The sequence below is a fragment of the Pseudomonas sp. EZ-C24 genome (genome assembly GCF_014525325.1).
In the GTDB taxonomy this organism is placed as follows: Bacteria; Pseudomonadota; Gammaproteobacteria; order Pseudomonadales; family Pseudomonadaceae; genus Aquipseudomonas; species Aquipseudomonas shirazensis.
In genome coordinates, this window is sequence record NZ_JACDIU010000014.1 from 169,474 (window position 1) to 281,354 (window position 111,881).

A 111,881-nucleotide genomic window follows, 5' to 3' on the forward strand; every position below is an offset into this window, starting at 1 on the left:
ATTACCTGGCCAAGCCGTTCGAACCGCGCGAATTGCTCGCCCGGATCAAGGCCGTGCTGCGCCGTTCAGCGCGCGCCGACGCTGCAGCCGAGCAACGGCCGGATCTGCCACAGCGCTTTGCCGGCTATCGCCTTGATCCTGTCAAACGTCTGCTCACGGCCGCCGATGGTACGGCCTGCACCTTGCCGCGCTCGGACTTCCGGGTCCTGCGCGAACTGCTGGCTGCGCCCGACCAGGTGCTGACCCGCGAGCATCTGACGCGCAGTGCGATGGGTCGCGATTACACCGCAGATGATCGCTCCATCGACATGTGCATCAGCCGTCTTCGCCAACTGCTCAAGGCTGCGCCCCAAGGCGAAGTGCAGATACTGACTGTACGTAACGAGGGCTACCTTTTGAGCCTCGGCGCTGCAGATGCGCGACACTGAACACCCGCGCACACGCCTGCGCACATCACTCCAGCGGCTTTGGCCGAAATCGCTGTTTGGCCAGCTGACCCTGATCATGGTCAGCGGCACGGTGGCGATTCAGCTGCTGTCGAGCAGCATCTGGTTTGACGTGCGCTTTGCCCAAGTGCTCGAGGCGCCGGTGCGGCTGATCGCCAGCCGCACTGCGCCGCTGCTGGACACGGCCGGCTGTGACCCCGTGGTGACCATTCAGGCACCGGCGCATTATCAGGCCAGCTGCGTGCAGTCCCCCAGCACAGCTGAGCGGCACAAGGGCCTGCGCCGAACCGGTCTGTTGCTCGAGCAGGCCCTGGCGTACGAGCTTGGCCGTGAGCAGAGGGTGCGGGTGCTGAGTGTCGAGCTCACCGACCCGCAAGGGCAGCCGGTTACCTGGCCGAGCCTGTTCGGTTTGCAGACGGCCATGGCCCATGTGCGCTTTGCCGTGGCCTTGGCCGACGGCCACTGGCTGCAGGTCAGCGGCCAAGAGCTGCAGGGCTGGAGTGGTGAGTCGGCCTGGGCGCTGATAGCCGATTACGTAATCAGGGTGTACGTCCTGCGCATCCTCGCAGTGCTCGCCGTGTGCTGGCTGGCGGTGCGGTTGTGCCTGCAACCGCTGCGCAGGATGAGCGACGCTGCGCGGGCGCTGGGCGAGAGCCTGGAGCAACCGCCGCTGCGGGTAGAAGGGCCTTCAGAGGTGCGCCAGGCGGCGCATACGTTCAATGCCATGCAGCAGCGGATTATCGCCATGGTCAATGACCAGAGCTTTTTCCTGGCCGCGGTATCCCACGACTTACGCACGCCCTTGACCCGCATGCGCCTGCGCGTAGAGCGCATGGGCGACAGCCCGGACAGCCAGCGCCTGAAGCTCAATATCCAGCAGATGGACCAGATGATCGCCCAGGTGCTGGACTACCTGGAAAGTGCCAAGCAGCACACCTGCCAGATCATCGATGTCGACCGGCTGGTGCGCAGCGCCTGCGCCGAGCTGTGCAGTGCTGAAGAGCGCCTGCCCATCAGCGGCCATGCTGGCGCGGTCTATGCCAATGAGGTGCTGTTGCTGCGCTGCATCCAGAACGTACTGGTCAATGCCCTGCGTTATGCTCAGCAGGTCGAGGTGCGACTGGAACGGACCGAGCAGGGCGTGCTGATCCAGGTCGACGACCGCGGCCCGGGCATTGCCGACAGCCAGCTGCAGGTCATCACTCAGCCCTTCGTGCGCGGTGATCACTCGCGTAATTGCCAGTCCGGCGGTTACGGGCTGGGGCTGAGCATCGCCAAGCGCATCGCAGAAAATCATCAGGGCAGCCTGCTCTTGAGCAACCGCCAGGGCGGCGGGCTTTGCGTGCGTATTTTCATCGCCTAACGCAAGGCCGACACCCCGCCCATCAAAGGTTGCGCACGGTAGTCAGGGCGGGTGACCACACGCCATGCCCGCAGCGCGCGCATGAGCGCTGTTCGGCGCTGTCGTGGAATACGCTCAGGCCGCAGCTTACACAGCAGTACAGCCCAGGGCCGGGTGGTACCTTGTACTCCGGGCGATGCTCATCAGGCAGAACCGACAGGCCGGGCCGGGTTTCTTCGGCGGTGTAGAAGTACAGACTGACATCGCCGTCCGTTTCCAGAAGTCCAAGCCTGACCTGGCCCAGATGTTCGACGCCTTGCTGGCGCAACTCCATGAACAATTCTTTGGACGAGATATTCAAGTTGCGCAGTGAGTGGATTTCATAGATGCCGTCTTTCACTACGGTAATGGGTACACCATCGATCCAGGCTTCACAGGTTTTACTACGCGTCATGATGTAGATGGTTACCCGATAGAGCAGTAGCAGTGTCACAAATACCAGCGCAACAGGCAGTAGTGGCACATCTTCATAAAATGTGACATCACCCGCAGCGGAACCCAAGGTCAGAATCACCACCAACTCAAAACGCGAGAGTTGCTTGATCCCACGTCGGCCACTGAACTTGAGGAACAAGAACACCGCTAGAAACGCGGCCAGTACACGGCAGGCGACTTCCAGCAGAAACGTCCAGGGCAGGTCGCCCAGCAGCATGCGTTGCAACTCGAACGACTCCATCCATGACCTCGATTTCGATTGTCTTCGCTAGGATTGACCGCGACTGGCATGGCGCAGTTCATCAAACGCCAGGGCTGCCCTTATGAAACGAATTGGGCCTGTTATTTGTACAATATATTTATTATGTACAAGAAAGCGCCGCGCACGCTGGAGAATGTAAATGAAACTGTAAATTAGTGAATTTTCAGAATTGCCAGGCAGTCCTAAATACTTAGGGGAGGACTGCACAATGTTGGGTCAAAAGTTATACATCGTTGAATACACACTTCGCGGCGCCGAGCGCAACTTCGTTATCCGACTGGAGCGGATGGACAATGCCTTGGCGTGGCACTGGGCGGGCTGTGATGCCGGGATTGCGCTCATCCCGCGCTTCGGTCAGCACAATATAAAACATGTCAGCCGGCCCATGGCTGAACGCTACGGGTTGGAGAACGTGCGCTGGCGGCTCGCAGGGGCAGGCCCGGCAGCTGCTCTCGAACAGCCGTCAGGGAGCAGCGAGATCGAGGAATCCCGGTGAAATTCACGTCCGAAGGTGCGGTGCTGGCCGGCAAGTCGATACTGGTGATCGAGGATGAGCCCCTGTTGCAGGAGTTGATGTGCGCAATCCTCAGCGAACTGGGGGCGCAATGTTCGGCGTTCGCCAACGCCGAGGATGGCCTGATGGCATTGCTCAAGCGTCAGGATCAATACTCGCTGGTGATTGTCGACCACTCCTTGCCGGGAGATATCAAAGGGCTGGAATTGGCGGCGATGGTGCGCCAGCGCTGGCCCGCCACGCCTGTTCTGGTTACTTCCGGGCATGCCCTTCGGAGTAGCGATCTGGGCGCTGACCAGCGTTTTCTGATGAAACCGTGGTCAGTCCAACAGTTGAGCGCAGCGGTGTTCGCCGCGCTCGACGGCGATTAGCCACGCCTCAGCCGGCGGTAGCTTGATGTTGGCGCGTTGCGCACGCGTCTTCGCGCTGTCGACTCTGCCACTGACCAATGGCATTACGACGCGGCGTTCTCGCGACGGGCGCGCTGGATGCGGCTGACCACGATCTGCACGACTACTGCAACCAGGCACAGCAAGCCGATGCGCCAGCTGCCCTCGACGGCGTAGTGCTCGGCCACCTTGCCGGCAAGGATGACGCTGAAAAAGATGGCGACAGGCAGGATCAATTTGTTCATTGCAAAGACCACAGATGATTCAACGAGCCGCCATCCTACAGCTATGCGCACCATGCTCCTACTGCTGATCAGGCAAAACGGAACGACGCGCCATGGGCCGAAGCCGGCAGGTAGCTGGAGCCGTCATTGCGCAGGCGTGAACGCAAGGTGCCGCTTTGTGGCTGGGTGCGGTACAGGCCACGTTTCTGCAAGGCCGGGATCACCAGTTCGACAAAGTCTTCCAGGCTGCCTGGGCTGATCAGCGGGTTGATCATGTAGCCGCTGGTGCCGGAGATTGCTGCGTGCTCCTCGATGCGCTGCGCTACCTGCTCAGGCGTGCCGACCAGGATCAGGTCGGTGCCTCGGGTGACGCTGGCAAAGCGCTGTTTGACATCGCCAGCGGTCAGCGGCTTGCCGCTGCCGTCCGGGCGCATCATGTACGAGGTCAGGCCTTCGGTGTGGGTCGCCAGGGGTTCGTTGTCGGCATAGCGGCTGATGTCGATGCCCGTGTCGCCGGCATAGCTCACCAGTTGCGCTTGCAGGTGGTAGTTGCTCTGCAGTTGCTCGTATTTGCGCTGCGCCTCGATTTCAGTCTTGGCGGTGACGATCCGCAGCACCGTCAGCGACTTTACATCGTCGGCCTGGCGACCACGGGCCTGCGCCTGGGCCCATATTTCATCCAGACCCTGACGGATTTCCAGCGGGTTGGACTTGGCGATGAAGATCAGCTCGGCGTGCTTGGCGGCAAACTCGCGCCCGCGTCCGGACCAGCCGGCCTGGATCAGCAGCGGGGTTCGTTGCGGCGACGGTGAGCTGAGGTGCGGGCCGGCGACGCGGTAGTGTTCGCCAACATGGTTGATCGGCCGCACGCGTTCACCCTGGGCATAGAGTTGGCGGGACTTGTCGGCGACCACCGCGTCCTGCGCCCAGCTGCCTTCCCACAGCTTGTAGACCACATCGAGGAATTCTTCGGCACGCTCGTAGCGGTCATTGTGCTTGATCATCTGTTCCAGGCCGAAGTTGCGCGCGGCACTGTTCAGGTAAGAAGTGACGATGTTCCAGCCAACCCGGCCATTGCTCAGGTGATCCAGCGTGCTGAAGCGCCGGGCATGGGTGAAGGGATGTTCGTAGCTGGTGCTGACGGTGACCCCGAAGGCGAGGTTTTCAGTCACTGCAGCCAACGCCGGGATGATCATCAGCGGATCATTGGCAGGCGCTTCGACGGCCCACTTGAGGGCCGCGTCGGCTGTGCCGCCATAGCCATCGTAGAAGCCCAGCACATCGGCAAAGAACAGCATGTCGAGGTTGGCCTGATCGGCGATTCGCGCCAGGTTCGACCAGTAGCTCAGCGAGTTGATGCCCAGGCGTTCGTCGGCCGGGTGGGTCCACAGGCTCGGCGCACCGCCACAGCCGACACTGGCTTGTTCATACAGGGCAAACAGCAAAGGTTTGGGATCAGCTCCCGGGTGCGGCGAAGTGCTCAAGTTGCGGCTCCAGTCCAACAGAATTCGTTAGATTGAAGCGCACTAAAAAATCTAAATAAACGACTTATTGGGAATATAAGACTCTGTTGCGGCTATATGAGCGCATCTTTGAGGGTGCGCTCGATACCGCCCAGCAGCAGGCTCTGCATCAAGCGCAGGCCCTCATCCTCGGCCAACCCGCGGCCCTGTAGCCAGCCAGGCAGTTGATTGAGCAGGGTACCGAGCGCTTGCCCGGTGGCCGCCAGCGCCGGACCACTGAGGCGTGTCTGTGGTGCCACCAACTTCAGCAAGCCCGCCTGATAACGCAGGCGAACCAGCGCCAGCCGCGCCTGCTGCTCATCGCTCAGGCAACACAGGTCGCGTTCGGCCAGGCGAAACTGCAAGCCGCGCTCGGCGTGCAGTTGCCAGTGCGCTGCGATCACCGCAGGCAGCGCCGGCTTGCCTCGGGCCAAGGCCTTGCGGCCCTGGTCGAGGGTCGCCTGTAGCTCCTCGTACAGCTCTTCGATCAGGTCATAGAGCAAATCCTGCTTGCTCGGAAAATGGTGATACAACGAGCCTGCAGTCAGGCCAACATGCGCCGCCAGCTCACGCATGCTGACCTGGCCAAAGCCCTTGGCGGCGAACAGTGCCATGGCCTTGTCGCGACGCTCGTCAAAATTGCTGCAGCGCAGGGCGGCATTGGCCGACATGGCAGGCGCTCCTCAGTAGGTGAAGAAGCCGCGACCGCTTTTGCGGCCAAGGTAACCGGCCGCGACCATTTCCCGCAGCAGCGGAGCAGGGCGGTACTTGCTGTCGTTGAAGCCGTCGACGAATGCCTCCATGATCGCCAGCACGGTGTCCAGGCCGATCAGGTCGGCCAACGCCAGCGGGCCGATAGGCTGGTTGCAGCCCAGACGCATGCCGGTGTCGATGTCCTCAGCGCTGGCCAGGCCTTCCTGGCGCACGAAGATCGCTTCGTTGATCATCGGCAGCAGGATCCGGTTGACCACAAAGCCCGGACGGTTGCCAGCTGTGATCGGCGTCTTGCCGAGCTTTTCGGTCACCACCAGGGCCTGGGCGTAGGTGCTGTCGTCTGTCTGCAAACCACGGATGATTTCCACCAGCGCCATCAGTGGCACCGGGTTGAAGAAGTGCACGCCGATAAAACGCTCGGGGTGCTCGATGCTGGCGGCCAGCTGGGTTACCGACAGCGATGAGGTGTTGGTCGCGATCAGGCAAGCGCTACTGACGTTGGCCGCGGCCTGTTGCAGGATGCGCTGCTTCAACTCGAGGTTTTCGGTCGCAGCCTCAATCAACAACTGCACCTCGCGCAGGTCTGCATAATCGGTGCTGGTACGAATCCGGCCACTAGCCGCAGCAGCCTTTTCGGCCTCCAGCGTGCCCTTGCTGACCTGGCGTTCAAGGTTCTTGCTCAAGGTCGCCATACCGCGCTCCAGCGCCGCATCGCTGACGTCGATCAGCAGCACTTGATAGCCCGCCACTGCGCACACCTGGGCAATGCCGTTACCCATGGTCCCGGCGCCGATCACTGCAATCCGTTCAATGCTCACAAAGCCGCTCCTTATACGCGTTCAAAGACAACAGCGATGCCTTGACCGCCGCCGATGCACATGGTCGCCAGGGCATAACGGCCTTGCACCCGCTGCAGTTCATGGATGGCTTTGGTAGCAATGATTGCACCGGTGGCGCCGACCGGGTGACCGAGCGAGATGCCCGAGCCGTTCGGGTTGACCTTCTCTGGGTCGAAGTCCAACGCGCGAGCCACTGCGCAGGCTTGCGCGGCAAACGCCTCGTTGGACTCGATCACATCCAGCTCATTGACCGTCAGGCCGGCCTTTTGCAGCGCTTTTTGCGTAGCCGGAATCGGTCCCAGGCCCATCAGCGCCGGCTCGACGCCGGCATGTGCGTAGGCTACCAACCGCGCCAGCGGCTTGAGGCCCAGCCGGCGTACCGCTTCACCGGTGGCCAGCACCAGGCCGGCGGCGCCGTCGTTGATGCCGCTGGCATTGCCTGCGGTGACCGTACCGTCCTTCTTGAACACAGTCTTCATCGCAGCCAACTGCTCGGCGCTTACATCGCCGCGCACATGCTCGTCGACGGCGAACTGCACTGGGCCTTTGCGGGTTTTCAGTTCCAGCGGCACGATCTGGCTGTCAAAACGGCCTTCGGCAATCGCCCGGGCGGCGCGTTGCTGGCTGGTCAGCGCCAGCTCGTCCTGCATCTGCCGGGTGATGCCGTGCTTGGCCGCGACGTTCTCGGCGGTGATGCCCATGTGGAAATGCTCGAACGGGTCCTGCAGCACACCGACCAGATAATCGATGCCTTGCAGATCCCCCATGCGTGCGCCCCAGCGCGCCTGTGGCAGCAGGTACGGCGCGCGGCTCATCGACTCGGCGCCGGCCGCCAGGGCGATATCGGTGTCGCCCAGCAGCAAGCTTTGCGCGGCCGAGACGATCGCTTGCAGGCCCGAACCGCACAGGCGGTTGACGTTGAAGGCCGGGGTTTCCTTGGGAATGCCGGCATTCATCGCCGCCACTCGGCCCAGATAGGCATCGCGGGCTTCGGTGGGGATGACGTTGCCCATCACCACATGACCAATCTGCTCGGCAGCCACGCCGGAGCGCTCGATGGCGGCACGGGCCAGCGCCGTGGCGAGGTCGGCCAGCGGCAGGTCCTTGAGGGCACCGCCAAAGCCTCCGATGGCGGAACGGACGGCACTGACTACGTAGATTTCTGTACTGCTCATGGCGGGCTCCAGTTGCGAAGGCGTAGCGGGACGGGGCCAGGCTCTGCGAGAATGGCCGCCATCTGTGGATGGCCCGAGTCTAGGCAATGCCTGCCTGGCGGCCTATGTCGGATCTGCTCATTCAACCTGGCGTTTTTTGCCACTCAGCATAGACAAGCGAACCCCAGCCATGCGCGATAGCGATTCGGTCGCGGTGTATTTTCTCCAGGCCATGCTGCATGCCCTGGCTGATCAGCCGCAGTTGCGCGATGCACAGTTGCGCGCCGTCGGCATACCCCCTGAGCTGCTTGAAGACCCGGAGGCACGGGTGCCGGCCAAGGCCTTTGCCCAGCTCTGGTTAAGTTTGATTCAGGTGCTGGACGACGAATTTTTCCGCCTCGACAGCCATGGCATGCCGCTGGGCAGCTTTGCCTTGATCTGCCGGGGGTTGATCCAGGAGCCCAGCCTGGACAAGGCACTGCGTCAGTGCCTGGGCAATTTCGGCCTGTTTCTGCGCGACCTGCGTGGCTCGATCAGCGTACGTGGCTCGCGCACAGTGATCAGCGTGCAGTCGAGCATTGCCGATCCACTGACCCGGGGGTACGCCGAGGAAACCTATCTGGTGCTGGTGGTCGGTCTGCTGTGCTGGTTGGGCGGGCGCCGGTTGCAGATCGAACGCACCGAGCTGGCCATTGCACGTCCGCCACTGGAAGACGACACGCTGCTGTGGGGCGCTGACCTGCGCCTGGGCAGTGGCCGTACCGAGGTGGAGTTCAACAGTGCCGACCTGCGCCTGCCCGTAGTGCAGGACCTGGCCGCCCTGAAGACTTTTTTGCGCACAGCGCCGCAAGGACTGGTCATTCGCTTTCGCAATCAGAACGGCCTGGTGGCGAAGGTTTATCGCCACCTCAAGGCCCGCGATTATGGCGAGTGGCCGACGCTGGTCGGCCTGGCAGAGCAGCAGGGTTTGAGCGCCAGCAGCTTTCGCCGGCAGTTGCAGCGCGAAGGGCGCTCATACCAGCAGATCAAGGACGAAGTACGTCGGGCGATGGCCTTCGAACGCCTGCGCGAGGGCCGCTTGAGCGTTGCTGAAATCGCCGAGCAGACCGGTTTCCAGGAGCCCAGCGCGTTTCACCGCGCGTTCAAGAAATGGACCGGGCACAGCCCTGGTAGCTACCGCTCGCGGCTGCTCGGACGCGAGTAACCCCAGCTCAGGCCGGGATCATTGCGAACCCTACGCCGAAACGATTCCAGGCGTTGATGGTGGCAATTGCCAGCGTCAGGTTGACCACTTCGGCAGGCTCGAAATGCTCCTGCAGCGCTTGATACTGGTCTTGCGGCGCACCGTGTTCAGGCAACTTGGTCAGGCTCTCGACCCAGGCCAGCGCCGCCCGCTCGCGAGGGGTGAAGTAGTGGGTTTCCTGCCAGACCAGCAAGGTTTGTAAACGGGCCTCGGTTTCGCCGGCCTTGCGCGCATCATTGCTGTGCAGGTTGACGCAGTAGGCGCAGCCGTTGATCTGCGAGGCGCGCAGGCGGATCAGCTCGAGCAGCGAGGTTTCCAGGCCACTGTTGGCCAGCGCCTGCTCCAGGCTGAGCATGGCTTTGTAGGCTTCGGGCGCGTGTTTGGCCCATTCAAGGCGACTGTGCATGGTTTGGCTCCGGTAGGTGCTAGAGGCCGCCGGCTGGCGGGCTGTTGCGCAAAGCTTAGCGCCGCGCAGCGTGGCCCCCGATAGCCAATCCCCGGCTTTGCCAGGAGGCCAATGGCGCTATTCAGGTGGCCACTGACAGGCATCCAATCTCTTCATTTCAGCCTTGACCCTGGAGTCGGGATAATCAGCGCATCGCTTACCGGAGATTCATTCATGTCCAACCCAAGCCATATGCGCGAAGCGCTGGATCTGGCCCGAGAGAATATTCAGGCCGGCGGCCGTCCGTTCGGGGCTGTGCTGGTCTATCAAGGTCGGGTAGTGGCGCGTGCCGTCAATGAGATCCACAGCAGCCAGGACCCAACTGCGCATGCCGAAATGCAGGCTATCCGCCAGGCGTCGCAGGTGCTCGGCACCGCGCGCCTGGACGGCGCAGAGGTCTACGCCAGCGGTCACCCGTGCCCGATGTGTCTGGCGGCCATGCACCTGTGCGGCATCGAGCGCGCATGGTTTGCCTACGACAACGACGAGGGCGCTGCCTTCGGCCTGTCGACCGCTGCCGTATACGCTGAAATGGCCAAGCCGGCGCAACAGCAAAGCCTGCCTTTGCGGCCACTCAAGCCGCAGGGCGAGGCTGGCCTGTATCAACAATGGCAGCAGGCCCAGCAGGTATGAGAGGTGCATTGAACCTGCTGCTGATCATGCTCCTGGCGCTTAATCTGCGGCCGATCCTGACCAGTATCGGGCCGTTGCTTGAAGCGATGCGCGCCAGTACCGGCCTTGGCTATCAGCAAGCGGCGCTGCTGACTGCGTTGCCGGTGCTGTGCATGGGCCTGGTGCCCTTGACCCAGCCCTGGCTGCGACGCTGGCTGAGTGAGCATGGCGGCATGCTGTTCGGCTTGGGCGCCATCGCTGCGGCATGCCTGTGGCGTTTGCAGGTGGCCAGCGCCTGGGCGCTTATCGTCAGTGCTTTGCTGGCCGGGATCGGCGTGGCGCTGGTGCAAGGCATGATGCCGGGGTTGGTCAACCGCTGGTTCCCGCAGCGGCTGGCAACCAGCATGGGCCTTTATTCAGCGGCGTTGATGACCGGCGGCGGCCTGGCGGCGGTGCTTGGCCCGCACATCAGCGAGTACTTTCAGCGCTGGCAGGTCGGCCTTGGCATCTGGGCAGTGCCGGCGCTGCTGGCAATGCTTGCCTGGGGTGTGTTGCGTCCACGCCAGGCGCCTGCACAGGCACCGGGCGCGGCGCGCGGGCACTGGTTCGGCAATCGCCGGGCGTGGTTGCTCGCACTGTACTTCGGCCTGATCAACGGCGGTTACACGAGCATGGTGGCGTGGCTGCCGGCCTATCACCTGGAGCACGGCGGCACCGCTCAGGGCGGGGGTGACCTGGTCGGTTTGATGACCGTGTTCCAGGTCATCGGCGCGCTGGGGATGCCATGGCTGTTGCGCCATCTGGTGGATCGCCGGCCTGGCCTGTGGCTGGCGTTGCTGGTGCAACTGTGCGGCTTCAGCGGGCTGCTGCTGGCACCCAACAGCGCGATGGGGTTGTGGGTCGGCTTGATCGGTTTTGGTCTGGGCTCATGTTTCAGCCTGAGCCTGACCTTGACTCTGGAGCATCTGAAAACTCCGGCAGAGGCGGGAAGCCTGGCGGCTTTCGTGCAAGGTATCGGCTTTATCATTACCGGCATCGTGCCGTACATCACCGGCTGGCTGCGCGATGTCACCGGCGACTTTCAGGCCTCATGGACCTTGCTCACGCTGACGGTAGTGGCCATGTTGCTGGTCACCGCTCGGTTCGTCCCGCAGGGCTACGTTGGCGCGATGGCCCGGCCAGCACGTGGTGCCGAGGTGCAGCCGCTCAGCTGATCTGGCGCAGGGTATCGGCGACCCGGTCCAGCGCCGGGTCGATATCCAGTAGCTCGATGGCGCCGAAGCCCAGTAGCAGGCCAGGGCGTACGGGCACCTCGCTGAAGAACGGCGCCAGCGAATACAGGCCGACCTCGACCTTGCGCACCAGCTTGATCAGCAACTCGACATCGACAGTGGGGCTGGCCAGCGCGCTAATGTGGAAGCCAGCATTGGCCGGCACCGCACTGAACCATGGCGCCAGGTCCCCCTGCAAACGCTGCAGGATCCGCCCGCGGCGGGCGCTGTATATTTCGTGGCAACGGCGGATGTGCTTGCTCAGGTAGCCCTCGTTGATAAACCGCGCCAGTGCCCACTGTTGCAGGGCCGGGCTGTGCAGATCGCTCAGGTGCTTGGCCACGCAGGCGGCGCTCAGTACCGCGGGCGGCAGCACCGCATAGCCGAGGCGCAATTCCGGCAGCAAGGTCTTGGAAAAGGTCCCGACATACGCCACCAGGCCGTGCCGGTCGAGCCGCTGCAGGGCGTCGCTGGTTGGTCCCTGATAGCGGAACTCACAGTCATAGTCGTCTTCGATGATCAGCGCGCCCAGCTCAGCGGCCTTGTCCAGCAAGGCCTGGCGGCGTGCTTCGCTCATCGGCATGCCCAGCGGAAATTGATGCGATGGCGTCACATAGATCAGCCGCGTGCCAGGCTCGATCTGTTCAACGCACAGGCCTTGCTCATCCACCGGCACCGATTGCAGTTGAGCGCCCAAAGCGAGAAACAGCTGGCGCGCCGGTGAATAGCCGGGGTCTTCCATGGCCACTCGACAGCCCGGCTCGACCAGCACCCGGGCGATCAGGTCCAGCGCTTGCTGGGCACCGTTGCAGACCAGGATATCAGCCGCGCTGCAATGCACGCCGCGGGCGTAGGCAATGTGATGGGCGATGGCTTCGCGCAGCTCCGCCAGGCCCTGGGCATGGAATTGCCGTTCGGGGTGGCGCTGGCTGCGGCGCAGGGCGTACTGCATGCAGCTGCGCCATTGGTCGAACGGGAACTGTGCCTTGGTCGAAGCGCCACCGATGAAGTCATAGCGCGACGGGCTGTCCAAACCGGGCCTGGCGAGCACCGTTGCCCGTTGCTGCCAGCGTTGCAGCGACGCGCTGGCCGCCAGTTCGACCACCGCCGTAGGGGTTGCCTGAGGCGCGCGCCGCTGGCTGATGAATGTGCCGCGGCCAACCACGGCGTTGAGCAGGTTGTCGTAGGTCAGGCGCGAATAGGCCTCGGCAACGGTCTTGCGCGACACGCCCAATTGCTCGGCCAGCAAGCGCGTTGGCGGCAGTTGGCTACCCGCCGCAAGGTGGCCGCTGTCGATACCGGCGCGCAGCTGCTGATAGAGCTGATCGGCAAGGCCTTTGCCCCCTTCGAGGCGAATGTGCAGTTCCATGGAGCGTTCCCGAGCGCGTCTGAATGCTCAGGATACCTGCTCTAGCAGACAGTTTCGCGGCCAGGCCAATGCACGTCCGGCAGTGTCTCGAAGCCAGGGCGGGCAAACAGATAGCCCTGGAACAGATTGACGCCCAGGCTGCGCAGTGTCAGGTACTCCTCGACGCGCTCGATACCTTCGGCGATCACCGTGATGTCGAGCTTGCGGCAGATACCGACGATGCCGTCGACAATCGCGCAGCGTGCGCGGCTCTGGTGAATATCGCGGATCAGCTCCATGTCGATCTTGATGATGTCTGGCTGAAACTCTGCCAGCAGACCCAGCCCTGAATAGCCAGCTCCGAAGTCGTCGATCGCGGTCTTGAAGCCAAGCTTCTGGTACTCGAGCACAATGCCGCGCAGGTGCTGCTTGTCGACCATGCTTTCGTTTTCAGTGAATTCGAAGATGATCCGATTGGTAGGGAAGTTGAAGCGCTGAGCAGCATCGAGCGTGGCGCGGATACACGCGGCTGGCTGATACACCGCGTTGGGCAGGAAGTTGATGCTCAGGTAGGTCGGCAGCGCGAGCTTGGTGGCCAGCTCCACCGCCTTGACTCGGCACGACTGGTCGAACTTGTAGCGATTGGCCTGAGTGACCTGGTCGAGGATGCTCTTGGCACCGCTGCCATCGGTGCCGCGGACCAAGGACTCGTAGGCGAATACGGCCGAACTTGACGCGTCGATGATCGGCTGGAATGCCATGCTGATGGCAAACGGCAGCGGTTCGCTGTCACGACAGTGGCGGCACCCAGGGGAAGGGGTTTCGCCGGTGCTGGAAATGTTCATTGCGGGTGCCTCTTGATGGCTGGGTATCAACATCTCGCCAGAGGCAGAAATGGCTTGAACGTGCGGGCCTCTTCCTGAGGTAGACAACTCCGATATACGGTATGACTGCATCAATGTGCGCATGGTATGCAAAAACAGTGGACGCGCGTGGCGAAAACCGACGCATGGCACTTTGGTATTACGGCTGCAGGGTACGTTTCCAGAGCGTTTTTGCGCCACTCTTGAAAACAGATCAAGCGAGTTGATCAGCCCTGCGCGGTCAACGCTTGCTCGACGATTTCGATCCAGTGCCGCACAGGCGTGCGGCCCGCGCCGTCGAGATGGGTCTGACAGCCGATATTGGCAGTGGCGATGATCTGCGGTTTGCCGCTTTCCAGCGCGTCCAGGCGATTATCGCGTAGTTGCCGGGCCAACTCGGGCTGGGTCAGCGAGTAGGTACCTGCCGAGCCACAGCACAGGTGCCCGTCCGGCACGCTGGTGAGGCTGAAGCCCAGCCGTGTCAACACGGCTTCCACCGCACCGCCGAGTTTGAGCGCATGTTGCAGCGTGCAGGGGCAGTGGAACGCCAGCCGTTGTTCGCGGCACAGGCCGAGCTGCTCCAGCGGCTCGTCGCGCACAACCTCCACCAGGTCACGGGCGAGGGCGCTGATGCGGGCGGCTTTGCCGGCGTACAGCGGGTCGTGGGCAAGCAAGTGGCCGTACTCATGGATAAACGCGCCGCAGCCGCTGGCGGTCTGCACAATGGCTTCAGCGCCGGCCTCAACCGCCGGCCACCAGGCATCGATGTTGTTCCGGGCGCGTTGCAAACCCTGCTCTTGGGCGTTCAAGTGATACTCCACCGAACCGCAGCAGCCCGCCGCCGGGCTTGGCTCGACACTGATGCCGAGGCGATCGAGCACGCGTGCGGTGGCGCTGTTGGTGTTGGGTGAGAATGCTGCTTGTACGCAGCCTTCAAGCAAGAGCACGCGACGGTTGTGCCGCGGTGCCGGGCGCAGGCCTGGCGCTGTCACGCTTGCAGGCAATTTGGTTTTTAGACCCGCCGGTAGCAGCGGGCGCAGTACCTGGCCGCTGCGAGTCAGCGCCTGGAACAGGGTTGGCCGTGGCACCACGGCGCGCAGCGCGCCACGTAGCAGGCGTTGACCGAGCGGGCGGGGTACCTGTGCCTCGACCACGGCGCGGCCGATGTCCAGCAGGTCGTGGTATTGCACGCCTGAGGGGCAAGTACTTTCGCAGTTGCGGCATGTCAGGCAGCGGTCCAGATGCAGTTGGGTGCTGGCGGTGACCGGCGCGCCTTCCAGCACTTGCTTGATCAGGTAGATCCGGCCACGTGGCCCATCCAGCTCGTCGCCCAGGAGTTGGTAGGTGGGGCAGGTGGCGGTGCAGAAACCACAGTGCACGCAGGAGCGCAGAATGCGCTCGGCTTCTGCGCCGCGGGCCAGGCCTTGTGCTGCTTCGCTCAGATTGGTCTGCATGATCTGCCCTCACAAGTCTGCATACATACGCCCGGGATTGAAGATGCCCTGGGGGTCGAGCTGCTGTTTGAGAGCTCGGTGGTAGCGCAGCAGCGCTGCGGGCAATGGGGTAAAGCTGTCAGCAACTGCTGAATAGGCCGTGGCGTGCCCTCCGAGGGCAGCGGCCTGGCTGCGGATCTGCGCAGCGGGTGCTGTGGACTTCAGCCAGCGCTGGGCGCCGCTCCAGTCGATCAGCTCGCGCCCAGGCAGGCCGGTGGGGCCTGAGGCAATTGGCAGCGACAGGCGCCAGAGCGGCTGCGAATCGGCAAAGAACGCCAGCCGCTGCTCGCGCAGATCGTCCCAGAAGCGGCTGTCGATCAGCTCGCCGCCGAGGCGCTGAAATGCCGACTGTACCGACCCTTCGCCACCTTCCAGGCGCAGGCAGAGTGCCTCGCCGTCATGGCAGGCTGCGCTGACCGGCAGCGGCTGTTGACCCCATTCAGCGAGCGCACTGAGTGCCAGATGCGCAGGCATGTGCAAGCGCAGGCTGAGGCATTGGCGCGGTCGCGGCAGCACTTTGAGCGAGACTTCGCTGAGCAGCCCAAGGCAGCCGAAGCTGCCGGTGAGCAGGCGTGACAGGTCGTAGCCGGCAACGTTCTTCATCACTTCGCCGCCGAACCGCAGCAACTTGCCGTGGCCGGTGATGACGCGGCTGCCGAGAACATGGTCGCGCACCGCCCCCGCCCAGGGCCTGCGTGGGCCGGAAAGCCCCGCCGCAACCGTGCCGCCCACTGTTGCTGCCGGCCCCAGATGCGGCGGTTCCCAGGGCAGCATCTGCCCAGCTTCAGCCAATACGGCTTCGATTTCAGCCAGTGGCGTCCCGGCGCGCGCGGTCAGGACCAGCTCGGCAGGGTCGTAGCTGACGATGCCGCTATGGCCGCGGGTGTCGATGAGCTCGCCTGCAACGGGGTTGCCGAGCATGGCCTTGCTGTTGCTACCCTGGATGCGCAGTGGCGTATTTGCAGCCAGCGCCTGCTTGACCTGATCAAGCAGATCCTGGCTCAGATCACCGGCAAGGCTCATCAGAAGCGCTCCAGGTCAGGGAAGGGCAGTTGGCCATGGTGTACATGCAGGGCGCCAAATTCGGCGCAGCGCTGCAGGGTCGGAATGTTCTTGCCGGGGTTGAGCAGCCCCCGCGAGTCAAACGCTGCCTTGACTGCGTGAAACAGGGTGATTTCGTCGCTGTTGAACTGCGCGCACATCTGATTGATCTTTTCCCGGCCGACGCCATGCTCGCCGGTAATGCTGCCACCCACCGCCACGCACAGCTCGAGGATCTTGCCGCCGATGGCTTCAGCCCGCTCCAGCTCGCCCGGCACATTGGCGTCAAACAGGATCAGCGGGTGCATATTGCCATCGCCGGCATGAAACACATTGGCCACGCGCAACCCATATTCGGCGGACAACTCAGCGATCGCACTGAGCACCCGCGCCAGCTGGCGGCGGGGAATCGTGCCGTCCATGCAGTAGTAGTCCGCTGAAATCCGCCCCACGGCAGGGAAGGCGTTCTTGCGCCCGGCCCAGAAACGCACCCGCTGCGCCTCGTCGCAGGCCAGTTGCACCTGGCTCGCCCCAGCCTGCTCCAGCACGGCCTGCACCCGCGCGCAGTCCGCTGTTACATCGGCTTCGACGCCATCCAGTTCACACAGCAGAATCGCCGCTGCGTCCACCGGGTAGCCGGCATGGATGAAGTCTTCAGCGGCGCGGATAGCGAGGTTGTCCATCATCTCCAGGCCCGCGGGGATGACCCCCGCGCCGATGATTTCGGCAACCGCGCGGCCAGCGTCCTCGACGCTGTTGAAGCTGGCCAACAGCACCCGCGCCACCTGCGGCTTGGCCAGCAATTTGACGGTGACTTCGGTGACAATGCCGAGCATGCCTTCGGAGCCGGTAAACAGTGCCAGCAAGTCAAAGCCCGGGCTGTCCAGAGCATCACTGCCCAGACTCAGGTGCTCGCCTTCGATGGTGAGGATGTCGACTTTGAGCAGGTTGTGCACGGTAAGGCCGTATTTCAGGCAATGCACACCGCCGGCGTTTTCAGCCACGTTGCCGCCAATCGAACAGGCGATCTGCGACGACGGATCAGGTGCGTAGTAGAGGCCGTACGGCGCTGCGGCCTGAGAGATGGCCAGGTTGCGTACGCCAGGTTGCACCCTGGCATAACGCCCCTGCGGGTTGACCTCAAGGATCTGGTTGAAGCGCGCCATCACCAGCAGGATGCCCTTGCTCAACGGCAAGGCGCCGCCGGACAAACCAGTGCCTGCGCCGCGCGCAACCACCGGCACCCCGCGCTGGTGGCAAATCCTGAGCAGCGTCTGCACCTGCTCCAGCCGCACTGGCAGTACCACCAGCAACGGCAGGGTGCGATAGACCGAGAGGCCATCGCACTCATACGGCTTGAGGTCCTCGCTGCGGTGCAGAATCTCCAGGTCGGGCAGGGCGCTGCGCAGCGCCCCCAGCACCTCGGCCTGGTCGATGGCCGGCAGCCGGCCATCGACGCGTTCATCGTAGAGAATGTTCATCACGCTCCCTCACGACTGCAAGGCTTACTGCGCCAGCTTCCTGATCATCGCCACCGTCAGGTACAAGCGCGGTGCGACACTGGCCAGCTCGATGTACTCGTCATCACCATGCAGCCCGGCACCGACCACACCCATGGTTTCCAGCACTGCAGGCTTCGCGCTGCCCGGCACGTAGGCATATCCGGCGTCGGTGCCAAAGCGCATCGCAATCGGCTCAAGCGTGCGATCGATCTGGCCATACAGCTGGCCGGCGGTTGTGGCCAGAGCGCTTGAGCCTTCATTGCGCGCCAGGGGTGGGCGGCCTTTCTCGAGGGTGACGCTGGTCTGGGTGTCGGCGATCAGCTGCTTTTGTGCGATGCGTTTGGCATCGGCCGCGACGCGATCGCTTTCGCTCAAGTCCGAATAGCGCATGTCGGCTTCGGCCGTGGCCAGGGCAGGAATGATGTTGGCCTTTTCGCCGGCTTTTGCCAGGGTCCAGTTGACCGTGGTGCCTTTGTTGGCATCGCCCAGGTCCTTCAACTGGAGGATCTGATGGGACAATTCAGTCAGTGCGTTGCGGCCTTCTTCAGGTGCAGAACCAGCGTGCGAGGAGCGGCCTTTGACTTCGAGTTTGAGGCGGTTGATACCGTTGGTGGCGACAGTGACGGCGTCCTTGTCTGGCGGCTCGTAGGAGAATACGTAATCATGCTTGCGGGCCAGCTCGGCGATGATCTTTTTGGAGCCGGCGGAGCCCATTTCTTCATCTGGATTGAACAGTATTGTGAGGGTCCGGTAGCCTTTGAATTGCTGGTCCTGCAGCAGCTTGAGCGCGTGCAGGATCATCGCCACGCCGCCTTTGGCATCGGCAACACCGGGGCCGTAGGCGCGTTCGCCTTCGATACGAAACGGCCGCTTGGCCACCGTGCCGGGGCCGAACACGGTGTCGTAGTGGACCATCAGCATGAAGTCTTTACTGCCGGTGCCCTTGAAGGTACCGACGATGTTGTCGCCAACAGAAGGTGTGGCGGGATGGGTTTCAACCTGGGCACCGAGCGCCTTGAGGCGCTTGACCAGTTCCGCGCTGACCTGGCTAAGGCCTGCTTCGGTGCCGGTACCGGTGTCGACCGAGACCAGGCTTTTGAGGGTGTCGAGGTAATGTGCTTGCTCGGCTTGGGCTTGCTTGAGCAGGTCCTGTGGGGTCGGTTCGGCGGCAATGGCCTGGGAGCAGGCCAGGCACAGGGCGAGGGCGGCGGCAAAGGGTGGGCGGGGCATCGGCATTGTTGGTCTCTTTTTATTGGCTTGAACTGTCAGCCTAGACCCTCAGCGCTCTACGGCAAGGCTTTGGCTTGAATAGGTGAGGATTGGCGGTTGATCAAGAAACTGGTGCGCATGGACGATCTGCAGGTATTCGTCACCACCGTCGAGGCCGGCAGCTTCTCGGCGGCGGCGCGGCAACTGGATATTTCCCCGGCCTTGGCCAGCGGTGCGGTGCAGCGCCTGGAGCGCAGCCTGGGTATCCGTTTGTTCGTGCGTTCGACGCGCAAACTGCGCCTGTCCGACGATGGCCAGCGCTACCTGCCGCATGCTCGTCAGGTGCTGGAAGCACTCAGCGAGGGTGAGTTGGCACTGGCTGACGGGCGCGAGGAAATTGCCGGGGCGCTGCGCCTGTCGATGCCTTCCGATCTGGGCCGTAACCTGCTGTTGCCGTGGCTGGATGAGTTTCAGGCGGCGCACCCACGGATCGAACTGCAGCTAAGGCTGAGCGACCAGGTTGCGGACTTTTTCAGTGACCGACTGGATGCGGGGATTCGTTATGGGCAGTTGGCCGACTCCAGCCTGGTGGCGCTGCCGCTGGCGGCGAACAACCGGCGCATCCTCTGCGCAGCACCTGCCTACATCGCCCGGCATGGTGCGCCGCGCACCCCAGAAGATCTCACCCAGCACAACTGCCTGCGCTACATGATGGGCGACCTGACCCATGAACGCTGGAGCTTTCATACCGAGCACGGCGTCAAGGCGGTGATGGTCGCCGGCGATCGCACCAGTGATGATGCCGATGTGGTGCGGCGCTGGGCGGTGGCGGGGCTGGGTGTGGTGTTCAAGTCGCAGCTGGATGTGCGCGCCGACCTCGAGGCCGGGCGCCTGGTCGAGCTGTTCCCGCGGGCCTGGGGGCAGCCGACGCCGTTGCACCTGGTGTGTGCCCACCGGCAGTCATTGACGCCGGTGGTGCAGCAATTGCGCGCATTCCTGTTACAGCGGCTGCAGGCCCTGGGCGATTGATCCAGGTACAGCCGCTGGCTGAGCAAGCCTAGGCGTCGAATCCTTCAAGGACGATCTTGCCCTTGGCCTTGCCGCTCTCGATCAGGGCGTGAGCCCGGCGCAGGTTCTGTGCATTGATCGCACCGAAGTGCTCACCCAAGGTGGTGCGTAACACCCCTTCGTCAACCAGTGCCGCAACTCGATCCAGCAATTGGTGCTGCTTGATCATGTCGGCGGTCTGGTACAGCGAGCGGGTGAACATCAGCTCCCAGTGCAGCGACAACGATTTGCGCTTGAGCGGCACGACGTCAAGGGTTGCCGGGTCGTCGATCAGCGCCAGCCGACCTTGTGGACGCAGGACTTCGATCAGCTGAGCGAAGTGGCGGTCGGTGTGGGTCAGGCTGATGACCATATCGACCTGGCCATCGCCGATCTGAGCAATCTGTGCGGGCAGCGGCTGGCTGTGATCGACCACATGATGCGCGCCCAGGTCCTTGACCCATCGCTGGGTTTCGGCGCGTGAGGCAGTGCCGATCACGGTCAGGTCGGTCAGTTTGCGGGCCAGTTGGGTAAGGATTGAGCCCACCCCACCGCCAGCACCGACGATCAGCAGGGTCTGCCCCTGGCCGCCACCTTCGGCAACGCCCAGGCGGTCGAACAACAGCTCCCAGGCGGTGATCGACGTCAGCGGCAGCGCTGCGGCACTGGCGGCGTCGAGGCTGCGCGGTTTGTGCCCGACAATGCGCTCATCCACCAAGTGAAACTGGCTGTAGCTGCCGGGGCGGTCGATGGCGCCGGCGTAGAAGACCTCATCGCCTGGCTGGAACAAGCTGACGTCGCTGCCGACCTCCCGGACGATACCCACGGCGTCCCAACCGAGTACTTTCGGCTGCGCGGTGCTGCCGCTGCCGGCGCGGACCTTGGTATCGACCGGGTTGACCGAGATGGCCTGCACTTCGACCAGCAGATCGCGGGGCCCAGGGGTGGGCTGCTCAAGCTCGGTGTCGAACAATGCCGCAGGATCGCTGATCGGCAGGCCGTGCTGGGTAAAGACAATGGCTTTCATGGAGGCTGTTCCGCTGGGTTGTGAAGAAGTGCAGCAACCATAGCGGCTGGCAGTGAGGGCACCAAGGCGTGGCGTGCCGAGACTGTTTCGTCGATTTATTGAAAATGACGGATGATTATCAAAGCCGCACAGCAAAAGACCACGTTACGCGGGGCGTAGACGTGGTCCAGTGTTTGTCGCATACAGCAGCGATCAGTTGTCTTGCGACAGGATCGCCTGAGCCAGCTCTTCGTCACTGACCTGCAGGCCAGGGTTGCTTTGACGCGCCTGCTCCAGCGCCGATTCAACGTAAGCGCCACGGATGGCACCGCCGCTGGCCACGAATGCCGACAGCTCGTCACGCGCCGGGATGATCCGTTTGTCATCCTTGAAGGTCGAGTACAGGGAAGCGGATACACCCGCCGAAGTAGCGATATCACGGCCATCGACACGGGCCATTGCCGAGCCAACAGGCAGCAGAACCAACAGCGAAGAAACAACAATCAAACGACGCATGGCGAAACCTCCAGAAGGGTGAAGCCTAGGGGAATGTCTGCATGATAATAAGAGCGGCAATGACTGAAACTAGTTCAATTGGCTGCGCGCGCGCAGTGGTCGACGTACCCGAGCCATGCTCTACTGCTGGGCGAGCTGTTTCATTCAACCCAAGCTGAAGGTCGACCATGTCTGAATACACGCTGCACTGCTTTGGTGAATCCGGCAACGCCTACAAGGTTGCGCTGATGCTTGAATTGACCGGTTGCGATTGGCAAGCGGTGCCGGTCGACTTCTTCAATGGCCAGACCCGAGATGAAGACTGGCGCAGCCAGGTCAATCAGCAGGGCGAAGTGCCAGTGCTTGAACACAACGGCAAAACTTTGACCCAGTCGGCGCTGATTCTCGAGTACCTGGCCGAGCAGACGGGCAAGTTTGGCTGGCACAGTGAAGACGAGCGCCGCGAGATCTGGCGCTGGATGTTGTTCGATAACCACAAATTCACCAGCTATTACGCGACCCTGCGTTTTCTCTACGGTTTGAAAAAGACCGGTGAAACCGAAGTCACGACGTTCTTCCGCGATCGAGCAAAAGCGGCCTATCGCGTGGTCGACCAGCACCTGAGCAGCACGCCCTATATGGTCGGCGGGCGCTTGACCATCGCTGACCTATCGCTGGCCGGCTACGTGTACATGCCTGAAGACACCGGCATGCAGCTGAGTGATTTCCCTCATATCGAAGCCTGGAAACAGCGGATCAAGGCTATGCCCGGCTTCAAGTTGCCCTATGAACTGATGCCGCGCGCCTCGAACCTCTGAGCCGTCGGCGTTGCTCCGCTTGCGCGGGGCAACGCCGGTTTGCCGTCAGTAGCGCAGCTCGAGCCCAACATAGGCGCCGATGCCGTCGCCCGGCCAGAACGACGCCGAATCCTGCCCGCGCACGTTGTAGACGGGGGTAATGGCCGAAACATAAGCTTTGTTGGCCAGGTTTTTCACGTCCAGCGAGACTTTCCAATTGCCCTTGGGCGCCTCGTAACCCACTTTCGCGCCCCAGATCGTGTACGAAGGCGCATACAGCGTGTTGGCGTAGTCCACTGCCGTGCGCGATGCTGACTGCACGTTGACGCCGCTGTACCAGCCGCTGTGGTGCTGGTATTGCAACTCGCCTTGATAGACATGCTTGGGGATGCCTGGCAGCTGGTTGTCGCCGAAGGTATCGTCGTTGCGGTAGTAGAAGTCGTTCAGGGTGTAAACCTGGCGCAGGCGCACCTGATCGCCTTGCGGGTTTTCCCACAGGCGGGTGTTCAGGCCTGCTTCGATGCCCTGGTGAATGGTCGGCGTGGCATTGAATGCGCCGGTGACCGCCGCCGCGCCATTGCTGGCCGGGATGATCTGCACGTTGAGCAACTCGTTGTGAATCCACGAGCGGTACAGCGCCAGGCTGCCGTCGAAGATCCCGTGCGAGCCTTTGATGCCGACCTCGAAGGTGTTGCCTTTCTGTTCCACCAGCGGGCGAATGTACGGCAGGGTCGGGCCGGAGCCTGAGTATTCCCAGGATGCCGGCGGGTCGATACTGCGGCTGAGGTTGGTGAATACCTGCAGGTTGGGGCTGAACTCATAGCGCAAACCGACCCGCGGGGCGACGCTCCAGTTGTCGTAGTCGACATGCTGCGGGAAGTCGGTGCGGTTGGGGTTCACCGCGTAGTCGATGTCGGCCTTGCGTCGCACGTTGACGAACGACACACCGCTGGTCAGCCACAGGCCATCGACCAGGTTGAGGTCATTGCCCAGGGCGATCACCCGGTCGAACGAATTCTGATAGTCGACCTTCTTCAAGCTGACCTTGTCGTCATTGGTCGAATTGACCCCACCGCGCAGGTGTTGGGTCGAGGTGAAGGCAATGCTGCTGCGGCTTTCATGGCCGAACAAGGTGTCGATGCGGTCATAGCCGAGCAGCAGGCCGAGGTCGTGCCAGTCCCAATAGCTGGGGTTGGTCGGGCTGCGCGGGTTATTGGTGTGGCGGTAGTCGTGGTAGGAAAAACCGACGGTCAGCCGGGCATCGTCGTCGAAGGTGTAGGTGGTCTTGCTGCCCAGCCAGATGCTGCCGGGGCGGCGCGCACCAGCACCGCTGCTTTCGGCGGTCGCACTGGCCCGGCGTGGGTTGTGCTTGGCCGCGGCGAGGGTCGTCGCGCTTGGGTCATTGTGGAATTCGTCGCGGTAACGCAGCAATACCCGCGTTTCAAGTTTGGGGCTGAAGCGGTAGCCGGCATTGGCAACGATGCCTGAACTGCGCGACAGGCTATAGTCGCGGTAGCCGTCGTTGCGGTAGTTGTCGGCTTGCAGGTAGTAATCCAGGTCGCCCTCGACCCCGCCATAACTGATGCTCTGCTTCTGGTAACCGTAGCTGCCGGCCTCGCCACGCAGGCGCAGGCCGGGCGCGGTATAGCCACTGTGATTGACGAAGTTGACCGCGCCGCCGAGGGTCAAGGCACCGTACTGGAAGGCGTTGGCGCCGCGCAGGATCTCGGTGTAGTTGACCCCTGCGGCGTTGAGGAACTCATACGGCGTACCGCCCGGACCGGTCAGCGGCAGGCCATCGAAGAGAAACTTGATGCCTTCCCGAAAGTAGCCCGGCGAGGTGTTTGCGCCCGAGCCTCGAATGGAGATCTTGGCCGCATCGTTGCCGCCGGTGGACTGCACGAATACCCCCGGCTGATAGCCAAGGGTGTCCTGCAGGTTACCGGTGCGGCCTTTGGCGACTTCTTCGCTGTCGACCACGCTGGTGCCACCAGGGACCTCTGCCAGTTGGCTACTGGCCGCTTGCGCAGCAGTCTGCTTTGCCCCTTGGACGGTGACGGTACCCAGGGTCCGTTCGGTCTCTGCAGCATACAGTGGGCTGGCCAGGGTGGCGCTAAGGGCTGTGGCCAGGGTGGCGTGGCGGACAGCCACACGCAGTTGATTGGGTTGCAGCACGGGCATTGGGGTAATCCTTGAAGTTCATTAGTTAGTTGCCTCGGCGTTCTATGGGCATAGTCAGGCCTGTCACAAATTGCAGAGCAGGTTTTATGCCAGCTTGGGAAAGACACTGCGGGGCGGGGCGCGCCGTCACACAGTCTTCGATGCGTGAGTGAAAAGCACCTTAATTGTTGCTCGGCTGTCGGCATTCAAACACTCAAGGTTATATGTTAATTACTCGAATCAAGGGGTGATGTGGTCTTTGCGAAACTGCTCTGATGGCCGTGCTTGAGCGCTTATTGGAAAGATGCCGGCAACTGTTGGCTGAGCAACAGAGCGGCAACAGTTTGTGCTGGAGCACAACTAGGCAAGGCGCCTGAAGGCCAGTAAACAGGTACTTTAATAGCTGGCACGACACCTGCAGTACTCACTTTACAAGCATTCAACGGTGGCCCTCGAAACAGCGAGGTGCGGCGGTGATATATATAAAGGGAGTATCAGCATTGCGTGCGAAAGTTCGACTTACCGGTCACCCGCTAGGCAACGCCGCCAGTGTGGCAGTGCTGATGGCGCTGCTCAGCCCCTCGGTATTTGCTGCCGGGGAGTCCACCCTCGGCACAGTTACCGTCACCGGCGCCGCAGCCAGTGGCGCTCAGAAGGATCAGAAGCGCCTGCAGAAGGTTGCCGGCAATACTGCAGTGATCGACAACCGTCAGGTCGAGCAGGGCCGTGCTGCCAATGCCGAAGACGTGCTCGCCCTGCAGCCGGGGGTGTTCGCCCAAGGCACCAGCGGCACCGCCGCGAACAAGATTTCGATCCGCGGTTCCGGGCTCAATACCTTCTATCAAGGCTACGTGCTGGGCACCAAGTTTCTTTTCGACGGCCTGCCGATCACCGGTCCCGGCGGCACCCAGGAAGACTTCCTCGACATGCAGGGCATCGACCACACCGAGGTCTTGTACGGCGGCAACGCCTCTGAGTACGCAGCGCTGTCGCTGGGCGGTGCGATCAATTTCGTCAGTAAGACCGGGCGCACCGACCCGGGTAATTACGCCCGCTTCGAGGTGGGCAGCTACGGTTACCGCAAGCAACAGCTGAGCACCGGTGGCGTAGTCGGCGACAGCGACTATTACATCAACGTGCTGCACAACGAGCGCGACGGCTACCAGGACCAGGCCAACAACGAAGGCCGCGGCCTGGCGGCCAACTTCGGTCATGTGTTCAGCCCCAAGCTGGAAACCCGGCTGTTCGTCAAATACCGCGAGGAGCAACTCACCAACGGCAACACGCTGACCCGCCAACAGCTCAAGCACGACCCGCGCAGCAATAACGCCCCGACCGGGCGGCGCAAGGACGGCACCACCTTCATCGGCAACAAGACCACCTACACCTTCGACGATGGCAACAAACTCGAAGTCGGCGCTTCATACAACAACTACCCCTTGCTCAACGGCTGGCGCTACTCACCCACGCCGCAGGACTGGCGCTCCAAGGACATCAACCTGACCCTGCGCTATTTCCGTACCGGCGATCGCCTGTTCGGCCTGCCCAGCGACAGCAGCATCATCTTCAGCAACACCCGGGCTTCGCTGGCTGACGTCAAGTCGCACAATCGCAGTACCGGCGCGAAAATCCAGGAGACCAACTATACCGGCTCGCGGGACACGGTGCTGACGTTCGGCAACGAGCTGCAATTGACCGATGCGCTGTGGCTGTCCTCGGGCTTGTCGTTCGTCAATATCCGCCGCAAGGCCGAGATCGAAGGCACCACGCTGACCACGGCCAACCCCAGCAACCTGCCGACCCGCGTTGAATATGTCGAAAATGACCTGGCGCCGCGGCTCGGCCTGCGCTATCAGATCAACCCCGAATTGCAGCTGTTCGGTAATGTCAGCCGCAGCATCGACCCGCCGGTGACCTGGCAGTTGGGCAGTACTGGCAACCCGTTTCTCTATGATGTGCGGCCACAGAAAGCCACCACCTTCGAAGTCGGTGTGCGCGGCAGTCATGGCATCTTCGATGGCAGCCTGACCCTGTACCGCTCGTGGGTGCAGGATGAGCTGCTGACTGTGGTGGTGCGCCAGGCCAGCGCCACCCAGGACCAACTGACGGCGACCTCGAACGCCAGCCCGACGATTCACCAAGGCATCGAAGCCGGCCTCAATGCGCTGCTCTGGACCGGTGCCAGCGGCGACACCCTCGACCTGCGCCAGGCTTACACCCTCAACGACTTCAAGTACCGCGACGACGACACCTTCGGCGGCAACGAACTGCCAAGCCTGCCGCGCCAGGTTTACCAGGCTGAACTGGCCTACCGCCAGGCCAGCGGTTTCTACGCCTCGCTCAACCTGCGCGCAGCCTCCAGCTATTACATCGATTACGCCAACACCTGGCAGGCGCCGTCGTACCTGCTGTGGGGGGCCAAGGTCGGCTTCCAGGCGCCGAGCCGCAAGTGGGAAGTGTTTGCTGACCTGCGCAACCTCACCGACCAGCGCTACGCCAGTGCGGCCAACACCGCCTACAACGCCAACGGTCGCGATTCTGCCAATTTTTATCCGGGTGATGCGTTCTCAGTCACCACCGGCGTAGCGGTGCGCTTCTGATGGCGGCTGCCCAAAGGCACGTGCTGACGCCGATGCTGCTGGCCAGCGCGCTGCTGTTCGGCGGCTGCTCGCCACCCGCGCCGCCGCACACGGCAAGCAGCCTCAAAGGCGAGGCGGTGACCGCCGTCAACGGCATCATGCGCTACCCGGCGAGTGATTTTGTCGAGCAGCGTGAGGGCCTGCGCGGTGGCACCTTGCGCGTGTCTGCCGCCACCGATTCGGGCAGCTTCGACATCCACGGCTTGTCCCACGGCAACATGCAGTGGTTGGGGCGGATCCTGTTCGATTGCCTGGTCTATCAGGCCGAAGACGGCACGCTGACGCCCTGGCTGGCGAAAGGCTGGGATATCAGTGCCGATGGCCTGACCTATACCTTTCACCTGCGCGATGACGTCACCTTCAGCGACGGCGCGCGGTTCGATGCCGAGACGGTGCGGCTGAACCTTGAGCACATGCGTGACCCGGCGACCAAATCTCCACTGGCGGCCGCTTATATTGCGCCTTACCTCAAGGGCCGGGTGATCGACGAGTTCACCTTCGAGGCGACCCTGCGCGAGCCTTACGCGCCGTTCCTCGACGTGCTCTCGCAGGCATGGCTGGGCATGATTTCGCCGAAGCAGATCCTGGAGGCGCCTCGTAGCATCGCGAGCCGGCCGATCGGCAGCGGGCCGTTCGTGCTCGACAGCTACGTGCGCGATCAAGGCGCGGTGTTCAGCCGTCGCGCTGGCTATGATTGGTCGCCGGCGGCCATCAAACATCAGGGCGAGGCTTATCTGGATCGGCTCGAACTGAGCTATGTGCCCGAGGCGATGATCCGCTACACCGCACTGGAAGCCGGCGACAGCGACATGGCCCTCGACGCACCGCCGCAGAACGCCGCTGCGATCCGCGCCAACCCGCAATTGACCCTGCGCAGCCGGATCCGCAAAGGCAATCCTGCGCGCAGCATCACCTTCAATGTCGAGCGGGTGCCGTTTGACGATGTGCGGGTGCGCCAGGCCATGGCCAAAGCCATCGACCGCGACGGCCTGGCATGGATATCGGGCTTTGGCGAATTTCTCGCCAAGGGCGACTATCTCGCCGTGAATACCCCAGGCTACGACCCGGTCGCGCAGGACGCACTGGCGTTCGATCCGGCCGCAGCCAATCGCCTGCTGGATGCGGCCGGCTGGACCGAGCGCGCTGCCGATGGCGTACGCATGCGCAACGGCCAGCGCCTGCAAGCGACCTTGCTCACCTATGACAACCCGGCGTTTCCGGCCAACGTTGCAGTGGCGGTACAAGCCGATTTGCGCAAGATCGGCTTTGCCATGGCCATCGAAGTACTGCCGCTGACGCGTGTCATGCAGCTGCGCTACGCCGGTGAGTTCGATGCCATCGGTGGCGGCTACTGGCACACCAATACGGCTGACGGCCTGTACATCCTCTACCACAGCAATGCCATTCCCAGCGCGCGTTTGATTGGTCAGAACGTTGGCCATTTTCGTGATGCGCAACTGGACCAATACCTGGGCGAGGCGCGCCGCAGCACCGACCCGCAGCGGCGTCGCGAGCTCTATCGGCTGGCCCAGCAACGGCTCGGCGAGACCGTGCCGGCAGTGCCGTCGGTAGAAAGCCAGATGCTGCTGGCCTACCGCAAGGCCGTCGCCGGCGTGCTGTTCGACGGCTCGCACAATGTCCCTCTGTTCACCAGCGTGTGGCTGGCCAAGGAGCAACCATGAAGTTAGTGGCGACGGTACTGCGCCGCCTGCGCGATGGTGTGATTGTGCTGTGGGCGGCAGCCAGCCTGACTTTTCTGGGCATGCAGCACAGTGGCGGTGATACCGCGCTGGCGATTGTCGGCGGCCCGGATGCAATGCCCAGCGCCGAGCTGCTGGCCCAGGTGCGCGCCGAGTACGGCCTTGATCAGCCGCTGTGGCGGCAGTACCTGAGCTACCTGGGACGCCTTGCTCAGGGTGATCTTGGCGAGTCGTACCGCTTGCGTATCCCGGTGGTGCAGGCGATCGGCGAGCAACTCGGTGCGACCTTGGCCCTGGCCAGCACTGCCGCGTTGCTGGCGGTAGTGCTGGCTCTGGCGTCGGCGCTGCTCACCGCCAACCGCGGGCGGCGCTTGCGGGCGCTGGTATCGGGGGTCGAGCTGGTGCTCTCGGCGGTACCCAATTTCGTCATCGGGACGGTGCTGCTGCTGGCCTTTAGTTTCTATTTCCACTTGCTGCCGCCGTCCGGCTCGGCCGGCTGGCAGTCGCTGCTGCTGCCCAGTCTGGCGCTGGGTCTGCCCATCGCTGCGCTGCTGGCGCAGGTGCTGCGCCAGTCACTGGAACAGGTGCTCGAGCAACCCTTCATCACTCAGGCACGCGCCCGCGGTATGTCCGATACCGGCGTGCGCCTGCGCCATGCCTTGCGCCACGCGCTGGTGCCGTTGGTGACGCTGGCCGGATATGTATTCGCCAGCCTGCTCGGCGGGGCGGTGGTGCTCGAGCTGCTGTTTGGCCGCCAGGGCATCGGCCGCTTGATGCTCGACGCGACTGCCAACAAGGACGTACCGCTGGTGCTCGGCGTGACCTTGCTGGCTGCTGCCATCTACGTGCTGGTCAATCTGCTGGTGGACCTGTTGACCCAGGCCATCGACCCGCGCACTGCCCACCATTGAATCTGCGAAAGGAACCGTCATGAGTCACCCATCGAACACTGCAATCACCGATGCCGAACTGGACGCGCGGTTCGCCCCGATCTACACCCGCATCGGCGCCGGCGCTGTTGAACGCGAGCAGCAACGAGCCCTTGCCCATGAGCCAGTGGCCTGGTTGCGCGCAGCGGGGTTTGGCGCGCTCAGGGTCCCGCACGTCCACGGCGGGCTGGGCGCCTCGCTGCCGCAGTTGCTGCGCCAGCTGGTGCGCCTGGGACAGGCTGATTCGAATCTGCCGCAGATCTTTCGCGCGCACTTTGGCTTCGTCGAAGGTCGCCTGTCGGCAGCCGATGCTGATTCGCAGCAGTACTGGTTTGCCCGCGTTGCCGCCGGTGAGCTGTGGGGTGCGGCCATGGCCGAGCGCACTGACAGCACCAGCAACACGGTGCAATTGAGCGACAGCGGGGAGGGCGGCTATCGCCTCGATGGCGAAAAGTATTACTGCACCGGCACGCTCTACGCGGACTGGGTTGCAGCCGTGGCCAACCATGGCGACGACTTCGTCAGCCTGGCGGTGCCGACCCGCGCGGCCGGGGTTGAAGTGGTCGATGACTGGGACGGCTTTGGCCAGCGCCTGACCGGCAGCGGCACCACCCGCTTCAACCAGGTTGCCGTCCCCGAACGGCACATTCTGCGTCGTTTTGCCAAGCGCGAACTGCGCGCCGAATCGTACCTGACGGCGTTCTACCAGGCCGTTCACCTGGCCACCCTGGCAGGCATCGCCCGGGCTGTCCTGGCGGATGCCGTGGGCTTTGTACAGGGCCGCACCCGCGCGTTCGGCTTGCCCGGCCAGTCGCGACCGGCTGACGACCCACTGGTGCAGCAAGTGGTCGGGCGCCTGTCGAGCCTGGCCTTCAGTGCCGAGGCGCAGGTTGGCGCGGTTGCCCAGAGCCTGCAGGCTGCATCTGCAGCCGGCCAGCTCGGCGCGGTGCCGGAGCAGCTCTACACCGATGCCGAAGTGCACGCCTTCCAGGCGCAACAGATCGTTTTGCCGCAAGTACTTGAGGCGACCAGCTTGCTGTTCGAAGTCGGCGGCGCTTCGGCCACCAGCAACCAGCGTCGGCTCGACCGCCACTGGCGCAACGCGCGCACCCTGGCATCGCACAATCCAGCGATCTATCGCGAGCAGGCGCTGGGCAACTACTACCTCAACGGCATCAGCCCGGCTGCCGCCTGGCGGGCCAAACAGTCGGCAGCCAGTGACGTGCAGCCCACCTTCGATGAAGCCAGCGCTGTCTGAACAGGAGCAACCCCATGACGCAAGCAAAACAGATGAGCCTGGGCATGAACATTCTCGGCTTTGGCTCACACTCCGGCGCCTGGCGTCAGGGCGAGGCTGCGCTGAATGCCTATATCGACGTCGACTATTACCGCAACATCGCGCGCATCTCCGAACGTGGCTGCCTTGACGCGATCTTTCTCGCCGATGGCCCGGCATTGCCACCGGATGTCGCCAGCCACCCGGGCGGGCGCCTGGAGCCGACCCTGCTGCTTACCGCCGTGGCGGCGGCCACCGAACATATTGGCGTCATCGCCACCTGTTCCAGTACCTACAACGAGCCGTTCAACCTGGCCCGGCGGATCGCCTCGCTGGATCACATCAGCGGCGGCCGTGCCGCTTGGAACGTGGTCACCAACGCCGGCGATGCCGCCGCGCAAAACTTCGGCCTCAGCGGCGCGCCGCTGCATGTCGACCGCTATGGCCGTGCCGAGGAGTTCGTCGATGTAACCCTCAAGCTGTGGGATAGCTGGGAGGACGACGCGATCATCGGCGACCGCGCCACAGGCCGCTTTGCCGACCCGAGCAAAGTGCACACGGTGGACTTCAAGGGCGAGCACTTCCAGGTCAAGGGCCCGCTCAACCTGCCACGCTCGCCGCAAGGCCGGCCAGTGCTGGTCCAGGCCGGTTCGTCCGAAGGCGGCAAAGCGCTTGGCTCACGTTACGCCGATGCGATCTTCACCACCCAGACCACCTTGCCCGACGGCCTGGTCTTTTATCGCGAGATGAAACAACGCGCCCAAGCCTGGGGCCGCGACCCGCAGCACTTGAAGATCATGCCCGGGCTGTCGACGGTAATCGGCAGCACCGAGGCCGAGGCCCACGCGCGCTTCGACCAGCTCAACGCCTGGCACGGTGAGCACGGCTTGCTGCAGCAGGTGGCCGGGCGGATCGGCATTGATGCCCGCGAACTGGACCCGGACGCGCCGCTGCCCTGGGCGCAAATCGGCGCTGTAGCGGACTTCGAGCGCGGCTCGCATGGGTTTCTCGAGGCGCAACTGAACCTGGCCCGGCGCGAGAACCTGACCATCCGCCAGCTGTCGCGGCGGATTCTGGTGGGCCACCGGTTGGCCGTCGGCACGCCCGAGCAGGTTGCCGACACCTTGGCCGAATGGTTCCTGGCTGGCGCCGGCGACGGCTTCAACATCATGCCGGACATGTTCCCGTCAGGCGCGCAGGTGTTCGTCGAAGAGGTAGTTCCGCTACTGCAGAAGCGTGGTTTGTTCCGCCGCGAATACCAGGGCCGCACCTTGCGCGATCACCTCGGCTTGCCCAAGGCCGTCAACCAGTACACCCAGGCTAATAGCGCGGGCCTCGCGCGGCTGGCCTGAGACCATCGCCTTCAGTCATTTATCGAAAAGGATCACATCATGCAGTATCGCCGCCTGGGCCATACCGACCTCAACGTCAGCCTGCTCAGCCTTGGCTCGATGACCTGGGGCCACCAGAACACCGAGCAGGATGCCCACCAGCAACTGGACGCCGCCATCGCCGCCGGGATCAATCTGATCGATACCGCCGAGATGTACCCAACGCCGACCCGGGCCGAAACCTGGACCACCACGGAGCGCTTCATCGGCAGTTGGCTTGCTGCACGCGGTAACCGCGACAAACTGGTGCTGGCAAGCAAGATTGCCGGGCCGTCGCGTGATCCTGCCGGGCAGACGCACATTCGTGACGGCCTCTCGCACCATGATCGGCGCAATATCGTTGCCGCGCTGGATGGCAGTCTCAAACGCCTGCGCACCGACTATCTGGACCTGTATCAGTTGCACTGGCCGGACCGCACCACCAACTTCTTCGGCGCGCGTGAATACCCCTACGTGGATGACCACCCAGACAGCGCTGCAATCGCTGAAACCCTGGCGGTGCTCGACGAACAGGTCAAAGCCGGAAAGGTCCGCCATATCGGCGTTTCCAACGAAACGCCGTGGGGCGTGGCGCAGTTCCTGCGGCACAGCGAACAACGCGATTTGCCGCGCATTGCCAGCATCCAGAACCCGTACAGCTTGCTCAACCGCCTGTATGAGAACGGCTTGTCGGAGTTCAGCCACCGTGACGGCGTGAGCTTGCTGGCGTATTCACCGCTGGCGTTCGGCACGCTGACCGGCAAATACCTCGATGGCGCACGCCCCGAAGGCGCTCGCCTGTCGTCGGTGTACCGCACCTTCAACCGCTACGACAGCAGTGAAGCCAACAGCGCCATCGCCAGCTATGTGCAGATCGCCGCCAAGCGAGGTTTGAGCCCAGCGCAGCTGGCGCTGGCCTTCGTCATCCGTCAGCCGTTCGTAGCCAGTGCCATTACTGGCCAGACCAGCCTGGCGCAGTTGCACGACAACCTCGGTGCGCTGGAGCTGCAACTGGATGACGAACTGCTGGCCGAGATTCAGGCTGTGCATCGGTGTACGCCAAATCCGGCGCCTTGAGCCAGGAGGTTGCATGAACGCGATCATTCCCGCTGCCCAGGTGCCGACGCTGGCAACCAGTGCGCGACTGTCGCGCTGGCGCCCTGCGCGGCCAGGGTTGTGCCTGGCCTGGGCGACCATCGGCTTGCTGTTGCTGGCGGTGGCACTGCCTGGTTGGCTGGCGCCGGCCGATCCTTTGCTGGCTGATGCGCGACTGGCTTATCAACCGCCCAGCAGCCAGTTCTGGCTGGGTACCGATGAGAATGGTCGAGACGTGCTTAGCCGTGTTATTCACGGGGCGCGTGCATCCCTGCTTATCGGTTTCACCGCAACCCTGCTCGGGCTGGGCCTGGGCACCTTGCTAGGATTGCTTGCCGGCCTCGCACCGCGCTGGCTGGATAACCTGCTGATGCGCGCGGTGGATGTGCTGCTGGCATTTCCCGACCTGCTGCTGGCGCTGGTGGTGATCACGCTGTTTGGTCAGGGCACGACCAACTTGATCATTGCCGTCGGCATCGCCGCAGTGCCGCGCTATGCCCGGCTGGTGCGCGCGCAGACCATGAGCATCCGCCATGCCAGCTTCGTCGAGGCGGCACTGACCCTGGGTCGGCGGCCGCTGGCTGTGGTGTTTGCCCATGTCCTGCCCAATGCGGTGCAACCGGTCCTGATCCTCGCCTGCATCGGCCTTGGCGGGGCTATCACCGCCGCTGCCGCGCTGAGTTTTCTCGGTTTTGGCGCTCCGCCACCGGCACCCGAGTGGGGCGCAAGTATGGCAGTGGCACGCAATTTCATGGCCAACGCGCCCTGGCTGATGGCCTGGCCGGCGCTGGCAATTACCTTGACTGTGATTTCCATCAGCGCCATCGGCCGAGACTGGCTACGGCGCAGTGAGGGCAAAGGCCTATGAGTGGCTTGAATACGGCGTCGGCACTGGTCGACATCCGCGACCTGCGAGTGAGCTTCAACGGTGTAGCGGTGGTACACGGAGTCGATCTGCAGGTGCGCGCGGGGCAGTGCGTGGCGTTGGTTGGCGAGTCGGGCTCGGGCAAGAGCGTCACCGCCCGCAGCCTGGTCGGCCTGGCGGGCCCCGGCGCGCAGGTGCAGGCGCAACGGCTGGAGTTTGCCGGGCGCGACCTGCGTGTATTCGACCAGGCTGACTATCAACGCCTGCGCGGCGCGCAGATCGGTTTCATCATGCAGGACGCACTGGGTTCGCTCGACCCGTTGCGGCGGGTGGGTGGCGAAATCGAAGAGGCACTGCTGCTGCACTCTGACCTGGGCGCGGAGGCACGTCGTTTGCGGGTGCTGCAGTTGCTCGCCGAGGTCGGCGTGCCTGAGCCGCAGGTGCGCGCTCAGCAGTATTCGTGGCAGTTGTCGGGTGGCCTGCGTCAGCGCGCGTTGATCGCCTCGGCGATGGCCTGCCGGCCGCGCCTGCTGATCGCTGATGAGCCGACCACGGCGCTTGACGCGACCGTGCAGGCACAGATTCTGCGCCTGCTTGAACAACTGCGCGATGAGCAGAACAGCTTGTTGATGGTCAGCCATGATCTGGCAGTGGTGGCACGGTTGGCCGATTGGGTGGTGGTGATGCGCGGCGGACATATAGTGGAGCAGGGCAGTGCCGAACAGATTCTGCAGGACCCGCAAGACCCTTACACCCAGCGCCTGCTCAGCGCCGCGCGTGCCGTCCACTTGCAGCGCCCAACGCAGCCTGCGCTGGCGTTGGTTGAGCCCAGTGCGAGCAGCATTGAACAGCCGGTATTGCTTGCTGCAAGCGGGCTGGGCAAATCCTTTGCCGGCCCCGACGGCAGCGTCCGCCAGGTGTTGAGCGAGGTATCGTTGCAGCTGCGCGCCGGGCAAACCCTGGGTGTGGTCGGTGAGTCCGGTTCTGGCAAAAGCACCCTGGGGCGCATCTTGCTCGGCCTGGAACAACCCGACCAGGGCCGGGTCGAGTTCGCCGGTAGCGACTGGTTGGCGCTCGGCGCCGAGCAGAAGCGGCGGGCGCGGCAGGGCATCCAGGTAGTGTTCCAGGACCCGCTGGCTTCGTTCGACCCTCGCTACAGCGTACTGCGCGTACTCAGCGAAGCGCTTGCGCTGGCCGGGGTGCCGCGCTCCTTGCAGCGGGCCGAGGCGGTGGCGTTGCTGGAGCGCGTGCAGTTGCCTGCCAGCGTGCTTGATCGGCGCCCGCTGGAGCTGTCCGGAGGCCAGCGTCAGCGCATTGCCATTGCCCGTGCACTGGCGATGAAACCGCGCCTGTTGATCTGCGACGAACCGGTGTCGGCGTTGGACGTGTCGGTACAGGCTCGCATCCTCGCCTTGCTGGCTGAACTCAAGGCCGAGCTGAACCTGGCCTGCCTGTTCATTTCCCATGATCTGGGTGTGGTCGAGCAGGTCAGCGATCATGTGCTGGTGATGCAAGCAGGCAGGGTGGTTGAGCAGGGTAGCGCCGCTCAGGTGTTGGGCCAGCCGCGCCATGCCTATACCCGGGCGCTGCTGGATGCGGTGCCGACGTTGCCACCTGCGCAGCCACTGTGGGTGCGCCGCCTCGCGGTATAAAGCTCAGCGCGCGAGTGCTGGGTTAGGTTTGTAAAAAAGGAACAGCCTGGTCTCGGCAGTCTTGCGGTAAGCCCTGGCCCAGGCTGGCCGCGCCGAGCGGTCGTGGAAATACAGGGCGCCATTGGTAGGGTCCTTGAGCTGCTGGTTGAGCGCCTTGCGGGCAATTTCCTTGGCAATGTCGTAGCGGTCCTTTTCCTCGACCTGGTCAGGGCGCCCGTCGCACCACCAGGAAAACTGGCAACTCTTGCTTTCGACCCCCTGCTTGACCACGCCGCAGATGGTGTCAGGGAAACCGTCCTGGCCGAGGCGATTGAGCACCACGCTGGCGACTGCGCTCATGTCCTTGGCATCGGCCTGTTTGGCCTCCCAGTAGATGGTGCGGGCCAGGCAGGTGATGCTGTCGTCCATCGGCGCCTGGCCACTGGGATCGACCGCCATGACCTCGCCTGAAGTCAGTGCCTCGTTTTTTTTCGGCGGCGGTGCGTCGTTGACGACCTTCTTCTCGAGCGCTTCGGCCTTGTCTTCGGCGACCGCGGCGGTGGGTGCATCGGCGGCAAGGGTGGGGCCTGCGAGCAGGGCCATGAACAAAGCAAAAATGATCGCTGACGCGCGCATGACGAGCCTCGCAGGTGGGTGCTGGAGGTCAGTCTAGCTGCCGCTGCGTTGGGCTGCCGCAACCTCAACTGCGGGCTGCAGAGGAACCGCTTCGTGCTGGGAGGCGGCGGGATGCGGCGCAATCATTGTTGTTCGGCCGCTCGCGAAGGAGTCGGCTGCACTTGAAGGGAAGCCGCCTGATGAGCATCAATATCGAAATCCTCTACTACCGAAACTTCAATTTCGATGGCAAGTTTCACTTGCGCTGTATCGGTCCAGACCTGCACAAGATCAAGCGTATTCGTTACGTGCTACGCGTGATCAACGCGCGAGGGCCCAAGCGACTGGACTCCTCCACCTCAAGCTCCCAGGTTGACAGCGGGCTGCTGGTTGACCATGGCTGTCCGGCCATTCTAGGCACCGATCTGAGGCACGGCCGCTTCGAGATAACCGCAAGCATCATCCTGACCGACGAGCAGATCATCCAGCTTGACCTGCCCTCCGATGCTGATGCCACCATCACTTGGCCAACAATGGTCATCGAGATCCAGCCCGAAGAAACCGAACGGCGTATCCTGGATCGGGTCCCGCTGACGGGAGCCTCGTTACGCGTCAAACGTTCTGCAGCGTCGCCTGAATCTGGGCCCAGGCCTGTTTACGACCCACTGCTGCCCGTGTTCAGCGGACTGCCCGACGGCGCTGCCGACAAGGCTCTGCCGGTGCTGCTGGTCAAGTTCGGCAAGGACGGTTTTGCCTCCTTCGTTGCCGATCTTGAGCCGGACAGCCGCTCGAGGCTGGTCCGTCTGTGGCCGAACCTCAAGCAGGTCATCCAGCTGCAGCCGGTGCTGAGCGCTGAAGAGCATGACGACGACGCGCTTGCAGTGCTGCGCGATTACTACCTGCTCGCACAGCCAGCAAGCATGTTCAGCGATACCTTCATCGCGCTGCTACGAACCCTGGCGGCGCTGGACTACGTCGAGTCGCTATCCTTCCCGCCCGCCGAGCAGGAACCCGGCAACCTCATTGCCGCTGCGCTCGCTGCGCTAGTGGCGACACTGATCACGGGTGCGGCGGTGGTAGCGGGTGATGACGCTCACGACGATTCGCAACCGACGCCGGACTTCGATGCGCTGCAGACTTACCTGGATGCACCGACCGCCTCGCACAAAGGGATGAACATCCGCAACGTCTGGAGCAAACAGGTGACCGGCAAGGGCACCCGCGTGCACTTTTCCGATGCGGGCTTGTTCGCCAGGCATGAGGACCTGCGCGGGACTGAACGGCTACACGTGATCAGCGACCAACCCAACGCCGACCCGGCCCACGGTACCGCATCGGTGGGCCTGCTGTTTGCCCAGGCCAATTCGTTCGGCATGAACGGGATCTGCCATGATTGTGAGCTATACCTGTACGACAATCGGGCCATCGACCACCGCAAATACCCCCGCACGCCCGCGGACCTGCTGCGCCAGGTACGCGCAGGCGACATCGTCGCCATCAACAGGCAAAGCGCCAGCATCCATGTACTCAGCACCTATTTGCCGTCGCTGCACGAGCGCGACTGGTGGGATGTGTGCGAGGCGCTGACCGCGCGCGGCGCGGTCGTGGTCAATGCCGCCGCCAATGGCAGCAATCAGTCCCTGGCGGACAAGGGTACGACGTGGGGGCACGGTGTCGATCTAGGCCAATGGCCTTACTTCGACGACCATGGCGATGCCTCGACCATTTTGGTAGGGGCCTGCCAGTCGTGGGACGGCAAGCCTCATCAGTACTCCAATTACGGCTACCGCTATCGAATGCTCAACGCGTGGGGTGATAGTGTCGCCACACTGGGCTACGGCAACCTACAGGACAAAAAAGGTGATGACCGAGACTACACCAACAGCTACGGTGGCACCTCCAGCGCAACCCCTTTGGTGGCGGGTGCCCTGAGCCTGATTCAGTCCTACGCCATGCGCCAGCATCATGTTTATCTGAATGCCGACCAGATGCATTTGCTGGTGATGGCGACAGGTTATCAAGACGCGACCTTGCCTCTGACCGACGTCCTACCGATGGGCAGTAGGCCGAACGTGGAAGCCGCGTTGGCGTTGCTCGACCGCCTGCTCGGCGGCGGCAGTTTCCGCGCCCACGACGAGCTGTAGCGGTTCGGATCAGCTATGGTCCGGGCTGGGTGATGGGCCAGACGCAGCAGTCAGACTCTGAACTGGTCCATCAATGCTTGCTGCTGGTTGGCCAGTTGATTGAGCGACTGGCTGACCCGCGCCGACTCGTTGGCCTGGCTTGACAGCGACTCGGTTACATCGCGAATGGTCGCGACGTTACTGTTTATCTCTTCCGCCACTGCGCTCTGCTCTTCGGCAGCGGATGCAATCTGCAGGTTCATGTCGGTGATCACCGTGACTGCCTGACCGATCCGTTGCAGCGCAGTGACCGCCTGACCGACTTGCTCGACGCCGCCCTGGGCCTGGCGGTGGCTGCTGTCCATGGCGTCGACTACTTCACGCGTGCCAGCTTGCAGCGCCTCGATCACCTGGCGAGTTTCTTCGACCGATTCCTGTGTGCGCCGGGCCAGATTGCGCACTTCATCAGCGACGACGGCGAAGCCGCGCCCGGCTTCGCCGGCGCGGGCTGCTTCGATCGCCGCGTTTAGGGCGAGCAAGTTGGTCTGTTCGGCGATCGAACGAATCACCTCGAGCACCGAGCCGATTTTTTCGCTGTTGCCGGCCAGCCCTTCGACCTGGGCCATGGCACTGCTCATGTTGGCCGCCAGGCTGTCGATGCTGTCGGTAGTCTGGCCGATCACGGCCAGGCCTTCACGGGTGGCCAGGTCAGCTTCGCGGGCGGCCTGAGCAGCTTGCGCTGCGCTGCGCGCGACGTCCTGCGCGGTAGCACTCATCTCATGCGAGGCCGTGGCGGCCTGGTCGACCTGGCGGTACTGCTGCTCCATACCGGCGCTGGTCTGGCTGGCAATCGCAGCAGACTGGTCAGCTGTACCGCGGGCGGCCTGCACCGAGCGTTTGACGTCAGCGATGGTGGGCTGCAGCTTGTCGAGGAAGCGGTTGAACCAACCAGCCAGTTCACCGAGTTCATCACGCTTGTCGTACTGCAGGCGACGGGTCAGGTCGCCTTCACCACTGGCGATGTCCTTGAGCATCGCTGCCACGCCCAGGATCGGCCGGGTGACGCCTCGCGCCATTAGCCAGACCAAGAGCAAGCCGGCCAAGGCGGCGCCCAGGCCCAGCCCCAGCTCAAGCAAGGTGCCGCTGGTATTGAGTGCGTCGAGCTCGTTCTTCAGCGCTTCGGCAGGGCCGGTCAGGGCGCTTTGCGGCACGTCGAGCAATACGCCCCACGGCTTGCTGCCGGGAATCGGCTGAAACGCTGCCAGCACTTTCAAACGCTGTTCGGCGTGAACAATCTGCAATTTGCCGTCCGCCAGCTTGCGCACCAACTCGGCGCCTTGCGCGGTATCGACCTGGTCGAAACGCTGGGCCAGCTTGCTTGAGTCGGCGCTGTAGCCTGCGAGCAGGCCGACCGGGCTGAGGATGCCGACCGTGGTCTGGCCTTGATAAAGGCCGCGGCTGGCTTCTTCGCTCATGGCCTGCAAGCTGCTCAGGTTGATGTCCACCGACAGCGTGGCAATCACCTTGCCCTTGACCGACAGCGGGAAGACGATGCTCGTCATCAACACCTGCTGGCCGTCGATGGCATAGAAATACGGCTCGACTACGCAGACCTTGCCGGTGCTGCGCGGGCATACCCACCAGGTGTTGGCCGGTTGCCCGCTGGGGCCGGTTTCGATGTTGGCCATGTCCAGTTCAGGCAAGGCCATGGAGGTCAGTTTGCCGGCCTGCGGTTGCGACCAATACAAGGCAAAACGGCCAGTTTCGTTGCTGCCCAACTCGTGCTGATTGGTGAACAGGCTGTCCTTGCCATCCAGCGCGTCAGGCTCGAACACCAGCGACAGGCCTAGCAGCTCAGGGTTGGCCAGCAGGGCGCTGCGCACTTGTGCGGTCATGTCTTCGCGCAGGTCAAAGGCGTCCAGATAGCGTTTTTCCGCCTGCTCGCGCAAAAACAGCACCTGCCGAGCAAAACCTGCGCCGTACTGGTAGGCGTCCATGAACTGGCGGCGAATGTTCAGCGCCTGTACTTCACCCTGCGATTCGATGCGGGCTTGAGCTGAGTCGGAGAGCATCTTCATGCTGCTAGCCTTTACCAAATCGGAGCTGTGGTCCATGCGGTACAGGGACAGACCGACCAGTAGCGTGACGATGGCGGCCAGGCACAAGCCGGCGAGCAGGGTGATCTTCCACTGGATAGACAGTTGTCGCAGAGGCATTTTGGGAAAGTCCCTTGTATTAGGTCTGCACTCTGTGTCGGCGACCACAGGATTTTCTTTATTCAAACGTTCAATTGAATTCGGCCTTGGCCGATTTGACATCTGTCGACTCGCCCTTCAGAGTGTGCGCCCTTCGCATTGCACCCCTCTGGACCGGCCGCTGCCTGTGTGCAGCCTGACGCCGGTGCCAATGCTTTCCGTCTGTCGTAACGAGGTAGTCCACACCATGAATGCAGTCATTGCCGCGGTCGGCATCATGCTGATATTGAGCCTGTCCCGCGTGCATGTGGTGATCGCATTGATCATCGGTGCGCTGACCGGCGGCCTGGTCGGCGGCCTGGGTATCGAGGGCACGTTGAAGGCCTTCAATGGTGGGCTGGGCGGCGGCGCCACGGTCGCGTTGTCCTACGCGCTGCTTGGCGCATTTGCCGTAGCCATTGCCAAATCGGGCCTGGCTCACGCGCTGGCAGATCGGGCCTTGAATATGATCGAGCGCCAGGGCCATAGCGAAGGTGGCAAGGTCAAATGGTTGCTGATCGGCCTGATGCTGGTGGTGGCCGTGTCGTCGCAGAACATACTGCCCATTCACATTGCCTTCATCCCCCTGTTGGTGCCGCCGCTGTTGTATGTGCTGACCCGACTGCGCATCGATCGGCGGCTGATTGCCTGCGTGATCACCTTTGGCCTGATCACGCCGTACATGTTCCTGCCGGTTGGCTTTGGCAACATCTTCCTCAATCAAATCCTGCTGGCCAATGTCAGCCGCGCCGGGGTCGACGTCAGCGCGGTCAACGTTACCCAGGCGATGGCCATTCCTGCGGCCGGCATGCTCGCCGGGCTGCTCCTGGCAGTGTTCGTCAGCTACCGCAAGAAACGCGACTATGACCTGGCGAAAATCGAGCAGGTCGAGCAGGTCAGTGTCAGCTACAACCCCTTGACGCTGATGGTCGCTGGCCTGGCGATCGCAGCAGCGTTCATCATTCAGCTGTGGCTGGATTCGATGATCATCGGCGCCATGGTCGGTTTTCTGATCTTTTCGCTGTCGGGCATCGTGCGCTGGAAAGACACTGATGATCTGTTTACCGAAGGCATGAAGATGATGGCCATGATCGGCTTCATCATGATTGCCGCCTCGGGCTTTGCCGACGTGATGAAGGCAACCGGCGAGGTCAACAGCCTGGTCCAGGCCTCTGCGCAGTGGATCAACCACAGTAAGGGCGTTGGTGCCTTGCTGATGTTGCTGGTGGGCTTGCTGGTGACTATGGGCATCGGCTCGTCGTTCTCTACCGTTCCCATTCTAGCCGCGATCTTCGTGCCGCTGTGTGTGCAACTGGGCTTCGATCCAGTGGCTACAGTGTGCATCGTCGGCACAGCGGGTGCGTTGGGTGACGCCGGGTCGCCAGCATCGGATTCGACCCTGGGGCCGACTTCGGGCTTGAATGTGGACGGCCAGCATCACCACATCTGGGACACGGTGGTGCCGACCTTCCTCCATTACAACCTGCCACTGCTGGCCTTTGGCTGGCTTGCGGCGATGGTGCTCTGATGCCCTGCGTCAGCCCTTGTTGGTCAACGGTGTGATGCGGTTGAGGACGGTGCTGCCGTCCTTGCTGCGGGTCAGGTAGACCGGCAGCACCTTGGGCAGGTTATCGACCATGCGCTTGACTTCGCGGGTGTTGTACACGCCGCTGACGCGGATTGCGCCGGTACTGTCATCGGCCAACAGCAGCGGGCGCTCCAGGTAGCGGTTGATCACCGGCAGGGCCTGGGCCAGGCTGAGGTTGTCCAGCACCAGCTTGCCACTGCGCCAGGCCAGGCTGTTGTCGGCGTCATCATTCTGCGCCAGAGTCGGCTCGAAATCGCCGGCGTGATAACTGGCTTGCATGCCCGGGCCCAGTCGATAGCCGCCATCGTCACCGTGGCTGCTGACCAGTACCGAGCCTTCAACCAGCGTCACCTTGACCTCGTCGTTGTACTTCCAGACGTTGAACTGGGTCCCGGTTACCCGCGTCTGGCCGTTGCCGGCGCGCACGATGAACGGGTGGGCGGTGTCGTGGGTAACCTTGAAAAACGCTTCGCCGCGGGTAAGCGTGACCTGGCGTTGATCTTTGTAATTGAAGAAGCGCAGTTCGCTGTGCAGGTTGAGCTCGACCTGGCTGCCATCGCTCAGTTGCACCTGGCGCACCTGATCGGTAGCTTCGAAATGCTGGTAGTGATTGGGTAGCCAGCCTTGCTCCCAACCGACCCAGCCAGCCAGCGGCAGGGCCAGCAGGGCAATGGCTGCAGCCGAAGCGAATGGCCGCCAGTGGCGTGGCTGCGCCTTGCGTACTGGGCGGGCGCCAATCTCGACGACAGCCGTGCGGCGTGGCAACAGGTCAGCGGTCTGCCAGATTTCCTGCATCGCGCGGTATTCAGCAAAGTGCCGCGGGTCGGCCGCCAGCCACAGATCAAATGCCTCGCGCTCGGCCGCCGTGCAGTCATCGGCATGCAGGCGCATGCACCAATGCGCCGCAGCGTCGGTGATGGCATCGTCCTGGTTGGGGGTCAAACGGTCCTGATTCATTACGGCTCCCGGTTTTGCGCATTCTACCCCTGCCAAGGGGGTCCCGAGAACCGAGATAATGGCGAATGACTATCAGATACGCGATATTTCGTCAGCTTTGCCTATCTGCGGACGCTAATCAGCGTCCGCAGCGCTGATTTATCAGGCCAGCTCCAGCCAGATCGGCGCGTGATCGGAAGGTTTTTCCATACCGCGCAGGTCATAGTCAACACCAGCGTCCTTGAGTCGTGGCAGCAAGCCACTCGAAGCCATGATCAGATCAATGCGCAGACCGCGCTTGGGCTGGTCTTCAAAGCCGCGGCTGCGGTAGTCGAACCAGCTGAAACGGTCGCTGACCTGCGGGTTCAGGTAGCGAAAGCTGTCGACCAGGCCCCAGTCCTTGAGACGCTGCATCCACTCACGCTCCTCTGGCAGGAAACTGCATTTGCCAGTCTTCAGCCAGCGCTTGGCGTTGTCAGCGCCGATGCCGATGTCGCAATCTTCTGGCGAGATGTTGACGTCGCCCATCACGATCAGCGGCTGCTGATTGTCGAACTGGCCTTCGAGCAGCACCTGCAGGTCGCTGTAGAAACGCTGCTTGGCGGGAAACTTGGTCGGATGGTCGCGGCTTTCTCCCTGCGGGAAGTAACCGTTCATGATGGTGATCGGGGTGCCGTTGGCGTCGGCGAAGGTGCCCCAGATGAAGCGCCGTTGGGCGTCCTCTTCGTCAGTGGCAAACCCTCTGTGCAGTGCCAGCGGCGCCTGGCGTGAGAGCAAGGCGACGCCATAGTGGCCCTTCTGGCCGTGGTAATGCACGTGGTAGCCCAAGGCTTGCACGTCAGCCAAGGGGAACTGCTCGTCACTGACTTTGGTTTCCTGCAGGCCGATAACGTCTGGCTGATGCTTCTCGATCAGCGCCGCCAGCTGATGCGGACGGGCGCGCAGGCCGTTGATGTTGAACGAGACGATCTTCATGGCGAGGCAACCCCGGTAAAACTGCGGATGCTATCGAACATCGGCGCTCATCGCCAGCATGGCGGCGCTGCCTGCGCGCAGCGGTGAACCAACCCGCGCTGCCTCGCCTCCAAGGGGTACGTTCACTCCATGAAGGTTTAACTGCAATGCCCGACGATATCCGCGCAACCGCTCGCACCTGTTTGCTCGACAAGGGCTACCGCCGCGAGGTGCGCGCTGTGCTGTACGAAGTCTATCGGCAAGAGCCGACCGTTGCCTATCTGTTCGAGGCGCAGCGCCCTGGCTATGAACGGCGCCTGCGCGCCATGATTCGGGCATGGGTCCGCCAGCACTTCTACCTGCAGCTACCGGCAGTGGGCCTGATGGTCGAAGACCGTCTGGCCGGGGTGGCGCTGATCGTGCCGCCGCTGCGGCGCCTTGGCGTGGCTGACAGTTGGATGTGGCGCTTGCGCATGATCATCGGCACGGGCCTGCGCTGCACCCGCCGCTACCTGGATTATCAGGCAGCGTTGGTAGGGAGCTTGCCGTCAGATCAGGTACATATGCTGCCACTGCTGGGCGTGCACCCTGACTTCAGGAGTCAGCAGCACGCTGAGCAATTGTTACAGGCTGTTCATGACTGGTGCGCCGAGGAGCCAGGCAGCCATGGCGTGGTGCTGGATACCGGCAATGCGCGTTATCTGGCGTTCTACAAGCTTCAGGGGTATCAGGAGATTGGCGAAATTGCCATAGGTCCAGTGACTGAGCGGGTGTTCTTTCATGCCAATCCTTTGTCATCCAGGTCAGTAACAGCGTGACCTGCGAGGTAGACGGCTCCTTTGCGCGCCAAGCTCTGGTAGCATGCGCAGCATGACGTATTCAGGAAGATTGACCTGGGGCCTGATCATCCTGGCCGCCAGCAGCACAGTATGGGCCCAGAGCGAACTGCTGGTGCGGGTCAAACCCGCCAACAAGGCGCTCAAAGCGAATGTCGAAGGCTATATTGGCAGCCTGGGAGACCGTGACGAGGACGCATTACTGCGTTTCAGTCGCGGCGCCGAAGAGCAGGCGCGCAAAGCCGCACAGGCACTTGGCTACTATCAGGCCCAGATCGACACCGAGGTCAAGGCGCCGGCCGGGCCTGACCAGCATCCGCAATTGATCATTCGCATTGACCCCGGTGAGCCGGTGCGCTTGCGCAATGTCACTGTGCGCATCGAGGGCCCGGCCACCGAGCTGAAGAGTTTTCGTGTACCTGATAGCGCCGCGCTGCGCCCCGGCGAACGCCTCAATCATGGTCTGTATGAAGACGCCAAGCGTCTGATCCAGAATCAGGCTTCGCGTTACGGCTTTTTCAAAGGGCGCTTTACCAGCCAGCGCCTGGCTGTAGATCCGCAGGCCGGCGTTGCCGACATCGAACTGGTGTATCAAAGCGGGCCACGCTTTCAGCTTGGCGCCGTGCACTTTGCCGGCGACACGCCGCTGGACCAGGACCTGCTGCAGCGCATGGTGCCGTTCAAGGCCGGTACGCCCTATGATTCCGAGCTCATCGCCGAACTCAACAACGACCTGCAGTCGAGCGGCTATTTCGAAGGCGTGCGGGTCGATGCGGCGCCCACCGCTGCGGTGGGCGAACAGATCCCGGTCGACGTCAGCCTGGAAACCCGCAAACCACGCACCATGGGCCTGGGCCTGGGCTTCTCGACCGACGTTGGCCCGCGCGGCAAGGCCAACTGGACACGCCATTGGGTCAACCCGCAGGGTCACAGCTATGGTTGGGAAGCCGAACTGTCGGCGCCGCGGCAGAATGTCGGCCTGTGGTATGACATACCGCTGGATCCGCCACTGACCGACAAACTGCGCTTCGCCGGTGGCTACCAGAATGAAGAGATCGCAGGCACCGATACCGTCAGCAAGCTGCTCACCGTTGGCCCTGAATGGCACAGCAAGCTGCCCAGCGGCTGGCAGCGGGTGGTGTCGCTCAAGTATCAGCGCGAAGAGTACAAGCTGGGGGATGACTCCGGTTTGAGCAAGCTGCTGATGCCTGGGATAAGTTACTCGTACCTGCGCAGTGACAACCGCATCGACCCGCACAATGGCTACCGTCTGCAGTTCGATGTGCAGGTGGCCAAGGAAGGGCTGATGTCTGACACCAACCTGCTACACGGCAACGTCCTGCTCAAGGGCCTGACTACCCTGGGCCAGAATCACCGGCTGCTCGGCCGGCTGCAATTCGGTGGCAGCGCCACCAACAGCTATCAGAGCAAGATTCCGCCCTCGTTGCGCTTCTTCGCCGGTGGCGACCAAAGCGTGCGTGGTTACGACTACCAGACCCTGTCTCCGAAAAACAGCGACGGCGACCGTATTGGTGGCCGCTACATGGTGGCCGGTAGCGCCGAATACCAGTATTCGGTGGCCGAGAAGTGGCGTATCGCGACCTTTGTCGATCAAGGCAACTCGTTCAACTCGCTGGATCTGCCCAGCCTGAAAACCGGCGTCGGTGTCGGCGTACGTTGGGTGTCGCCGGTCGGGCCATTGCGCCTGGACCTGGCCAAGGCACTGGACGACGACGGCGGCATCCGCCTGCACTTCTCGATGGGGCCTGAGCTGTGACGCGTGCTTTGAAGTACATATTAATCAGTCTGCTGGGCTTTGCGCTGCTGATCGCACTGAGTCTGAGCCTGCTATTGGGCACGCAAGCCGGTAGCCGCTGGGCGCTGGGCCTGGTGCCAGGGCTGACGGTCGACGACTTCCAGGGCCAGCTTGGCAGTAACTGGCAGGCCCGTCGCTTGAGTTGGGACGACGGCGCCAGCCGGGTCGAGGTGCAGGCACCGCAGTTGAGCTGGTCGCCGCTGTGCCTGCTGCGGGCCACCCTGTGTATCGAGCGCCTGCAGGCTGAGCGCATCGACATGGCATTTGCCGCCAGTGAAACCGTAGCCGACAGCAACCCGCTGCAGTTGCCGACGCTGCGCCTGCCAGTGGCTATCGAACTGGGCGAAGTGAAACTTGGCCAACTGCGCCTGGATGGCAGTGACCTGCTGGGTGACCTGCAGCTTGCGGCGCACTGGAGCAACAATGGCCTGCGCATCGATACCTTGCAGTTGCAACGCGATGACCTGCATGTGAGCGTGCAGGGCGACGTGCAGCCCGAGGGCGACTGGCCAGTGCAACTGACTGGCAGCGTGCAGCTGCCGCCGGTAGAGGGGCAGGGCTGGCAGCTGGCGCTGAATGCCACCGGCGAGCTGCAGAAGACACTCAATCTGGACGCAACCAGCACCGGCTACCTGAGCGCCCGCCTTACCGGTGAACTGCAGGCTTTGGCGGAGCACCTGCCAGCCAGACTGCGGCTTGAGTCGGCCGCCTTCAAGCCGGTTGCGACGCTGCCGGATACCTTGCAGCTCGAGCAACTCAAGCTGGATGCCGTGGGCGATCTGGACAAGGGCTACCAGCTCTCCGGCTCGGCCAATCTGCCGGCCGAGCAGGGGCCTATAGGTCTGCTGTTGGCGGGCAAGGTCGACGCCAAAGGCGCCCGACTGGATGCTTTGGACCTGAACGCCAGCGACAGCCAACGGCTCAAGCTGCAAGCCACTGCCGACTGGCAGCAGGGGCTGATTGCCGACGCCAAAGTCGATTGGCAGGACTTCCCGTGGCTGCGTCTGTATCCGCTTGAAGAAGCGCCGCAAGTGGTGCTCAAACGGTTGACTGCGGATGTACAGTACCGCGATGGCAACTATCAAGGTTCGTTCAAGGGTGATCTGGACGGCCCGGCCGGTGCATTCAATTTGAGTAGCCCGTTCGAGGGTGACTTGAGCCACGTACGCCTGCCGCAATTACTGCTCAGCGCAGGGCAGGGCAAAGCTGCCGGCAGCGTCATCGTCGGTTTTGCCGAGAAGATCAGTTGGGACGTCGACCTGCAGCTTTCAGCGCTCGATCCAGCCTACTGGCTTGCCGAGCTGCCAGGCACGCTCGCCGGGCCGCTGCGCAGCAAGGGCGAACTGCACAACGAGCGCCTGCAACTGAGCGCCTTGCTCGACCTCAAAGGCCGCTTGCGCGGTCAACCAGCAGTGCTCAAGGCCGAGGCCGAGGGGGCTGGCGACAGCTGGACACTTGGCGCCTTGGCCATCCAGTTGGGCGACAACCGCATCAACGGCAGCGGTAGCCTGCAGCAGCGCCTGGCCGGCCGGATCGATCTGGATATGCCGCGCCTTGGCCAGCTGTGGCCCCGCTTGCAGGGCCAGGTCAAAGGTCGCCTCGACCTCGCCGGCACCCTGCAAGCGCCGCAGGGCACTTTGAGTGTGCAGGGGCAGCAACTGGCTCAGGCAGACAACCGTGTGCAACGACTTGATCTCGATGCCCGCCTGGACAGCGCCCAGCGCGGCCAACTCACCCTCAAAGCGGGCAATATTCGCCTGGGCGAGACTTCGCTTGGCGATCTGAACATGGCCGGCAAAGGCGATATTCGCCAGCAGGCCGTGACGCTGGCGCTGGCGGGGCCGCAGCTCAAGCTCGACCTGGCTGCCGACGGTCAACTGGCCAAGGGTGACTGGCGTGGTCGTCTTGCCAGTGGTCGGATTCAAGCTGGCGGGCAGGACTGGCAGTTGCAGGCGCCGGCCCGTTTGCAGCGCTTGGCCAACGGTCAGCTGGATTTCGGTGCCCATTGCTGGCGCTCGGGCCAGGCCAGTCTGTGTGGCGAAGACCAGCGCCTGGCGCCGGAGCCGCGGCTGCGTTACCACCTCAAGCAGTTCCCGATCGAGAGCCTGGCACAGTGGATGCCCAAGGACTTCGCCTGGCAGGGGCAGCTCAATGCCGACATCAATCTGGATATTCCTGCCGCCGGACCCAAAGGCACGATACGCGTGGATGCCAGTGGCGGCACCTTGCGCGTGCGCGATGGTCAGCGCTGGCTGGATTTCCCGTACCAGGTCCTGCGCCTGGACAGCACGCTCAATCCGCGCCGTATCGACACGGTGCTGAACTTCCGCGGCGAGCGCCTTGGCGAGCTCGCGCTGACAACCCGTCTCGACCCGTTGGGTAAGGACAAGCCGCTGTCTGGCGACTTTCGTCTGAGCGGGCTCGACCTGGCGATCGCGCGGCCATTCGTGCCAATGGTCGAGCGCCTTGCCGGGCAGCTCAACGGCAGCGGCCGCTTGTCTGGCTCTCTGCTTGCACCGCAAGTCAATGGCACCCTGGCCCTCACTGGCGGCGAAGTCAGCGGTGCGCAGCTGCCGGTCAGCCTGCAGGATCTGTCGGTGCAGGCGCTTATTGCAGGGGAACAGGTTCAGTTGCAAGGCGGCTGGCGCAGCGGTACAGCCGGTCGCGCTCAGCTCAGCGGCAACCTGACCTGGGGCCAGGCGCTGGCGATGCAACTGCGCTTGCAGGGTCAGCAACTGCCAGTCACGGTCGAGCCTTATGCCACGTTGGAAGTAGCCCCTGACCTGACCATAAGCCTTGAAGGCGAACAGCTTGCGGTCAAGGGCAAGGTATTGGTACCCAAGGGTGCAATCACCGTACGTGAGCTGCCACCCTCCACGGTCAAAGTGTCCGACGATACTGTCATTATCGGTAATCAGACCGAACAGGGCACGCCGCCAATGGCCATCGCCATGGACGTCAATGTCGAGGTCGGCCAGGACAAACTGTCGTTCAATGGTTTTGGTCTGACCGCCAACTTGCGCGGGCACGTGCACATTGGTGACAACATGGATACCCGTGGCGAACTGAGCCTGGCCGATGGCCGGTATCGCGCCTACGGCCAGCGCCTGACAATCCGCCGTGCACGGTTGTTGTTCGCAGGTCCCATCGATCAGCCCTACCTGGATATCGAAGCGATTCGCCAGGTTGACGATGTGATTGCCGGTATTCGTCTGAGTGGCAGCGCTGAGCAGCCGACCACCCAGGTGTTCGCCGAGCCAGCGATGAGTCAGGAGCAGGCATTGTCTTATCTGGTACTGGGGCGGCCGCTGGGTGGCTCCGGCGAAGACAACAATATGCTTGCCGAAGCAGCCCTGGGTCTGGGCCTTGCCGGCAGCGCCGGGCTCACTGGCAGCATGGCGTCCAATCTGGGCATCGAGGACTTCCAGCTCGATACCGAAGGCTCGGGCAACACCACCAGCGTGGTCGCCAGTGGGAATCTGACCGAGCGCCTGAGCCTGCGTTATGGGGTGGGTGTATTCGAGCCGGCCAACACCATCGCTCTGCGTTACAAGCTGAGCAAGAAGGTATATCTGGAGGCGGCCAGTGGCTTGGCCAGCTCGTTGGATATCTTCTACAAGCGCGACTTCTGATCGAGAGGGTCAGCGTACGCTGGCCGCTTCGACATCCTCGTTGCTGTCTGCTCCAGGTGGCTGCGGGTTGCCGCGCGGCGTGGGCACCATGAGGTTGGTGTATTGCTCGATCAGGCGATTGAGCGCCTCAGGCGGCTCGCATGCCTGGAACTGCATGCGGATCTGCACTTCGTCCGGGTCGCGGCCATCGCCGCGGCGTGCTTGTGCTCCGATGCTGACCTTGAAGCGAGCGCACGCATGCGCATCGGCCGCTTCGGCCAGCGCAGTTTTTATCTCTGTGCTCCTTACCCGGACCGAAAGGTCTACCTGCATACGCTCCAGGGCCAGGCCCTTGGGCGCCACCAAGGTAATCAGCGGCACCCTGATCATGTGCTGACCATCTATGGCCACCTCGACCATTTTGGCTTTCATCGGTGCGCCGAGGGCGTCGGGGTCATGATCGAAAAACTGATCGAACAGGGTGATGTACTGCTGGGCGATCAAGCTGTTGGTGGCGGCAGCGGCTTCCTGCAGGCCGCGGGTGATGTCGCGCAGGTCACTGCAGAGCATGGGCGCGGGCGGGGTAGGGGTGTCATCCAAGTTCATCGCTCCTCTAGGCGGCAAGCCCGCCATCAAGGCCGGGCTCTGGATTCACGGCAGGGCGTTGCAGTCATGCCTGCTAGACAGGCGGCAGGGTGTCGTCCTGGGAGATGTCGCCAGGGTTGCGTGCGTTTGCCGAAGGCAGAAGGCTCGGCCTGGTAGCTGCTTCGGTCAAAAAGTCGATTACCCGCATCATCGCCTCCGGCGGATCCTGACGGCGGACGGTTGTGTTGAACGCGTAGCGGGCACGGGTATCGGTCTTGCGTACCTGAGTCGACTTTTGGCTGACGCTGCCTTTGACTTCAAGCTTGAACGGGCCCCAGCCGAGGCTACCAGTGAGGCTGGCGTCGGGCTCGGTGGAGGTGCTCAGTTCAGCTATCTGGCTGATGGTGATCTCGAACTCGACCCGACCTTCTTCGATAGCGATGTTGGGGTGGGTGACGGCGGCCAGCAACGGCACTTTCAGGCTCTTTTGCACTACGCCCTGGTATTCACCGTCTGCGCCGATCAGCGTTTCGTCGTAGTCGATCTGGATCGCGACCGCCTTGCCATTCTGGATGCATACACCCATCAGGAAGTCTGCGTAGGCTTTGCTGGCGCTGATCTGGGCCTGGATCAGCGCCTGTAATGGCGCGGAAATCATGCGGTCCATGGGCAGGGCGTTGATGACCGAGCCGACCAGTGTGGGATCAATAGACATTATCCAGCTCCTTGGCTAGCACTAGGGGTGCTCAGCGGGCGTGGTTTCCTGACGGCGAATGTTGCCGATTTGGCGCAGGCTCAACCCGTACTTGTCGGCCAGCAGGCTGCGCGAGAGGCCATCGGCGCTCTCTTGCTGAATCTGCAAGTTGCGCAGTTGGCGCAGGAAGTGGTCGGCCTTGGGAATCTCCAGGGCAACCCCGGCGAAACGCTTTATCAGCGCGTCCAGGGCTGCGGCTGGAAGTACTTCTGCAAGCTTGGTGCGGTCGCGGTGCTTGGGAATGTACTTGGGGCGCCCACCATAGGCGCAGGTCAGGTTGTAGGCATTTTCGATGCCGATACACTCAATGAGCGACTGTAGTGAATGCGGCAGCAAGGCGATATCGATACGGCTGAAGTCTGGCATTTGCATGTGTGGCTCCCTCGTGGGGGTAATGGATTGCGCTGTGCGTGACCATGACTGGATAGAGCGTGCCGGGGGTTTTTGCCCCGTGGCGTGATTCGATTGTCGATGACCCGTGCAGGCAGTCCTAGGCGTCAAGCGAACCGAGGTGTGTAGTTCCTGGGTGCGCTTGACGCAGGGATCGAGAGATTGGGGTGTAGGACTATGCGACAGGGCCCGCCTGTACGCCTTGAAACTTCTTGCTCCGCTGCCAGAACAGTTGCCATGGGTAGGGTTGCCCTCAGTCACAGGGATAGCTACTCAGCAGGCTCACGCCAGCCAGGTAGGCGTGGGGCGCGTCGACCATGCTTGCTGGGAGTGCTCGGTAGTCGACCAGCAAACACAGGGCGGTCATTGGATGATCGTTGATGCGTCCTGTCACAGTCGGCGCAAAGTCTTTTCGGTACAACGCTTGCGCGTGTCCGCGCAGACCTGCCTGGTCGGCGTGGGCCAGCGTTTCCCGGGCGAGGCGGGGAAGCTCGCGCTGCTCCACGAGAAAGTGCAGCTGGTCAGCCTCGGGGTTCAGGTAACCGGCGTTGCGCACGCGTTGCCACAGTTGTTGCCACTGGCTTGAGCCGGCACTTTGGGCGAGTTGGCTACCCAGTTGATGCAGGTGATCATCGGACAGCGCTGGCCGCTCGACGGCCAGGGCCGACGCTGCGGCAAACCAGAGAGTGAGGATGCGTAGACAAGTATTCAGCATGGGGCCACCTATGGGCTGGGTAGAACCCCTATGCTTTCAGCAGACGCGGATGTGGCTCAGCAGGAAATACACGCCTGCGCCTGATGCCGTTGTATCATTGCCTCGGCTCCATGTGAGCCCAATGTCTCTGATGTCGCAAGGAACTCCCGATGACACACGTGCAGCGCCTGAAATACTCGATCCTGATCATCCTAGTGGTACTGGGCATGATGCTGGGGCTTTCCTACCTGCAAAAGCAGGGAACGATCACCGAGCAGACGTTCCAGTACTGCGCCATTGCCATTGCAGTGATCGTAGTGGTGATCAACGGTTTGTTGCGGCGCAAGGTCAAACCCTGAATCCAGCGGGCCGGCCATCCTGGCCGGCCGGCGGCTCAGCGCATTTGAGCCGACTCGAGTACGGCGCGTGCCTCTGGGTTGAGGCTATAGCACTTGTCGCCGCCCAGGCTGATCACGCCCTCGGCGCAAAGTCGCTTGAGCACTTCGCGCACGCTCAGAAATGACAACGGGATGTCGAGCTGTTCAAGCTGCGCATGGATGCCGCGCACACCGACACTGCGACCGTTACGATCAGCGGCATGCAAGGCATCGATCACCTTCAGTCGGATCAGGCTGGTGCGCAGGCCATATGTGCGCAGCAGCTCGCGAATCAGCTCATTGCCAATCCGCTCTTCACTATCGGCAAGTTGCCCAGCGCCGGCATTGGCTGCGCCGTTCGGCTTGGCTGGGGCCTGTTGTGGCTGATACATGTGAATGCTCCTTTTCGTGGGCTGTCCCGAAATCATGGTTCCTCATTGATAAAGACGAACGAGATTGGAAAAACTGCAGTTTTGCCGGAAAAATAAACGGCTGATTCTGTTCAAGACGTGTCAGCACGGCTGCATGCGTAAAATTTTCGTCCAGCTATTCGTCTCAACGGGATGATCTCAGATACTCAAGGAACGCCCGTGAAGCTATATTTGCGCCGCCCCGCTCAGTTGAGCGTGGCTGTTGCGTTGGCGGTATTCGGCCTGCTGGCCCAGCCCCGTGAAAGCGCTGCTGCTGCCAGCGCCGAAATCCGCCGCACCAGCTTTGGCGTGCCGCACATCCTGGCCAGCGACGAGCGAGGGCTTGGCTACGGTATCGGCTACGCCTATGCGCAGGACAACCTGTGCCTGCTGGCCAATGAGGTGCTGACGGTCAACGGCGAACGCTCGCGTTATTTCGGCGGCCAGGGCAAAACCGTTGAGCAGCGTAACAACCTCGACAGTGATCTGTTCTTCACCTGGCTCAACACGCCCGCTGCAGTCAGTGCCTTTCTGCAGGCTCAGCCGGTGGAGGTGCACAACCTGCTCGAAGGCTATGCCAGCGGCTTCAATCGCGCGCTTGGCGAGCGGCGGGCGCAAGGCTTGCCGGCGGAGTGCGGCGGGGGTGAGTGGGTGCGACCGTTGACCAGCCTGGATCTGGTCAAGCTGACCCGGCGCTTGTTGGCCGAGGGCGGCGCCGGGCAGTTCGTCGAAGCGCTGGTTGGCGCATCACCGCCCAAGCTCGCTGCGCAGCGTCAGGCCGCTGACTTCAGGCTGGCGCTCGAGCGCCAGGCACTGTTCGCCATGCAGCGTGGCAGTAACGCGGTAGCGGTGGGCTCGGAGCGCTCCAGCAATGGTCGCGGGCTGCTGCTGGCCAATCCGCATTTCCCGTGGATGGGCGGTATGCGTTTTTATCAGATGCAGCTGACCATTCCAGGTCGGTTGAATGTGATGGGGGCGGCGCTGCCGGGCCTGCCGCTGATCAATATCGGCTTCAATCAACATCTGGCCTGGACGCATACGGTCGATACCTCCAAGCACTTCACGCTCTACCGGCTGCAGCTGGACCCCAAGGATGCAACCCGTTATTTGCTCGATGGCAAGTCGCTGCCACTGGCGCGGCAATCCCTGCGGGTAACGGTCAAGGGCGAGGACGGCTCACTGCGCGAGGTCGAGCGGCAGGTCTACACATCGAAGTTCGGCCCGGTTGTGCAGTGGCCAGGCAAGCTTGACTGGGACAACCGCTACGCCTACAGCCTGCGCGATGCCAATCTGGACAACAGCCGAGTGCTGCAGCAGTGGTATCGGATCAACCGCGCCGACAGCCTTGACGCCCTGAGGGGCTCTGTTGCTGAGCTGCAAGGGATTCCTTGGGTCAACACGCTGGCAGTCGATGCCGGCGGGCGGTCGTTGTACCTCAATCAATCGGTTGTACCCTATGTCGATCAGCAGACGCTGGCGCAGTGCAGCGACCCGGCAGCCGGCACCAAGCTGGTGGTACTGGATGGCTCGCGCAGTACGTGCCAGTGGCAAAGCGACCCACAGGCGGCGCAGCCAGGTATCGTTCCGGCGCGACTGTTGCCGAGCCTTGAACGGCGCGACTTTGTGCAGAACTCGAATGACCCGGCGCGGATGAGCAATCCGGCGCAGCCGTTGCTGGGCTTTTCGCCGCTGGTCAGTCGCGATGATCAGCCCCTGAGCATGCGCGGCCGCTTCGCCCTGCAGCGGCTGCAGGGCCGTGGCAAGCTCGGCGTCGCTGAGCTGCAAGGCATGGTGTTTGATGATGAGGTCTATCTGGCCAGCCTGCTGCTGCCGGAGCTGCTTGATTGGTGCAAGGGGGGCGGGGCTGACGTTGCCCAGCTGTGCCAAGGCCTCAAGGCCTGGAATGGCAAGGCTGACCTGGATGCTGGCGTGGGTCTGCTGTATTTCGAGCAAATCGCCGAAGCGATGGCCGAGCATCCGCAGAGCTGGCGCGTGGCCTATGATCCGGCCGACCCAGAGCACACACCGCGTGGGTTGGCCGTCGAGCAGGCCGCTGTACGCAAGCTGCTGCACCAGGCGGCGCTGGCCGCGCAAGACCAGGTAAATCAATCCGGGATAAGCGCAGACAGCCGCTGGGGGCAAATCCAACAGGCGGCGGACGGCACCCCGGTGCCAGGCGGACCGCAGGAGCTGGGCGTCTACAACGCCATGTACAGTGTGCCAGTGGGGCAGGGCAAGCGTCTGGTCGTCAGCGGCACCAGTTACCTGCAAATCGTCAGCTTCACCGAGCAAGGGCCGCAGGCTCAGGGCTTACTGGCGTTTTCGCAGTCCAGCGAAGCGGCCTCGGCGCACCATGCCGACCAGACTCGCGCGTTTGCTGCCAAGCAGCTGGCACCGCTTGCGTTCACTGAAGCGCAGATCAAGGCTGACCCGCAGTATCAGCGGTCGGTCATCAGTGAGCACGACAAGGCTGCGCCGGTCAGCAGCGCAGATTAAGCGCTGGGATAGACAAGGCCGCTGTCGCAGATATCTGCAACAGCGGCCTTGGTGAGTGCAGCAGCCGACGTCGACGACTCAGGTGAAGTCGAACGGCGCCAGCTGGAAACCCTGATCATCTACCTGCAAAGCCCAGCCGCGACGGTCCCAGTCGCCCAGAACAATCCTGCGCGCCGGGCTGCCATCGACCAGCAACTTGTGGATCGCCGGCCGGTGGGTGTGCCCGTGGACCAGCGTGCGCACGCCGTGCGCCGCCATCACCCGCGGGACTTCATCGGGCGTGACATCGACAATCTCGGTGTTTTTCATGCGGGTCTGGGTCTTGCTTTCGCTGCGCAGCTTGCGTGCCAGCTTGAGCCGCATGGACAGTGGCAGGTGGCGCAGCACCCACAGCGTCAGCGGGCTACGCAGATAGCGGCGCAGCTTCATGTAGCCGACGTCGCGGGTGCACAACGTGTCGCCGTGCATCAGCAGTACCGGCTCGCCGCCCAGATCGACCACACTGGGATCGGCGAGCAAGGTGCAGCCAGCGGCAGCACAGAAATCCTCGCCGAGGAGAAAATCGCGGTTGCCGTGCATCAGGTAAATAGCGGTACCGCTGTCGCTCAAGTTACGCAATGCCTGGCAGATCGACCGCTGATACGGGGTCATCGCGTCATCGCCGATCCATGCCTCGAAAAAGTCACCGAGGATGTACAGCGCTCTGGCGTGGCGTGCGCGACCTTCGAGCAGGTCAACAAACGCCCGGGTAATCTCCGGGCGTTCTTCTTGCAGGTGCAGATCAGAGATCAGCAGAATCACCCAATGATCTCGGCTTTCTCGATGATCACGTCTTCTTTCGGCACGTCCTGGTGGCCGGCTTTGGAACCGGTGGCAACGGCTTCGATCTTGTCGACCACGTCCTTGCCTTCGATGACTTCGCCAAATACCGCGTAGCCCCAGCCTTGGGTGTTCTTGCCGCTGTGATTAAGGAAACCGTTGTCGGAGGCGTTGATGAAGAACTGCGCCGAGGCCGAGTGCGGTTCCATGGTGCGGGCCATGGCGATGGTGTACCTGTCGTTCTTCAGGCCGTTGTCGGCTTCGTTCTGAATGCTTGGGCGCTTGTCTTTCTTCTCGCTCATGCCGGGTTCAAAACCGCCGCCCTGGATCATGAAACCTTTGATCACACGGTGGAAAACGGTATTGCTGTAGTGACCGGCTTCGACGTAGGCGAGGAAGTTTGCAACGGTCAGCGGCGCCTTCTCGGCGTTCAGTTCCAGGACGATGTCGCCGTGGTTGGTGGTCAGTTTGACTTGGGACATGCTCAAATTCACTCTTCAAGGCATACAGAAATTGGCTGCGCGCAGCACGCGTACATCAGCTGACGCAGGATTGGCTTGCCGCGACACAGCGCGCGCGGCGCCATTTTGCCCGGGTTGCGATAAATCGCGCCACTTTGTCGGCGCCCGGCTGTCAGCAGCTTGACTGCTTCGGCTATGATAGGCCCTTTGATTCAATCGGCCTACCCGGGCTGAACACCAGCATTCAAGGATCCTATGAGCAAGCCCACTGCCGACAACGCGCCCAACGCCGCTGCCAAAGGCGCTCCCGCCGTCCCTGCAAACTTCCTGCGGCCGATCGTTCAGGCTGACCTGGACTCGGGCAAGCACACGCAGATAGTCACCCGCTTCCCGCCGGAGCCCAACGGTTACCTGCACATTGGCCACGCCAAGTCGATCTGCGTCAACTTCGGCCTGGCCGAAGAGTTCGGCGGTGCCTGTCACCTGCGCTTCGACGACACCAACCCGGCCAAGGAAGACCAGGAGTACATCGACGCGATCCAGAGCGACGTCAAGTGGCTGGGCTTCAACTGGACAGGTCCCGTGCGCTATGCCTCGCAGTACTTCGACCAGTTGCACGACTGGGCGGTCGAGCTGATCAAGTCGGGTAACGCCTATGTCTGCGACCTGACTCCGGAGCAAGCCAAGGAATACCGCGGCAACCTCACCGAGCCTGGCAAGAACAGCCCGTTCCGGGAGCGCAGCGTCGAAGAAAACCTCGACCTGTTCGCGCGCATGAAAGCCGGCGAGTTCGCTGATGGCGAGCGCGTGCTGCGGGCCAAGATCGACATGGCCTCGCCGAACATGAACCTGCGTGACCCGATCCTCTACCGGATCCGCCATGCCCACCATCACCAGACCGGTGACAAGTGGTGCATCTACCCCAACTACGACTTCACCCACGGCCAGTCGGACGCGATCGAGGGCATTACCCACTCGATCTGCACCCTGGAGTTCGAAGGTCATCGCCCGTTGTACGAGTGGTTCCTCGACAACCTGCCAGTGCCGGCGCACCCGCGTCAGTACGAGTTCAGCCGGCTCAACCTGAACTACACCATCACCTCCAAGCGCAAGCTCAAGCAACTGGTCGACGAGAAACACGTGCAGGGTTGGGATGACCCGCGCATGTCGACCCTGTCGGGCTTCCGTCGTCGTGGTTACACCCCGGCCTCGATCCGCAACTTCTGCGACATGATCGGCACCAACCGCTCGGACGGAGTGGTCGACATGAACATGCTCGAGTTCAGCATCCGCGATGACCTCGACCGCACCGCGCCGCGCGCCATGTGTGTACTGCGGCCGTTGAAGGTAGTGATCACCAACTATCCGGAAGGCCAGGTCGAAAACCTCGAGCTGCCACGCCACCCGAAAGAAGACATGGGCGTGCGCGCGTTGCCCTTCGCCCGTGAGCTGTACATCGACCGTGACGATTTCATGGAAGAGCCGCCAAAAGGCTACAAGCGCCTGGAGCCGAACGGCGAAGTGCGTCTGCGCGGCAGCTACGTGATCCGTGCCGACGAAGCGATCAAGGACGCCGATGGCAACATCGTCGAACTGCGCTGCTCGTACGATCCGGACACCCTTGGCAAGAACCCTGAGGGGCGCAAAGTCAAGGGCGTGATTCACTGGGTCCCGGCAGCGGCCAGCGTCGAGTGCGAAGTACGCCTGTACGACCGCCTGTTCCGTTCGCCGAACCCGGAGAAAACCGAAGAGGGCGGCAGCTTCCTGGACAACATCAACCCCGATTCGCTGCAGGTGCTGAGCGGCTGTCGTGCGGAACCTTCGCTGGCCAACGCCCAGCCTGAAGACCGTTTCCAGTTCGAGCGCGAGGGTTACTTCTGCGCCGACCTGAAAGACACCCAGCCGGGCCGCCCGGTGTTCAACCGCACTGTCACCCTGCGTGACTCCTGGGGCAGCTAAGGAATCGCCGTGCTTAACATCTACAACACGCTGAGCAAGACCAAGGAAGCCTTCAAGCCGCTGGATGGCAACAAGGTGCGCATGTATGTCTGCGGCATGACCGTGTACGACTACTGCCACCTCGGCCACGGCCGCAGCATGGTGGCCTTCGACCTGGTCACTCGCTGGCTGCGCAAGAGCGGCTACGAGTTGACTTACGTGCGCAACATTACCGACATCGATGACAAGATCATCAACCGGGCCAATGAAAATGGCGAGACCTTCGATGCGCTGACCGCACGCATGATCGATGCAATGCACGAAGACGAGCGCCGCCTGAACATCTTGCCGCCGGATCAGGAGCCGCGTGCCACCGAGCACATCGCTGGCATGCACGCGATGATCCAGACCCTGATCGACAAGGGTTATGCCTACGCACCGGGTAATGGCGATGTGTACTACCGGGTGGGCAAGTTCGTCGGTTACGGCAAGCTGTCGCGCAAGAAGATCGAAGACCTGCGCATCGGCGCCCGTATCGAAGTTGACGAGGCCAAGCAGGATCCACTCGACTTTGTCCTGTGGAAGGGCGTCAAGCCGGGCGAACCAAGCTGGGATTCGCCATGGGGCCCGGGCCGTCCGGGCTGGCACATCGAGTGCTCGGTGATGTCCACCTGCTGCCTGGGCGAGAGCTTCGACATTCACGGCGGCGGCAGCGACCTCGAGTTCCCGCACCACGAGAACGAGATCGCGCAGAGCGAAGCGGCCACTGGCAAGCAGTACGCCAATGCCTGGATGCACTGCGGCATGATCCGCATCAATGGCGAGAAGATGTCGAAGTCGTTGAACAACTTCTTCACCATCCGTGACGTGCTGGAAAAGTATCACCCGGAAGTGGTCCGCTACCTGTTGGTGGCTAGCCACTACCGCAGCGCGATCAACTACTCGGAAGACAGCCTGCGCGACGCCAAAGGTGCGCTTGAGCGCTTTTACCACGCACTGCGCGGCCTGCCACGGGTCGCTCCTGCGGGCGGTGAGGCATTTGTCGAGCGCTTCAGTGTGGCGATGAACGATGACTTCGGCACTCCCGAAGCCTGCGCCGTGCTATTCGATCTGGTGCGCGAGATCAACCGCCTGCGCGACACAGACGTCGAGGCTGCCGCTGGCCTGGCTGGGCGCCTGCGCGAGTTGGGTGAGGTGCTCGGTGTGCTGCAACTGGAGGCTGATGACTTCCTGCGGGCCGGCGCCGAGGGCAAGGTCGACGCCGCTGAAGTGGAGGCGCTGATTCAGGCGCGTCTGCAGGCTCGGACTGACAAGAACTGGGCCGAGTCGGACCGTATCCGTGATCAGCTCACGGCGATGGGTGTGGTGCTTGAGGACAGCAAAGGCGCCACCACCTGGCGCCTGGCTGACTGACCGCAGTACCGGGGCCGCGCAATGCGGCCCCGGTGTTCAGCTGGCGAGCGGGCAGTGCAGGACCAGCCTGGCGCCGCCCCATTGGCTTTCACCAATTTCAAGGGTGAAGCCGTGCAAGTCAACGATCGCTGCAACTATCGACAGCCCGAGGCCGAAGCCAGGGTGGCGATGACCTTCCTCACTCCGATAGAAACGCTTGAGTACGGCGGTGCGTTCCTGTTCCGGGATGCCTGGCCCGCTGTCTTCGATCGCTACATGCACGCCGCTGGCATCCTGACTGGCAGCAATGCGCACCTGGCCACCTTCAGGGGTGAACTTGATCGCGTTGCCGACCAGATTGGCCAGCGCCTCGAACAGCAGCTCGCGATCGCCGTGCAGCGCCGGCAACTGCGCTGGCTGCTCCAGTTGTAGCTCGATAGTGCGGTCCTCGGCCAGCGGCAGGTAGAAGTCATGCAGCTCGACCAGCAGTGCCTGTGGATCAAGCTGGACGAAGCCGGCGCGGCGCTGGCGGTCCTCCAGTTCACTGATGCGCAACAATCCGCGAAACCGCGCCATCAACGTGTCAGTCTCGCCGATGGCCTGATCCAGCGCCTCGGCCTGGGCAGAATCCTCGCCGCTCTGCTGGCGAATCCGATACAGCTGCGCACGTAGCCGCGTCAGGGGCGTGCGCAGGTCATGGGCAATGTTGTCGCAGACGCCCTTGACTTCATGCATCAGCCGCTCGATCCGGTCGAGCATGGCGTTGACGATGGCCGCCAGCATGTCCAGCTCATCGCGCCGGGCCGACAATGGCAGGCGGTGGGTCAGGTCGCCGGCCACGATCAGTTCGGCGCTGGCCTGCACCGCGCGGATCCGCTTGAGCGGCCGCCTGCGCAGCAGGTACCAACCGGCAAAGCCTGGTATCAGGGTCAGGGAGATGCCCCACAGCAATGCATCCAGGATGATCCGCGTGACCACGAACAACGAGCCGTTGTCGCGAAACAGTACCAGCCAGCGACCGTCCTGCACCTTGATCGCAACCGCGTCGCAGGTCTCGTGGATCATGCCCGGGTCGGCGCTGTCCAGGCAGTGCTTGAGCTCATGCACCTTGCCGTCCAGGCGCAGCTCCTTGGGGATGGCGCGGATACGCCCGCCCAGTGGATTGAGCTGTGCGTCGAACAGGCCATAGGCGTCGAAACTGCGCTCTTCGAAAGCCTGGCTGGCGATCAGGGCGTCGTCCAGCTGCTTGCCGCTCATGTGCGCAAACAGATGCTGACGCTGCAGCATGGAATGACGGGTGAGCTTGTTCAGGTAGCTAGAAACCTCGAAATACAGCACCCCCATGAGGATGCTGCTCCAGGCCACGAAGAGAAAGCTGTACAGCGCCAGCAGGCGACTGGTGGACGAGCTCCAGCCTTTAGACGGGTTCAGCAATGGCATAGCCCGAGCCCCGCACGGTTCGAATCAGTGCGCACTGGCCGGGAGCGTCGATCTTCTTGCGCAAGCGGCCGATGTGCACGTCGATCAGGTTGGTGCCTGGGTCGAAGTGATAGCCCCACACCTCCTCGAAAATCATCATCCGGGTGATTACCTGGCCGGCGTGGCGCATCAGGTATTCGAGCAGCTTGTATTCGGTGGGCAGCAGGTTCAGCGTTTGCTCGCCGCGACGGGCTTCATGGCTGATCAGGTCCAGCTCGAGGTCCGCCACCTGCAGGCGGGTCTGGGTCATCGGTACGCTGTTACGGCGCAGCAGCACTTCGACCCTGGCAGCCATTTCGTCGGAGGCAAACGGCTTGGTCAGGTAATCGTCGCCGCCGGCACGCAAGCCGCGCACGCGTTCGTCAACGTCGGAGAGGGCGCTGATCATCAGGATCGGCGTGGCAATCTTCAGGCTGCGCAGGGTGGTGACGATGGTCAGGCCATCGACTTCGGGCAACATGCGGTCCACGGTGATCAGGTCGTAGCCACCGGCAATGGCCTTGGCCAGGCCTTCGCGGCCATTGTCTGCCCACTCTACATCCAGGCCGTGGCTGGTCAGTTCAGCGACGATTTCCTGGCCGGTGACGGCGTCGTCTTCGATGGTCAGTACGCGGGGCATGCTGGTTCCTGGGCGGCGAATTGAGGTTCGATTGTGCCAAAGAATAGCCAAACGGCGATTTAAGAAAAATTCATCTGGCTAAAAAGCACTACGGGGCAAGCCCACTCTCACCCAACCGTACGCGGTAAGTGAGAGCAGACTTGCCCCGCAAGGGCATGGCGTTAGCGCTTACGCGACTTTGACGATCCAGCCAGCCGGCGCTTCGACGTCGCCGCTCTGGATGCCGGTCAGCTCGTTGTACAGCTTGGTGGTGACCGGGCCGACTTCGGTTTCACTGTGGAACACATGCAGCTTGCCGTTGTACTGGATGCCACCAATTGGCGTGATCACTGCCGCGGTGCCACAGGCACCGGCCTCGACGAAGCGCTCGAGGTTGTTGATCTGTACGTCGCCTTCGATGACCTTCAGGCCCAGACGCGATTCGGCCAGCTCCATCAGCGACAGGCGGGTGATGCCCGGCAGTACCGAAGCCGACTTCGGCGTGACGAACTCGTTGTTGGCAGTGATGCCAAAGAAGTTGGCCGAACCGACTTCTTCGATCTTCGAGTGGGTCAGCGGGTCGAGGTAGATGCAATCGGCGAAGCCGGCTTTCTTCGCCTCATAGCCCGGCTGCAGGCTTGCCGCGTAGTTGCCACCGACTTTGGCGGCACCGGTGCCCTGCGGCGCGGCGCGGTCGAAATCGGAGATCAGGAACTTGTGCGGGGTCATGCCGCCCTTGAAGTACGAACCGACCGGGATCGCGAATACCGAGAAAATAAACTCAGGTGCGGTACGCACGCCGATATTGTCACCGGTACCGATCACGAACGGACGCAGGTACAGAGCGCCCTTGCCGTGTGGCGGCACGAACCGCTCGTTGGCCTTGACTACCTGTTTGCAGGCTTCGATGAACTGCTCGGTCGGCACCCGCGGCATCAGCAGGCGGTCGCAGCTGCGCTGCATACGCAGGGCGTTCTGATCCGGACGGAACAGGTTGACGGTGCCATCCTTGCAGCGATAGGCCTTGAGGCCTTCAAAACACTGCTGGCCGTAGTGCAGGGCGGTCGAGCCTTCGCTGATGTGCAGCACGTTGTCATCGGTCAGGGTGCCCTTGTCCCACTCGCCATCGCGGAACACGGACAGGAAGCGCTTGTCAGTCTTGATGTAGTCGAAGCCCAGCTTGTCCCAGTTAATGCTCTCGTTACTCATGACACCCTCGATTGTCTTGCAGATGCCCGATCACTCGGGCTGCTGTTATTTGCGCACCACGCCACGATAATACATCCGCCGCAGATCGGAAACGTCCAGTCTCAGATTCATCCAAGCCGTAGCGAATCGTGCAGTTGCAGGCGTTGTAAAAAGGCCTGGTCATGGCAGGCCACCAGTAGGCCACCGCAGAACTGATCGAGCATCCGTTCCAACGCCAGCAGCGACGGCAGGTCGAGGTGATTGCTCGGTTCGTCCAACAGCAGCAGGTCGACCGGCCGCTGGCGGTAGAGGAGCCCGGCCAGAGCGGCCTTGAGCCGTTCGCCACCGCTGAGCAGGGCAGTGGGCATCTCCACCCTTGCCGCGTCCAGGCCCAATTGCGCCAGGCGGGTCCGCACCTCGCTGTGGGCCAGCCCTGGGTTGGCCAGGCGCAGGAAGGCGAGGGCGCTCAGTTCGGCGGGCAGCAGGCTGTAATGTTGGTCGAGCAGGGCGACCTCACCGTATACCTGAAAGCTACCTGCGCTGGCCTGGAGCTGGCCCGCCAGCACCTTCAACAGTGTCGATTTGCCGGTCCCGTTGGCACCGATCACAGCCATGTGCTCGCCGCTGCGCAGATGTAGATCGAGCGGCGCCTGGCTGCCCCGGGGCAACTGCAAGCCGCTGACGCTCAGCACCGATTTGCCTTGGCTGCGGCCAGCGTCCGGCGCGTGCATGACGATGGGGCTGTTGCGTTCTACCTGCTTGTTGGCCTGGCGCAGTTGCGCGTGCAGCTTGGCCTCGGCTGCCTGGTGTTCGCGCTGCTGTCTACCGGCAGTGGCCTGGCTGCGCTGCTGCTGACGGCCGATAAGGATTTTTGCTTGATTGGCCTGTCTGGCCTGGCGCCCCGCGTCGGCTTGCCGTCGCTCGAGGCTCTCGCGTTGCTGTTGCAGCACCTGCGTCTGACGGCGCCGTTCGTGCTTGAGGCGATCAAGGGTGTGCAGGGCACACGCCTGTTCATGCGCTTTGGCGTGCTCATAGTGCCGGTAGTCACCGGAGTAGCTGCGCAGGCCTTGCGGCGTCAGCTCGACAATCCGCTGCATGTGCCCAAGCAGGGTGCGATCGTGGCTGATTACCAGCAGGCCTTTGACCCAGCCCAGCAGCATCTGGTGCAGTTGCTCGCGAGCATCCACGTCGAGGTGGTTGCTCGGCTCATCAAGGATCAGATAATCGGCCTGGCCAACCAGCGCGCCGATCAGCGCCACACGCATCGCCTGGCCCCCGCTCAAGCTCGCTGCATCGCGCTCCAGCTCAAGCTGGCCGAGCCCATGGCGGTCCAGCTGGGCTTGCACTCGCTCGCGGATATCCCAACGTTCAGCCACTACGTCGAAATCTGCCGGGTCAGCGCTGCCTGCTTCTATGCGCTGCAGCGCAGCAACGACCGAACCCACCTGCGCCAGCTCTGCCACTGTGCTGCACTGGCTTACAAAATGTTGATGAAGGTAATGCACCCGGCCGCTGCGCAGGCAGCGACCCTCGCTGGGTGCCAGCGAGCCGGCGAGGATCTGCCCGAGCAGGCTCTTGCCGACGCCATTGACACCGACCAGGCCGGTGCGGCGTTGGTCGAAGGATTCACTGATAGGGGCAAACAGCTGCCTGCCATTGGGCAAGGCCAGGGTGACGCCGTCCAGCGTCAGGATCGAGGTATTGGTCATGCACAACTCCACTCATGCCGCGACATCCCCAGGCGAGAGCTGAGGGCTGAAGGCTGGCCGTCGAGGTGACGGCGGCATCAATGGCGCATTGGACCAATACCTGTTTGAAGGGATGAAGGCCAAGCCTAGCGGATACCCTGGCATGGGTAAAGCCTGACCCGGCCAGGCCGGCTGGCCGAGGGCAACAGTTAGTCTTCGCTCTGCTGGCAGAAGCGCAGGCGGTTGCCGAACGGATCCCAGATCTGCATCTGCAGGCCCCAATCGACGGTTTCGGCCTCGGGGCGGGCATAGCCGTACTGTTTGTCCTGCAGTTCACGCTCCAGCGCGCGCAGGTCGTCGATGCGGGCAAAGATGGTCGAGCCGGGCGAGGCGTCACCGTGGTGTTCCGACAGATGCAGGATCAGCCCATCGCGACGGATTTGTGCGTACAGCGGCAGATCCGGGCTGAACCGGTGCTCCCAATCGAGCGTGAACCCGAGAAAATCGAGATAGAACTCTTTGGCCTTGTCGACCGAGAAGATCCGCAGGATCGGGATGGCAGGGGCTAATTGCATGGTGACTTCCTTGGTCAGCTGAAGGCGCTACTGTAACCCGCTTCGCGTCCTCCAGCACCAACCTGGCAGCACTGAAACGGGGCCGGGCGACGCCCTCTAAGTGTGCGGCATGCGCCCCGGTGCCTCTTGCCAGAGCGGTTTGTGCCTCGCGCCAGGGCAAAGTTGGCCCGCAATCTGCAAAGCATCCCCCAAGCAAAATTGATCGACTGGTTAGACGCGGCGCGCAACGGCGCCATGCTGATCGGCTCAAGGCCGCAGGGCCGGGATTTTCAGGGGGCCAGGATGTCTTTGGCGCAACAGATCGAGCAGCAAGACGACGACAGCGGGTGGAGCGCCTACCTGCAACTGCGCTTTGTGCAACGCGACGGCGTGACCCGCCTTGGTGCGCGCAAGCATTTCGGACCTCTTTTGGTGCAACGACCGTTTTATCCGGAAGGCAGCCCATGCCACGTGTACATCCTGCACCCGCCAGGCGGCATCGTCGCCGGCGACCGGCTTGAGCTGGACATCCAGCTGGAAGCCGGCAGCCACGCGCTGCTGACCATGCCCGGTGCGAGCAAGTTCTACCGCAGCATCGGCCCGACCGCGCGCTTGCATCAGCACTTTCACCTGCAGGCCGGGAGCACCCTGGAATGGCTGCCTCAGGACAGCATCTTCTTTTCCGGCGCCAGGGCGAGCCTGGACAGCCGCTTCACCCTGGAGCCTGGCGCGCGTTTGCTCGCCTGGGAAACGCTATGCCTGGGCCGTCCGGTAATGAACGAGCGCTTCGAGCAAGGCGCGCTGGACAGCCGCCTGCGCGTCGAGCTGCCGGGTGATCCGGGCCTGCACGAGCGCCTGCGCATCGAGGGCGGGCGCCTGGACAAGGTCGGCGGGCATCCACTGCTGGCGACCTTTTGCGCCGCGCCCGCTGACCAGGCGTTGCTGGAGCAGGTCCGCGAGCTGCTCGACAGCCTTGGCAACCCGGTCGGGGCAACTCTGCTGGGCGAGCTGCTGGTGATCCGCCTACTCGATCACGACAACCAACATCTGCAACACACCCTGCAGCGCCTTTGGCATGTGCTGCGCCCGGCCGTTCTCGGCCTGGCGCCATGCCCGCCGCGCATCTGGGCTACCTGAGAGAGACGCCGTGGAACTGACCCCCAGAGAGAAAGACAAGCTGCTGCTGTTCACTGCCGCATTGCTGGCCGAGCGCCGCCTGGGCCGTGGCCTGAAGCTCAACTACCCGGAAGCCCTGGCGTTGATCAGCGCCGCGGTGATGGAGGGGGCCCGCGATGGCCGTACCGTCGCCGAACTGATGAGTCTTGGCCGTGAGGTGCTGCGGCGCGATCAGGTCATGCCCGGCGTACCGGAAATGATCCATGACGTGCAGGTCGAGGCAACCTTTCCTGACGGCACCAAATTGGTGACCGTTCATGATCCTATCGTCTGAGGAGGCCGGCATGATTCCGGGTGAAATCCAAGTCGCCGCTGGCGACATCGAGCTCAACGTGGGCCGGGCAACGGTCAGCGTCAAGGTTGCCAATCACGGTGACCGGCCGGTTCAGGTCGGCTCGCATTACCACTTCTATGAAGTCAACGACGCACTGGTGTTCGAGCGTGAGCCGACCTTGGGCTTTCGCCTGGATATCCCGGCCGGCACCGCGGTGCGCTTCGAACCCGGCCAGGCGCGTACCGTGCAGTTGGTGGCCTACGCCGGCAAGCGCGAGATATATGGTTTTCAGGGCCAGGTGATGGGCCCATTGGAGGGCAGGGCATGAGCCGGCTGTCGCGTCGCGCCTATGCCGACATGTTCGGCCCGACCGTGGGCGACCGGGTACGCCTGGCGGACACGGCGCTGTGGGTCGAGGTCGAGAAAGACTTCACCATCTATGGTGAAGAGGTCAAGTTCGGCGGCGGCAAGGTCATCCGTGACGGCATGGGTCAGGGCCAGATGCTGGCGGCCGAGGCGATGGACCTGGTCCTGACCAACGCACTGATCATCGACCACTGGGGCATCGTCAAGGCAGACATCGGCATCAAACACGGGCGGATTGCCATGATCGGCAAGGCCGGCAACCCGGATGTGCAGCCTGGCGTCACCGTACCGGTCGGCCCTGGCACCGAGGTCATCGCCGCCGAGGGAAAGATCGTCACCGCTGGCGGCATCGACTCGCATATCCACTTCATCTGCCCGCAGCAGGTCGAAGAGGCCCTCACCAGTGGCGTAACCACGTTTATCGGCGGCGGGACCGGGCCGGCCACCGGCACCAACGCCACTACCTGCACACCTGGCCCTTGGTACATGGCGCGCATGCTGCAAGCGGCCGACAGCCTGCCGATCAATATCGGCCTGCTCGGCAAGGGCAATGCCTCGCGCCCTGAAGCGCTGCGCGAGCAGATCGCTGCTGGCGCAGTCGGGCTCAAGCTGCATGAAGACTGGGGATCGACTCCGGCTGCGATCGACTGCTGCCTGAGCGTGGCCGAAGAGATGGACATCCAGGTCGCGATCCACACCGACACACTCAATGAATCGGGCTGTATCGAAGACACTCTTGCCGCCATCGGCGACCGCACCATTCATACCTTCCACACCGAAGGCGCCGGCGGCGGCCATGCCCCGGACATCATCCGCGCAGCAGGGCAGGCCAACGTGCTGCCTTCGTCGACCAACCCGACCTTGCCGTACACCGTCAATACCGTCGACGAACACCTCGACATGCTGATGGTTTGCCATCACCTCGACCCAAGCATTGCCGAAGACGTAGCGTTTGCCGAGTCGCGCATTCGCCGTGAGACGATTGCCGCCGAGGACATCCTCCATGACATGGGCGCATTTGCCATGACCTCGTCCGATTCGCAGGCCATGGGCCGAGTTGGCGAAGTGGTGATTCGCACCTGGCAAGTAGCCCATCAGATGAAGCTGCGCCGCGGCCCGCTGGCACCCGACAGCGACTACAGTGACAACTTCCGGGTCAAGCGCTACATCGCCAAGTACACCATCAACCCGGCAGTGACCCACGGCATCGCCCATGAAGTCGGCTCGCTGGAAGTCGGCAAGCTGGCTGACCTGGTGCTTTGGAAACCTGCGTTCTTCGCGGTCAAACCGGCCTTGGTGATCAAGGGCGGGATGATCGTCACCGCGCCGATGGGCGATATCAACGGCTCGATTCCAACGCCGCAGCCTGTGCACTACCGGCCGATGTTCGGCGCACTGGGCGCCGCTCGCCATGCCACACGCATGACTTTCGTGTCGCAGGCAGCGCTCGATCAGGGCGTGGTCGAGCAGCTCAACCTGCAGAGCCTGATCGGCGTGGCCAAGGGCTGCCGCCAGGTGCGCAAGCGCGACATGGTCCTGAACACGCTGCAACCGCAGATCGAAGTCGATGCACAAACCTATCAGGTGCGTGCCGACGGTGAGCTGCTGGTGTGTGAGCCAGCCAGCGAACTGCCGTTGGCGCAGCGCTATTTTCTGTTTTGAAGGAGCACCCATGATTGTTCTCAACCGGCGCATCAGTGCCGCCGACAGTGCCGAGCAGACGATTACCGGCACGGTGACCCTGAGTGTCGATAGCCGGATCAAGAGCCGCCTGCGGGTGACTCTGGACGATGGCCGTGATGCCGGCCTGATGCTTGAGCGTGGCCACCTGCTGCGTGGCGGCGAGCTACTCGGCGATGCCGACGGCGTGCACCTGGTGCGCGTGCTGGCTGCTGCCGAGTCGGTCTCGACCGTGCGCTGCAGCGACCCGTTGCTGCTGGCGCGGGCGGCCTATCATCTGGGCAACCGCCACGTGCCGTTGCAGATCGATGCGGGCCTGCTGCGTTATCAGCATGACTATGTGCTGGACGACATGGTCCGTGGCCTTGGCCTGCAGGTCACGGTCGAGCAGGCACCGTTCGAGCCTGAAGCCGGCGCTTACCAGAGTGCGCCACACAGCCATGCCCACGGCAATGATCACCCCTTCGTGCGTATGCCCGCTGCCCACTAATAAGGAACCCAGATGAAAAAGACACTCGCCCTTGCCCTGCTGTTGGTGGCCGTACCGGCCTTCGCGCACCCCGGTCATGACAGCAGCCCGCTGCACGATGGCCTGCTGCATCCGTTGACCGGCCTTGATCACTTGCTGATGTTGCTCGGTACCGGCGTGCTGGCGGCCTTGACCCGGCGCAACCTGCTGTTGCCGCTGGCAACCCTGGCAGCGATGTTTGCCGGTGCTGTGTTTGGCCATCTGTTCGGTGGGGTGCTGGGCATGGAAAGCATGATCGTCGGCTCGCTATTGGTGGCAGCAGCGGCGTTGCTGGTACCTGGCCGGCAAGTGTTACTGGCCTTGGCAATGCCGCTGTTCGCGCTGTTCCACGGCTGGGCACATGGCGTTGAAGCAACCCCAAGCGCCTTCTGGCTGTTCAGTGCCGGGTTCGTTACCGTCAGCGGTTTGTTGCTCGCCGCGGGCTTTACCGTCGGTTGCCTACTACGCCGCCACGCCAAGCTGCAGAAAGCCTGTGGCGGCGGCCTGCTGGCGTCGGCCGCTGTCATGCTGGTCGGCTGATGAGCAGCGACCTGGCGTTGCTGCGTTTACTGCAGCTGGCCAGCCCGGGCTTGCCGGTGGGTGGCTTCACCTACTCGCAAGGGCTGGAGTGGGCGGTCGAGGCCGGCTGGGTAAGCACCACCGAAGGTTTCTGCAACTGGCAGCGTGAGCAGTTGCACGACACCCTCGGTTATCTCGACTGGCCGCTGCTGGCCCGCCTGTACCGCGCGTGCGAGCGTGCTGACGTCGAGGCTTTCGGGCACTGGAGTCAGTTTCTCCTGGCCAATCGCGAGACCGCCGAGCTGCGCCTTGAAGAGCGCCAGCGGGGTTACGCGCTGGCGCGCATTCTTGACGGCTGGCAGCTTGGGCAAGACCTTGCCTGGCGGCCGCAGCTTGAACTCACCCAGCTAGGCGCGATGGCATGGCTCGCCGTGCACTGGGCAATTCCTTTACGCCAGCTGGCGCTGGGACTCGGCTTTGCCTGGCTGGAAGGCGCGGTCATGGCCGGCGTCAAGCTGGTGCCGTTTGGCCAGCAGGCGGCGCAGACCGTACTGCGCGACCTGGCCGCCGAACTGCCGGCGGTGCTGGACATGGCGCTGGAGCTGGACGACGAGCAGTTGGGCGGCGGCCTGCCGCTGCTGGCCATCGCCTCGTCGCGTCACGAAACCCAATACACCCGTTTGTTCCGTTCTTGAGGACTGCCAACATGCAAAGCTATCAGCAACCCCTGCGCATCGGTGTCGGTGGCCCGGTCGGCTCCGGCAAGACTGCGCTGCTCGAGGCCCTGTGCAAGGCCATGCGTGATCACTACCAGATCGCCGTGGTCACCAATGACATCTATACCAAGGAAGATCAACGCATTCTTACCGAAGCCGGCGCCCTGGAGCCCGAGCGGATTGTCGGCGTGGAGACCGGCGGCTGTCCGCATACGGCGATCCGCGAAGACGCCTCTATGAACCTGGCTGCGGTGGAGGCACTGGCGCGCAAGTTCGGTAACCTTGAGGTTATCTTCGTCGAGAGCGGCGGTGACAACCTCAGCGCTACCTTCAGCCCCGAGCTGGCCGACCTGACCATTTACGTCATCGATGTTGCCGAGGGCGAGAAGATTCCGCGCAAGGGCGGCCCAGGGATTACCAAGTCGGATTTGTTGGTGATCAACAAGACTGACCTGGCGCCCTATGTCGGCGCATCGCTTGAGGTCATGGAACGTGATACCAATCGCATGCGTCCAGAGCGGCCCTGGACGTTCAGCAACTTGAAAAAGGGCGAAGGGCTGCAAGCGGTGATCGACTTTATCGTCGAGCGCGGCATGCTTGGTGTCAGGGCGTAAGGCACAAGCGCCATCAGTCATGGCTGCAGCAACTGGTCGGCTCTCGAGGGGCCGACCAGTAGGGTTGGTTACCAGCGGGCTATCAGCGCTGCGGGATCAAGCGCTCAATTCGTCGCGGTAGCTGGCCAGGTAGACCAAGCGCTGATGACTGGCCTTCTCACGATCGTCGATGATCATTTTCAGGGTGAAAGAAGCCTGGTCCAGATACGCTGGCAGCTCCTGGCCAGTAATGTACGTGCCTGACAGCTTGTTGAGTTTGCTCCAGCCATCCTTGAAGGTCTGGGCAAATCGGTCCGATACCACGCCAACCGCCAGCCAATGTCCTGCCTGGCTGATAAAGAATTCGTCGGTAGAGCGGACCAACTGGGCCAGGCGATTGGCACGCAGCCGTGCGCTATTGCCGGCACTCTCATAGCTGGAAACCTGGTCCGTCGCCTGGTCAAGGATGATCTGCATGAAGTCGGAAAATGATTTGAAGAAAAACGCCATTTCTTCAACGATCTCTTTGGTCCGCTTGAGTGCGCTCACGCTCAGGTTCAACGATCGAACGGCAAGTTCGATGTTCTGTTTCTCGTTCCGCTGGCCGGCAAGCAGGGCAGTGAGGTTTACCAGCTCGGAAGCTTGCTCACGGCGGGTATTTTCGTACTCCTCGGCTTTAACGAGCATCTGCATCTGCATGTCGCGCAAATTGCCTGCTTGTTTGCGTTGCTCATCACTCAGCGATGCGGCATGTTCGCCGATGGCTTTGAGCGCCTCCTCCAGTCGTGACAGCTCCTGGCTGAGTTCGCCTTGCCGTGCGGCTACCTTTTCAAGGTCGGCCTGGACATCGCTGATACGGCCATCGAGGGTACCCTTGGCCGGATCAGCGGCGTCGGCGTTGCGCTTGCTCAAGTCATCCAGGTTTGACTTCAACTTGTCACACTGCTCGTTGAGCAGCGTTTGCTCCGCACGCAGCTCGGAGCGCGCTTTTTTCATCTGGATATCTTTGTGCAGGCCATCGGCCTGGTTCTGCTGGCCAAGCCCCGCTGCGGCCGCCATCGAGGCGCCGCCAATCACGGCCGATGCGCCGCCGGTAGCTCCCATGGCTATCATGGGCAGCAGCCCCCCCAGCATCTGTGCGCCGGTCTTCAAAAGCGACGCCCAGAACGATTTTTGCTCGGCGGTCTTCGCCTGTGATCCGTATTCTTGCGCCAGCTTTTCATAGCGGGCAACCTGTTGCTGCAAGTCGGTGACCAGACCCTCGAGCATCTCGCGCCGAGCATTAGCGATGACGAGTTCGCTCTGCAGCTTGCTATCTGCCTGAATGGTATCGCTTAGCGCGACTTCGCTGCGTGCGGTCGCTTCGGCGGTGTTACGGATGATGACATCGTATCTGTCTGCGATCGTGGTAAGGCTGTCGCGCACGGTAATTGCCGCTTGGGTGATTTCGTTGGCCATGGCCAGCAAATCAGCGGTGACGAATTCCTTGATTTGCTCCGGGTCACCGCCTTCCTTCACGTCCAGCCAGTCGGGTAGGCAGTTGCGCAAGGTAGTGCCGATTCTATTGGCGACGCGAATAGCGCTCTTGATGCTTCGCTCACTCTCCTGCTGAGCGGTGATCAAGTCATTCATGATCGAGCCGATCCTGACGCGGATGTCTCCCTGCTCCTGGGGCGTGGTGTTGTAGGCGATGTAGAGCAGGTCGATGGCATGGTCGGTATCGTGCTTGGCCCGACTGGTGTCATAGGTGCCTTCGATCTTCTCGACATAGTTGGCGACCAGCGCAGTCTGCTCGACAGGTAAGCGCAGCGGTGTGGCGGTGCTCAGCGCTTCGATATGGCTGCTTATAGCGCTATCGATACGAGCATTGCGGCTGATGAATGGAATGACTTCGCTCATGGGAATGGCCTTTTTGGTGGGTTATCGGGGCTGCAGTCCACTTCCCAGGAGGTCGGGAAGCGCACGCCTTGGTCGCGTAAAGGCGACCAGGCTTTTTCCAGAAGACGCCGGCCGGCGATCAGGTTGGCTTGAGCAGGCGGCTCAAGCAGGGCAAGGGCATCGGCTTGGCATTTGCGCGGATTGGCCGTGTTTGCTGCGCACTCGTCGCCGGCAAACAGGAAATCGTCAACGTCGTGGGTAATGCTCTGTCTGGTTTCGCGTGACGAGGCCAACAGCGACTTGACTGCTGCGATCTGGCGCTCGGCCGAGCGGCCGATGGCAATGCAGTATTGGACAGCCGCTATCTCGTTACTGATGCCGCGCAGAGCCTGGTCGTGTTCAGGTCGCCACGGTAGGGATTGGTAGCGCTGGCGTTCCTGTTGCAGCTGTCGCTGCAGACGCCCGCGTGCGGCCTCCAGCTCAGGCAGGCGCCTGAGCTCACCACCGACACTGTTTTCGATGTGCTGAATACGGCTAATCATCAGCTCTTCCACGCTTTGCAGGTGTGCCGTGCAGACAGTCATGCGTGCCTCCAACACGGGTTCGAGGCTGGCATGGGCTGCGTTGCCGTAAAGCACCGCACACAGCGCGAGCAGCACGCACGGCTGAGCAAGCGATGAGTGCAACCTGTGGCACATTCGGAAAGTGATTTTCATTGGGCACCTCGCTACGAAGTCCCTTGAACACCCGTCACGGACTGCTGCAAACAAGCGCGACGGTGGTCCTCAGGTGGTGCCGGGATTAAGCCCCGGGCGCCATCTGCGGATAAGCAGGAAAGGCTCTACTTGGAGTTGAGCGCTGAGTTAAGTGAGGAAGCTCAAGCGCGCAGACGTGCCCTAGAGGGCGGAGGAGGGGTAACGCTTGAGGCCAAGCGTTACCAGGCGAGGGTCATCAGTTGCCTACGATCTGGCCAGCATTCGCCGCGAGCCATCGTCGGGTAAGCGTCATTTCAAGGCTGAGGGTTACTGCTGCCAGATCCCTGGCCAGTGCCCACGGGAGCGTCGGGAGTACCCATGCCCGGTAGTTTGTGATCGTTGCTCTGGCTGGCAGGAGGGCTGTCTGGATCATTGCCGTTCAGGCGAGGGTCAGTGTTGCGTGGCATGGGTGTTTCGATAGGGTTGAGCGTGCTGTCCGCGCCAGGCTTGGGCGCGCTGTTATGCGGGTCGTCGGGGTAGGTCGGGCCTGTACCGGCGGCCATGGCCAAAGGCGTTGCGAGCACGACGGCAAGCAGCAGGAAGCGTTTCATGGGCAAGCTCCTTTGCGTGGATAAAGTGCCAGCCTTGCCGCGGAACAGACGTTGATCACGCGGCAAGGCCCTCATCTCACTTGAGCCTTACACCCCACCCTAGGTGCCAGTATCCCGACCAACGGTCAGACGAACTGCGCCAGCAACATGATGAAGATGATGCCGACCACCGACAGGATGGTCTCCATCATGCTCCAGGTCTTGAACGTTTCTGCTACGGTCATGTTGAAGTACTGCTTGACCAGCCAGAAACCGGCGTCGTTGACGTGGGACAGAATCAGCGAACCGGCGCCGGTGGCCAGCACCAGCAGCTCACGGTTGACCCCGGGCACCAGCGCGATCACCGGTGCAACGATACCAGCGCCGGTGATGGTCGCTACCGTTGCCGAGCCTGTGGCGATCCGGATGACCGCCGCCACCAACCAGGCCAGCATGATTGGCGATATCTGCGCTTGCACCGCCATCTGGCCGATGACGTTGCCCACACCAGTGTCCACCAGCATCTGCTTGAAGCCGCCGCCAGCGCCGACAATCAACACGATGGCGGCGGTGGGGGCCAGGCTCTGGTCAAGCATCTTCATGATCTGCTGACGGTTGAAGCCGCGCGCCGCGCCGAAGGTGTAGAACGCCAGCAGCAGCGCCGCGAGCAGGGCGGTGATCGGGTGGCCGATCAGGTCCATCCACTGGCGCACGATGTTTTCAGCGGGCAGCACCACATCAGCAAACGTCTTCAGCAGCATCAGCACTACCGGCAACAGCACGGTGATCAGGGTGATGCTGAAGCTTGGCAGGTTGCGCTGGTCGGACTCGCGAGCAATCTGGTCCATCAGCTCTTGTGATGGGTTGCCCGGGATGTAACGCGAGATGAAATTGCCGTACAGCGGGCCGGCGATGATTGCCGTCGGCAGCGCTACCAGCAAACCGTAGAAGATGGTCTTGCCGATGTCGGCATTGAAAATGCCGATCGCCAGCAGCGGGCCTGGATGCGGCGGCACCAGCCCATGCACGACGGACAGGCCTGCCAGCAGCGGAATACCGATCTTGACCAAGGATACCCCGGTGCGTCGGGCTACGATGAACACCAGCGGGATCAGCAGCACAAAGCCGATTTCGAAGAATAGCGGGATGCCCACCAGAAATGCGGCGAACATCATGGCCCAGTGCACCTTCTGTTTGCCGAAGGCGCGGATCAGAGTCTGCGCGATCTGGTCAGCGCCGCCGGAGTCAGCCATCAGCTTGCCGAGCATGGTGCCCAGTGCAAGCACGATGCCGACAAAGCCAAGCACGCCGCCAAAGCCGTCCTGAAACGACTTCATGACCTTGGCCACGGGCATGCCCGAGGTCAGGCCGAGAAAGCCCGCAGCCAGCGTCAGCGCAACAAAAGGATGCACCTTGAAGTGGGTGATCAGCAGGATGAGCCCGATGATGGTCACCAGGGCATCGAGTAGCAGGAACGTATCGGTAGCCAGTCCGAACATGATTAATGAGCCTCGGTTTTGTCTTTGTTGTTAGGCGTAGCGTTATGGAACTTCTGGTGCTTTTTAACGTCGAGACAGCGCTGTCTTTGGTGAGCTGGTAAACCGCCGCTCAGGCGATTCGCGCCAGTGCCCGCTCACCGCAGGGCTTTAACCAGTCATGTACGCTTTCGGCCAGCGCGGCCACCGGCCGGGTAGCGTCCAGCGCCAGGGTCAGTGGCTCGCCACGAGGGGATTCGAGGGCGGCAAACTGGCTTTCGATAAGGCTGGCAGGCATGAAGTGGCCAGGACGGGCCAGCACGCGCTTCTCGGCCTCGGCAGGGGTCAGCTCGAGGAACACGAAGCCCAGCTCAGGCACCGCTTCACGCAATGCGTCGCGATAGCGGCGCTTCAAGGCAGAGCAGGTCAGGATTGGTCGTTCGCCGGCCTTGAGCGTGGCCTGTAGCTCCTGGCCGAGCAGCACCAGCCAACCGGCACGGTCGGCATCATCGAGCGGCACGCCAGCGCTCATTTTTTCGATATTGGCAGCGGGGTGGAAAGCATCGCCTTCGATCAGCCGACCGCCACTGCGGGCGGCAATGGCAGCGCCGATGCAGCTCTTGCCGCAGCCTGCTACACCCATCACCACGATCGCGGACAGGGGAGAGTTCATCAGTACCTCCTGCAGGTAAGATAGCGCTGTCTCGACATGGACGTCGATGTGTGGGCGCCACCCTCCCGGATGTTATTGGTCTTGTCTAACGCAGTATGGTCGCTCGACGCAGGGCAATTGATAAAGATTACATTGCCTGTGTCCTGGGACAGCGCTACCTTAGTGGCCGTTCCCCACCCTTGGCAAGTAGTAAAATTACAACACCCATGTCACGCACCGGCTCCCGCACTACTGGTCGTCCCACCCTGGCAGAAGTCGCCAGGCTCTCCGGCGTTTCACCGATCACGGCCTCGCGGGCGTTGCGCGGGGTAGCCACCGTTGCCCCTGAACTGGCCGAAAAGGTCCTCGCTGCAGCGGCCACCCTGGGTTACATCGCCAACCCGGCAGCCCGCGCGCTGGCCTCGGCGCGCAGCCATTCGGTGGTGGTATTGATCCCATCGCTGTCCAACCAGCTGTTCATCGATACCCTCGAAGCGATCCACGCAGTGATGCGGCCGCGCGGTCTCGAAGTGCTCATCGGCAACTATCACTACGACGTTGATGAAGAAGAGAACCTGATCCGCAACTACCTCGCCTATCAGCCCTGTGGTGTGCTGTTGACCGGCTTTGATCGCACCGAAGGTTCGCGCCATTTGCTGGCTGCCAGCCGAGTGCCCTGTGTGCACATGATGGAGCTGGGTGAGCAGGCAGATGCGGTGTCTGTAGGGTTCTCTCAGCAGCAGGCAGGCTACGCTGCCGCCCGCCATTTGATCGAGCGGGGTCGACGGCGGCTGGCGTTCATTGCCGCGCAGCTCGACCCGCGGGTAATGCAGCGCGCCGCAGGCTTTCGCCAAGCGTTGCTTGAGGCCGGATTGCAAGCGCCCGAACTGGAGCTGCTGGCCGCACAGCCCTCGTCAATTGGTCTTGGCGGCGAACTGTTCAGCCGCTTGATGGCACAGGCGCCGGAGGTCGACGGGGTGTTCTTCTGTAACGATGACCTTGCGCAGGGCGCAGTCCTGCAGGCCCTGCGCCAAGGCATCGCAGTGCCGCAACGAGTGGCCATGGTCGGCTTCAACGACCTGCCAGGTTCTGCCCACATGGTGCCGCCGTTGACCTCGATCCGGACCCCGCGTGCTGCCGTTGGTCGGGCCGCGGCGCAAGCGCTGCTGGCGATGCTCGATGGCAAGCGGGTGAGCGCCACGCGTCAGGATCTGGGCTTTGAGCTGATGGTTCGGGAAAGCACCTGAAGCGGCTAATTGCAAGGTGATATCAGCGGCCTTGCGCCATTTCGCCGGCGATCTATGCTGAGGGCACCCCGTCCATGCAAGGAGCCCGGCGTCATGTTCGATTACCATCGCAAATCCGATATCGTCGAAATCCAGCGCTGTCATCAGGCCTTGGTGGGGATGGAGGCCAGACTGGCCGCGATCAGTCGGTCGATGGCCATGATCGAGTTCACCGCCGACGGCACTATCATTGCCGCCAACGATAAATTCTGCCAGGCATTGGGCTATAGCGCCCAGGAGATCGCGGGCAAGCATCATCGCCTGTTCTGCGATCCGGAGTACGCCAAAAGCCCGGCCTACCAGCAATTGTGGCAAGCGCTGGGCAGAGGCGAGGCCATCAGCGGTACCTTCGAGCGCGTCGACAAGGCTGGCCGCGAGGTCTGGCTGCAAGCCAGTTACATGCCCGTGCTGGATGAGCAACAGCGCGTCACCAGTGTGATCAAGGTCGCCTCTGACATCACTCAGCGAATCCACGACGAGCACGAAAGCGAAGCCCTGCTGCAGGCGATCGGGCGATCCATGGCAGTGATCGAATTCACTCCACAGGGGCGGGTGCTGACTGCCAATGCCAACTTCTTGCGAACCATGGGCTACCGCCTCGAAGAAGTGGTGGGCCGTCATCATGGACTGTTTTGCCTCGCCCATGAGCGTGAGTCGGCCGAATACCGCGAGTTCTGGGCGTCGCTTAACCGCGGCGAGTACCATTCGCACCGTTTCGAGCGAATCAACAAGCAAGGACAGGTTGTCTATCTGGAGGCTTCATACAACCCGATCTTCGATAACAAGGGCCGGTTGGTCAAAGTGGTCAAGTTCGCCAGCGACATCACCGCCCAAGTCAGCACTCAGCAAAGCGCCGCCGATGCCGCCCACGCCAGCTCCGTGCAGACTGACGCCTGCGCGCGAAAAGGCAGCGAGGTGGTGCAGCAGACCGTGCAGGTGATCGAACAAATCTCTCAGGAGCTGAGCGACGCTGCGCGGACCATCGACGCTGTCAGCAAGCAGTCGGAGATCATCGGCCAGATTGTATTGACCATTCGCGGCATTGCCGACCAGACCAACCTGCTGGCACTCAACGCCGCAATCGAAGCGGCGCGCGCCGGTGAGCATGGCCGTGGTTTTGCTGTGGTAGCCGATGAAGTACGTAATCTGGCTGCACGCACCAGCAAGGCCACCCTGGAGATCGTCGATGTGGTCAGGCAGAACCACGACTTGTCACTGACTGCGGTCGCCAGCATGCAATCGAGCTTGTCGCACACAGGGCGCGGCGTGCAGTTGGTCAACGAGGCGGGCACGGTCATTCTGGAGATTCAGCAAGGCTCGCGGCACGTTGTCGATGCAATCGGTCAGATCAGTTCGACTCTGCAATTGCATTGAGCCCAGCGCGCAGTTCACCTAGCAGGGTGTGCAGGCTTGCCTGCAATTGCTCCCGGGCGGCTGCGCTGGGTTGGTCCGAGGCCAAGGCCTGCTCGAGTATCTCGCAGTCGCGTACGACCCCGCGCACCTTGAGCATTTTCGCGCCGCCCTTGATGCGATGCGCAAGGTCGCGTAGCGCAGCGCTCGGCGGGTTTGCTCCCAATGCGTGCAGGGCGGCCAGGTCTTCGGCGGCACTGCGTGCCAGTTGCTCGAGCAGACGTCTGATCAGTTGCTCGTCACCTTGGGTCAAATTACGCAACTGATCGATGTCGAATCCGCTTGGGCGCGGAGTTGGCGGATTCAATACGCAGCGCGGCAAGTGCGCCTTGAGGGTATGCAGCCCGATCGGTTTGAACAGACAGTCGTTCATGCCGCTGTCCAGGCAGCGGACGCGCTCCTCGGCCTGCGCGTTGGCGGTAACGCCGATGATGGTGCAGGCTGGCTGGCCACTTGCGCGTTCCAGCGCACGAATGCTGCGGCTGAGCTCATGACCATCCATGACCGGCATGCTGCAGTCGGTGATAACCAGATCGAACTCGCCCGCTTGCCAGCTGGTCAGGGCCAGTTGGCCGTTTTCAGCCAACGTCACCTGATGACCGAGGCTGTTCAGTTGTTTGTCGAGCAACAGCAGGTTGGCCGGGTAGTCGTCGACCACCAGAATGCGCAGAGGTTGGCCGGGTTGCTGCTGGGTGGCCTCGCTGATCTGCGGCTGCGATGCAGGCGTTGCGCTGGGCAGCGCCAGGCTGACCTCGACGCGCGTGCCAAGGCCCTCGACGCTTTGCAGCTGCAGCGTGCCGCCCATCAGTTGGGCCAGGCTGCGACTGATCACCAGACCCAGCCCTGCACCTTGCTGGGCGCGTGGGCCGTCGACCTGGGCAAAGCTGTTGAACAGGCGCGCCTGGTTGACGGGGTTGATACCCACGCCACTGTCTTGCACGCATAAGGTCAGTTGCAGCAGCTCTGCCGAGGCCGGCGCGCAGGTGAGGCTGACGAGGATCTCGCCGCGGTCGGTGAACTTGATCGCATTGCTCAGAAGATTGGCCAGGACCTGCTTGAAACGCAGCGGATCGATCAGCACCCAGAGTGGCTGCTCAGGCAGCTCGCTGCGCAGTTGCAGGCGTTTGATCCGGGCATTGCCGTCAAATACGCGCAAGCTGGCACGGACCAGTTCGATCAGATCGGTCGGCACCGGTGTCAGGGTCATGTGGCCGGCTTCGATGCGCGAGATGTCGAGGATGTCGCCAATCAGCTCAAGCAGACCAATCGCCGAAGCGTGGGCAGTCTGCAAGGTCAATGGGTCGCTGCGAGCGCCATCTTCCAGGGCCAGCTCCAGCAAGCCGATAACCGCGTTCATTGGCGTGCGAATCTCGTGGCTCATGGTGGCCAGGAAGGTGCTTTTAGCCTGACTGGCCTGCTCGGCAGCGTCCTTGGCCTGGCGTAGCTGCTCAAGCAGGCCCCGACTGAGGAGCAGTTGCGCCTGCAACGCCCGTTGGGCCTCGGTGCGCTGCTGGATCAGCTTGCGCAGATAGGTGTTCCAGAACACGACACCGGCCAGCAGCACGCCGCCGAGAACCAGCATCAGCAGGGCCAGGCTGCGATAATTGCGCCACGGGCTGTCACTGACCAGGGTGGTGTTGCGCCATCGGTTGACCAGTTGATCCAATTCGTCGGGCGGTATGCTCAGCAGCGCCTTGTCGACAATCGCATGCAGCTCAGGCTGATTGGCAGCCATGGCGAAGGCAGCCATCGCCGGTTCCTCGCCAAACAAGGCGGCAATGCGCAGGCGATGATTGAACACATGATCTATGTAATAGCGCGCATTGATATGGTTGCTCAAGGCGACTTCTGCTTCACCGTTGGCCACCGCTTCCATCAGCCCCAGTGGTGAATCGACTTCCACCAGCTTCGCCTGTGGATGTTGGCGCTGCACCAGTGCACCCTGCGGAGAGCCACGTACTACTGCGATCCGGCGGTTGTCGATCAATGCCGCCGGAGTGCTGGCGGGGTTGCCGGCGCGGGTTACCAGCACCCGCGGACTGACCAGGTAGGGGCGAGTGAAGCGCAAGCGTGCCGCGCGCTCGCTGCCGTAACCGATCGCGCCGATCATTTGCGCCTCGCCCCGCAGCAGTTGGTCAACCATTTCCTGGACGGCATCCACTTCGCTGATCTGAAAATCCAGCCCGGTGCGCAAGCTGATCTGCTTGAGCAGATCGGGGGCGATCCCGCTCGGGCGTTGCTCGGCGTCGTTGAAGGTCAGCGGCGCCAGGGACGGCGTGACCAGCACCTTGACGCTGCGGTTATGTTCGATCCAGTGTTGCTCGGCAGGGGTCAGCGGGGTGTTCAGGCGCTGGAGCAGGAGGCTGGTATTGCCGCTGCTCCAGCGCCGCAGAATGTTCAGCCGCTCGCTGTCGCTGATGCGGCTTAGGGCCTGGTTGAGCAACCTGAGCAGGCGCGAGTTGTCGCGGCGCGTGGCGAAGGCGAACGAGCCGCCGGGCAGCGCCGAAAAATGGTCGATGCGCACCTGGCCTTGGTAGCTCTTGCCGATCAGGTAGTCGGTGCTGATGGCGTCGCCCAGGTAGACGTCGGCGTCGCCCATGGCGACCGCAGACAAGCCGCTCAAGGTCGAGCGATAAAGTTGCAGCTGTGCCTGCGGATACTGGGCCTTGACCGTACTGGCCGGCAGGTAATGGTCGACCATCGCCAGCCGCAGCCCGGCCAGGTCATCGCCGTGGCGCACGGCCTTGTCCTGGTCCTGTCGAGCGACGATCACCGGCAGGTCGTCTGCATATGCCTGGCTCAAGGTAAGCTCGGCATTGCTGGCTTCGGTTGCGTTGGAACTGCCCAGCAGATCGATTTGCCCGTCCTGCAAGGCTTTGATGGCCTGTTCGCGGCTGTCAAAGCGCTGCACTTGAACGGCTATGCCCAACTGCTCGCTGATCAAGCCGGCATAGTCAGCATTGAGCCCTTCATGATCGGCTGGGGTGATATTGATTTCAAAAGGCAGGTAATCCGGCCCCGAGCTGCCGAGTACCAGTACCTTGTGCTGGTTCAGCCACTCGCGGTCATCGACGGCAAGGTCCAGTGGAGCAGCAGCGCTGCTCGAGCGTGCCAGCAACTGCCGTGGCTGACTGTCAGCGAGCACGGCCGCAGACGCGCCGCTAAGGCTGATCAGGAGTAGCAGTGTGCGCAGACCGGTCATGGCGTAAAGCTTCAGTTGACGTTGTTGCGCTTGGCCAGATCGATCATTTCCACCAGCGACTCCGACTTGAGCTTCTCCATGATGCGTCCGCGGTAGGTGCTGATGGTCTTGGCGCTAAGGTTCATGGACTCGCCAATGGCCTTGTTGTTTTCGCCCCGAGCCAGCCTGCGCAGTACCTCCATTTCACGGTTGGACAAACTGTCCAGTCGGGCGTTCTCAGACTCCAGCGAATTGCTGTTGACCGACATTTGCGGAAAGGTCGAGTAGCCCTTGATCAGTGCCTTGAGGGCGAATACCACCGACTCGATGTCTTCGTTCTTGTTGACGAAAGCGCCAATCCCGGCGTCCAGGCAACGCCTGACGTAGAGGTCGGCAGGCTGCCCGGTCAGGGCCATGATCTTGGGTGGTGGGTCCAGCAGCTGCAGGCGCTTGATCACCTCCATGCCGTCCAGCTCGGGCAGGCCGATGTCAACGATCACTACCTGGGGTGAGAGTTTGCGGGCCAGTTCCACGGCTTCCTTACCATCTTCGGCGGTGCCAATGACTCGAAAACGTTCGCGCTCAAGCAGCATGCGTACAGCCGTCAGAACGATTGGGTGGTCATCGACCAGCATCACGGTTGTCATTGCTAGCTCCTGTGGTGAAGAGGGTCCGTTGCCTGAATCACACAGGAACGTAGCTGAGGGTTGATCCGCAAGCCTCAGGCAGCGCGCAAGATACGTCGATTCTCAGTCCATGATAATGCCGAGTATATGCGTGATGAACAAACCAAGTGATTCTGAGGAAAATTCCTACAAAAAATACGGTAACAATCAGGATGCGGCAGGCCTTCCGGCCTGCCGGCGGTAGGAATCAGGCGCAGGGCGCGTGGTCTTTGATGACGCGCTTAGTTGAGGCGGGGTTGTTGCTCAGTGCGTTACCAACGCGGGTCGGCCGGCTTTGCAGCTGACCAGCGCAGTTCGGGCAGCGTCCGTGCAGACGTTGTTCGGCACAGTTACGGCAATACGTGCATTCGAACGAGCAGATCATTGCATCCGGGCTGTCGCCGGGCAGTTCGACGGCGCAGCATTCACAGTTGGGGCGTAGTTCCAGCATGGGCGTGGCTCCGATAGCAACAAAGGTGGGTCGAGTCTGCTCCGCGCTGGCGGCGCTGGCAATCAGCCGTTGCCGGGGCGATACAGGTGAGCATGGCCGGCGCGATACAGGGCTGATTCGGCGAACGGTGTATCCCCAAGTACGTGACCGACGAGGATCAGCGCAGTTCGCCGAAAATCCCGTGTACTGGTGAGTTCGACGATATCCGCCAGCGTGCCTTTGACCCAGTCCTGATCCGGCCAGGTGGCGCGATGGATGACCGCAACCGGGCAGTCAGCGCCGTAATGCGGCAGCAGCTCTGCGACGATCCGTGGCAGGTGCTTGACGCCGAGGTGGATCGCCAGGGTGCTGCCATGCCGTGCCAGATCGCCGAGTTGCTCGCCGGCGGGCATCGGCGAGCTGTCGCCGTAACGAGTGAGGATCACCGTTTGAGCGATGCCCGGCAGGGTCAGTTCACAACCCAGCAGCGCGGCGCTGGCCGCCGTTGCCGTTACCCCAGGGATGATCTGGTAGTCGATGCCCAACTCGCGCAAGTGACGGATCTGCTCGCCGATGGCGCCATACAGGCTCGGGTCACCGCTGTGCACCCGCGCCACATCGTGGCCTAGCGCATGCGCGCTGTGCATGGCGTCGATGATCTGCTCAAGGTGCAGTTCGGCGCTGTTGATGACAGTTTCCGCGCTGTGGCCCTCGAGCACTGCGGCGGGGACCAGCGAGCCCGCGTAGATGATCACCGGGCACTGCCGGATCAGGCGCTGGCCTTTGACCGTGATCAGTTCCGGATCGCCCGGGCCGGCGCCGATGAAGTAGACCGTCATGGCAAATCCTTGCAAATAAAATGGAGGCGATTATCCAGCACTGGCGAGGGCGAGGGTAGCGCCCGCCAACGTTTGCCGGGTGAGCACCAGCCGCGCGCAGCCGTGAGCACGCGCGGCCAAGGCCAGGGCGGTGCTTTCGGCTACGCCCCAGCAGCCGCTGTGGGCGAAGGCTATAGCGGAGTGCTGGCTGAGCTGTGGGGCAAAACGCTGCAACTGCTCTGCGGGAAAAAACTGCAGCGCCAGTTGCAGGCGATCGGCCAGTTGATGCAGGCCAGCCTCGCTGACTTTCAGCTCGATACTGGCGATGCCCTGCACTGCATTTAGGGTTAAGCCAAGGCTGGCCAGACTTTGTTGCAGCAGCGCTTCCAGCAGGTCGGCGGGGCAGCCCTTGCGACAGCCAACGCCGACATACACGGCGGGTAGCGGCTCAGACATCAAGCCTGCCGCGAGCGGCGGAACAACCACGCACTGAGCAAGCCCAGGGCAATCCAGAAGGCGGCATTGGTCAGCCACGAGGCGATCTTGAACTGGGTTGCCAGGGCCTCAGGCGCAAGACTTTCATGCACGCTCGGCTGCGGCGCACCGATCACGTGTGGCAGCGCCAACAGCAGTACGCCGGCTACCTTCAGCAGCCAATGCTGGGCAAACACAATCAGGCCGAGGCCGACCGCAGTTGCGGCCGCAGTGCCGATCCACCAGGTCTGGCGCTGGCCAAGGTCGGCTGCCGCCGTGCCCGGCAGCTCTGCCGGCAAGCCCAGGGTTGGCGCCAGGCAGAACACGGCAAAACCGGCCAGGCCCCACAGCGCTCCGGTGGCGACCCGGTTGGGTTCGCGCAGGCTGTACAGCGCTGCCAGCATCAAGGCAAAGCCGACTGCAACCACCAAGTTGCCGCCGGTGGTGGCCAGCACGCGCTGCCAGCCGTCTTCAGGCGCCCAGGCTTCGGCACTGTGCTCGTGGGCAGCAACGGCGCTGTCGCCATGCTCATGCTGGGCAGCCGGCGCTGGGCTCTCGAAGGTTTCCGCTTCGAGGATCAACGGGCTGATCCAGAAGCTTTGCAGCAGGGTCAGCAGCAGGGCGGCGAGCAGGCCGCTGAACCCTGCAGTACGGGCAATGCGCGTGATCATGCGAGTCTACTCAGTGGCAGGGGAAGGCAGCGCTGTGGCGCGTATCGTGGGCTGCGTTGTGCACCGCCTCGATGTGCGAGAAGCCGGCGAAGTACACCAGGCACAGGCCAACCAGGCTGGCGCCGACGGCGATGACCAGGCGTTGACTGAGGCTGACGGGGGTGGCGATGCTGTGTTTGGCACTGGTGATGGGCATGACGCAATCCTCTGCTTGTTATAGGCAGGGGGCAAGCGCACCGGCCCCGGGCATGGATGGCCCAGGGCAATGCGACAGCGCCCGCCCACCGCGGGGTGTTGATATTCGACTACGCAGGCCGGTCTCCGGGCTCACGAGGAGGAGCAGGGCTCCTTGAAAAGCGTCACCTTCCCATGCCCTATAGCCTGGCACAGTGGTCAAGACACTTCGCTCGCTTACCGTTGCGGGGGCAGCACCGGAGTAGTCGGGCTCTCCATTGAGGCCAGCGACGCACCGGTTTCCCGTTTCACCCCATAGGGGGCACCTGAACGCAAGGCGCTAGCAAACCATGCCGCAGCGGCGCGCTGCAAGTGACAAGTTGCACGCCAGCGTGCATTCAGCCGCCTATATATGGCAGATGACTGCCCCTAAAGCCGCTTGCAGCTTGCCGCTGGGGTGCGTAGCCTTGTCTGCTTCGAGGTTCTCCGGCGTGGCCGGAGCTAAGACGGGAACGCGGTCAAGCCGCGGCTGCCCCCGCAACTGTAAGCACTGATCAGGATCGACACAGCCACTGCGCCTTGCGCGGGAAGGCGTCATCCAACCGGCCCGGCGCCGGTGCGGTGCAAGCCAGGAGACCTGCCTCGAGACGATTTCGACTTTAATCCGGGCGGGGTGATCCGGAGGCGAACAAGCCCGGCTGTGACAGCCTGCGGCGCTCGTCCTGCATGCCCGCGCCATTCTGCCAAGGGCACACGCATCCATGAAAACACTGGCCAAACTCCCCGTCACCATCGTCACCGGATTCCTCGGCTCGGGCAAAACCACGTTGCTGCGGCACATGCTCGACAACGCCCAGGGCAGGCGCATCGCGGTGATCGTCAACGAGTTCGGCGAGCTCGGTATCGACGGCGAAATCCTCAAACAATGCACCATCGGCTGCACCGAAGAAGAAGCCTACGGGCGTGTCTTCGAGCTGGCCAACGGCTGCCTGTGCTGCACCGTGCAGGAAGAGTTCTTCCCGGTCATGCGTGAGCTGGTGGCACGTCGCGGCGATCTGGACCACATCCTGATCGAAACCAGCGGCCTGGCCTTGCCCAAACCGCTGGTGCAAGCCTTCCAGTGGCCAGAAATCCGCAACGCCTGCACGGTCGATGCGGTGATCACCGTGGTCGACAGTCCGGCAGTGGCTGCCGGTACTTTCGCAGCGTTCCCAGACCAGGTCGATGCCCAGCGCAAGCTCGACCCGAACCTTGATCATGAGTCGCCGCTGCACGAACTGTTTGCCGACCAGCTGGCCAGCGCTGACCTGGTGGTGCTGAACAAGGCCGACCTGATCGACGCCGAAGGCCTGGCCAAGGTTCGCGCCGAAGTCTCCGAAGAGCTGCCGCCGGCGGTCAAGGTCATCGAAGCCAGCAGTGGCCGCCTGCCGCTGGATGTGCTGCTGGGCCTGGGTGCCGAATCGGAAGCGCACATTGATGGGCGCCGAACTCATCATGACAGCCACCATGACGACGATGATCATGACGATCACGACCATGATGCCTTCGACTCGATCTCGCTGGATTTGCCAGAGGCCGATGAGCGCTTGCTGCTGGCGGCCCTCAACCAATTGGTAGTGGAGTTTGGCATCCTGCGCGTGAAAGGCTTTGCAGCCATCCCGGGCAAGCCGATGCGTCTGCTGATCCAGGGCGTAGGGACCCGCTTCGACAAGCATTTCGACCGGGCCTGGGGCGCTGACGAGGCGCGCATCACGCGCCTGGTACTGATTGGCCAGGAGCTTGACGCCATTCAGCTCGAAGCCCGTCTGCGTCAGGCTCTGGAAGCCTGATCCATGCACCTGTTGCGCACCCAGCCCGGTGGTTTTGTCCCGGACGACAGTATTGCCGACCTCGGCCAGACCGCCGCCGAACTGGTCATTCTGTGCAGCGGTGACTCGCACCTGGCGCTGCTGGCCGAAACCGCGGAACAGCTGCCTGGCGACTACCCCAGCGTGCGCCTGGCCAATCCCATGCAGGTGCAAAACCATGCCTCGGTCGACCTGTATGTCGACCAGGTGCTGCGCCATGCAAAGTTGATCCTGGTATCACTGCACGGCGGCGTTGGCTACTGGCGCTACGGCATCGAGCAGTTGGTCGAGCTGGCGGCGCGCGGTGTTCAGGTGATCATGGTCCCGGGCGATGATCGGCCTGACCCCGAGCTCACCGGTTTGAGCACGGTCAGCAGCGACCAGGCCGAGCGCCTGTGGCACTACCTGCGCCAGGGCGGCAAGGCCAACGCGCTGAATCTGTTCAACTGCGTGGGCAACCTGTGGTTCCAGCGCGACTATGCCTGGCAGGAGCCGGAAGCGCTGGCCCGTACCGTGGTCTACCACCCAGCCAAGGCCAGTGCGCAGTTGCCGGACTGGTACGCCGACTGGGATCCTGCGCTGCCGGTGGCGCCGCTGCTGTTCTACCGCTCGCACCTGCAGGCGGCCAACACCGCGTTCATCGACGTGTTCTGTCAGCGGCTGCAGATGGCGGGGCTCAACCCGTTGCCGATCGCTGTAGCCAGCCTCAAAGAGCGGGCCTGTCTCGATCAGGTTGAAGCGTGGATGGATGAGGTCCAGGCCGAGGTGGTGATCAACACCACTGGCTTTGCCTTGTCCAGCCCCGAGCGCCCCAACGCGCGGCCGCTGCGCCGGGATGTACCGGTGTTGCAGGCGATCTGCGCGCAGGACAATCAATTGGGCTGGGAAACCAGCGAGCAGGGCCTCGGCGGCCGCGATCTGGCCATGCACATCGTGTTGCCGGAGCTGGACGGGCGGATCATCACCCGGCCGGTCAGCTTCAAGGACCTGGCCTGGCGCAGTGAACGCAGCCAGGCGGATGTGGTGTGCTATCGCGCCCACCCGGAACGCATGGACTTCGTCGCCGAGCTGGGCCGTCGCTGGGTCGCGCTGGCGCGCTTGCCGAATGGGCAAAAGCGTGTCGCGCTGATCCTCGCCAACTATCCGACCCGCGATGGCCGGATTGGTAACGGTGTCGGCCTGGACACGCCGGGGGCGGCCTTGAACATCCTTGAGGCGATGCGCGCTGCGGGTTATCCGCTGGACGAGCTGCCGGCCACCGGCACCGCGCTGATCCAGCACTTGCTCGGCGGCGTGACCAACGACCTCGACAACCTCGATCAGCGCCCATGCGCGCAGAGCCTGAGCCTGGCCGACTACCAGGCCGCGTTCGCTCAGCTGCCGGCAGAAAACCAGGCGGCCGTGCTCGCCCGTTGGGGAGCCCCTGAAACAGACCCGATGTGCCGCAGCGGCCGCATGATGGTAGCGGGCCTGCGCTTTGGGCAGACCTTCGTCGGTATCCAACCGGCGCGCGGTTATCAGGTTGACCACAGTGCGGTGTACCACGACCCGGATCTGGTTCCGCCGCATGGCTACCTGGCCTTTCACTTCTGGCTGCGCCACGCTTATGCAGCGGACGCCGTCATTCATGTCGGCAAGCATGGCAACCTCGAGTGGTTGCCAGGCAAGGGCGTCGGTCTGTCGGCGCAGTGCTGGCCCGACGCGCTGCTGGGGCCGATGCCGAACATCTACCCGTTTATCGTCAACGACCCGGGCGAGGGCGCCCAGGCCAAACGCCGCACCCAGGCGGTGATCATCGACCACCTGATGCCGCCGCTGACCCGCGCCGAGAGTTACGGCCCGCTGCGCGACCTCGAACAGCTGGCCGACGAATACTACGAAGCCCAGCTGCTTGATCCGCGCCGTGCGCAGGAGCTGCAGCGCGACATCCTGGCGCTGGTCAAGGCCAACCATATCGACCGAGAGCTGCAGCTTGAAGGTCAGCTGGATGATGCTGCCGTGTGGCTGCCGCGCCTGGATACCTACTTGTGCGACTTGAAAGAGTCGCAGATTCGCGATGGTTTGCACGTGTTCGGCCAATCGCCGCAAGGCCGCCTGCGCAGCGATACGCTGCTGGCGTTGCTGCGGGTCGAGCGCGGTCACGGCAAAGGCGGCAACGCCAGCCTGATTCGTGCTCTGGGCAAAGCCTTCGAGCTCGGTTTCGATCCGCTCGACTGCGACCTCGGTCAGCCTTGGCAAGGGCCACGGCCGGCCATGTTGCAGGCACTGGACGACGCGGCCTGGCGCACCCACGGTGATACGCGCGAGCGCCTTGAACAACTGGCGTTGACGTTGATTGAACAAGCGCTGGCCGGCAACCTGAAGCTGCCCACCGAAGAACAATGGCAGGGCGTGGCACAGGTACTTGGAGAGCTGCTCTCGGTTGTCGCGCCAAACCTCGACAGCTGTGGCGGCGCCGAGCTCGAGGGCCTGCTCGCGGCACTGGCTGGGCGCTTCGTCGCGGCAGGCCCCAGTGGCGCACCGAGCCGCGGCCGGCTTGATGTGCTGCCGACTGGGCGCAATTTCTACACCGTCGATGTGCGCAACTTACCCACTACCACTGCGTGGCGACTGGGCTTCGCCTCGGCCAACCTGATTCTTGAGCGGCACCTGCAGGACCACGGCGATCATTTACGCCAACTCGGCCTTTCGGTCTGGGGCACCGCGACCATGCGTACCGGTGGCGACGACATTGCCCAAGCCATGGCCTTGATGGGCGTACGCCCGGTGTGGGCCACCGGCAGCCAGCGCGTCGACGACTTCGAGATCCTGCCGGTGAGCTTGCTCGACCGGCCACGGGTCGACGTCACCCTGCGTGTGTCAGGCTTCTTCCGTGATGCGTTCGGTAACCTGATCCGCCTGTTCGACGCCGCCGTGCAGGCAGTGGCGGCACTGGACGAGCCAGATCACCTCAACCCGCTGGCGGCCCGCGTGCGGGCTGAGCGCCAGGCCCTGATCGAGACAGGCATCGAAGCCGAGCAGGCTGCGCGCCAGGCTGGTTGGCGGGTGTTCGGCGCCAAGCCCGGTGCCTATGGAGCCGGGGTGCAGAACGCCATCGACGGCCGTCTGTGGCAGGACCGCAAGGACCTGGCGGAGGTTTACCTCAACTACGGCAGTTACGCTTACGGTGCCAGTGACGAGGGCACGCCCGCCCGTGCCCAGTTTGCCACGCGGCTGGGCCAGGTGCAGGCAGTGCTGCAGAATCAGGACAACCACGAGCACGACCTGCTCGACTCCAACGATTATTACCAGTTCCAGGGCGGCATGCTGGCCGCTGCCGAAACCTTGCACGGCGAGGCGGTAGCGAGTTACCACGGCGATCATAGCCAGGTCGACCGACCACGCATCCGCACTCTCAAGGAAGAGCTCAACCGAGTTATCCGTGCTCGGGCGCTGAACCCAAAGTGGATCGACGGCGCCAAGCGCCACGGCTACAAAGGCGCGTTCGAGCTGGCAGCGACGGTCGACAACCTGTTCGCCTTCGACGCCACCACGCACCTGATCGACGACCATCATTATCAGGCGCTGGCCGAGGCCTATGTGCTTGACCCGGCGACCCGTGAATTCATGCGCGAGCACAACCCCGAGGCCCTGCGCGACCTGACCGAGCGTTTGCTGGAGGCCCAGCAACGCGGCCTCTGGGAGGAACCCGGCAGTTACCGTGAAGCACTTGAGGAGCAGTTGCTCGAAGGTGAGGAAGACCACTGAAATGACTGAACCGATGCAGTTTCCGCTGGCCGCCGTGGTCGGCGCCGAGGCGCTCAAGCTGGCATTGTGCCTGACCGCAATCGACCCAAAGATCGGCGGCGTGCTGATCGAAGGCCCGCGCGGCATGGCCAAGAGCACCCTGGCCCGTGGCCTGGCAGACCTACTCGGCAGCGCCGAGCAGCAGCCACCCTTTGTCACCTTGCCGCTGGGCGCGACCGAAGAGCGCCTGGTCGGCACGCTGGACCTTGACGCAGCGCTGGGCCAGGGCAAAGCGCAGTTTTCCCCTGGAGTGCTGGCCCACGCCGATGGCGGCGTGCTGTATGTCGACGAAGTCAACCTGCTGCCCGATCCGCTGGTTGACCTGTTGCTGGACGTTGCTGCCAGCGGCACCAACCGCATAGAACGCGACGGCATCTCCCATCGTCATTCGGCGCGGTTTGTCTTGATCGGCACGATGAACCCGGAGGAAGGCGAGCTGCGCCCGCAACTGCTTGATCGCTTCGGCCTGAACGTGTCGCTGGACGAGTTGCCCGAGCCGCAGGCACGCCAGCAGATCATCCGCCGGCGCTTGGCCTTCGACAGCGATCCGCAAGGCTTCTGCGCCGAGTGGGCCGGTGCGCAGCAGGACCTGCGCGAGCGCTGCCAGGCAGCGCGCGTGCGCCTGGAACAGATTGCGCTGGATGACCAGGCCCTGGCCTGGATCACCGAACGCTGTTTTGCTGCCGGGGTCGATGGCCTGCGCGCAGATCTGGTCTGGCTGCGAGCTGCACGTGCTCACGCTGCCTGGCGCGGCAGCGAGCACATCGATGAAGAAGACGTCACCGCCGTAGCCGAGTTTGCCTTGCGCCATCGCCGCCGCGAAGCCCCAGCCCAGCAACCGCCAAGCCCAGCGCCGGCGCAGTCGCCAGCCAGCAGCAATGCCAGCGCGGGGCAGGGCGGCGACAGTGGTGCACTGCCAGCCCAACCGGTTGCAGCGGGGCCGCGGCGTGAGGTACCAAACTGGGCAAAAAAGCCCTGAGCATCCGTCAGCAAGGTTTGTCCGCGGCGGATGCCAAGCCCCGGCCAGGCAGCTTGCGCGGTGCTGCGCGTGGACAGGCGCGCAAGGCCGCTGCCGGGCGTGTCGCCTGGCCGGCGACCCTGCTCAAGGGCCGGCCAAAGCAGCGTGGCGATTTGTGCTGGCAGCAGCGTCAGGGGCAGCCGGCAGAGCTGTGGCTGGTGATTGTCGATGCCTCGGCGTCAACCCGCCGACATCAGGCGCTTGCCCAGACCAAGGGCGTGCTTGCCGAGCTGTTCGATCAAGCCTATCGCCAACGCGCACGTCTGGCTCTGCTGACCGCCAGTGGTCGTTCGGCCCAGTGGCAGCGGCATGGGCTGAAAGCTTCGGCGGCGCTGCAGCCCTGGTTGCAGGCCCTCGGCGCGGGTGGCGGCACGCCGCTGATCAGCGCCTTGGAGCAAGCTCGGCAATGGCTGCAGGCACGACACCAGCGGCATCCGCAGGAGGTCCAGCGTTGCCTGGTGTTTACCGATGGTCGCCTGCAACGCTGGGGCGCGCTGCAGCCGATGCCCTGCACGACCTGGTTGATCGACATGGAATTGGCGCCAGTGCGGGTCGGTAAAGGCAGATTGCTAGCGCAGCAATTGCAGGCCGAGTATCAGCATATCCAGCACTTCAAGCAGCTGTGCTGATATATATCCAGACGTCACGAATGGCGGCTGCGACAGGATGTCGCGCTAACGAGAGAGTTGCCATCAAGGCACAGTGCGAGTTGCTAAAAGTGCGCGCCAGGCACGCACTTTTAGCATGAACAAATGCTTACTTGGGCATCGACCAAGGTTGCAAGTCATAACCCTTCTGACACAGTTCGGCGCGCACTTCCTCGATCAGGCTGGCCCATTGCGCCGGGTCTGAATAAATACGCGAGGAGACTTGCTTGCTGCCGATACGGGTGTTGGTCCGGTCGATCACTGCCAGGCTCAGTTCACCAGTACCGTTGGGTGCATCCCAGGCAACGCACTGGAAGGGTTCGAAGGCGTGGTCGGCAATCAGCAGTGCTTCGTTGACACGGAGCGGGGCATTCATGGTTCGGTCTCTCTATGGTCCCAAACAGCGAAAGTAAGTCCGCGCTGTATCAAAGGTGCCAAGGTAAATAGCGCGGGGTTATGGATACTGATGCTCGCTGGGTAGGATGAAGTCACAGCCTTGATGAATTTTTTTTGCAAATACTCGAATCCGCTCAGCTGCCCGGCTCAGACGGCAACACTTTGTAAAAGCCCGCGTGTAGCGGAGTTGGCAGCGGGCATCCGGCAGACCAACGGTACTGGGTAAGTTGGAGTTCGTTGCTACTGTTAATTCGGGCGCTGCAACGTATTGTTTCTACTTAAAAAACCAACAATTGGCGCCAAGGAACGGTCATGCTCGAAGCTGCAGCGCAACGTCGCCTGTTGATCGTCGACCCGTGCGACGACTGCCACCGTCTGTTACCGGGCCTGCGCGGTGCCGGTTGGGACGTGCACAGCTGCACCCTGGCGGCGGCGCTTGAGCATCCTTGCGATGTTGGCGTACTGCGCCTGCAAGCGTCGCACCTGCAGGCGCCTGATGCGGTCAAGGACATGATCAAGCGCAGCAATACCGAATGGATCGCCGTGCTCAATGCCGAGCAACTGCGTGCGCAGAACGTTGGCGACTTTGTCTGCGAGTGGTTTTTTGACTTTCATACCTTGCCGTTCGACGTTTCCCGCGTGCAGGTAACCCTCGGCCGCGCCTTCGGCATGGCCCGCCTGCGTGGCAAGGGCGCAGTGCAGGTGAACAAGCCCGAGCATGAACTGCTGGGTGACAGCCGGCCGATACGCGAGCTGCGCAAGCTGCTCGGCAAGCTGGCACCGACCGAGTCGCCAGTACTCATCCGCGGCGAGAGCGGTACCGGCAAGGAGCTTGTCGCGCGGACTCTGCACCGTCAGTCGCAGCGGCACGATAAGCCGTTTATCGCGATCAACTGCGGGGCGATCCCTGAACATCTGATCCAGTCCGAGCTGTTTGGCCACGAGAAGGGTGCATTCACCGGCGCGCACCAGCGTAAAGTCGGGCGCATTGAGGCAGCCAACGGTGGGACCCTGTTCCTCGATGAAATTGGCGATCTGCCGCTTGAGCTGCAGGCCAATCTGCTGCGTTTTCTGCAGGAAAAGCACATCGAGCGCGTTGGCGGCGATCAACTGATCCCCGTTGATGTGCGGGTATTGGCTGCTACCCATGTGGACCTTGAGCAAGCCATCGAGCGCGGCAAGTTTCGCGAAGACCTGTATTACCGGCTCAACGTGCTGCAGGTGGTCACTGCGCCGCTGCGCGATCGGCACGGTGATCTGTCGATGCTGGCCAGCCATTTTGCCCAGTTTTACAGCCTGGAGACCGGGCGCAGGCCGCGCTCGTTCAGCGACAGTGCGCTGGCTGCGATGGGCCGGCATGAGTGGCCGGGCAACGTGCGCGAGCTGGCCAATCGGGTCAGGCGTGGGCTGGTGTTGGCCGAGGGCCGGCAGATCGAGGCGCAGGATCTGGGTTTGCAGGTGCTGGTCCCCGAGGAGCAGCCGCTGGCGACGCTGGAGGATTACAAGCACCGTGCTGAGCGCCAGGCCTTGTGCGATGTGCTCAACCGGCATTCGGACAATCTGAGTATCGCCGCCAAGGTGCTGGGCATCTCTCGACCCACCTTCTATCGACTCTTGCACAAACACCAGATCCGTTGATTGGGACGTGCAATTGCTTTCCTGCTGCCCTTGGACATTGAACTGGGCCAGTTAACCCGCCCGGCGCAGGGTGAGGTTTATCCGGCGTGCGCCCATCCGTGGGTGGGTGCCGGGCTTGACCGGCATTACCCCGTGAAAGCGCAGGCGGTCTTCGCCGCCCCATACCAGTACGTCACCGTGATTGAGGGTGATGCGCTGGGTCGGGTCCTTGCGTTGCATCCCGCCGAACAGAAACACCGCCGGCAACCCTAGCGAGATGGACACGATTGGATGGGCAAAGTCATTTTCGTCGTGGTCCTGGTGCAGGCTCAGCTTGGTGTCGGCAAGGTAGTGGTTGATCAGGCAGGCATCGGGGGTGAAATTATCGAAGCCAGCGGTTTCAGCCGCGTTACGGGCGACCAGCAAGAAGCTCTCAGGCAGGGCTGGCCAGGGCTGTTGGGTTAGCGGGTCGTGCGGGCTGTAGCGGTAGCCTTGCTGGTCACTGACCCAGCCAAGCGAGCCGCAGTTGGTGAGCGCGACGGCCATGGCCTGGCCACCTGGGGTGCGCATGTGCCGAAACGGGGCTGCGCGCAGGATTGGCCGCAGGTCGTCCAGCAGGGTTTCGACCTGAGGCAGTACAAAACCTGGAAGCAGGACCGTCTGCGCAGCTAGGCGCTGCGGGGATGGGCCGAACAGGTCGAGGTCGGACTGGATCATCTGGCTAAGGCTTGGCGTCGTTGGTTTGGGTTCAGGTGTACCTAGCGATGCAACCCATACTAACGGCAGGGTGCACGCCATGTCGCGCTGGTCCGCTCGGCGGAGCTCCTGCCAGACAACGTCAAGACGTCTGCAAACGGGCTTGGGCAACTGATAACCTACTGGTTTTGTGTGAAGGATCACCATGATCGACAAGCTGCTGGCCGCCATGTTGAGCTGTACCTGTCTGCTGGGGAGCGGGTCTGCTCAAGCCTGGACCAAAGACGGTGACAAAATCGTCTTCCAACGCGAAGAAATCAGCCATTGCGATGACTACGCCATGGACGCAGGGGCAATCATGCTCGGACGGCAGTCGAACGAGCCGCCTTACTACGGCACTGATGAGTATCGGCCGCCGACAGCCGCGACTTATACCCTGCGCGACATCCTGTCCAGGCAAGTGTTGGCTTATCCTGTGCGCGATACCGAGCAAGAGCGACGCAAGGACCTGGAAGACTTCGTGCAAAAAGCCAAAGCCATGTGCGTGCAAGCTTACATGGAGTCAAGGCCGGCCAAGTCTGCGCCTTGATCCGGCGCTGGCAGTTCAGGCCAAACTGGGCTATTGCTGATGAACTGGCGGTGAGGCCGCGCTTGGAGGTAAACGATGAAACGAGTATTGAGCATCATCGCATTGGTATCGCTGGCCGGCGTCGCCAACGCTGAGATCCCGATGGTGAACGCTACCTGCCCGGGCAACCTCGAGGTTCATACCGATGAAGGCGGGCCGTTGTTCATCAATGGCAAAGAAGCCAAGTTGAAGAAGATCAATGACAATTACTTCGAGGCCAAAGGCGGCGGTGTGACCGTATCGTTATCGATCAGCCCTGATGGTACGCCGAGTATTTCCTATACCGGCAAAGGCGGGGCGAATGGCATATGCGAAATAGCCGAAGAAGATTAGATCGTGAGGGTTGCCACAAGGGTTCACCAATCGCCCTTCGCACGACCTGACCCTCCTCAGCGCGAGCTATGCGCTCCAAACCAGCGGGTAGCAAAGGCCGTCAGCGCACTTCGCAGACCCACTTGTGATTGCACCGGTACGGGGTGCGTGTAAACCGAACCTGGACCAGACGGGTCAGCCCCTGCTGGGCCAGGACATCGGTGAGCTGGGTGAGTGTCTCTGCTTCGATAGTCATCGCTGTTACCTCTTCAGATTACTTTGCTCATGATTATCGACTGGCACACCCGCGCAACAATTCAATTTGATTAGCTCGGCATCGATTGCAGTAAGCTGTTGATTCTTTGTTCATGGTCCGCCTTATGCCCAGTTCATTCACGCTCATGCCGTCGCCCGTTGGCGTGCTCACCCTGGTCGCCCGCGATGACCGCCTGGCTGCGGTACTGTGGGAGCAGGAGCGCGCAAACCGGGTGCGTTTGAGTGAGCTGCTGCGTGATGACAAGCATCCGCTGCTGCAGCAGACCGCGCTGCAGTTGGGTGAGTATTTCGCCGGTCAGCGGCGCCACTTCGAGCTTGAGCTGGACTTTGCCGGCACCGCGTTTCAGCGTGAGGTGTGGGCGGCGTTGCTGACCATCCCGTTTGGCGAAACCCGCAGCTACGGCGACATTGCCCGACAGATCGGCAAGCCGAGTGCGGTGCGCGCAGTCGGCGCGGCCAATGGGCGCAATCCCCTGTCGATCATCGCGCCGTGCCACCGGGTGATTGGCGCCTCGGGTAGTCTGACCGGGTTTGCCGGCGGCTTGCAGGCCAAGCAGTTTTTGCTGGCCCTGGAAGGGCGCCAGAGCCTGGTGCTGGATTTTTAACGGCCGCCAGACAGCTCAGCCAACTCAATTACCGCGGCGCTGGCACTTGTGGTGTCGAGCATGATCAGGCCTTCGCTGTGCTCATCCAGCGCTGCCAGCAGCCGGCCCTGGCTGTCCCAGGCTGCCGAGCAGCCGGCGCCAGTAAAGTTGTCCGCCGGGCCCACGCAGTTGGCCAGCAATACAGGCATGCTCAGCCGGCTGGCAACGGCGGGATAATGGGCAAACCCTTCACGGATGCCTTTGGCTGATTTGGCTACGCTGACCAGATATACCTCTGCGCCGTCTTCGCGAGCCTGCATCGCATGCTCAACAAACATCGACTCATAGCAGATCGCCGGAGCGACCCGCAGCTCACCTGCAGTGAACACCAACGGATTGTCCCCTGCAGTAAAGAACTCCATCTCGTCGGCATGCAAGCGCTGTTTCGCGTACACCAGTGCAGGTTTCGCAGGGCGCAGAATCGGCATACCGATCTGCACGCCACTTGCGGCCTGCAGCGGCAAGCCCAAGGCCACGCTTACTCCAAGCTGGTCACACAGCGTTTGCACCGGCTCTAGCCAGACCGAGTCTGCGGTTTGCGCCAGCGCTTGGGCGAGGGCGGGCTCGTAGCCGCTCAGGGATAACTCCGGAAACACCACTAATTGCGCGCCGGCACGTGCCGCCTGCTCGATGCAGTACAGGTGTCGACGCAGGTTGCCAGCCAGGTCACCCTTGAGCGCTGCCAGTTGTACTGCACACAGTTTCATGACCAATCCCTGGATGACGCCGCTGAACCACCGAGGATACTATCGGAGCAATCACCCACGCCAGTGGGATCCACGGACGGAGACGAGATGAGCCAGCACGCAGCTATTCCACCTGATTCACTGATCTGGCCCAGCGCCCAGCAGGCCAGCTTTAGTCATTGTCAGTCGATCACGCTCGTGGACCATGGGCTGCCGGCGATGGCGCATTACCTGCAGATGATGCGCGGCATGCCGCGCTGGATCGACAATTTGATGGTGCTGCGCAATTGGCTGGTCCGCCTGGTGGGGCTCAAGGATCTGGGCCGGCTCAGGGCAGTCAATTCGCAGCGCTCTCCGGGCAGCTATGAAGCAGGGCAGCGGGTGGGCATTTTTACGCTACTGGCCAATACTGATGATGAGGTGCTGCTGGTCGACAGCGATCGCCATCTGGATGTGCATGTAGCCTTGTTGCGTCGACCGTCGGCACAGCCCGGGCAGTGTGAGGTACTGGTTAGCACCGTGGTGCGAACCCACAACCTGTTGGGACGTCTGTATATGTTGCCCGTGGCGCCGTTTCACCGGCTGATAGCACCGATTGCCTTGCGTCGTTTGCGAAAGGGGTAGTTGCAATGCAGCGTTTCCAGCAGGTAGCCGCCAATGAACTGGGCAGGGACTTGGCAGTTGGCGATATCCACGGTCATTTTCCGCGTTTGCAGCAGTGCCTGGACGAGGTGGCGTTCGATCCGCAGGTTGATCGCCTGTTCAGCGTCGGCGATCTGGTTGATCGTGGACCGCACAGTGAAGAGGCGCTGGAGTGGCTGGCGCAGCCTTGGTTCCATGCAGTGCAGGGCAACCACGAAGCGCTGGCGGTGAGTTACCTGTGCGGCGACCCGCTGGATCTGGATATGTACCGCGCGGCAGGCGGCGGCTGGTTTCTCGATTTGCCCAGTGCTGAGCAGCAGCGCTATGCCAGTGTTTTCGTTACCCTGCCGCTGGCCCTGCAGGTGGCCACCGTAGACGGGCAGATCGGCCTGGTGCATGCCGATAGCCCATTCAATGAATGGTCACAGTTACGTACCAGCCTGTTGGGCGAGGATGACCCGCGCGTCCGCGAGATCTGCCAATGGTCGCGGCGGCGTTTGCGCGAGGGCGATACGCATACGGTAGAGGGCTTGAGAGCGCTACTGGTGGGGCATACCTCGGTGCTGCAGGTAAAACAGCTGGGCAATGTCTGGCACCTGGATACCGGTGGCTGGAACAAGGGGCATTTCAGCCTGCTGGATATGCAGCGGTTGGTCCTGCTCAGCCCCGCCACAAGTGAATGAGCACGGCGCTGGCGAGCAGAATCAGCAGTGCCCCTGAGGCACGTTCCAGCCATGGCAAGGCGTGGATGAAGCGGCTAAGCACGCGGCGGTTGCCAATGGCGCAGGCGACCAGCAGGTCCCACAGCAACACCACACCGAACATCCAGCTGGCATAGGCAAGTTTCCACGCGGTGCTGGTACTGGCGAGCATGCTTGCCAGGCTTACGTAGAACAGTGCGTTTTTCGGGTTGAGAATGGCCGAAGCAAAGCCCATCAGCAGGCACCTCAACCAGCCTTGCGCGGCCTGCACGGGTTCGCTTTCGACCTCAAAGCTGCTTTCGCCGGCATGGCGCAGGAACAGTCCGCCGATGTACAGCAAGTAGGCGCAGCCTGCGATTTGCAGCGCGATAAACAGTGCACTGCCGTCCTTGAGCACCGATACCCCGGTAAACGCTGCACCGATAAACACGCCGTTGGCCAGGGCGATACCCAGGCAGGCGCCGCTGGCTACCCGCCAGCCGGCTTTGATCGAGCTGCGCGCAACCAGAAAGAAGTCAGGGCCGGGTGACAGCAGCGCGAGGAAGTGGGCGCTGGCGACTATCAGAAATTGCTCCATGGGGCGGCACTACTCAGGCATTGGAGGCGCAATTCTGCGGCCCGCCCGGGACAGCGTATTGAACAATATTGCAGTCAGCGCATCAGGCGATAGCGCCCCGGCGTTGTGCCGGCATGCGCCTTGAATACTCGCTGAAAATGGCTCTGGTCGGCAAAGCCCAGTTTATAGGCGACTTCTGCCAACGGCAGGCCTTGGCGTAGGCACTGCCGTGCCCGATTGACCCGCGCATTGAGCAGGTAGGCGTGCGGGGTCAGGCCGGTGGCCGCCTGGAATGCGCGGATCAGCTGATAACGTCCAAGCCCGGCTAGGGCTGCGAGAGAGGCCAGACTGAGCTCAGCCAACTCGGCCTGGTCGATAGCCGCGATAACGTCGACAAGGGCGGCACCGCTCAAGGACGGTGCAGGGGCTGTCGGAGAGGGCGCATACGCTGAGAAGTCGTGCTCGGCCATGAATTGCACCAGCGCAGCCTCTTTGTGCAGCGGCGCGGCGGCGGAGAACAGCAGCGTATTCAACTGACAAAACTGTCGATAGGCCTGCGGGCAGCGGCTGATTCTTGCCGGTCCGCCACGGTCGCCTGCGACGACGCCGGATTCTGCGCGCAACTGACTTAGCCACTGCGCATCGATGTGCACCATCTGATAACTCCAGGCCTGCCCGGATTCAGGGTTGCACGCATGCACCCGCTGCGCGGGCACCAGTACCAGAGCGCCCGGGCTCAAGCGTTGCTGGCCTGCACCGGCACCGCTGAAGCGGCTGAAACCGGCATCGACCGCGCCAATCGAGAAGGTCGGATGGCTGTGTGCCTTGTAACAGGCACGGCTATGACAGGCGCGTCTGCTCTCGACGAAGGGCAACGCCGGGTCGTGCCAGATTTCGCTGCTTGCGGTGTGCATCAGTGGCCTGTCTGAGTTGCTGTGCAGACCTGCGAGTCTACCTGCTCGGTACTGTGTCGGCCATTTGCCGCGTGACTGTGCTTGACCCTAAGCCAGAGCAGGGCGAGGCTGCGCAGGTAATCAAGGAGAACAACAATGGACCTTTCGAGCCTGCTGCTATTCATTCCCGCCTGCTTTGCCCTGAACATGGCGCCCGGACCGAACAACCTGCTGTCACTGCATAACGCCAGCCGTTATGGCCTGCATACTGCCTGCCTGGCCGGAGCCGGCCGAATTCTGGCGTTCAGCGGCATGATCGCCCTGGCGGCGATGGGCCTCGCTGTGGTGCTGCATACCAGCGCCTGGCTGTTTCTGACCATCAAGTTGATCGGGGCGGGCTACCTGTTCTATATCGCCTGGCAGCTGTGGCGGGCGCCGGTGGGTGAGGCTGCTTTGGGAAGCGGCGAGCCTCGCGGGATCTGGCGGCTGGCCCGGCAGGAGTTCTGGGTGGCGGCGGGCAATCCTAAAGCCATATTGCTGTTCACCGCGTTTTTGCCGCAATTCGTCAGCACCGACAGTCCCACGCCGGTAGGCGAGCAGTTCCTTTGGTTGGGCGTGTGGTTCCTGTTGCTGGAATGGGCAGCCATCGCCATCTATGGCGCACTCGGTGCCTATCTGCAGCGCTGGTTCAACCAGCCGCGGCCTCGGCGGTTGTTCAACCGGATCAGTGCCTCGCTGCTGGGCTGCGCCGGCCTGGGATTGTTGGCAGCACGACGCTAGCGGCGCCAGCGCCCTCTGATCTCAGTCGCGGTAGACCACCTGGACCAGGTGATAACCAAACTTGGATTTGATCGGGCCGTGGATTTCGCGCACGGCTTTCTTGAAGATCACCTGGTCAATCGCGCCGACCATCTGCCCGGGGCGCACTTCGCCCAGGTCGCCGCCGCGCTTGGCAGAGGGGCAGGTTGAAAACTTCTTGGCCAGCACGTCAAACGCCTCGCCCTTGGCGATACGCTGCTTGAGCTGCTCGGCTTCAGCGGCGGTCTTGACCAGAATATGGCGGGCTTGAGCTTTCATGGGACACCTGCGTACCGGGAAAAAAAGGCGGCCATTATGCCTGATCGCGGCGCGTACGGCAGGCCGCTCGACGGTTACTGGGCGAGCCAGCCGCCATCCACGTTCCACGCAGCGCCACGGACCTGGCTGCCGGCTTCGCTGCACAGGAACACCACCAGCTCACCCAGATGCGCAGGGGTGACGAACGCGCCTGAAGGCTGCTTCTCGGCCAGCAGATCGTGCTGTGCCTGCGCCGGATCGACACCTGCCGCGATGCGATCGTCAATCTGCTTTTGCACCAGAGGGGTGAGCACGAAGCCTGGGCAGATGGCATTGCAGGTGACGTTGCTGGCGGCGGTTTCCAGGCCAACCACCTTGGTCAGGCCGATCACCCCGTGCTTGGCTGCCACGTAGGCCGATTTGCCGACCGAGCCCACCAGGCCATGCACCGAGGCGATATTGATGATCCGCCCCCAGTTGCGCTCACGCATGCCCGGCAACACCAGGCGGGTGCCATGGAACACTGCGGAGAGGTTCAAGGCGATGATCTTGTCCCAGCTCTCGGCGGGGAACTGCTCGACCTGGGCGACATGCTGGATACCGGCATTGTTGACGAGAATGTCGACGCCGCCAAAGCGCTCGGCAAACGCGAACAGCTCTTCGAGCTGGGCGATGTCAGAGAGGTCAGCCGGATGATGGGCGACTTGCACGCCGTGCTGATTGATTTCGGCAAGGGCAGCGCTTGCATCGCCAAAACCGTTGAGAACGATATTGGCACCTGCGCCGGCCAGCACCTTGGCAATGCCCAGGCCGATGCCGCTGGTGGAACCGGTGACCAGTGCAGTTTTACCTTGTAGAGACATGCAAAGCTCCTGGAGTGCTGGCGTTTGTGGAGGGCGCCTCGGCGAGGAATTTGAGGGTAGCACTTCCGCCTCTGCAGATGCCTGCCCCGCACTAGCCAGTTACGGTTTCCAGCCCGGCTAGATAATCGCCAAAACCCTCGCGTGCACGGCTGTCACGGCGGCTGCTGGTGGCTACGCTGTGCCTGGCGGTCCAGACTATCTGTGCGCCTTGAGCCTCAAGCGCCCGCACCAGGTGCACGTCTTCATGGGCGGCCAGCGGAGCGAAGCCGCCAGCCAGGGTATAGGCTCTCGCGCAGATGCCAAGGTTGGCCCCATGAATATGCCGGTGGCCCTCACGAGCTTCATAGCGGCTGAGGTACAACTTGCGCAGCGCTGCCGTCTGCCACGGCTGCCAGCGCTCGATATGCACCGTGCCGCAGACTGCCTGCGCTTCGCAGGCCAGTTGCGACAACAGCCAGTGGCCGGGCACGCGGCTGTCGGCGTCAGTGCACGCCAGCCAGGTTGCGCCGCGCTCCAGCATCAGTGCCGCGCCCGCCTGGCGCGCGGCACCGACGCTGCCCGCGCCGACGCTCAGCGTCTCCACCTGATGACGGCGGGCAATGGCTGCGCTACTGTCGGTGCAGCGATCCAGCACCACCAGCACTTCTACCTGATGCCCGGCCTCGCGTGCCAGCGCGGCGGCGGCATTGACTGACTTCAGGCAGCGGCCAAGGCGGCGCGCCTCGTTATGGGCGGGGATGATCACGGCAATCATGCGCACCTCTCGTCGACATCGACCACGCGGGGCTGACATGACCAGTACTCGAGCAGGAAGTCGGCCTCCTCATGGCGAAACTGGGCGTACAACGGTAGATGCCTGGCGAGCATCGCGTGCACCTGGCGGCCGTTCTGCGGGCATCCGGCAATCGGGTGTAGCCAGTGGCAAAGGATCAGGCCACCGTCATCGTCCAGGCTGGCTACCGCTTGTTCAAGCACCTGCAACCAGTCGGTAGGGTCCAGGTAGTAGCCAACCTCGCTCAGGACAATCAGATCGAAACGCTCAGCTGGCCAGTCACCCGGCAAGCGCCCGCGCTCGACGCTGACATGGGCCATATCGGCTGTGCGCTGGCGGGCCAACTCGACGGCGGTCGGATCAAGGTCCTGGCACACCAGCTCCGCGCAGCGCTCAGCCAGCAGCACACTCAGCTCGCCGTTGGCGCAGGCAGGTTCGAATGCGCGCTCATAGCGCTGGCGCGGCAGGCTGGCGACCAGAAGCTCGCGCTTGCGCCGTTCATACCAGCGGCTGCGGAATGCCCATGGGTCATCATTACCGGCGTACAGGTCGGCGAAATACTGCGAATCAACGCTCATAGAAACACCAATTCGAAAGGTTGCAGCAGGCAGTCGAGCAAATGTTGCGGCAGCACCGGCGGCTGGCCGTCATCGGCCTCCAGTTGGCTTGAATAGGCGCCGATGGCTTTGCGCTTGCGGGTTTGGCGCAAGTCGTCGAGCGGGTAGCGGTGCGCGCGTGACCACGGTAGGCGTGGATCATCCGGTTCAGCCCAGTGCCAGGCCCATACCGGCACCTCAGCCAATTGCGCGCTGCGCGCCTGAGCCGCCTGCGCGGCGGCGCGGCCTACGGCTTCGTGGTCGCAGTGGCCGTCGTTGCGCCAGGTGGCCATGAGCAGGTCACCCGGCTTGAGCAATTGATTGAGATGGTTGACCAGAAATGCCTCGTCGCGGCGCACGGCACCGTCTTTCAGATTCAACCGGCGCCAGTCCAGCTTGTTCAGGTCCAGATCCAGCTGCTGCAAGGCGTGGCGGCTTTCAAGCGGCCGCTGCCGGCGCAGCCGGTGCTCGCTCCACTGGGCGGAGTCCGGATGACTGCCCTCGCCATCGGTTACCGATACCAGCACCAGATCCTCCTCACGGCCCTGAAAGCCGGCCAGCAGCCCTCCGGCCATGAGGATTTCGTCGTCTGGGTGCGGCGCCAGCAGGACCAACCGGCGACCGGGCGGGCACAGCGTGTCAGCGTCGATCCACTTGCTGCGGGCCAGGTGCGCAGAGTGCTGCCAGTCTGCCCAGGCGGTGCCGGTGCTGGCCTGGATCAAGTTTTCGGTCATAGCTGCCAGGCTCCTGCTGGCTGTTGTGCCAGCTGTTGTCCAAGGGTTGCCAGGTCCCGCTCGGCGTGGCTCTGGCGCAGGTAAACGGGCAAGTCGGCGCTGAGCCGGGCGAAGTGGCTATCACGGCAGAACGGCGTCGCACCAAGGGCGCGGCCCACATGATGAATGACGCACTCTGCTGCCTGCTCGACCTGGGCGCGTACGCGGCGCACCGGCAAACTGGCGTCTGCCTGCGGATGTTGATCAATCCAGGCGGCGCACTCGTGCAGCGCGGCCCGGGCGGCGCACAACGATGCGTCAACGGCGCCGAGATGGGCATCACCGTGGGGGTCCGGGCGTGGCTTGCGCCGCTGCTGGTGTAGATACCCCGCCAGCGCTTCGGCGGCGCCATACCAACAAGCGGCAATGCCGCCACCGCCCTGCCAGAAGCCAGGGCGGGCGAGGTACTGCCCAGGCTTGCCGACGGCAACGCCAATAGCTCCGTCGAAGACGATGTCGGCGCTGGCTGTGGCAGCCATGCCGACCGCCTGCCACTTTTCCGGCTCAATCCGCAGGCCAGGCTGGCGCAGATCGATGGCTACCAGTTGCGGCTGGTCATCGTTGGCCCAGGCAGTGATCAGGGCATGGTCGACCTGCAGCGCGCCGGAGCACCAGGCTTTGCGGCCCGCGAGGCGCACCTGCTCGCCGCTGCGCGAATTGATCAGCGTGCGGGCATCCGGGGGCTCTGCAGCCCACACCGCCCATAGGCCATTGCCGGCAAGCCGCGCAGCACCGCATTCGGCCAAAATCGCCAGGGCATCGGTATGGCCTTCGTAAAGTTTGGCCAGGGTCAGGTCGCAGCCGCCAATCTGCGCCAGCATCCGCCAACGTTGAAGCGTCTGGCCATGGCCGGGCAATGGCAGTTGGTCGAGCTGTGCCGCTTGCAGTGTGTGCATCAGCTCGGGCAGGTGAGTGTCCACACTCACCTGTAGCGGTCGCTCGGCGAATGTCTGCAGTAGTGGCGGTAACTGATGTTGCGGCTGGCCAGCAGTTTCCTTACTCAGGCACGCCTGCAGGGGCTTCTCCATGATGGCTCCAGGACAATCGACAAGTCTCTAGAGTGGGAGAGGGCGGAGCAGTCCAGAGTTCAATCGATTCGCGGCGCGGACAGTTGTGCCGGGCTTAAGCACGCGGGTCGAATGCCTCGCGCAGCGCATCGCCGATGAACACCAGCAACGACAGGATCAACGCCAAGGCAAAAAATGCGGTAAAGCCCAACCATGGCGCTTGCAGATGTTGCTTGCCCTGGGTCACCAGTTCACCCAGCGACGCGCTGCCGGCAGGCATGCCGAAACCGAGGAAGTCCAGTGCCGTCAGGGTGGTGATCGCCCCGGTGAGCATGAACGGGACGTAGGTCAGGGTCGCATTCATGGCATTGGGCAGAACATGGCGCAGCATCACCTGCATGTCCGTCAGGCCGAGCGCACGTGCCGCCTTGACGTATTCGAGGTTGCGCCCGCGGAGAAACTCGGCACGCACCACGTCGACCAGCGCCAGCCAGGAAAACAGCGCCATGATCCCCAGCAACCACCAGAAATCCGGTTCGACGAAACCGCTGAGAATGATCAACAGGTACAGCACCGGCAGGCCGGACCAGACTTCCAGCAGGCGCTGGCCAAGCAAATCGACCCAGCCGCCGTAATAGCCCTGCAAAGCGCCGGCAGATACGCCAATCAGCACGCTGATGGCGGTCAAGGCGAACGCGAACAGCAGTGACACGCGAGCGCCGTACAGCACCCGCGCGAGCACGTCCCGGCCTTGATCATCGGTACCCAGCCAATTGCTCGCGGAGGGTGGGCTGGGGGTGGGTACCTGCAGATCGTAGTTGGGGGTGTCGGCACTGAACGGGATCGGCGCAAACAGCATCCAGCCGCCCTGATCCTCGATCAGCTGACGCACATATTGGCTGCGATAGTCTGGCTGGAACGGTAACTGACCGCCAAACTGCTGCTCGGTGTAGCGCTTGAGGGCCGGTACATACAACTCGCCCTTGAAGCCGAGCAGCAGCGGCTTGTCGTTGGCGACCAGCTCGGCGCCCAGGGTCAGCACCAGCAGGCTGGCAAACAGCCACAGGGCAAGCCAGCCGCGGCGGTTGCGGCGAAAGCGTTGCAGGCGGCGCAGGGTGACGGGCGAGAGCATCAGTGCGCCCTCCCGTCGAAGTCGATCCGCGGGTCCAGTACGGTGTAGCAGAGGTCACCGATCAGGCGAATCAGCAGCCCGGCCAGGGTGAAGATGAACAGCGTGCCGAACACCACCGGATAATCCCGCGAGACCGCTGCTTCATAACTCATGCGGCCCAGGCCATCGAGCGAGAAGATCACTTCGATCAGCAGGGATCCGGCGAAAAACACCGTGATCAGCGCCTGGGGTATGCCGGCCACTACCAGCAGCATGGCATTGCGCAGCACATGCCCGTAGAGCACCCGCCGCTCGCTCAGGCCTTTGGCGCGAGCAGTCACCACGTATTGACGAGAGATTTCTTCGAGAAACGCATTCTTGGTCAGCAGGGTAAGCGTGGCGAAACCGCCGATCACCAAGGCGCCTACAGGTAATACCAGATGCCAGAAGTAGTCGGCGACCTTGCCCAGCACACTCAACTGATCGAAGTCCTCGGAAACCAGCCCGCGCACCGGGAACCAGTTCAACGAGGTGCCACCGGCAAACAACACGATCAACAGCAAGGCGAACAAGAATGAGGGCAGGGCGTAGCCGATCACGATCAGCGCGCTGCTCCAGGCATCGAAGCGGCTACCGTGGCGCACGGCCTTGCGGATGCCCAGGGGGATCGACACCAGGTAAGTGATCAAGGTCGCCCAGAAGCCCAGCGACAAGGTCACCGGCAGCTTCTCCACGATCAGATCGGTAACCTTTGCCCCGCGAAAGAAACTGTTGCCAAAATCCAGCCGGGCGTACTGACCCAGCATCAGCCAAAGCCGCTCGGGGGCAGTCTTGTCGAAGCCGTACTGGTGCTTGATCTCCTCGATCAGTTTCGGATCCAGGCCACGGGTGGCCCGGGACTGTGCATGAACCACTTCGCTGCCGGCGCCTGGCGTACTGCCACCGCCGATACCCTGCAAGCGCGCTACCGCCTGTTCGACCGGCCCGCCAGGCGCGGCCTGAACGATGGCGAAGTTGACCAGCAGAATGGCCAGCAGGGTTGGGATGATCAGCATCAAGCGGCGCAGGATATAAGCGGTCATGGCGAAGCCTTCAGCCGTTCGGCCATCTGCTCATTGGTCAGTGCGGTCGGGCTGATCTCCCACCAGGTATCCAGGCCTTCATCATAGGCGGCCTGGACCTTGGGCCGGCCAAAGCGGTTCCACCATACCGTGGAGCTGCCGGGCGGGTAGTAGTTGGGGATCCAGTAGTAATTCCATTGCATCACCCGGTCCAGTGCATGCGCGTAACGGCGCATGCTGACCTGGCTGTCGGCCTGCACCAGCCCAGCCAGCAGGCTATCCACGGCGGGGTCCTTGAGCACCATCAGGTTGTTCGAACCTGGGTCGTTGGCGGCCGCCGAGCCGAAGTAGTTGAACAGTTCGCTGCCGGGCGAGAGGGTCACCGGATAGCCGGTGACGATCATGTCGTAGTCGCGCGCCATCAGCCGGTTGACGTATTGCGCCGCGTCGACGTTGCGAATGTTCAAGGTGACGCCGATTTGCGCCAGGTTGCGCTTCCACGGCAGCAGCATGCGCTCAAGCCCTGCCTGGCCGTTGAGAAAGGTGAACTCGAACGGCTGGCCCTCGGCGTTGACCAGGCGGTCACCAAGCGGCCGCCAGCCGGCAGCTTGTAGCAGTGCCAGTGCCTGAAGTTGTTGCTGGCGGATGATCCCTGAAGCATCGGTCACCGGCGCGGTGAACACCTGCGTAAAGACCTCGTCCGGCACGCGACCGCGTAGCGGCTCAAGCAACTCCAACTCTTGCGCATCCGGCAACTCCCGGGCAGCCAGCGGCGTGTTGGCGAAGATGCTCTGCTGGCGGATGTACATGCCGCGCATCATCTGCCGGTTGCTCCACTCGAAATCCCAGAGCATGGCCAGCGCCTGGCGTGTACGGCGATCCTTGAACATCGACTGGTCGAGGTTGAATACAAAACCTTGGGCCACCTGCGGCTTGGCTGGGCCCAGGTGCGCGCGCTGCAAACGACCGTCGTCCAGCTGCGCGCCGTTGTAACCGAGGGTGTAGGCGGTGGCCGAGAACTCGCGGTTATAGTCAAAACCGCCACCACGCAGCACCTGCCGGGCGACCTCGGTATCGCCAAAGAACTCGATGCGCATGCGTTCGAAATTGTAGCGGCCACGGTTGACCGGCAGGTCCTTCGCCCACCAGTTCGGGTCGCGCTCGAAGGTGATGCTGCGGCCATTGTCGATCTTGCCGATGCGGTACGGGCCGCTGCCCAGCGGTTTGCCGAAGCCGGCACCCGTGGCGAAGTCGCGCTGCTGCCAGTCGTGCTCCGGCAGTACCGGCAACGTGGCCAGGTCCAGCGCCAAGGTGCGCCCATGGGGTTGTTTGAAGTCGAAGCGGACAGTCCGCGGGCCCTCTATGACAACCGCCGCAACCTCGGCAAACTGCGTGCGAAACTTCAGGCTGCCTTTGCTCAACAACAGCTCATAGGTAAAGCGCACGTCTTCTGCGCGGACGGGTTTGCCGTCGGCGAACGTCGCGCGGGGATCGATCTCGAAGCGCAACCAGGCGTCGTCCGGCCCGCGTTCCATACGCCGAGCAATCAGGCCGTAGACCGTGTAGGGCTCGTCGAACGAACGTACTGCCAGTGGCGCATACAGCCAACCGTCGACTTCGCTGACGCCGGTGCCTTGGTCGATATAGGGCAGGACATGGTCGAACTGGCCAATCTCCATCGCCGAGCGGCGCAGGCTGCCGCCTTTGGGGGCGTCAGGGTTGACGTAGTCGAAATGCTGGAAGGTGTCGGGGTAGCGTGGTGCTTCGTCATAGACCGTAAGGGCGTGCCTGGGCTCCGCCTGGGCGAAGGTGACAAGGCAACCGGTAAGTAGCATTGTCACCGGACGACAAAAGCGCCCAATACGCGCGATAGCGCCTCCCCGGCATGCGCCAGGTCGGTCGCCATCGCGAGCCAGGCCCGGCGCCGCAGCGAAACTGCAGAGACGGGCAGGCAAGACTGGATCAGTCCTGACGGCTGGTCACTTCCAGCAGGTGGTAGCCGAACTGGGTCTTGACCGGACCTTGAACTTCATTCAGCGGCGCGCTGAAGACCACGGTGTCGAACTCCTTGACCATCTGGCCTGGGCCAAACGAACCCAGATCACCGCCTTGGCGGCTGGATGGGCAGCTGGAGTTGGCCTTGGCGACTTCAGCGAAATCAGCGCCGCCCTGGATCTGAGCTTTGAGCTCGTTGCACTTGTCTTCGCTGCTGACCAGGATGTGGCGGGCGGTGGCTTTGGCCATGGGAAATGCTCCTTTTGAATGAGTCCGCAAGCCTAGCGCAAACCACACGCGGTTGTCTGCCATGGTTGCTGTCGCTGGCAGCCAACACCGTTTGCAGGGCGCCGCAGCTGCCGCTGCTGCGCGCCGTGTCCGCGCCGGGTACTACTGACGCAGGCGCATGGCGCAGCGTTGCAACAGTCGCTCGCTGGCCTCCCAGCCAAGGCATCCGTCGGTGATCGATACCCCGTAGGCGAGGTCGCCTTTGCCCAAGGCCTGGCAGCCATCGTACAGATGCCCTTCAAGCATCATGCCGACCACTGATTGATCCCCCGCCAGCCGCTGCGCCAGCACATCGTCGAACACGGCTGGCTGCCGAGCTGGGTCCTTGC

107 protein-coding genes, 3 pseudogenes and 2 riboswitches (2 of these 112 only partly in view) are annotated in these 111,881 nt (G+C 62.8%); of the genes and pseudogenes, 48 read left to right on the forward strand and 62 right to left on the reverse strand.

Annotated elements, in window-relative coordinates; translation table 11 throughout:
* Together IDM28_RS09870 and IDM28_RS09875 are read left to right on the forward strand one after the other, a co-directional pair.
* On the forward strand, positions 1-428 hold the 3' portion of the coding sequence (locus IDM28_RS09870) for a response regulator (protein ID WP_150569426.1). 343 nt of this gene lie to the left of the window's left edge; only the last 428 of its 771 coding nucleotides appear in the window; the start codon falls outside the window, past its left edge; it ends in the stop codon at positions 426-428.
* Entirely contained in the window at positions 415-1,809 is a 1,395-nt protein-coding gene (locus IDM28_RS09875; protein WP_150569425.1) for an ATP-binding protein, read from the forward strand. The genes IDM28_RS09870 and IDM28_RS09875 overlap by 14 nt, the downstream gene beginning before the upstream one ends.
* 22 nt (positions 1,810-1,831) lie before the next feature.
* Here the strand turns inward: IDM28_RS09875 and IDM28_RS09880 are convergent, their stop codons facing one another.
* Positions 1,832-2,524, reverse strand: a complete 693-nt coding sequence (locus IDM28_RS09880) for a DUF421 domain-containing protein (protein WP_150569424.1) — start codon at positions 2,522-2,524, stop codon at positions 1,832-1,834.
* Between the two features lie 229 nt (positions 2,525-2,753).
* Here IDM28_RS09880 and IDM28_RS09885 point away from each other — a divergent pair, with 229 nt between their 5' ends.
* Both IDM28_RS09885 and IDM28_RS09890 read left to right on the forward strand, forming a co-directional pair.
* The gene (locus IDM28_RS09885; protein ID WP_150569423.1) at positions 2,754-3,041 is read left to right on the forward strand and encodes a DUF6555 family protein; all 288 of its coding nucleotides are present in this window, start codon (positions 2,754-2,756) and stop codon (positions 3,039-3,041) included.
* On the forward strand, positions 3,038-3,430 hold the full coding sequence (locus IDM28_RS09890; RefSeq protein WP_150569422.1) for a response regulator: 393 nt from the start codon (positions 3,038-3,040) through the stop codon (positions 3,428-3,430). The genes IDM28_RS09885 and IDM28_RS09890 overlap by 4 nt, the downstream gene beginning before the upstream one ends.
* An 83-nt stretch (positions 3,431-3,513) precedes the next feature.
* Here IDM28_RS09890 and IDM28_RS09895 read toward each other — a convergent pair whose 3' ends face one another.
* The 5 genes from IDM28_RS09895 to IDM28_RS09915 all read right to left on the reverse strand — a co-directional run bounded on the left by IDM28_RS09895 (position 3,514) and on the right by IDM28_RS09915 (position 7,902).
* On the reverse strand, positions 3,514-3,693 hold the full coding sequence (locus tag IDM28_RS09895) for a hypothetical protein (protein WP_150569421.1): 180 nt from the start codon (positions 3,691-3,693) through the stop codon (positions 3,514-3,516).
* Positions 3,694-3,761: 68 nt separating this feature from the next.
* Positions 3,762-5,156 carry an LLM class flavin-dependent oxidoreductase gene (locus IDM28_RS09900; RefSeq protein WP_101318925.1) on the reverse strand — a complete coding sequence of 465 codons (1,395 nt, stop codon included), beginning with the start codon at positions 5,154-5,156 and terminating at the stop codon, positions 3,762-3,764.
* A gap of 92 nt (positions 5,157-5,248) precedes the next feature.
* A complete protein-coding gene (locus tag IDM28_RS09905; protein ID WP_188035821.1) occupies positions 5,249-5,845 on the reverse strand; it encodes a TetR/AcrR family transcriptional regulator in 597 nt (198 codons plus the stop codon).
* Positions 5,846-5,857: 12 nt separating this feature from the next.
* A complete protein-coding gene (locus IDM28_RS09910) occupies positions 5,858-6,706 on the reverse strand; it encodes a 3-hydroxybutyryl-CoA dehydrogenase (RefSeq protein ID WP_188035822.1) in 849 nt (282 codons plus the stop codon).
* An 11-nt stretch (positions 6,707-6,717) separates the two neighbouring features.
* Entirely contained in the window at positions 6,718-7,902 is a 1,185-nt protein-coding gene (locus tag IDM28_RS09915) for an acetyl-CoA C-acyltransferase family protein (protein WP_188035823.1), read from the reverse strand.
* Between the two features lie 169 nt (positions 7,903-8,071).
* On the opposite strand from IDM28_RS09915, the gene IDM28_RS09920 reads away from it, so the two are divergent.
* Positions 8,072-9,085: an AraC family transcriptional regulator gene (locus tag IDM28_RS09920; RefSeq protein ID WP_101318934.1), complete on the forward strand. Its 1,014-nt coding sequence runs from the start codon at positions 8,072-8,074 to the stop codon at positions 9,083-9,085.
* A gap of 7 nt (positions 9,086-9,092) precedes the next feature.
* Here IDM28_RS09920 and IDM28_RS09925 read toward each other — a convergent pair whose 3' ends face one another.
* Complete coding sequence (locus tag IDM28_RS09925) at positions 9,093-9,530, reverse strand: carboxymuconolactone decarboxylase family protein (RefSeq protein ID WP_103437148.1); 438 nt, start codon at positions 9,528-9,530, stop codon at positions 9,093-9,095.
* Positions 9,531-9,743: 213 nt separating this feature from the next.
* On the opposite strand from IDM28_RS09925, the gene IDM28_RS09930 reads away from it, so the two are divergent.
* On the forward strand, positions 9,744-10,202 hold the full coding sequence (locus IDM28_RS09930) for a nucleoside deaminase (protein WP_150569416.1): 459 nt from the start codon (positions 9,744-9,746) through the stop codon (positions 10,200-10,202).
* The gene (locus tag IDM28_RS09935; protein WP_188035824.1) at positions 10,199-11,395 is read left to right on the forward strand and encodes a CynX/NimT family MFS transporter; all 1,197 of its coding nucleotides are present in this window, start codon (positions 10,199-10,201) and stop codon (positions 11,393-11,395) included. Before IDM28_RS09930 ends, IDM28_RS09935 begins: the two co-directional genes overlap by 4 nt.
* Here IDM28_RS09935 and IDM28_RS09940 read toward each other — a convergent pair.
* The 6 genes from IDM28_RS09940 to IDM28_RS09965 all read right to left on the reverse strand — a co-directional run bounded on the left by IDM28_RS09940 (position 11,388) and on the right by IDM28_RS09965 (position 18,935).
* Entirely contained in the window at positions 11,388-12,821 is a 1,434-nt protein-coding gene (locus IDM28_RS09940; RefSeq protein WP_188035825.1) for a PLP-dependent aminotransferase family protein, read from the reverse strand. The genes IDM28_RS09935 and IDM28_RS09940 overlap by 8 nt on opposite strands.
* A 41-nt stretch (positions 12,822-12,862) precedes the next feature.
* Complete coding sequence (locus IDM28_RS09945) at positions 12,863-13,645, reverse strand: EAL domain-containing protein (RefSeq protein WP_188035826.1); 783 nt, start codon at positions 13,643-13,645, stop codon at positions 12,863-12,865.
* A 245-nt stretch (positions 13,646-13,890) separates the two neighbouring features.
* Positions 13,891-15,117: a glycolate oxidase subunit GlcF gene (gene glcF, locus IDM28_RS09950; RefSeq protein WP_150569413.1), complete on the reverse strand. Its 1,227-nt coding sequence runs from the start codon at positions 15,115-15,117 to the stop codon at positions 13,891-13,893.
* Between the two features lie 9 nt (positions 15,118-15,126).
* The gene (glcE, locus tag IDM28_RS09955) at positions 15,127-16,179 is read right to left on the reverse strand and encodes a glycolate oxidase subunit GlcE (protein WP_150569412.1); all 1,053 of its coding nucleotides are present in this window, start codon (positions 16,177-16,179) and stop codon (positions 15,127-15,129) included.
* Positions 16,179-17,678, reverse strand: a complete 1,500-nt coding sequence (glcD, locus tag IDM28_RS09960) for a glycolate oxidase subunit GlcD (protein WP_150569411.1) — start codon at positions 17,676-17,678, stop codon at positions 16,179-16,181. The genes glcE and glcD overlap by 1 nt, the downstream gene beginning before the upstream one ends.
* A 24-nt stretch (positions 17,679-17,702) precedes the next feature.
* Positions 17,703-18,935 (reverse strand): M20/M25/M40 family metallo-hydrolase, encoded by a 1,233-nt coding sequence (locus tag IDM28_RS09965; RefSeq protein ID WP_150569410.1) that lies wholly within the window; start codon positions 18,933-18,935, stop codon positions 17,703-17,705.
* 102 nt (positions 18,936-19,037) lie between these two features.
* Between IDM28_RS09965 and IDM28_RS09970 the strand changes: the two genes are divergently transcribed.
* Positions 19,038-19,937: a LysR family transcriptional regulator gene (locus IDM28_RS09970; protein ID WP_150569629.1), complete on the forward strand. Its 900-nt coding sequence runs from the start codon at positions 19,038-19,040 to the stop codon at positions 19,935-19,937.
* Positions 19,938-19,965: 28 nt separating this feature from the next.
* On the opposite strand, the gene IDM28_RS09975 is transcribed toward IDM28_RS09970, so the two are convergent.
* Positions 19,966-20,982, reverse strand: coding sequence for a zinc-binding alcohol dehydrogenase family protein (locus tag IDM28_RS09975; RefSeq protein WP_188035827.1), 1,017 nt, complete (start codon positions 20,980-20,982; stop codon positions 19,966-19,968).
* A gap of 192 nt (positions 20,983-21,174) precedes the next feature.
* On the reverse strand, positions 21,175-21,477 hold the full coding sequence (locus tag IDM28_RS09980; RefSeq protein ID WP_101318955.1) for a DUF2388 domain-containing protein: 303 nt from the start codon (positions 21,475-21,477) through the stop codon (positions 21,175-21,177).
* Between the two features lie 167 nt (positions 21,478-21,644).
* Here IDM28_RS09980 and IDM28_RS09985 point away from each other — a divergent pair, with 167 nt between their 5' ends.
* On the forward strand, positions 21,645-22,274 hold the full coding sequence (locus tag IDM28_RS09985) for a glutathione S-transferase family protein (protein WP_101318957.1): 630 nt from the start codon (positions 21,645-21,647) through the stop codon (positions 22,272-22,274).
* 45 nt (positions 22,275-22,319) lie between these two features.
* On the opposite strand, the gene IDM28_RS09990 is transcribed toward IDM28_RS09985, so the two are convergent.
* On the reverse strand, positions 22,320-24,434 hold the full coding sequence (locus IDM28_RS09990) for a TonB-dependent receptor family protein (RefSeq protein WP_188035828.1): 2,115 nt from the start codon (positions 24,432-24,434) through the stop codon (positions 22,320-22,322).
* A gap of 479 nt (positions 24,435-24,913) precedes the next feature.
* Between IDM28_RS09990 and IDM28_RS09995 the strand changes: the two genes are divergently transcribed.
* The 8 genes from IDM28_RS09995 to IDM28_RS10030 are packed head-to-tail and all read left to right on the forward strand — an operon-like array spanning position 24,914 to position 35,939.
* A complete protein-coding gene (locus IDM28_RS09995) occupies positions 24,914-27,013 on the forward strand; it encodes a TonB-dependent receptor family protein (RefSeq protein ID WP_262500052.1) in 2,100 nt (699 codons plus the stop codon).
* A complete protein-coding gene (locus IDM28_RS10000; RefSeq protein ID WP_224785506.1) occupies positions 27,013-28,734 on the forward strand; it encodes an ABC transporter substrate-binding protein in 1,722 nt (573 codons plus the stop codon). The genes IDM28_RS09995 and IDM28_RS10000 overlap by 1 nt, the downstream gene beginning before the upstream one ends.
* Complete coding sequence (locus IDM28_RS10005) at positions 28,731-29,663, forward strand: ABC transporter permease (RefSeq protein ID WP_103437160.1); 933 nt, start codon at positions 28,731-28,733, stop codon at positions 29,661-29,663. The genes IDM28_RS10000 and IDM28_RS10005 overlap by 4 nt, the downstream gene beginning before the upstream one ends.
* A gap of 19 nt (positions 29,664-29,682) precedes the next feature.
* The gene (locus tag IDM28_RS10010; protein WP_188035829.1) at positions 29,683-30,939 is read left to right on the forward strand and encodes an acyl-CoA dehydrogenase family protein; all 1,257 of its coding nucleotides are present in this window, start codon (positions 29,683-29,685) and stop codon (positions 30,937-30,939) included.
* Positions 30,940-30,953: 14 nt separating this feature from the next.
* Positions 30,954-32,309 carry an LLM class flavin-dependent oxidoreductase gene (locus tag IDM28_RS10015; RefSeq protein ID WP_188035830.1) on the forward strand — a complete coding sequence of 452 codons (1,356 nt, stop codon included), beginning with the start codon at positions 30,954-30,956 and terminating at the stop codon, positions 32,307-32,309.
* Between the two features lie 39 nt (positions 32,310-32,348).
* Complete coding sequence (locus IDM28_RS10020) at positions 32,349-33,404, forward strand: NADP(H)-dependent aldo-keto reductase (protein ID WP_150569404.1); 1,056 nt, start codon at positions 32,349-32,351, stop codon at positions 33,402-33,404.
* A gap of 13 nt (positions 33,405-33,417) precedes the next feature.
* On the forward strand, positions 33,418-34,290 hold the full coding sequence (locus IDM28_RS10025; protein WP_150569403.1) for an ABC transporter permease: 873 nt from the start codon (positions 33,418-33,420) through the stop codon (positions 34,288-34,290).
* On the forward strand, positions 34,287-35,939 hold the full coding sequence (locus IDM28_RS10030) for a dipeptide ABC transporter ATP-binding protein (protein ID WP_188035831.1): 1,653 nt from the start codon (positions 34,287-34,289) through the stop codon (positions 35,937-35,939). The genes IDM28_RS10025 and IDM28_RS10030 overlap by 4 nt, the downstream gene beginning before the upstream one ends.
* Before the next feature lie 3 nt (positions 35,940-35,942).
* Here the strand turns inward: IDM28_RS10030 and IDM28_RS10035 are convergent, their stop codons facing one another.
* The gene (locus IDM28_RS10035; protein ID WP_101318973.1) at positions 35,943-36,554 is read right to left on the reverse strand and encodes a cell wall hydrolase; all 612 of its coding nucleotides are present in this window, start codon (positions 36,552-36,554) and stop codon (positions 35,943-35,945) included.
* A 179-nt stretch (positions 36,555-36,733) separates the two neighbouring features.
* On the opposite strand from IDM28_RS10035, the gene IDM28_RS10040 reads away from it, so the two are divergent.
* Positions 36,734-38,677: a S8 family serine peptidase gene (locus IDM28_RS10040; RefSeq protein ID WP_188035832.1), complete on the forward strand. Its 1,944-nt coding sequence runs from the start codon at positions 36,734-36,736 to the stop codon at positions 38,675-38,677.
* A gap of 50 nt (positions 38,678-38,727) precedes the next feature.
* On the opposite strand, the gene IDM28_RS24185 is transcribed toward IDM28_RS10040, so the two are convergent.
* Together IDM28_RS24185 and IDM28_RS24190 are read right to left on the reverse strand one after the other, a co-directional pair.
* A complete protein-coding gene (locus IDM28_RS24185; RefSeq protein ID WP_371411609.1) occupies positions 38,728-39,483 on the reverse strand; it encodes a methyl-accepting chemotaxis protein in 756 nt (251 codons plus the stop codon).
* Between the two features lie 102 nt (positions 39,484-39,585).
* Positions 39,586-40,974, reverse strand: a pseudogene (locus IDM28_RS24190) (HAMP domain-containing protein); the annotation flags it as partial.
* 124 nt (positions 40,975-41,098) lie between these two features.
* Here IDM28_RS24190 and IDM28_RS10050 point away from each other — a divergent pair.
* The gene (locus IDM28_RS10050) at positions 41,099-42,418 is read left to right on the forward strand and encodes a Na+/H+ antiporter family protein (RefSeq protein WP_101318979.1); all 1,320 of its coding nucleotides are present in this window, start codon (positions 41,099-41,101) and stop codon (positions 42,416-42,418) included.
* A gap of 9 nt (positions 42,419-42,427) precedes the next feature.
* On the opposite strand, the gene IDM28_RS10055 is transcribed toward IDM28_RS10050, so the two are convergent.
* Complete coding sequence (locus tag IDM28_RS10055; RefSeq protein ID WP_150571937.1) at positions 42,428-43,435, reverse strand: FecR family protein; 1,008 nt, start codon at positions 43,433-43,435, stop codon at positions 42,428-42,430.
* Between the two features lie 141 nt (positions 43,436-43,576).
* Positions 43,577-44,389, reverse strand: a complete 813-nt coding sequence (gene xthA / locus IDM28_RS10060; protein ID WP_101318983.1) for an exodeoxyribonuclease III — start codon at positions 44,387-44,389, stop codon at positions 43,577-43,579.
* A gap of 146 nt (positions 44,390-44,535) precedes the next feature.
* Here xthA and IDM28_RS10065 point away from each other — a divergent pair, with 146 nt between their 5' ends.
* The 3 genes from IDM28_RS10065 to IDM28_RS10075 are packed head-to-tail and all read left to right on the forward strand — an operon-like array spanning position 44,536 to position 50,652.
* Positions 44,536-45,186, forward strand: coding sequence for a GNAT family N-acetyltransferase (locus IDM28_RS10065; protein ID WP_150569396.1), 651 nt, complete (start codon positions 44,536-44,538; stop codon positions 45,184-45,186).
* Between the two features lie 52 nt (positions 45,187-45,238).
* Complete coding sequence (locus IDM28_RS10070; RefSeq protein ID WP_188036358.1) at positions 45,239-46,981, forward strand: autotransporter assembly complex protein TamA; 1,743 nt, start codon at positions 45,239-45,241, stop codon at positions 46,979-46,981.
* Positions 46,978-50,652, forward strand: a complete 3,675-nt coding sequence (locus tag IDM28_RS10075) for a translocation/assembly module TamB domain-containing protein (protein ID WP_188035833.1) — start codon at positions 46,978-46,980, stop codon at positions 50,650-50,652. The genes IDM28_RS10070 and IDM28_RS10075 overlap by 4 nt, the downstream gene beginning before the upstream one ends.
* A 9-nt stretch (positions 50,653-50,661) precedes the next feature.
* Here IDM28_RS10075 and IDM28_RS10080 read toward each other — a convergent pair whose 3' ends face one another.
* The 4 genes from IDM28_RS10080 to IDM28_RS10095 form a co-directional block, all read right to left on the reverse strand.
* Positions 50,662-51,201: a DUF2589 domain-containing protein gene (locus IDM28_RS10080; RefSeq protein WP_188036359.1), complete on the reverse strand. Its 540-nt coding sequence runs from the start codon at positions 51,199-51,201 to the stop codon at positions 50,662-50,664.
* Positions 51,202-51,310: 109 nt separating this feature from the next.
* Positions 51,311-51,931, reverse strand: a complete 621-nt coding sequence (locus tag IDM28_RS10085) for a DUF2589 domain-containing protein (RefSeq protein ID WP_188035834.1) — start codon at positions 51,929-51,931, stop codon at positions 51,311-51,313.
* Positions 51,932-51,952: 21 nt separating this feature from the next.
* Positions 51,953-52,342, reverse strand: coding sequence for a Mor transcription activator family protein (locus tag IDM28_RS10090; RefSeq protein WP_101318993.1), 390 nt, complete (start codon positions 52,340-52,342; stop codon positions 51,953-51,955).
* A 271-nt stretch (positions 52,343-52,613) separates the two neighbouring features.
* Positions 52,614-53,075 (reverse strand): hypothetical protein, encoded by a 462-nt coding sequence (locus IDM28_RS10095; RefSeq protein WP_224785507.1) that lies wholly within the window; start codon positions 53,073-53,075, stop codon positions 52,614-52,616.
* A 149-nt stretch (positions 53,076-53,224) separates the two neighbouring features.
* On the opposite strand from IDM28_RS10095, the gene IDM28_RS10100 reads away from it, so the two are divergent.
* Complete coding sequence (locus IDM28_RS10100; RefSeq protein WP_101318997.1) at positions 53,225-53,413, forward strand: hypothetical protein; 189 nt, start codon at positions 53,225-53,227, stop codon at positions 53,411-53,413.
* 35 nt (positions 53,414-53,448) lie between these two features.
* Here the strand turns inward: IDM28_RS10100 and IDM28_RS10105 are convergent, their stop codons facing one another.
* Positions 53,449-53,823 (reverse strand): fe2+ zn2+ uptake regulation protein, encoded by a 375-nt coding sequence (locus tag IDM28_RS10105; protein ID WP_188035835.1) that lies wholly within the window; start codon positions 53,821-53,823, stop codon positions 53,449-53,451.
* A 198-nt stretch (positions 53,824-54,021) separates the two neighbouring features.
* Here IDM28_RS10105 and IDM28_RS10110 point away from each other — a divergent pair, with 198 nt between their 5' ends.
* Positions 54,022-56,337: an acylase gene (locus IDM28_RS10110; RefSeq protein ID WP_410524660.1), complete on the forward strand. Its 2,316-nt coding sequence runs from the start codon at positions 54,022-54,024 to the stop codon at positions 56,335-56,337.
* 78 nt (positions 56,338-56,415) lie between these two features.
* Here IDM28_RS10110 and IDM28_RS10115 read toward each other — a convergent pair whose 3' ends face one another.
* Both IDM28_RS10115 and IDM28_RS10120 read right to left on the reverse strand, forming a co-directional pair.
* Positions 56,416-57,138 (reverse strand): UDP-2,3-diacylglucosamine diphosphatase, encoded by a 723-nt coding sequence (locus IDM28_RS10115; protein ID WP_101319003.1) that lies wholly within the window; start codon positions 57,136-57,138, stop codon positions 56,416-56,418.
* Positions 57,135-57,638 carry a peptidylprolyl isomerase gene (locus IDM28_RS10120; protein ID WP_101319005.1) on the reverse strand — a complete coding sequence of 168 codons (504 nt, stop codon included), beginning with the start codon at positions 57,636-57,638 and terminating at the stop codon, positions 57,135-57,137. Before IDM28_RS10120 ends, IDM28_RS10115 begins: the two co-directional genes overlap by 4 nt.
* 234 nt (positions 57,639-57,872) lie before the next feature.
* Between IDM28_RS10120 and IDM28_RS10125 the strand changes: the two genes are divergently transcribed.
* Both IDM28_RS10125 and cysS read left to right on the forward strand, forming a co-directional pair.
* A complete protein-coding gene (locus IDM28_RS10125; RefSeq protein WP_101319007.1) occupies positions 57,873-59,576 on the forward strand; it encodes a glutamine--tRNA ligase/YqeY domain fusion protein in 1,704 nt (567 codons plus the stop codon).
* 9 nt (positions 59,577-59,585) lie between these two features.
* Positions 59,586-60,968: a cysteine--tRNA ligase gene (gene cysS / locus IDM28_RS10130; RefSeq protein WP_181087813.1), complete on the forward strand. Its 1,383-nt coding sequence runs from the start codon at positions 59,586-59,588 to the stop codon at positions 60,966-60,968.
* Between the two features lie 36 nt (positions 60,969-61,004).
* On the opposite strand, the gene IDM28_RS10135 is transcribed toward cysS, so the two are convergent.
* The 5 genes from IDM28_RS10135 to IDM28_RS10155 all read right to left on the reverse strand — a co-directional run bounded on the left by IDM28_RS10135 (position 61,005) and on the right by IDM28_RS10155 (position 66,475).
* Positions 61,005-62,387, reverse strand: a complete 1,383-nt coding sequence (locus IDM28_RS10135) for a sensor histidine kinase (protein WP_101319011.1) — start codon at positions 62,385-62,387, stop codon at positions 61,005-61,007.
* Positions 62,365-63,045, reverse strand: coding sequence for a response regulator transcription factor (locus IDM28_RS10140; RefSeq protein ID WP_101319013.1), 681 nt, complete (start codon positions 63,043-63,045; stop codon positions 62,365-62,367). Before IDM28_RS10140 ends, IDM28_RS10135 begins: the two co-directional genes overlap by 23 nt.
* Before the next feature lie 168 nt (positions 63,046-63,213).
* The gene (locus IDM28_RS10145) at positions 63,214-64,233 is read right to left on the reverse strand and encodes a branched-chain amino acid aminotransferase (protein WP_150569387.1); all 1,020 of its coding nucleotides are present in this window, start codon (positions 64,231-64,233) and stop codon (positions 63,214-63,216) included.
* A gap of 107 nt (positions 64,234-64,340) precedes the next feature.
* The gene (locus IDM28_RS10150; protein WP_188035837.1) at positions 64,341-65,921 is read right to left on the reverse strand and encodes an ABC-F family ATP-binding cassette domain-containing protein; all 1,581 of its coding nucleotides are present in this window, start codon (positions 65,919-65,921) and stop codon (positions 64,341-64,343) included.
* Between the two features lie 188 nt (positions 65,922-66,109).
* A complete protein-coding gene (locus IDM28_RS10155; protein ID WP_101319019.1) occupies positions 66,110-66,475 on the reverse strand; it encodes a glyoxalase superfamily protein in 366 nt (121 codons plus the stop codon).
* A 282-nt stretch (positions 66,476-66,757) separates the two neighbouring features.
* Between IDM28_RS10155 and IDM28_RS10160 the strand changes: the two genes are divergently transcribed.
* Genes IDM28_RS10160 through ureG form a run of 8 tightly spaced genes read left to right on the forward strand, consistent with a single transcriptional unit; the run spans position 66,758 to position 72,307 of the window.
* A complete protein-coding gene (locus tag IDM28_RS10160; protein WP_181107165.1) occupies positions 66,758-67,591 on the forward strand; it encodes an urease accessory protein UreD in 834 nt (277 codons plus the stop codon).
* Between the two features lie 10 nt (positions 67,592-67,601).
* Positions 67,602-67,904, forward strand: a complete 303-nt coding sequence (locus tag IDM28_RS10165) for an urease subunit gamma (protein ID WP_101319021.1) — start codon at positions 67,602-67,604, stop codon at positions 67,902-67,904.
* 10 nt (positions 67,905-67,914) lie between these two features.
* Positions 67,915-68,232: an urease subunit beta gene (locus IDM28_RS10170; RefSeq protein ID WP_188036360.1), complete on the forward strand. Its 318-nt coding sequence runs from the start codon at positions 67,915-67,917 to the stop codon at positions 68,230-68,232.
* Positions 68,229-69,932 carry an urease subunit alpha gene (gene ureC, locus IDM28_RS10175; protein ID WP_150569384.1) on the forward strand — a complete coding sequence of 568 codons (1,704 nt, stop codon included), beginning with the start codon at positions 68,229-68,231 and terminating at the stop codon, positions 69,930-69,932. The genes IDM28_RS10170 and ureC overlap by 4 nt, the downstream gene beginning before the upstream one ends.
* Before the next feature lie 10 nt (positions 69,933-69,942).
* Positions 69,943-70,440 carry an urease accessory protein UreE gene (ureE, locus tag IDM28_RS10180; RefSeq protein WP_150571947.1) on the forward strand — a complete coding sequence of 166 codons (498 nt, stop codon included), beginning with the start codon at positions 69,943-69,945 and terminating at the stop codon, positions 70,438-70,440.
* 12 nt (positions 70,441-70,452) lie between these two features.
* Entirely contained in the window at positions 70,453-70,998 is a 546-nt protein-coding gene (locus IDM28_RS10185) for a HupE/UreJ family protein (protein ID WP_101319029.1), read from the forward strand.
* A complete protein-coding gene (locus IDM28_RS10190; RefSeq protein ID WP_150569382.1) occupies positions 70,998-71,672 on the forward strand; it encodes an urease accessory protein UreF in 675 nt (224 codons plus the stop codon). The genes IDM28_RS10185 and IDM28_RS10190 overlap by 1 nt, the downstream gene beginning before the upstream one ends.
* Before the next feature lie 11 nt (positions 71,673-71,683).
* Positions 71,684-72,307, forward strand: a complete 624-nt coding sequence (gene ureG, locus IDM28_RS10195) for an urease accessory protein UreG (protein WP_101319033.1) — start codon at positions 71,684-71,686, stop codon at positions 72,305-72,307.
* Between the two features lie 96 nt (positions 72,308-72,403).
* Here the strand turns inward: ureG and IDM28_RS10200 are convergent, their stop codons facing one another.
* From IDM28_RS10200 to IDM28_RS10220, 5 genes are all read right to left on the reverse strand, one after another.
* On the reverse strand, positions 72,404-74,185 hold the full coding sequence (locus tag IDM28_RS10200) for a tyrosyl-tRNA deacylase (protein ID WP_188035838.1): 1,782 nt from the start codon (positions 74,183-74,185) through the stop codon (positions 72,404-72,406).
* Positions 74,182-74,748, reverse strand: coding sequence for a hypothetical protein (locus IDM28_RS10205; protein WP_188035839.1), 567 nt, complete (start codon positions 74,746-74,748; stop codon positions 74,182-74,184). The genes IDM28_RS10200 and IDM28_RS10205 overlap by 4 nt, the downstream gene beginning before the upstream one ends.
* 425 nt (positions 74,749-75,173) lie before the next feature.
* Positions 75,174-75,470 (reverse strand): hypothetical protein, encoded by a 297-nt coding sequence (locus IDM28_RS10210; protein ID WP_188035840.1) that lies wholly within the window; start codon positions 75,468-75,470, stop codon positions 75,174-75,176.
* Between the two features lie 125 nt (positions 75,471-75,595).
* On the reverse strand, positions 75,596-76,948 hold the full coding sequence (locus IDM28_RS10215; RefSeq protein ID WP_103437193.1) for a GntP family permease: 1,353 nt from the start codon (positions 76,946-76,948) through the stop codon (positions 75,596-75,598).
* Between the two features lie 109 nt (positions 76,949-77,057).
* Positions 77,058-77,597: a gluconokinase gene (locus IDM28_RS10220; RefSeq protein ID WP_150569379.1), complete on the reverse strand. Its 540-nt coding sequence runs from the start codon at positions 77,595-77,597 to the stop codon at positions 77,058-77,060.
* Positions 77,598-77,803: 206 nt separating this feature from the next.
* On the opposite strand from IDM28_RS10220, the gene IDM28_RS10225 reads away from it, so the two are divergent.
* From IDM28_RS10225 to IDM28_RS24200, 3 genes and pseudogenes are all read left to right on the forward strand, one after another.
* A complete protein-coding gene (locus IDM28_RS10225) occupies positions 77,804-78,823 on the forward strand; it encodes a LacI family DNA-binding transcriptional regulator (protein WP_101319046.1) in 1,020 nt (339 codons plus the stop codon).
* A gap of 159 nt (positions 78,824-78,982) precedes the next feature.
* A pseudogene (locus IDM28_RS24195) lies at positions 78,983-79,699 on the forward strand (PAS domain-containing protein); the annotation flags it as partial.
* A 108-nt stretch (positions 79,700-79,807) separates the two neighbouring features.
* Positions 79,808-80,236: pseudogene (locus tag IDM28_RS24200) on the forward strand (methyl-accepting chemotaxis protein); the annotation flags it as partial.
* On the opposite strand, the gene IDM28_RS10235 reads toward IDM28_RS24200, so the two are convergent.
* From IDM28_RS10235 to IDM28_RS10265, 7 genes are all read right to left on the reverse strand, one after another.
* Positions 80,211-83,474, reverse strand: a complete 3,264-nt coding sequence (locus tag IDM28_RS10235; protein WP_188035842.1) for a transporter substrate-binding domain-containing protein — start codon at positions 83,472-83,474, stop codon at positions 80,211-80,213. The pseudogene IDM28_RS24200 and the gene IDM28_RS10235 sit on opposite strands and share 26 nt — an antisense overlap.
* 11 nt (positions 83,475-83,485) lie before the next feature.
* Positions 83,486-84,100, reverse strand: coding sequence for a response regulator transcription factor (locus IDM28_RS10240; RefSeq protein ID WP_101319053.1), 615 nt, complete (start codon positions 84,098-84,100; stop codon positions 83,486-83,488).
* A 226-nt stretch (positions 84,101-84,326) separates the two neighbouring features.
* On the reverse strand, positions 84,327-84,569 hold the full coding sequence (locus IDM28_RS10245) for a DUF1272 domain-containing protein (RefSeq protein WP_188035843.1): 243 nt from the start codon (positions 84,567-84,569) through the stop codon (positions 84,327-84,329).
* Between the two features lie 62 nt (positions 84,570-84,631).
* A complete protein-coding gene (gene cobM / locus IDM28_RS10250) occupies positions 84,632-85,387 on the reverse strand; it encodes a precorrin-4 C(11)-methyltransferase (RefSeq protein ID WP_101319057.1) in 756 nt (251 codons plus the stop codon).
* A 30-nt stretch (positions 85,388-85,417) separates the two neighbouring features.
* A complete protein-coding gene (locus tag IDM28_RS10255) occupies positions 85,418-85,822 on the reverse strand; it encodes a cobalamin biosynthesis protein (protein ID WP_188035844.1) in 405 nt (134 codons plus the stop codon).
* Positions 85,822-86,511 carry a CbtA family protein gene (locus IDM28_RS10260; RefSeq protein WP_101319062.1) on the reverse strand — a complete coding sequence of 230 codons (690 nt, stop codon included), beginning with the start codon at positions 86,509-86,511 and terminating at the stop codon, positions 85,822-85,824. Before IDM28_RS10260 ends, IDM28_RS10255 begins: the two co-directional genes overlap by 1 nt.
* A gap of 10 nt (positions 86,512-86,521) precedes the next feature.
* The gene (locus IDM28_RS10265) at positions 86,522-86,707 is read right to left on the reverse strand and encodes a CbtB domain-containing protein (RefSeq protein ID WP_101319064.1); all 186 of its coding nucleotides are present in this window, start codon (positions 86,705-86,707) and stop codon (positions 86,522-86,524) included.
* A 98-nt stretch (positions 86,708-86,805) separates the two neighbouring features.
* Positions 86,806-87,030, reverse strand: a riboswitch (cobalamin riboswitch).
* A gap of 117 nt (positions 87,031-87,147) precedes the next feature.
* Positions 87,148-87,345: riboswitch (cobalamin riboswitch) on the forward strand.
* A gap of 101 nt (positions 87,346-87,446) precedes the next feature.
* On the opposite strand from IDM28_RS10265, the gene cobW reads away from it, so the two are divergent.
* From cobW to IDM28_RS10285, 4 genes are read left to right on the forward strand one after another with little or no spacing between them, the layout of a single operon-like run.
* Positions 87,447-88,514: a cobalamin biosynthesis protein CobW gene (gene cobW, locus IDM28_RS10270; protein WP_188035845.1), complete on the forward strand. Its 1,068-nt coding sequence runs from the start codon at positions 87,447-87,449 to the stop codon at positions 88,512-88,514.
* A 3-nt stretch (positions 88,515-88,517) separates the two neighbouring features.
* Positions 88,518-92,279 (forward strand): cobaltochelatase subunit CobN, encoded by a 3,762-nt coding sequence (gene cobN / locus IDM28_RS10275; RefSeq protein ID WP_188035846.1) that lies wholly within the window; start codon positions 88,518-88,520, stop codon positions 92,277-92,279.
* Between the two features lies 1 nt (position 92,280).
* Complete coding sequence (locus tag IDM28_RS10280; protein WP_188035847.1) at positions 92,281-93,297, forward strand: ATP-binding protein; 1,017 nt, start codon at positions 92,281-92,283, stop codon at positions 93,295-93,297.
* Positions 93,298-93,350: 53 nt separating this feature from the next.
* Entirely contained in the window at positions 93,351-93,965 is a 615-nt protein-coding gene (locus tag IDM28_RS10285) for a vWA domain-containing protein (protein ID WP_262500053.1), read from the forward strand.
* A gap of 127 nt (positions 93,966-94,092) precedes the next feature.
* Here IDM28_RS10285 and IDM28_RS10290 read toward each other — a convergent pair whose 3' ends face one another.
* A complete protein-coding gene (locus tag IDM28_RS10290; protein WP_101319072.1) occupies positions 94,093-94,359 on the reverse strand; it encodes a hypothetical protein in 267 nt (88 codons plus the stop codon).
* 332 nt (positions 94,360-94,691) lie between these two features.
* Here IDM28_RS10290 and IDM28_RS10295 point away from each other — a divergent pair, with 332 nt between their 5' ends.
* A complete protein-coding gene (locus tag IDM28_RS10295) occupies positions 94,692-96,017 on the forward strand; it encodes a sigma-54 dependent transcriptional regulator (protein WP_188035849.1) in 1,326 nt (441 codons plus the stop codon).
* A 51-nt stretch (positions 96,018-96,068) separates the two neighbouring features.
* Here the strand turns inward: IDM28_RS10295 and alkB are convergent, their stop codons facing one another.
* Positions 96,069-96,713 carry a DNA oxidative demethylase AlkB gene (alkB, locus tag IDM28_RS10300; protein WP_150569364.1) on the reverse strand — a complete coding sequence of 215 codons (645 nt, stop codon included), beginning with the start codon at positions 96,711-96,713 and terminating at the stop codon, positions 96,069-96,071.
* Positions 96,714-96,897: 184 nt separating this feature from the next.
* Here alkB and IDM28_RS10305 point away from each other — a divergent pair, with 184 nt between their 5' ends.
* Both IDM28_RS10305 and IDM28_RS10310 read left to right on the forward strand, forming a co-directional pair.
* Positions 96,898-97,281, forward strand: a complete 384-nt coding sequence (locus IDM28_RS10305) for a hypothetical protein (protein ID WP_188035850.1) — start codon at positions 96,898-96,900, stop codon at positions 97,279-97,281.
* A 75-nt stretch (positions 97,282-97,356) separates the two neighbouring features.
* Positions 97,357-97,653 (forward strand): hypothetical protein, encoded by a 297-nt coding sequence (locus tag IDM28_RS10310; protein ID WP_150571959.1) that lies wholly within the window; start codon positions 97,357-97,359, stop codon positions 97,651-97,653.
* Between the two features lie 100 nt (positions 97,654-97,753).
* On the opposite strand, the gene IDM28_RS23835 is transcribed toward IDM28_RS10310, so the two are convergent.
* Positions 97,754-97,888 carry a hypothetical protein gene (locus IDM28_RS23835; protein ID WP_256585737.1) on the reverse strand — a complete coding sequence of 45 codons (135 nt, stop codon included), beginning with the start codon at positions 97,886-97,888 and terminating at the stop codon, positions 97,754-97,756.
* Positions 97,889-98,012: 124 nt separating this feature from the next.
* Between IDM28_RS23835 and IDM28_RS10315 the strand changes: the two genes are divergently transcribed.
* Positions 98,013-98,513, forward strand: coding sequence for a methylated-DNA--[protein]-cysteine S-methyltransferase (locus tag IDM28_RS10315; protein ID WP_188035851.1), 501 nt, complete (start codon positions 98,013-98,015; stop codon positions 98,511-98,513).
* Here the strand turns inward: IDM28_RS10315 and IDM28_RS10320 are convergent.
* Positions 98,510-99,259 (reverse strand): carbon-nitrogen hydrolase family protein, encoded by a 750-nt coding sequence (locus IDM28_RS10320; protein WP_188035852.1) that lies wholly within the window; start codon positions 99,257-99,259, stop codon positions 98,510-98,512. The genes IDM28_RS10315 and IDM28_RS10320 overlap by 4 nt on opposite strands.
* Positions 99,260-99,346: 87 nt before the next feature.
* On the opposite strand from IDM28_RS10320, the gene IDM28_RS10325 reads away from it, so the two are divergent.
* The gene (locus tag IDM28_RS10325; RefSeq protein WP_188035853.1) at positions 99,347-99,862 is read left to right on the forward strand and encodes a DUF2867 domain-containing protein; all 516 of its coding nucleotides are present in this window, start codon (positions 99,347-99,349) and stop codon (positions 99,860-99,862) included.
* Positions 99,863-99,867: 5 nt separating this feature from the next.
* Positions 99,868-100,563 (forward strand): metallophosphoesterase, encoded by a 696-nt coding sequence (locus IDM28_RS10330; RefSeq protein WP_150569358.1) that lies wholly within the window; start codon positions 99,868-99,870, stop codon positions 100,561-100,563.
* Here IDM28_RS10330 and IDM28_RS10335 read toward each other — a convergent pair.
* Positions 100,541-101,158, reverse strand: coding sequence for a LysE family translocator (locus IDM28_RS10335; RefSeq protein ID WP_150569357.1), 618 nt, complete (start codon positions 101,156-101,158; stop codon positions 100,541-100,543). The two genes, IDM28_RS10330 and IDM28_RS10335, sit on opposite strands and share 23 nt — an antisense overlap.
* 74 nt (positions 101,159-101,232) lie before the next feature.
* On the reverse strand, positions 101,233-102,051 hold the full coding sequence (locus tag IDM28_RS10340; RefSeq protein WP_188035854.1) for an AraC family transcriptional regulator: 819 nt from the start codon (positions 102,049-102,051) through the stop codon (positions 101,233-101,235).
* Between the two features lie 135 nt (positions 102,052-102,186).
* On the opposite strand from IDM28_RS10340, the gene IDM28_RS10345 reads away from it, so the two are divergent.
* On the forward strand, positions 102,187-102,810 hold the full coding sequence (locus tag IDM28_RS10345; protein ID WP_188035855.1) for a LysE family translocator: 624 nt from the start codon (positions 102,187-102,189) through the stop codon (positions 102,808-102,810).
* A 21-nt stretch (positions 102,811-102,831) separates the two neighbouring features.
* On the opposite strand, the gene IDM28_RS10350 is transcribed toward IDM28_RS10345, so the two are convergent.
* The 11 genes from IDM28_RS10350 to IDM28_RS10400 form a co-directional block, all read right to left on the reverse strand.
* The gene (locus IDM28_RS10350) at positions 102,832-103,107 is read right to left on the reverse strand and encodes a peptidylprolyl isomerase (protein ID WP_101319093.1); all 276 of its coding nucleotides are present in this window, start codon (positions 103,105-103,107) and stop codon (positions 102,832-102,834) included.
* Positions 103,108-103,181: 74 nt separating this feature from the next.
* Entirely contained in the window at positions 103,182-103,949 is a 768-nt protein-coding gene (gene hbdH / locus IDM28_RS10355; RefSeq protein WP_188035856.1) for a 3-hydroxybutyrate dehydrogenase, read from the reverse strand.
* A gap of 91 nt (positions 103,950-104,040) precedes the next feature.
* Positions 104,041-104,703, reverse strand: coding sequence for a glycosyltransferase (locus IDM28_RS10360; RefSeq protein WP_101319098.1), 663 nt, complete (start codon positions 104,701-104,703; stop codon positions 104,041-104,043).
* A complete protein-coding gene (locus IDM28_RS10365; protein WP_101319100.1) occupies positions 104,700-105,299 on the reverse strand; it encodes a class I SAM-dependent methyltransferase in 600 nt (199 codons plus the stop codon). The genes IDM28_RS10360 and IDM28_RS10365 overlap by 4 nt, the downstream gene beginning before the upstream one ends.
* Positions 105,296-106,051 (reverse strand): PIG-L deacetylase family protein, encoded by a 756-nt coding sequence (locus IDM28_RS10370; protein ID WP_150569352.1) that lies wholly within the window; start codon positions 106,049-106,051, stop codon positions 105,296-105,298. The genes IDM28_RS10365 and IDM28_RS10370 overlap by 4 nt, the downstream gene beginning before the upstream one ends.
* A complete protein-coding gene (locus IDM28_RS10375; protein WP_262500054.1) occupies positions 106,048-107,118 on the reverse strand; it encodes an acyl-CoA dehydrogenase family protein in 1,071 nt (356 codons plus the stop codon). Before IDM28_RS10375 ends, IDM28_RS10370 begins: the two co-directional genes overlap by 4 nt.
* Positions 107,119-107,212: 94 nt before the next feature.
* Positions 107,213-108,229: an ABC transporter permease gene (locus IDM28_RS10380; protein WP_188035857.1), complete on the reverse strand. Its 1,017-nt coding sequence runs from the start codon at positions 108,227-108,229 to the stop codon at positions 107,213-107,215.
* Positions 108,229-109,290, reverse strand: a complete 1,062-nt coding sequence (locus IDM28_RS10385) for a microcin C ABC transporter permease YejB (RefSeq protein WP_188035858.1) — start codon at positions 109,288-109,290, stop codon at positions 108,229-108,231. Before IDM28_RS10385 ends, IDM28_RS10380 begins: the two co-directional genes overlap by 1 nt.
* Entirely contained in the window at positions 109,287-111,104 is a 1,818-nt protein-coding gene (locus IDM28_RS10390) for an extracellular solute-binding protein (RefSeq protein WP_188035859.1), read from the reverse strand. Before IDM28_RS10390 ends, IDM28_RS10385 begins: the two co-directional genes overlap by 4 nt.
* 127 nt (positions 111,105-111,231) lie before the next feature.
* Positions 111,232-111,513 (reverse strand): peptidylprolyl isomerase, encoded by a 282-nt coding sequence (locus IDM28_RS10395; RefSeq protein WP_101319110.1) that lies wholly within the window; start codon positions 111,511-111,513, stop codon positions 111,232-111,234.
* 141 nt (positions 111,514-111,654) lie between these two features.
* Positions 111,655-111,881, reverse strand: partial view of a 3-deoxy-7-phosphoheptulonate synthase gene (locus IDM28_RS10400; RefSeq protein ID WP_188035860.1) — the 3' portion only. 841 nt of this gene lie beyond the right edge of the window; the window shows 227 of its 1,068 coding nt (coding positions 842-1,068); its start codon lies beyond the right edge, outside the window — the gene reads right to left on this strand; the stop codon is at positions 111,655-111,657.

Coding starts and splice junctions, on each gene's coding strand:
- IDM28_RS09875 (WP_150569425.1), top strand. CDS start 415: ATGCGCGACACTGAACACCCGCGCACACGCCTGCGCACATCACTCCAG.
- IDM28_RS09880 (WP_150569424.1), bottom strand. CDS start 2,524: ATGGAGTCGTTCGAGTTGCAACGCATGCTGCTGGGCGACCTGCCCTGG.
- IDM28_RS09885 (WP_150569423.1), top strand. CDS start 2,754: ATGTTGGGTCAAAAGTTATACATCGTTGAATACACACTTCGCGGCGCC.
- IDM28_RS09895 (WP_150569421.1), bottom strand. CDS start 3,693: ATGAACAAATTGATCCTGCCTGTCGCCATCTTTTTCAGCGTCATCCTT.
- IDM28_RS09905 (WP_188035821.1), bottom strand. CDS start 5,845: ATGTCGGCCAATGCCGCCCTGCGCTGCAGCAATTTTGACGAGCGTCGC.
- IDM28_RS09915 (WP_188035823.1), bottom strand. CDS start 7,902: ATGAGCAGTACAGAAATCTACGTAGTCAGTGCCGTCCGTTCCGCCATC.
- IDM28_RS09920 (WP_101318934.1), top strand. CDS start 8,072: ATGCGCGATAGCGATTCGGTCGCGGTGTATTTTCTCCAGGCCATGCTG.
- IDM28_RS09925 (WP_103437148.1), bottom strand. CDS start 9,530: ATGCACAGTCGCCTTGAATGGGCCAAACACGCGCCCGAAGCCTACAAA.
- IDM28_RS09930 (WP_150569416.1), top strand. CDS start 9,744: ATGTCCAACCCAAGCCATATGCGCGAAGCGCTGGATCTGGCCCGAGAG.
- IDM28_RS09935 (WP_188035824.1), top strand. CDS start 10,199: ATGAGAGGTGCATTGAACCTGCTGCTGATCATGCTCCTGGCGCTTAAT.
- IDM28_RS09940 (WP_188035825.1), bottom strand. CDS start 12,821: ATGGAACTGCACATTCGCCTCGAAGGGGGCAAAGGCCTTGCCGATCAG.
- IDM28_RS09945 (WP_188035826.1), bottom strand. CDS start 13,645: ATGAACATTTCCAGCACCGGCGAAACCCCTTCCCCTGGGTGCCGCCAC.
- glcF (WP_150569413.1), bottom strand. CDS start 15,117: ATGCAGACCAATCTGAGCGAAGCAGCACAAGGCCTGGCCCGCGGCGCA.
- glcE (WP_150569412.1), bottom strand. CDS start 16,179: ATGAGCCTTGCCGGTGATCTGAGCCAGGATCTGCTTGATCAGGTCAAG.
- glcD (WP_150569411.1), bottom strand. CDS start 17,678: ATGAACATTCTCTACGATGAACGCGTCGATGGCCGGCTGCCGGCCATC.
- IDM28_RS09965 (WP_150569410.1), bottom strand. CDS start 18,935: ATGCCGATGCCCCGCCCACCCTTTGCCGCCGCCCTCGCCCTGTGCCTG.
- IDM28_RS09975 (WP_188035827.1), bottom strand. CDS start 20,982: ATGAAAGCCATTGTCTTTACCCAGCACGGCCTGCCGATCAGCGATCCT.
- IDM28_RS09980 (WP_101318955.1), bottom strand. CDS start 21,477: ATGCGTCGTTTGATTGTTGTTTCTTCGCTGTTGGTTCTGCTGCCTGTT.
- IDM28_RS09985 (WP_101318957.1), top strand. CDS start 21,645: ATGTCTGAATACACGCTGCACTGCTTTGGTGAATCCGGCAACGCCTAC.
- IDM28_RS09990 (WP_188035828.1), bottom strand. CDS start 24,434: ATGCCCGTGCTGCAACCCAATCAACTGCGTGTGGCTGTCCGCCACGCC.
- IDM28_RS10000 (WP_224785506.1), top strand. CDS start 27,013: ATGGCGGCTGCCCAAAGGCACGTGCTGACGCCGATGCTGCTGGCCAGC.
- IDM28_RS10005 (WP_103437160.1), top strand. CDS start 28,731: ATGAAGTTAGTGGCGACGGTACTGCGCCGCCTGCGCGATGGTGTGATT.
- IDM28_RS10010 (WP_188035829.1), top strand. CDS start 29,683: ATGAGTCACCCATCGAACACTGCAATCACCGATGCCGAACTGGACGCG.
- IDM28_RS10015 (WP_188035830.1), top strand. CDS start 30,954: ATGACGCAAGCAAAACAGATGAGCCTGGGCATGAACATTCTCGGCTTT.
- IDM28_RS10020 (WP_150569404.1), top strand. CDS start 32,349: ATGCAGTATCGCCGCCTGGGCCATACCGACCTCAACGTCAGCCTGCTC.
- IDM28_RS10025 (WP_150569403.1), top strand. CDS start 33,418: ATGAACGCGATCATTCCCGCTGCCCAGGTGCCGACGCTGGCAACCAGT.
- IDM28_RS10030 (WP_188035831.1), top strand. CDS start 34,287: ATGAGTGGCTTGAATACGGCGTCGGCACTGGTCGACATCCGCGACCTG.
- IDM28_RS10035 (WP_101318973.1), bottom strand. CDS start 36,554: ATGCGCGCGTCAGCGATCATTTTTGCTTTGTTCATGGCCCTGCTCGCA.
- IDM28_RS10040 (WP_188035832.1), top strand. CDS start 36,734: ATGAGCATCAATATCGAAATCCTCTACTACCGAAACTTCAATTTCGAT.
- IDM28_RS24185 (WP_371411609.1), bottom strand. CDS start 39,483: ATGGAGCAGCAGTACCGCCAGGTCGACCAGGCCGCCACGGCCTCGCAT.
- IDM28_RS10050 (WP_101318979.1), top strand. CDS start 41,099: ATGAATGCAGTCATTGCCGCGGTCGGCATCATGCTGATATTGAGCCTG.
- IDM28_RS10055 (WP_150571937.1), bottom strand. CDS start 43,435: ATGAATCAGGACCGTTTGACCCCCAACCAGGACGATGCCATCACCGAC.
- xthA (WP_101318983.1), bottom strand. CDS start 44,389: ATGAAGATCGTCTCGTTCAACATCAACGGCCTGCGCGCCCGTCCGCAT.
- IDM28_RS10065 (WP_150569396.1), top strand. CDS start 44,536: ATGCCCGACGATATCCGCGCAACCGCTCGCACCTGTTTGCTCGACAAG.
- IDM28_RS10070 (WP_188036358.1), top strand. CDS start 45,239: ATGACGTATTCAGGAAGATTGACCTGGGGCCTGATCATCCTGGCCGCC.
- IDM28_RS10080 (WP_188036359.1), bottom strand. CDS start 51,201: ATGCTCTGCAGTGACCTGCGCGACATCACCCGCGGCCTGCAGGAAGCC.
- IDM28_RS10085 (WP_188035834.1), bottom strand. CDS start 51,931: ATGTCTATTGATCCCACACTGGTCGGCTCGGTCATCAACGCCCTGCCC.
- IDM28_RS10090 (WP_101318993.1), bottom strand. CDS start 52,342: ATGCAAATGCCAGACTTCAGCCGTATCGATATCGCCTTGCTGCCGCAT.
- IDM28_RS10095 (WP_224785507.1), bottom strand. CDS start 53,075: ATGCTGAATACTTGTCTACGCATCCTCACTCTCTGGTTTGCCGCAGCG.
- IDM28_RS10100 (WP_101318997.1), top strand. CDS start 53,225: ATGACACACGTGCAGCGCCTGAAATACTCGATCCTGATCATCCTAGTG.
- IDM28_RS10105 (WP_188035835.1), bottom strand. CDS start 53,823: ATGTATCAGCCACAACAGGCCCCAGCCAAGCCGAACGGCGCAGCCAAT.
- IDM28_RS10120 (WP_101319005.1), bottom strand. CDS start 57,638: ATGTCCCAAGTCAAACTGACCACCAACCACGGCGACATCGTCCTGGAA.
- IDM28_RS10125 (WP_101319007.1), top strand. CDS start 57,873: ATGAGCAAGCCCACTGCCGACAACGCGCCCAACGCCGCTGCCAAAGGC.
- IDM28_RS10135 (WP_101319011.1), bottom strand. CDS start 62,387: ATGCCATTGCTGAACCCGTCTAAAGGCTGGAGCTCGTCCACCAGTCGC.
- IDM28_RS10140 (WP_101319013.1), bottom strand. CDS start 63,045: ATGCCCCGCGTACTGACCATCGAAGACGACGCCGTCACCGGCCAGGAA.
- IDM28_RS10145 (WP_150569387.1), bottom strand. CDS start 64,233: ATGAGTAACGAGAGCATTAACTGGGACAAGCTGGGCTTCGACTACATC.
- IDM28_RS10150 (WP_188035837.1), bottom strand. CDS start 65,921: ATGACCAATACCTCGATCCTGACGCTGGACGGCGTCACCCTGGCCTTG.
- IDM28_RS10155 (WP_101319019.1), bottom strand. CDS start 66,475: ATGCAATTAGCCCCTGCCATCCCGATCCTGCGGATCTTCTCGGTCGAC.
- IDM28_RS10160 (WP_181107165.1), top strand. CDS start 66,758: ATGTCTTTGGCGCAACAGATCGAGCAGCAAGACGACGACAGCGGGTGG.
- IDM28_RS10170 (WP_188036360.1), top strand. CDS start 67,915: ATGATTCCGGGTGAAATCCAAGTCGCCGCTGGCGACATCGAGCTCAAC.
- ureC (WP_150569384.1), top strand. CDS start 68,229: ATGAGCCGGCTGTCGCGTCGCGCCTATGCCGACATGTTCGGCCCGACC.
- ureE (WP_150571947.1), top strand. CDS start 69,943: ATGATTGTTCTCAACCGGCGCATCAGTGCCGCCGACAGTGCCGAGCAG.
- IDM28_RS10185 (WP_101319029.1), top strand. CDS start 70,453: ATGAAAAAGACACTCGCCCTTGCCCTGCTGTTGGTGGCCGTACCGGCC.
- IDM28_RS10190 (WP_150569382.1), top strand. CDS start 70,998: ATGAGCAGCGACCTGGCGTTGCTGCGTTTACTGCAGCTGGCCAGCCCG.
- ureG (WP_101319033.1), top strand. CDS start 71,684: ATGCAAAGCTATCAGCAACCCCTGCGCATCGGTGTCGGTGGCCCGGTC.
- IDM28_RS10200 (WP_188035838.1), bottom strand. CDS start 74,185: ATGAGCGAAGTCATTCCATTCATCAGCCGCAATGCTCGTATCGATAGC.
- IDM28_RS10205 (WP_188035839.1), bottom strand. CDS start 74,748: ATGACTGTCTGCACGGCACACCTGCAAAGCGTGGAAGAGCTGATGATT.
- IDM28_RS10210 (WP_188035840.1), bottom strand. CDS start 75,470: ATGAAACGCTTCCTGCTGCTTGCCGTCGTGCTCGCAACGCCTTTGGCC.
- IDM28_RS10215 (WP_103437193.1), bottom strand. CDS start 76,948: ATGTTCGGACTGGCTACCGATACGTTCCTGCTACTCGATGCCCTGGTG.
- IDM28_RS10220 (WP_150569379.1), bottom strand. CDS start 77,597: ATGAACTCTCCCCTGTCCGCGATCGTGGTGATGGGTGTAGCAGGCTGC.
- IDM28_RS10225 (WP_101319046.1), top strand. CDS start 77,804: ATGTCACGCACCGGCTCCCGCACTACTGGTCGTCCCACCCTGGCAGAA.
- IDM28_RS10235 (WP_188035842.1), bottom strand. CDS start 83,474: ATGACCGGTCTGCGCACACTGCTACTCCTGATCAGCCTTAGCGGCGCG.
- IDM28_RS10240 (WP_101319053.1), bottom strand. CDS start 84,100: ATGACAACCGTGATGCTGGTCGATGACCACCCAATCGTTCTGACGGCT.
- IDM28_RS10245 (WP_188035843.1), bottom strand. CDS start 84,569: ATGCTGGAACTACGCCCCAACTGTGAATGCTGCGCCGTCGAACTGCCC.
- cobM (WP_101319057.1), bottom strand. CDS start 85,387: ATGACGGTCTACTTCATCGGCGCCGGCCCGGGCGATCCGGAACTGATC.
- IDM28_RS10255 (WP_188035844.1), bottom strand. CDS start 85,822: ATGTCTGAGCCGCTACCCGCCGTGTATGTCGGCGTTGGCTGTCGCAAG.
- IDM28_RS10260 (WP_101319062.1), bottom strand. CDS start 86,511: ATGATCACGCGCATTGCCCGTACTGCAGGGTTCAGCGGCCTGCTCGCC.
- IDM28_RS10265 (WP_101319064.1), bottom strand. CDS start 86,707: ATGCCCATCACCAGTGCCAAACACAGCATCGCCACCCCCGTCAGCCTC.
- cobW (WP_188035845.1), top strand. CDS start 87,447: ATGAAAACACTGGCCAAACTCCCCGTCACCATCGTCACCGGATTCCTC.
- cobN (WP_188035846.1), top strand. CDS start 88,518: ATGCACCTGTTGCGCACCCAGCCCGGTGGTTTTGTCCCGGACGACAGT.
- IDM28_RS10280 (WP_188035847.1), top strand. CDS start 92,281: ATGACTGAACCGATGCAGTTTCCGCTGGCCGCCGTGGTCGGCGCCGAG.
- IDM28_RS10290 (WP_101319072.1), bottom strand. CDS start 94,359: ATGAATGCCCCGCTCCGTGTCAACGAAGCACTGCTGATTGCCGACCAC.
- IDM28_RS10295 (WP_188035849.1), top strand. CDS start 94,692: ATGCTCGAAGCTGCAGCGCAACGTCGCCTGTTGATCGTCGACCCGTGC.
- alkB (WP_150569364.1), bottom strand. CDS start 96,713: ATGATCCAGTCCGACCTCGACCTGTTCGGCCCATCCCCGCAGCGCCTA.
- IDM28_RS10305 (WP_188035850.1), top strand. CDS start 96,898: ATGATCGACAAGCTGCTGGCCGCCATGTTGAGCTGTACCTGTCTGCTG.
- IDM28_RS10310 (WP_150571959.1), top strand. CDS start 97,357: ATGAAACGAGTATTGAGCATCATCGCATTGGTATCGCTGGCCGGCGTC.
- IDM28_RS23835 (WP_256585737.1), bottom strand. CDS start 97,888: ATGACTATCGAAGCAGAGACACTCACCCAGCTCACCGATGTCCTGGCC.
- IDM28_RS10315 (WP_188035851.1), top strand. CDS start 98,013: ATGCCCAGTTCATTCACGCTCATGCCGTCGCCCGTTGGCGTGCTCACC.
- IDM28_RS10320 (WP_188035852.1), bottom strand. CDS start 99,259: ATGAAACTGTGTGCAGTACAACTGGCAGCGCTCAAGGGTGACCTGGCT.
- IDM28_RS10325 (WP_188035853.1), top strand. CDS start 99,347: ATGAGCCAGCACGCAGCTATTCCACCTGATTCACTGATCTGGCCCAGC.
- IDM28_RS10330 (WP_150569358.1), top strand. CDS start 99,868: ATGCAGCGTTTCCAGCAGGTAGCCGCCAATGAACTGGGCAGGGACTTG.
- IDM28_RS10335 (WP_150569357.1), bottom strand. CDS start 101,158: ATGGAGCAATTTCTGATAGTCGCCAGCGCCCACTTCCTCGCGCTGCTG.
- IDM28_RS10340 (WP_188035854.1), bottom strand. CDS start 102,051: ATGCACACCGCAAGCAGCGAAATCTGGCACGACCCGGCGTTGCCCTTC.
- IDM28_RS10345 (WP_188035855.1), top strand. CDS start 102,187: ATGGACCTTTCGAGCCTGCTGCTATTCATTCCCGCCTGCTTTGCCCTG.
- IDM28_RS10350 (WP_101319093.1), bottom strand. CDS start 103,107: ATGAAAGCTCAAGCCCGCCATATTCTGGTCAAGACCGCCGCTGAAGCC.
- hbdH (WP_188035856.1), bottom strand. CDS start 103,949: ATGTCTCTACAAGGTAAAACTGCACTGGTCACCGGTTCCACCAGCGGC.
- IDM28_RS10360 (WP_101319098.1), bottom strand. CDS start 104,703: ATGATTGCCGTGATCATCCCCGCCCATAACGAGGCGCGCCGCCTTGGC.
- IDM28_RS10365 (WP_101319100.1), bottom strand. CDS start 105,299: ATGAGCGTTGATTCGCAGTATTTCGCCGACCTGTACGCCGGTAATGAT.
- IDM28_RS10370 (WP_150569352.1), bottom strand. CDS start 106,051: ATGACCGAAAACTTGATCCAGGCCAGCACCGGCACCGCCTGGGCAGAC.
- IDM28_RS10375 (WP_262500054.1), bottom strand. CDS start 107,118: ATGGAGAAGCCCCTGCAGGCGTGCCTGAGTAAGGAAACTGCTGGCCAG.
- IDM28_RS10380 (WP_188035857.1), bottom strand. CDS start 108,229: ATGCTCTCGCCCGTCACCCTGCGCCGCCTGCAACGCTTTCGCCGCAAC.
- IDM28_RS10385 (WP_188035858.1), bottom strand. CDS start 109,290: ATGACCGCTTATATCCTGCGCCGCTTGATGCTGATCATCCCAACCCTG.
- IDM28_RS10390 (WP_188035859.1), bottom strand. CDS start 111,104: ATGCTACTTACCGGTTGCCTTGTCACCTTCGCCCAGGCGGAGCCCAGG.
- IDM28_RS10395 (WP_101319110.1), bottom strand. CDS start 111,513: ATGGCCAAAGCCACCGCCCGCCACATCCTGGTCAGCAGCGAAGACAAG.